Annotated in this window: 107 protein-coding genes and 1 other RNA gene; 56 read left to right on the forward strand and 52 right to left on the reverse strand. The window is 68.4% G+C overall.

All coding sequences use genetic code 11. The features are described from left to right. Positions 1–186 precede the first annotated feature (186 nt). The 6 genes from ACMGEZ_RS24455 to ACMGEZ_RS24480 are packed head-to-tail and all read right to left on the reverse strand — an operon-like array spanning position 187 to position 4,630. Positions 187–507: a non-heme iron oxygenase ferredoxin subunit gene (locus ACMGEZ_RS24455; protein WP_436824878.1), complete on the reverse strand. Its 321-nt coding sequence runs from the start codon at positions 505–507 to the stop codon at positions 187–189. A gap of 22 nt (positions 508–529) precedes the next feature. Beyond that, positions 530–1,498: a Bug family tripartite tricarboxylate transporter substrate binding protein gene (locus ACMGEZ_RS24460; protein ID WP_436824879.1), complete on the reverse strand. Its 969-nt coding sequence runs from the start codon at positions 1,496–1,498 to the stop codon at positions 530–532. Next, complete coding sequence (locus tag ACMGEZ_RS24465; RefSeq protein ID WP_436824880.1) at positions 1,495–1,863, reverse strand: chorismate mutase; 369 nt, start codon at positions 1,861–1,863, stop codon at positions 1,495–1,497. Before ACMGEZ_RS24465 ends, ACMGEZ_RS24460 begins: the two co-directional genes overlap by 4 nt. A 3-nt stretch (positions 1,864–1,866) precedes the next feature. Then, positions 1,867–2,340, reverse strand: coding sequence for an aromatic-ring-hydroxylating dioxygenase subunit beta (locus ACMGEZ_RS24470; protein WP_436824974.1), 474 nt, complete (start codon positions 2,338–2,340; stop codon positions 1,867–1,869). A 2-nt stretch (positions 2,341–2,342) separates the two neighbouring features. Further along, a complete protein-coding gene (locus tag ACMGEZ_RS24475) occupies positions 2,343–3,608 on the reverse strand; it encodes an aromatic ring-hydroxylating dioxygenase subunit alpha (protein WP_436824881.1) in 1,266 nt (421 codons plus the stop codon). Positions 3,609–3,634: 26 nt separating this feature from the next. Continuing rightward, complete coding sequence (locus ACMGEZ_RS24480) at positions 3,635–4,630, reverse strand: 2Fe-2S iron-sulfur cluster-binding protein (RefSeq protein WP_436824975.1); 996 nt, start codon at positions 4,628–4,630, stop codon at positions 3,635–3,637. Positions 4,631–4,717: 87 nt separating this feature from the next. Here ACMGEZ_RS24480 and ACMGEZ_RS24485 point away from each other — a divergent pair, with 87 nt between their 5' ends. From ACMGEZ_RS24485 to ACMGEZ_RS24520, 8 genes are all read left to right on the forward strand, one after another. Further along, positions 4,718–5,626, forward strand: coding sequence for a LysR family transcriptional regulator (locus ACMGEZ_RS24485; RefSeq protein WP_436824882.1), 909 nt, complete (start codon positions 4,718–4,720; stop codon positions 5,624–5,626). A 201-nt stretch (positions 5,627–5,827) separates the two neighbouring features. Next, positions 5,828–6,787 carry a TauD/TfdA dioxygenase family protein gene (locus ACMGEZ_RS24490; protein ID WP_436824883.1) on the forward strand — a complete coding sequence of 320 codons (960 nt, stop codon included), beginning with the start codon at positions 5,828–5,830 and terminating at the stop codon, positions 6,785–6,787. A gap of 8 nt (positions 6,788–6,795) precedes the next feature. Next, positions 6,796–8,145, forward strand: a complete 1,350-nt coding sequence (locus tag ACMGEZ_RS24495) for an ABC transporter substrate-binding protein (RefSeq protein WP_436824884.1) — start codon at positions 6,796–6,798, stop codon at positions 8,143–8,145. After that, complete coding sequence (locus tag ACMGEZ_RS24500; protein WP_436824885.1) at positions 8,142–9,050, forward strand: carbohydrate ABC transporter permease; 909 nt, start codon at positions 8,142–8,144, stop codon at positions 9,048–9,050. The genes ACMGEZ_RS24495 and ACMGEZ_RS24500 overlap by 4 nt, the downstream gene beginning before the upstream one ends. After that, complete coding sequence (locus tag ACMGEZ_RS24505; RefSeq protein WP_436824886.1) at positions 9,037–9,942, forward strand: carbohydrate ABC transporter permease; 906 nt, start codon at positions 9,037–9,039, stop codon at positions 9,940–9,942. The genes ACMGEZ_RS24500 and ACMGEZ_RS24505 overlap by 14 nt, the downstream gene beginning before the upstream one ends. 10 nt (positions 9,943–9,952) lie before the next feature. Beyond that, positions 9,953–11,020 (forward strand): ABC transporter ATP-binding protein, encoded by a 1,068-nt coding sequence (locus tag ACMGEZ_RS24510; RefSeq protein ID WP_436824887.1) that lies wholly within the window; start codon positions 9,953–9,955, stop codon positions 11,018–11,020. A gap of 168 nt (positions 11,021–11,188) precedes the next feature. Continuing rightward, positions 11,189–11,968 carry an exodeoxyribonuclease III gene (gene xth / locus ACMGEZ_RS24515; RefSeq protein ID WP_436824888.1) on the forward strand — a complete coding sequence of 260 codons (780 nt, stop codon included), beginning with the start codon at positions 11,189–11,191 and terminating at the stop codon, positions 11,966–11,968. Beyond that, a complete protein-coding gene (locus tag ACMGEZ_RS24520) occupies positions 11,965–12,492 on the forward strand; it encodes a hypothetical protein (RefSeq protein ID WP_436824889.1) in 528 nt (175 codons plus the stop codon). The genes xth and ACMGEZ_RS24520 overlap by 4 nt, the downstream gene beginning before the upstream one ends. 24 nt (positions 12,493–12,516) lie before the next feature. On the opposite strand, the gene ntrC is transcribed toward ACMGEZ_RS24520, so the two are convergent. The 9 genes from ntrC to ACMGEZ_RS24565 form a co-directional block, all read right to left on the reverse strand. Then, positions 12,517–14,034 (reverse strand): nitrogen regulation protein NR(I), encoded by a 1,518-nt coding sequence (gene ntrC / locus ACMGEZ_RS24525; protein WP_436824890.1) that lies wholly within the window; start codon positions 14,032–14,034, stop codon positions 12,517–12,519. Positions 14,035–14,054: 20 nt separating this feature from the next. After that, the gene (gene glnL / locus ACMGEZ_RS24530) at positions 14,055–15,131 is read right to left on the reverse strand and encodes a nitrogen regulation protein NR(II) (RefSeq protein WP_436824891.1); all 1,077 of its coding nucleotides are present in this window, start codon (positions 15,129–15,131) and stop codon (positions 14,055–14,057) included. Beyond that, positions 15,131–15,643 carry a hypothetical protein gene (locus ACMGEZ_RS24535; protein WP_436824892.1) on the reverse strand — a complete coding sequence of 171 codons (513 nt, stop codon included), beginning with the start codon at positions 15,641–15,643 and terminating at the stop codon, positions 15,131–15,133. The genes glnL and ACMGEZ_RS24535 overlap by 1 nt, the downstream gene beginning before the upstream one ends. A 139-nt stretch (positions 15,644–15,782) precedes the next feature. Further along, on the reverse strand, positions 15,783–17,198 hold the full coding sequence (glnA, locus tag ACMGEZ_RS24540) for a type I glutamate--ammonia ligase (RefSeq protein WP_309970164.1): 1,416 nt from the start codon (positions 17,196–17,198) through the stop codon (positions 15,783–15,785). Between the two features lie 148 nt (positions 17,199–17,346). Next, the gene (locus ACMGEZ_RS24545) at positions 17,347–18,147 is read right to left on the reverse strand and encodes a competence/damage-inducible protein A (protein WP_436824893.1); all 801 of its coding nucleotides are present in this window, start codon (positions 18,145–18,147) and stop codon (positions 17,347–17,349) included. Beyond that, the gene (locus ACMGEZ_RS24550) at positions 18,144–19,016 is read right to left on the reverse strand and encodes an EI24 domain-containing protein (protein WP_436824894.1); all 873 of its coding nucleotides are present in this window, start codon (positions 19,014–19,016) and stop codon (positions 18,144–18,146) included. The genes ACMGEZ_RS24545 and ACMGEZ_RS24550 overlap by 4 nt, the downstream gene beginning before the upstream one ends. Before the next feature lie 117 nt (positions 19,017–19,133). Next, entirely contained in the window at positions 19,134–20,105 is a 972-nt protein-coding gene (locus tag ACMGEZ_RS24555; protein ID WP_436824895.1) for a sterol desaturase family protein, read from the reverse strand. 19 nt (positions 20,106–20,124) lie between these two features. Then, on the reverse strand, positions 20,125–20,919 hold the full coding sequence (locus ACMGEZ_RS24560; RefSeq protein ID WP_436824896.1) for a polysaccharide deacetylase family protein: 795 nt from the start codon (positions 20,917–20,919) through the stop codon (positions 20,125–20,127). Continuing rightward, positions 20,906–21,838: a YVTN family beta-propeller repeat protein gene (locus ACMGEZ_RS24565; protein WP_436824897.1), complete on the reverse strand. Its 933-nt coding sequence runs from the start codon at positions 21,836–21,838 to the stop codon at positions 20,906–20,908. The genes ACMGEZ_RS24560 and ACMGEZ_RS24565 overlap by 14 nt, the downstream gene beginning before the upstream one ends. Here ACMGEZ_RS24565 and ACMGEZ_RS24570 point away from each other — a divergent pair. After that, the gene (locus ACMGEZ_RS24570; RefSeq protein WP_436824981.1) at positions 21,762–21,929 is read left to right on the forward strand and encodes a hypothetical protein; all 168 of its coding nucleotides are present in this window, start codon (positions 21,762–21,764) and stop codon (positions 21,927–21,929) included. The two genes, ACMGEZ_RS24565 and ACMGEZ_RS24570, sit on opposite strands and share 77 nt — an antisense overlap. On the opposite strand, the gene ACMGEZ_RS24575 is transcribed toward ACMGEZ_RS24570, so the two are convergent. The 9 genes from ACMGEZ_RS24575 to ompA form a co-directional block, all read right to left on the reverse strand. Continuing rightward, complete coding sequence (locus tag ACMGEZ_RS24575; protein WP_436824898.1) at positions 21,926–22,684, reverse strand: pseudouridine synthase; 759 nt, start codon at positions 22,682–22,684, stop codon at positions 21,926–21,928. The genes ACMGEZ_RS24570 and ACMGEZ_RS24575 overlap by 4 nt on opposite strands. Next, the gene (gene ggt, locus ACMGEZ_RS24580) at positions 22,684–24,303 is read right to left on the reverse strand and encodes a gamma-glutamyltransferase (protein WP_436824976.1); all 1,620 of its coding nucleotides are present in this window, start codon (positions 24,301–24,303) and stop codon (positions 22,684–22,686) included. Before ggt ends, ACMGEZ_RS24575 begins: the two co-directional genes overlap by 1 nt. A 145-nt stretch (positions 24,304–24,448) precedes the next feature. Continuing rightward, positions 24,449–26,152 (reverse strand): methyltransferase regulatory domain-containing protein, encoded by a 1,704-nt coding sequence (locus ACMGEZ_RS24585; RefSeq protein ID WP_436824899.1) that lies wholly within the window; start codon positions 26,150–26,152, stop codon positions 24,449–24,451. Between the two features lie 75 nt (positions 26,153–26,227). Then, positions 26,228–26,941, reverse strand: a complete 714-nt coding sequence (locus ACMGEZ_RS24590) for a phytanoyl-CoA dioxygenase family protein (RefSeq protein ID WP_436824900.1) — start codon at positions 26,939–26,941, stop codon at positions 26,228–26,230. Continuing rightward, on the reverse strand, positions 26,938–27,132 hold the full coding sequence (locus ACMGEZ_RS24595) for a hypothetical protein (protein ID WP_436824901.1): 195 nt from the start codon (positions 27,130–27,132) through the stop codon (positions 26,938–26,940). The genes ACMGEZ_RS24590 and ACMGEZ_RS24595 overlap by 4 nt, the downstream gene beginning before the upstream one ends. Before the next feature lie 149 nt (positions 27,133–27,281). Next, positions 27,282–27,667: a transfer-messenger RNA gene (gene ssrA, locus ACMGEZ_RS24600) on the reverse strand. Between the two features lie 12 nt (positions 27,668–27,679). Beyond that, positions 27,680–28,348, reverse strand: coding sequence for an HAD family hydrolase (locus tag ACMGEZ_RS24605; RefSeq protein WP_436824902.1), 669 nt, complete (start codon positions 28,346–28,348; stop codon positions 27,680–27,682). After that, positions 28,345–29,067 carry a bifunctional 2-polyprenyl-6-hydroxyphenol methylase/3-demethylubiquinol 3-O-methyltransferase UbiG gene (gene ubiG, locus ACMGEZ_RS24610; protein ID WP_436824903.1) on the reverse strand — a complete coding sequence of 241 codons (723 nt, stop codon included), beginning with the start codon at positions 29,065–29,067 and terminating at the stop codon, positions 28,345–28,347. The genes ACMGEZ_RS24605 and ubiG overlap by 4 nt, the downstream gene beginning before the upstream one ends. Before the next feature lie 114 nt (positions 29,068–29,181). Further along, complete coding sequence (gene ompA, locus ACMGEZ_RS24615) at positions 29,182–29,841, reverse strand: outer membrane protein OmpA (RefSeq protein WP_436824904.1); 660 nt, start codon at positions 29,839–29,841, stop codon at positions 29,182–29,184. Between the two features lie 225 nt (positions 29,842–30,066). Here ompA and gyrA point away from each other — a divergent pair, with 225 nt between their 5' ends. The 22 genes from gyrA (at position 30,067) to mnhG (ending at position 52,363) form a co-directional block, all read left to right on the forward strand. Next, complete coding sequence (gene gyrA, locus ACMGEZ_RS24620; RefSeq protein WP_436824905.1) at positions 30,067–32,715, forward strand: DNA gyrase subunit A; 2,649 nt, start codon at positions 30,067–30,069, stop codon at positions 32,713–32,715. After that, positions 32,712–33,287 carry a DUF2059 domain-containing protein gene (locus ACMGEZ_RS24625; RefSeq protein ID WP_068685153.1) on the forward strand — a complete coding sequence of 192 codons (576 nt, stop codon included), beginning with the start codon at positions 32,712–32,714 and terminating at the stop codon, positions 33,285–33,287. Before gyrA ends, ACMGEZ_RS24625 begins: the two co-directional genes overlap by 4 nt. Before the next feature lie 50 nt (positions 33,288–33,337). After that, positions 33,338–34,405: a 3-phosphoserine/phosphohydroxythreonine transaminase gene (serC, locus tag ACMGEZ_RS24630; protein WP_436824977.1), complete on the forward strand. Its 1,068-nt coding sequence runs from the start codon at positions 33,338–33,340 to the stop codon at positions 34,403–34,405. A gap of 18 nt (positions 34,406–34,423) precedes the next feature. Continuing rightward, on the forward strand, positions 34,424–35,542 hold the full coding sequence (gene pheA, locus ACMGEZ_RS24635) for a prephenate dehydratase (protein ID WP_436824906.1): 1,119 nt from the start codon (positions 34,424–34,426) through the stop codon (positions 35,540–35,542). Between the two features lie 10 nt (positions 35,543–35,552). Next, a complete protein-coding gene (locus ACMGEZ_RS24640) occupies positions 35,553–36,431 on the forward strand; it encodes a prephenate dehydrogenase (protein WP_436824907.1) in 879 nt (292 codons plus the stop codon). Positions 36,432–36,433: 2 nt separating this feature from the next. Continuing rightward, positions 36,434–38,431, forward strand: coding sequence for a bifunctional 3-phosphoshikimate 1-carboxyvinyltransferase/cytidylate kinase (locus ACMGEZ_RS24645; protein WP_436824908.1), 1,998 nt, complete (start codon positions 36,434–36,436; stop codon positions 38,429–38,431). Positions 38,432–38,600: 169 nt separating this feature from the next. Next, a complete protein-coding gene (gene rpsA / locus ACMGEZ_RS24650; RefSeq protein ID WP_068685144.1) occupies positions 38,601–40,289 on the forward strand; it encodes a 30S ribosomal protein S1 in 1,689 nt (562 codons plus the stop codon). A gap of 50 nt (positions 40,290–40,339) precedes the next feature. Further along, positions 40,340–40,660, forward strand: a complete 321-nt coding sequence (locus tag ACMGEZ_RS24655) for an integration host factor subunit beta (protein ID WP_436824909.1) — start codon at positions 40,340–40,342, stop codon at positions 40,658–40,660. A gap of 32 nt (positions 40,661–40,692) precedes the next feature. Further along, on the forward strand, positions 40,693–41,010 hold the full coding sequence (locus ACMGEZ_RS24660) for a LapA family protein (RefSeq protein WP_436824910.1): 318 nt from the start codon (positions 40,693–40,695) through the stop codon (positions 41,008–41,010). Then, a complete protein-coding gene (gene lapB, locus ACMGEZ_RS24665; RefSeq protein WP_436824911.1) occupies positions 41,000–42,184 on the forward strand; it encodes a lipopolysaccharide assembly protein LapB in 1,185 nt (394 codons plus the stop codon). The genes ACMGEZ_RS24660 and lapB overlap by 11 nt, the downstream gene beginning before the upstream one ends. Positions 42,185–42,313: 129 nt before the next feature. Further along, positions 42,314–42,517 carry a ComEA family DNA-binding protein gene (locus tag ACMGEZ_RS24670; protein WP_436824912.1) on the forward strand — a complete coding sequence of 68 codons (204 nt, stop codon included), beginning with the start codon at positions 42,314–42,316 and terminating at the stop codon, positions 42,515–42,517. Beyond that, entirely contained in the window at positions 42,514–42,669 is a 156-nt protein-coding gene (locus ACMGEZ_RS24675) for a hypothetical protein (protein ID WP_436824913.1), read from the forward strand. The genes ACMGEZ_RS24670 and ACMGEZ_RS24675 overlap by 4 nt, the downstream gene beginning before the upstream one ends. 179 nt (positions 42,670–42,848) lie before the next feature. Further along, positions 42,849–43,817, forward strand: a complete 969-nt coding sequence (locus ACMGEZ_RS24680; protein ID WP_436824914.1) for a TRAP transporter substrate-binding protein — start codon at positions 42,849–42,851, stop codon at positions 43,815–43,817. Positions 43,818–43,820: 3 nt separating this feature from the next. Continuing rightward, complete coding sequence (locus tag ACMGEZ_RS24685; RefSeq protein ID WP_436824915.1) at positions 43,821–44,354, forward strand: TRAP transporter small permease; 534 nt, start codon at positions 43,821–43,823, stop codon at positions 44,352–44,354. A gap of 172 nt (positions 44,355–44,526) precedes the next feature. After that, positions 44,527–45,822: a TRAP transporter large permease gene (locus ACMGEZ_RS24690; RefSeq protein WP_436824978.1), complete on the forward strand. Its 1,296-nt coding sequence runs from the start codon at positions 44,527–44,529 to the stop codon at positions 45,820–45,822. An 18-nt stretch (positions 45,823–45,840) separates the two neighbouring features. Beyond that, entirely contained in the window at positions 45,841–46,212 is a 372-nt protein-coding gene (gene crcB, locus ACMGEZ_RS24695) for a fluoride efflux transporter CrcB (protein ID WP_436824916.1), read from the forward strand. Between the two features lie 42 nt (positions 46,213–46,254). Beyond that, positions 46,255–49,194, forward strand: a complete 2,940-nt coding sequence (locus tag ACMGEZ_RS24700) for a monovalent cation/H+ antiporter subunit A (RefSeq protein ID WP_436824917.1) — start codon at positions 46,255–46,257, stop codon at positions 49,192–49,194. Further along, the gene (locus ACMGEZ_RS24705; RefSeq protein ID WP_436824918.1) at positions 49,194–49,547 is read left to right on the forward strand and encodes a Na+/H+ antiporter subunit C; all 354 of its coding nucleotides are present in this window, start codon (positions 49,194–49,196) and stop codon (positions 49,545–49,547) included. The genes ACMGEZ_RS24700 and ACMGEZ_RS24705 overlap by 1 nt, the downstream gene beginning before the upstream one ends. Then, positions 49,544–51,250 carry a monovalent cation/H+ antiporter subunit D gene (locus ACMGEZ_RS24710; RefSeq protein WP_436824919.1) on the forward strand — a complete coding sequence of 569 codons (1,707 nt, stop codon included), beginning with the start codon at positions 49,544–49,546 and terminating at the stop codon, positions 51,248–51,250. Before ACMGEZ_RS24705 ends, ACMGEZ_RS24710 begins: the two co-directional genes overlap by 4 nt. Then, positions 51,250–51,741 carry a Na+/H+ antiporter subunit E gene (locus ACMGEZ_RS24715; protein ID WP_436824979.1) on the forward strand — a complete coding sequence of 164 codons (492 nt, stop codon included), beginning with the start codon at positions 51,250–51,252 and terminating at the stop codon, positions 51,739–51,741. The genes ACMGEZ_RS24710 and ACMGEZ_RS24715 overlap by 1 nt, the downstream gene beginning before the upstream one ends. Beyond that, positions 51,738–52,016 (forward strand): K+/H+ antiporter subunit F, encoded by a 279-nt coding sequence (locus tag ACMGEZ_RS24720; RefSeq protein WP_436824920.1) that lies wholly within the window; start codon positions 51,738–51,740, stop codon positions 52,014–52,016. Before ACMGEZ_RS24715 ends, ACMGEZ_RS24720 begins: the two co-directional genes overlap by 4 nt. After that, complete coding sequence (mnhG, locus tag ACMGEZ_RS24725; protein ID WP_436824921.1) at positions 52,013–52,363, forward strand: monovalent cation/H(+) antiporter subunit G; 351 nt, start codon at positions 52,013–52,015, stop codon at positions 52,361–52,363. The genes ACMGEZ_RS24720 and mnhG overlap by 4 nt, the downstream gene beginning before the upstream one ends. A gap of 34 nt (positions 52,364–52,397) precedes the next feature. Here the strand turns inward: mnhG and ACMGEZ_RS24730 are convergent, their stop codons facing one another. Together ACMGEZ_RS24730 and ACMGEZ_RS24735 are read right to left on the reverse strand one after the other, a co-directional pair. Further along, positions 52,398–54,206: an autotransporter domain-containing protein gene (locus ACMGEZ_RS24730; protein WP_436824922.1), complete on the reverse strand. Its 1,809-nt coding sequence runs from the start codon at positions 54,204–54,206 to the stop codon at positions 52,398–52,400. Positions 54,207–54,700: 494 nt separating this feature from the next. Further along, positions 54,701–54,889 carry a hypothetical protein gene (locus ACMGEZ_RS24735; RefSeq protein ID WP_436824923.1) on the reverse strand — a complete coding sequence of 63 codons (189 nt, stop codon included), beginning with the start codon at positions 54,887–54,889 and terminating at the stop codon, positions 54,701–54,703. Positions 54,890–55,059: 170 nt separating this feature from the next. Here ACMGEZ_RS24735 and ACMGEZ_RS24740 point away from each other — a divergent pair, with 170 nt between their 5' ends. The 3 genes from ACMGEZ_RS24740 to ACMGEZ_RS24750 all read left to right on the forward strand — a co-directional run bounded on the left by ACMGEZ_RS24740 (position 55,060) and on the right by ACMGEZ_RS24750 (position 57,416). Further along, the gene (locus ACMGEZ_RS24740) at positions 55,060–55,407 is read left to right on the forward strand and encodes a hypothetical protein (RefSeq protein WP_436824924.1); all 348 of its coding nucleotides are present in this window, start codon (positions 55,060–55,062) and stop codon (positions 55,405–55,407) included. 207 nt (positions 55,408–55,614) lie between these two features. Beyond that, entirely contained in the window at positions 55,615–57,087 is a 1,473-nt protein-coding gene (locus tag ACMGEZ_RS24745; RefSeq protein WP_436824925.1) for a DHA2 family efflux MFS transporter permease subunit, read from the forward strand. Positions 57,088–57,173: 86 nt separating this feature from the next. Next, entirely contained in the window at positions 57,174–57,416 is a 243-nt protein-coding gene (locus ACMGEZ_RS24750) for a hypothetical protein (protein WP_436824926.1), read from the forward strand. A gap of 14 nt (positions 57,417–57,430) precedes the next feature. On the opposite strand, the gene ACMGEZ_RS24755 is transcribed toward ACMGEZ_RS24750, so the two are convergent. Continuing rightward, the gene (locus ACMGEZ_RS24755) at positions 57,431–58,660 is read right to left on the reverse strand and encodes an NAD(P)/FAD-dependent oxidoreductase (RefSeq protein WP_436824927.1); all 1,230 of its coding nucleotides are present in this window, start codon (positions 58,658–58,660) and stop codon (positions 57,431–57,433) included. 207 nt (positions 58,661–58,867) lie between these two features. On the opposite strand from ACMGEZ_RS24755, the gene ACMGEZ_RS24760 reads away from it, so the two are divergent. Both ACMGEZ_RS24760 and ACMGEZ_RS24765 read left to right on the forward strand, forming a co-directional pair. Then, positions 58,868–59,767 carry a hypothetical protein gene (locus ACMGEZ_RS24760; RefSeq protein ID WP_436824928.1) on the forward strand — a complete coding sequence of 300 codons (900 nt, stop codon included), beginning with the start codon at positions 58,868–58,870 and terminating at the stop codon, positions 59,765–59,767. Then, entirely contained in the window at positions 59,764–60,675 is a 912-nt protein-coding gene (locus ACMGEZ_RS24765; RefSeq protein WP_436824929.1) for a RibD family protein, read from the forward strand. The genes ACMGEZ_RS24760 and ACMGEZ_RS24765 overlap by 4 nt, the downstream gene beginning before the upstream one ends. 72 nt (positions 60,676–60,747) lie before the next feature. On the opposite strand, the gene ACMGEZ_RS24770 is transcribed toward ACMGEZ_RS24765, so the two are convergent. Genes ACMGEZ_RS24770 through ACMGEZ_RS24785 form a run of 4 tightly spaced genes read right to left on the reverse strand, consistent with a single transcriptional unit; the run spans position 60,748 to position 64,111 of the window. After that, positions 60,748–61,614, reverse strand: coding sequence for a class I SAM-dependent methyltransferase (locus ACMGEZ_RS24770; protein WP_436824930.1), 867 nt, complete (start codon positions 61,612–61,614; stop codon positions 60,748–60,750). Further along, positions 61,611–62,684: a glycosyltransferase family 4 protein gene (locus ACMGEZ_RS24775; protein WP_436824931.1), complete on the reverse strand. Its 1,074-nt coding sequence runs from the start codon at positions 62,682–62,684 to the stop codon at positions 61,611–61,613. Before ACMGEZ_RS24775 ends, ACMGEZ_RS24770 begins: the two co-directional genes overlap by 4 nt. Next, positions 62,681–63,079, reverse strand: a complete 399-nt coding sequence (locus ACMGEZ_RS24780; protein ID WP_436824932.1) for a 6-pyruvoyl trahydropterin synthase family protein — start codon at positions 63,077–63,079, stop codon at positions 62,681–62,683. The genes ACMGEZ_RS24775 and ACMGEZ_RS24780 overlap by 4 nt, the downstream gene beginning before the upstream one ends. A 33-nt stretch (positions 63,080–63,112) precedes the next feature. After that, positions 63,113–64,111 carry a zinc-dependent alcohol dehydrogenase gene (locus ACMGEZ_RS24785; RefSeq protein WP_436824933.1) on the reverse strand — a complete coding sequence of 333 codons (999 nt, stop codon included), beginning with the start codon at positions 64,109–64,111 and terminating at the stop codon, positions 63,113–63,115. 58 nt (positions 64,112–64,169) lie between these two features. Between ACMGEZ_RS24785 and ACMGEZ_RS24790 the strand changes: the two genes are divergently transcribed. The 5 genes from ACMGEZ_RS24790 (at position 64,170) to ACMGEZ_RS24810 (ending at position 68,539) form a co-directional block, all read left to right on the forward strand. Further along, a complete protein-coding gene (locus tag ACMGEZ_RS24790) occupies positions 64,170–64,943 on the forward strand; it encodes a CDP-alcohol phosphatidyltransferase family protein (protein WP_436824934.1) in 774 nt (257 codons plus the stop codon). Then, positions 64,940–65,530 carry a YceI family protein gene (locus ACMGEZ_RS24795; protein WP_436824935.1) on the forward strand — a complete coding sequence of 197 codons (591 nt, stop codon included), beginning with the start codon at positions 64,940–64,942 and terminating at the stop codon, positions 65,528–65,530. Before ACMGEZ_RS24790 ends, ACMGEZ_RS24795 begins: the two co-directional genes overlap by 4 nt. After that, a complete protein-coding gene (locus ACMGEZ_RS24800; protein ID WP_436824936.1) occupies positions 65,527–67,188 on the forward strand; it encodes an alkaline phosphatase family protein in 1,662 nt (553 codons plus the stop codon). Before ACMGEZ_RS24795 ends, ACMGEZ_RS24800 begins: the two co-directional genes overlap by 4 nt. Before the next feature lie 72 nt (positions 67,189–67,260). Next, positions 67,261–67,479, forward strand: coding sequence for a hypothetical protein (locus ACMGEZ_RS24805; RefSeq protein WP_436824937.1), 219 nt, complete (start codon positions 67,261–67,263; stop codon positions 67,477–67,479). A gap of 127 nt (positions 67,480–67,606) precedes the next feature. Then, positions 67,607–68,539 carry a hypothetical protein gene (locus tag ACMGEZ_RS24810; protein ID WP_436824938.1) on the forward strand — a complete coding sequence of 311 codons (933 nt, stop codon included), beginning with the start codon at positions 67,607–67,609 and terminating at the stop codon, positions 68,537–68,539. A 39-nt stretch (positions 68,540–68,578) separates the two neighbouring features. Here ACMGEZ_RS24810 and ACMGEZ_RS24815 read toward each other — a convergent pair whose 3' ends face one another. Genes ACMGEZ_RS24815 through ACMGEZ_RS24845 form a run of 7 tightly spaced genes read right to left on the reverse strand, consistent with a single transcriptional unit; the run spans position 68,579 to position 76,134 of the window. Next, positions 68,579–69,589, reverse strand: coding sequence for an XdhC family protein (locus tag ACMGEZ_RS24815; protein ID WP_436824939.1), 1,011 nt, complete (start codon positions 69,587–69,589; stop codon positions 68,579–68,581). Between the two features lie 17 nt (positions 69,590–69,606). After that, positions 69,607–70,212, reverse strand: coding sequence for an SRPBCC family protein (locus ACMGEZ_RS24820; protein WP_436824940.1), 606 nt, complete (start codon positions 70,210–70,212; stop codon positions 69,607–69,609). Positions 70,213–70,230: 18 nt separating this feature from the next. After that, entirely contained in the window at positions 70,231–71,424 is a 1,194-nt protein-coding gene (locus tag ACMGEZ_RS24825; protein WP_436824941.1) for a vWA domain-containing protein, read from the reverse strand. Continuing rightward, a complete protein-coding gene (locus ACMGEZ_RS24830; protein ID WP_436824942.1) occupies positions 71,425–72,360 on the reverse strand; it encodes an AAA family ATPase in 936 nt (311 codons plus the stop codon). A gap of 9 nt (positions 72,361–72,369) precedes the next feature. Next, positions 72,370–73,164, reverse strand: a complete 795-nt coding sequence (locus tag ACMGEZ_RS24835; protein ID WP_436824943.1) for an FAD binding domain-containing protein — start codon at positions 73,162–73,164, stop codon at positions 72,370–72,372. Between the two features lie 19 nt (positions 73,165–73,183). Then, positions 73,184–75,628 (reverse strand): xanthine dehydrogenase family protein molybdopterin-binding subunit, encoded by a 2,445-nt coding sequence (locus ACMGEZ_RS24840; protein ID WP_436824944.1) that lies wholly within the window; start codon positions 75,626–75,628, stop codon positions 73,184–73,186. An 11-nt stretch (positions 75,629–75,639) separates the two neighbouring features. Then, on the reverse strand, positions 75,640–76,134 hold the full coding sequence (locus ACMGEZ_RS24845) for a (2Fe-2S)-binding protein (RefSeq protein ID WP_436824945.1): 495 nt from the start codon (positions 76,132–76,134) through the stop codon (positions 75,640–75,642). 182 nt (positions 76,135–76,316) lie between these two features. Here ACMGEZ_RS24845 and ACMGEZ_RS24850 point away from each other — a divergent pair, with 182 nt between their 5' ends. After that, positions 76,317–77,471, forward strand: coding sequence for a helix-turn-helix domain-containing protein (locus tag ACMGEZ_RS24850; RefSeq protein WP_436824946.1), 1,155 nt, complete (start codon positions 76,317–76,319; stop codon positions 77,469–77,471). Positions 77,472–77,600: 129 nt separating this feature from the next. Next, the gene (locus ACMGEZ_RS24855) at positions 77,601–77,927 is read left to right on the forward strand and encodes a thioredoxin family protein (RefSeq protein WP_436824947.1); all 327 of its coding nucleotides are present in this window, start codon (positions 77,601–77,603) and stop codon (positions 77,925–77,927) included. A gap of 71 nt (positions 77,928–77,998) precedes the next feature. Here ACMGEZ_RS24855 and aspA read toward each other — a convergent pair whose 3' ends face one another. Beyond that, positions 77,999–79,420, reverse strand: a complete 1,422-nt coding sequence (gene aspA, locus ACMGEZ_RS24860; RefSeq protein ID WP_436824948.1) for an aspartate ammonia-lyase — start codon at positions 79,418–79,420, stop codon at positions 77,999–78,001. Between the two features lie 202 nt (positions 79,421–79,622). Between aspA and ACMGEZ_RS24865 the strand changes: the two genes are divergently transcribed. Both ACMGEZ_RS24865 and ACMGEZ_RS24870 read left to right on the forward strand, forming a co-directional pair. Continuing rightward, positions 79,623–80,075: a carboxymuconolactone decarboxylase family protein gene (locus ACMGEZ_RS24865; protein WP_436824949.1), complete on the forward strand. Its 453-nt coding sequence runs from the start codon at positions 79,623–79,625 to the stop codon at positions 80,073–80,075. A gap of 62 nt (positions 80,076–80,137) precedes the next feature. Beyond that, on the forward strand, positions 80,138–81,352 hold the full coding sequence (locus ACMGEZ_RS24870) for a DUF418 domain-containing protein (protein WP_436824950.1): 1,215 nt from the start codon (positions 80,138–80,140) through the stop codon (positions 81,350–81,352). A 3-nt stretch (positions 81,353–81,355) separates the two neighbouring features. Here ACMGEZ_RS24870 and ACMGEZ_RS24875 read toward each other — a convergent pair whose 3' ends face one another. After that, positions 81,356–81,937, reverse strand: coding sequence for a TetR/AcrR family transcriptional regulator (locus tag ACMGEZ_RS24875; protein WP_436824951.1), 582 nt, complete (start codon positions 81,935–81,937; stop codon positions 81,356–81,358). 100 nt (positions 81,938–82,037) lie between these two features. On the opposite strand from ACMGEZ_RS24875, the gene ACMGEZ_RS24880 reads away from it, so the two are divergent. Next, a complete protein-coding gene (locus ACMGEZ_RS24880; RefSeq protein WP_436824952.1) occupies positions 82,038–82,505 on the forward strand; it encodes a nuclear transport factor 2 family protein in 468 nt (155 codons plus the stop codon). 105 nt (positions 82,506–82,610) lie between these two features. On the opposite strand, the gene ACMGEZ_RS24885 is transcribed toward ACMGEZ_RS24880, so the two are convergent. Continuing rightward, positions 82,611–83,363, reverse strand: a complete 753-nt coding sequence (locus tag ACMGEZ_RS24885; protein WP_436824953.1) for a TOBE domain-containing protein — start codon at positions 83,361–83,363, stop codon at positions 82,611–82,613. Positions 83,364–83,422: 59 nt separating this feature from the next. Between ACMGEZ_RS24885 and modA the strand changes: the two genes are divergently transcribed. Genes modA through modC form a run of 3 tightly spaced genes read left to right on the forward strand, consistent with a single transcriptional unit; the run spans position 83,423 to position 85,959 of the window. Beyond that, positions 83,423–84,184 (forward strand): molybdate ABC transporter substrate-binding protein, encoded by a 762-nt coding sequence (gene modA / locus ACMGEZ_RS24890; RefSeq protein WP_436824954.1) that lies wholly within the window; start codon positions 83,423–83,425, stop codon positions 84,182–84,184. A 15-nt stretch (positions 84,185–84,199) separates the two neighbouring features. After that, a complete protein-coding gene (gene modB, locus ACMGEZ_RS24895) occupies positions 84,200–84,874 on the forward strand; it encodes a molybdate ABC transporter permease subunit (protein ID WP_436824955.1) in 675 nt (224 codons plus the stop codon). Continuing rightward, entirely contained in the window at positions 84,871–85,959 is a 1,089-nt protein-coding gene (gene modC, locus ACMGEZ_RS24900; RefSeq protein WP_436824956.1) for a molybdenum ABC transporter ATP-binding protein, read from the forward strand. The genes modB and modC overlap by 4 nt, the downstream gene beginning before the upstream one ends. Before the next feature lie 12 nt (positions 85,960–85,971). Here the strand turns inward: modC and ACMGEZ_RS24905 are convergent, their stop codons facing one another. After that, on the reverse strand, positions 85,972–86,349 hold the full coding sequence (locus ACMGEZ_RS24905) for a nuclear transport factor 2 family protein (protein ID WP_436824957.1): 378 nt from the start codon (positions 86,347–86,349) through the stop codon (positions 85,972–85,974). 203 nt (positions 86,350–86,552) lie between these two features. Here ACMGEZ_RS24905 and ACMGEZ_RS24910 point away from each other — a divergent pair, with 203 nt between their 5' ends. After that, positions 86,553–87,455 (forward strand): ketopantoate reductase family protein, encoded by a 903-nt coding sequence (locus ACMGEZ_RS24910; protein ID WP_436824958.1) that lies wholly within the window; start codon positions 86,553–86,555, stop codon positions 87,453–87,455. Between the two features lie 111 nt (positions 87,456–87,566). Then, complete coding sequence (locus ACMGEZ_RS24915) at positions 87,567–88,112, forward strand: inorganic diphosphatase (protein ID WP_436824959.1); 546 nt, start codon at positions 87,567–87,569, stop codon at positions 88,110–88,112. Between the two features lie 11 nt (positions 88,113–88,123). On the opposite strand, the gene ACMGEZ_RS24920 is transcribed toward ACMGEZ_RS24915, so the two are convergent. Further along, the gene (locus ACMGEZ_RS24920) at positions 88,124–89,476 is read right to left on the reverse strand and encodes a D-amino acid dehydrogenase (protein ID WP_436824980.1); all 1,353 of its coding nucleotides are present in this window, start codon (positions 89,474–89,476) and stop codon (positions 88,124–88,126) included. Positions 89,477–89,562: 86 nt separating this feature from the next. Between ACMGEZ_RS24920 and ACMGEZ_RS24925 the strand changes: the two genes are divergently transcribed. From ACMGEZ_RS24925 to ACMGEZ_RS24940, 4 genes are all read left to right on the forward strand, one after another. Then, positions 89,563–90,030 (forward strand): Lrp/AsnC ligand binding domain-containing protein, encoded by a 468-nt coding sequence (locus ACMGEZ_RS24925; protein ID WP_436824960.1) that lies wholly within the window; start codon positions 89,563–89,565, stop codon positions 90,028–90,030. Positions 90,031–90,128: 98 nt separating this feature from the next. Then, the gene (locus ACMGEZ_RS24930; protein ID WP_436824961.1) at positions 90,129–90,647 is read left to right on the forward strand and encodes a helix-turn-helix domain-containing protein; all 519 of its coding nucleotides are present in this window, start codon (positions 90,129–90,131) and stop codon (positions 90,645–90,647) included. Further along, positions 90,644–91,330 carry a nucleotidyl transferase AbiEii/AbiGii toxin family protein gene (locus ACMGEZ_RS24935; protein WP_436824962.1) on the forward strand — a complete coding sequence of 229 codons (687 nt, stop codon included), beginning with the start codon at positions 90,644–90,646 and terminating at the stop codon, positions 91,328–91,330. The genes ACMGEZ_RS24930 and ACMGEZ_RS24935 overlap by 4 nt, the downstream gene beginning before the upstream one ends. A 21-nt stretch (positions 91,331–91,351) precedes the next feature. After that, complete coding sequence (locus tag ACMGEZ_RS24940) at positions 91,352–92,773, forward strand: serine hydrolase domain-containing protein (RefSeq protein WP_436824963.1); 1,422 nt, start codon at positions 91,352–91,354, stop codon at positions 92,771–92,773. Positions 92,774–92,823: 50 nt separating this feature from the next. On the opposite strand, the gene ACMGEZ_RS24945 is transcribed toward ACMGEZ_RS24940, so the two are convergent. The 4 genes from ACMGEZ_RS24945 to ACMGEZ_RS24960 all read right to left on the reverse strand — a co-directional run bounded on the left by ACMGEZ_RS24945 (position 92,824) and on the right by ACMGEZ_RS24960 (position 95,692). Continuing rightward, positions 92,824–93,186, reverse strand: coding sequence for a hypothetical protein (locus tag ACMGEZ_RS24945; RefSeq protein WP_436824964.1), 363 nt, complete (start codon positions 93,184–93,186; stop codon positions 92,824–92,826). Between the two features lie 88 nt (positions 93,187–93,274). Further along, entirely contained in the window at positions 93,275–94,105 is an 831-nt protein-coding gene (locus tag ACMGEZ_RS24950; protein ID WP_436824965.1) for an ABC transporter substrate-binding protein, read from the reverse strand. Continuing rightward, positions 94,102–94,884, reverse strand: coding sequence for an ABC transporter ATP-binding protein (locus tag ACMGEZ_RS24955; RefSeq protein WP_436824966.1), 783 nt, complete (start codon positions 94,882–94,884; stop codon positions 94,102–94,104). Before ACMGEZ_RS24955 ends, ACMGEZ_RS24950 begins: the two co-directional genes overlap by 4 nt. 58 nt (positions 94,885–94,942) lie before the next feature. Continuing rightward, complete coding sequence (locus tag ACMGEZ_RS24960) at positions 94,943–95,692, reverse strand: ABC transporter permease (RefSeq protein WP_436824967.1); 750 nt, start codon at positions 95,690–95,692, stop codon at positions 94,943–94,945. Positions 95,693–95,820: 128 nt separating this feature from the next. On the opposite strand from ACMGEZ_RS24960, the gene ACMGEZ_RS24965 reads away from it, so the two are divergent. After that, the gene (locus ACMGEZ_RS24965; protein ID WP_436824968.1) at positions 95,821–96,918 is read left to right on the forward strand and encodes a substrate-binding domain-containing protein; all 1,098 of its coding nucleotides are present in this window, start codon (positions 95,821–95,823) and stop codon (positions 96,916–96,918) included. Here the strand turns inward: ACMGEZ_RS24965 and ACMGEZ_RS24970 are convergent, their stop codons facing one another. The 5 genes from ACMGEZ_RS24970 to ACMGEZ_RS24990 all read right to left on the reverse strand — a co-directional run bounded on the left by ACMGEZ_RS24970 (position 96,919) and on the right by ACMGEZ_RS24990 (position 101,636). Further along, positions 96,919–97,419, reverse strand: coding sequence for a hypothetical protein (locus tag ACMGEZ_RS24970; protein WP_436824969.1), 501 nt, complete (start codon positions 97,417–97,419; stop codon positions 96,919–96,921). It abuts the gene before it with no gap. 89 nt (positions 97,420–97,508) lie between these two features. Then, positions 97,509–97,970: a DUF4259 domain-containing protein gene (locus ACMGEZ_RS24975; RefSeq protein WP_436824970.1), complete on the reverse strand. Its 462-nt coding sequence runs from the start codon at positions 97,968–97,970 to the stop codon at positions 97,509–97,511. Continuing rightward, positions 97,967–98,884 carry a DUF72 domain-containing protein gene (locus tag ACMGEZ_RS24980; protein ID WP_436824971.1) on the reverse strand — a complete coding sequence of 306 codons (918 nt, stop codon included), beginning with the start codon at positions 98,882–98,884 and terminating at the stop codon, positions 97,967–97,969. Before ACMGEZ_RS24980 ends, ACMGEZ_RS24975 begins: the two co-directional genes overlap by 4 nt. A 134-nt stretch (positions 98,885–99,018) precedes the next feature. Then, complete coding sequence (locus ACMGEZ_RS24985) at positions 99,019–99,801, reverse strand: ABC transporter ATP-binding protein (protein ID WP_436824972.1); 783 nt, start codon at positions 99,799–99,801, stop codon at positions 99,019–99,021. Further along, a complete protein-coding gene (locus ACMGEZ_RS24990; protein ID WP_436824973.1) occupies positions 99,798–101,636 on the reverse strand; it encodes a branched-chain amino acid ABC transporter ATP-binding protein/permease in 1,839 nt (612 codons plus the stop codon). Before ACMGEZ_RS24990 ends, ACMGEZ_RS24985 begins: the two co-directional genes overlap by 4 nt. Between the last annotated feature and the right edge of the window lie 261 nt (positions 101,637–101,897).

Below are 101,897 nucleotides of genomic sequence, written 5' to 3' on the forward strand. Positions count from 1 at the left end.
TGAGCAGAGTGAACGAAGTGAACGTCGCGAGTTCCGCGGCAGGCCGGCTGCGCGAGCATCGCAGGGAAGTCGGCGCGCAGCGCCGACCGCCACAGTGGCACGCCGCACCGCACACCCGCAGGCGCCTTTGCAGCGCGCGACCCATCCTTGCGACGAATCCCCTCTACGCTTGATCGTGAACGGGGATCAGGCCAACGCGAGATACACCCGTCCCCGTTCAATCTTCACCGGATAGCTGCGCAAATCCTCGGTGACCGGCGCGCACATCGCCTTGCCGCTGCGCACGTCGAACTTGCCCTGATGCAGCGGACACTCGATCTCGTGCCCTTCGAGAAAGCCGTCGCACAGCCGCGCGTGGCCGTGAGTGCAGGTGTTGCTGGTGGCGAAGACCTCGCCGTCCACGCTGTAGATCGCGATGTCGAGCCCCTGGACCTCCAGGCCTATCACATCGTCCTCGGGCAGTTCATCAAGCGCAGCGGCGTCGATCCAATCGGTTGTGGTGCTCATCGTGGGTTCATCCTGGTAGGTGTCAGTTCTCGGGCTTCAGCCCGGCGCGCTCTATCACCGGCTTCCAGCGTCGCAGCTCCTCGTTCATGAAGCTCGCGAGCTCCTGTGGCGTGCTGCCCACCGGATCGAAGTACGCCGTTGCGAGGCGCTGGCGCGTCGCCTCGTCCTTGAGCACCGCGGCGATCTCGCGGCTCATGCGCTGCACCACCTCGGGCGGCGTGCCCTTGGGCGCCATGTAGGCGAACCAGGGCACGGCCTGAATGTCCGGCACGCCCGATTCGCGCAGCGTCGGCAGCTCGGGCAGCAACGGTGAGCGCTCGGCCGAGGTCACGGCCAAGGCCTTGAGCCGCCCGGCCTTGGCCTGCGGCATCACGGCCACGGGCGGCAGGCAGGCGTACTGCACGTCGCCCTGGATGATGGCGGTGGTCGCCTGACCCGAGGAGGCATAGGGAATGTGGACCGCGAAGGACTTCGTCTTCAGCTTGATCAGCTCCACACCCAGGTGCGAGATCGAGCCGCTGCCCGTCGAGGCGAAGTTGAACTTGCCCGGGTTGCGCTGCATGGCGGTGAGCCAGCCCTTGACCGAATCCGCGCCCAGCGCGTTCGACACCACGCAGACGTTGGGCGTGGTGGCGGCCAGCGACACCGGCTGCAAGTCGCGGAACGGGTCGTAGGGCAGGTTCTTGTAGAGCACCGTGTTGTAGACGAGTGGCGCGTTGACCGACAGCAGGAAGGTGTAGCCGTCGGGCTGTGCCTTCGCGACCAGGTCCGTGCCGCTGTTGCCGCCCGCGCCCGGCTTGTTGTCCACGACCAGGGGCTGGCCGAGGCGGCCCGCGAGCTTGTCGTTGACGATGCGCGCCAGGATGTCTGGCGAGGAACCGGCAGCGAAGGGCACCACGATCCGCACCGGGCGCTGCGGCCAGTCCTGCGCCGCGGCGTGGGCGGCGGACAAGGACAGCAGCGCAAGGGGAAAAAGGCGAAGCCGCGTCATGACTGCTCTCCGATCTCGACCATCTCCGCATGGTCGCGCTGCTCGCGCGCGATGAAGCCCGCCACCAGCGCGCGGTAGGCAGCCTCGACCACTTCGGGATAGGCGCCCTTCTCCTCGGCGAGCCGCCGCACCTTGTCGAACACCTCCTGCTGGCGCTGCGGTGCCGAGACCTGGAAGGCATCGCGCTTGAAGCGCGCCGCGTCCTTCACATAGCGGCCGCGCTCGGCCAGCAGCTCGACGATCTGCGCATCGATCGCATCGATGCGCTCGCGCAGCTGGGCCAGGTTGTCGGCCAGCGGCACATAGGCCGGGTCGAGGAAGCGGCGCAGCGGGGCACCATGGGCATCGGGTTCTTTTTCTGTCATGTCTCAGATCGGATAGATGATGGAATTCGGGATCATTTCGCTGTCGTACACCACCAGCCGCGACGCGAACTTCAGCCCCTCGGGCTTGCGCACAACCGTGTCGATATAGCGGCCCACGTTGAACACCGTCGACAGCTCGCTCAGCTTGGTGCGGAACACCGCGTAGTTGGCCTCGCTGTGGATGGTGCCGTCCTCATCGACCTTGTGCACCAGCGGCTGGCCGACCACGTGGCGCTGGTAGTAGGGGTCGTGGAACAGCGTCTCGCGAATGCCGTACACCCGGTCCTCGAGCATGCCCCTACTCTCGAAGGACAGCGTGGCCAGCGGCAGGCCGCGCTCGTGGTTCTCGCGCGGCTGCAGGCGGTAGCTGCAGTCCTCGATGAAGAAGGCCGGCCATAAGTCCCAGTTGCCGGAATCGACGGCGCGCGCGTAGTCGGCATAGAGCTGGCTGAGCGCGAAGTAGTCCTCGAAGCTCATGGTCATGCCTCCATCACCTCGCGCCAGTATTTGTACATGCCGCGGATCAGCGTCTCGGTCACCATGTGGTCCGTGTCCTCCACCTCGCGCCCGCCCAGCTCGGCCAGCGTGCGGTGATACGGCTTCTGCTCGAAGCCCTGCTGCGAGAACTCGATCACCTCGCCATCGTCGGCCGAGACGAAGCCCGCCGGCCCGAACAGGTTGGCCTGGCGCAGGCGGCGCTGCTGCATCTCCTCGCTGTCGTCCTCGAAGCCGAAGTGCGTCCACACGAAATCGAAGGCGTCGTGGCCCACCGGCTGGATGTGGCGCGTCGAGACGCTGTTGACCTGCTGCTGCAGGATCACGCTCGGGAACAGCGTCGTCATCACCGCCGTCGGCCCGCCCCACCAGGCCTCGGGCACGATGTCCAGGAAGCGCGGGTCCTTCAGCTGCATGCTCTCCTTGAAGCTGGAGACCTGCGTCACCTGCGCCGCCTTGCCGGCGCTGCCGCGGGTCGAGATCATCGCGGCGTGGCGGCCGCGCGCGTCCATCTTCAGCTCCGACTTGTTGTCGGCGCGCCAGAGCCCGAAGGTCACGAACCAGGTGTGCAGCAGCCCCGGGTGGTACGGGTCCTTGATGTTCTCCTGCATCAGCTTCCAGTTGCCCGGGATGCGCTGGCGGTTGTAGCCGAGGATCTTCAGCTTTCGACCATCGAAGAGACGGTCGAAGTAGTGCAGGATCGCCGGCCCCATGAAGTCCTCGAGCGACTCGATCTCATGGTCGAAGGACGCGAAGACCACCCCACCGCGCGTGGCCACCTTGAGCTTGTTGAGGCTGTTCTCCTCCAGCTTGAAGTCGGCCGGCATGCCGCCGTTGACCTTGCCGTCCTGCTTCACGCCGCGGCGGAAGGGCACGCCCTGCAGGTCGCCCTTCAGCGTGTAGTTCCACTGGTGGTAGGGGCAGACGAATTCCTTGCGGTTGCCCTGGCGCTCGCGGCAGAAGCGCATGCCGCGATGGGCGCAGACGTTCTCCACCACGTTGATGCCGCCGTCCGCGTCGCGCACCATGATCACGGAGCGCTCGCCGATCGCGGTGCGCTTGAAGTCGCCCGCGTTCGGGATCTCCGCCTCCAGGCCCACATAGCACCAGTGCTTGCTGTAGAAGAAGCGCTCCAGCTCCTTCTTGTGCAGTTCCTCGCCGGTGTAGGCCATGAAGGGAATGCGGCTGGTCTTCTCCGATTCCCAGCGCAGCTCGCGCGGGAAGACGGTGGCGGGGTTGGCGTTCGTCATGGGGTCTCCTTCTTCTGGTCTTTGCCTCAGGCCGCCTGTGGATAGAAGGCGTCGGCATGGATCTTCTCGATGGGCAGCCCGCGCTCCTCGAGCAGCAGCGTGACGGCCTCCACCATCGGTGGCGAGCCGCAGAGATAGGCACGCCATCCCTCGAAGCCGGCGGGCCAGTCGGCGCGGATGGCATCGGTGATCAGGCCCTGGCGCATGCCCGGGCGCATCGGCCCGGTGACGCCGACCACATGCACCTTCAGTGCCGGATGCAGCGCCTGCAGCTCGCGCAGTTCCTCGAGCCCGTACACGTCGGCGTCCGACCGCACGCCGAAGTAGAGATGGATGGGGTTGGCCATGCCGGCCTCGATCGCGCCGCGCACGATAGCCAGCACCGGCGCCAGCCCTGTGCCGCCGGCCGCGCAGAGCATGGGCCCCTCGTGCCGCGTGCGCAGGTAGGCCGCCCCCATCGGCCCGCTGACGCGCACCGCGTCGCCGGGCTTGAGCTTCTCGAACACATAGTCGGTGACGCGGCCACCCGGCACGCGCCGCACATGGAACTCCAGCTCCGCGTCGCCGCTGGTGCGCGCCATCGAATACGGCCGTGCATGCTCCGGCGCGAACTGCAACTGCGCATACTGCCCCGGCGAAAAGGACAGCGGCTTGGCCGGCTTCAGGCGCAGCCGCCGGATGTCGTGCGTGAGCATGTCGATGCCTGCGATCGTGGCCTTGACGATGCGCGCCGGGTGCACCACCACCTCGTCGGGCTCGGGGATCTCGATGGTGCAGCTCTCGGTCAGCGTGCTCTGGCAGGCCAGCACGTGGTGCTCGCGGGGGCCATCGGGCCGCATCGCGCCCGGCCCCGGGCCGCCATCGAGCAGCCGGCCTTCGACCAGCTTGCAGCGGCAGGTGCCGCAGCGCCCGGCCATGCAGCTGTACGAGACCGGCACCTGGTGCTCGCGCAGCACCTCGAGCAGGTTCGCGCCGGGGCGAACGTCGAGGGTGCGGCCCAGGGGGCGGATGTGCAGGTCCATGGCGCCGATCATCGGCTCGGGCTGCACATTGGCCAATAGAATCTCGTGAATTCGTCGAATCACTGCCGTGAATAAAGGTGCGCTCGCATGCAGCTCAAGGACATCGACCTGAACCTGCTCCTGGTCTTCGACCGCATGCTGGCCGAGAAGCGCGTCTCGGCGGTGGCCGAGGCGCTCGGCCTCTCGCAACCGGCCATCAGCAATGCGCTCGCGCGACTGCGCCGCGTGTTCGGCGACGAGCTGTTCCTGCGCACCGCGCGCGGCATGGAGCCCACGCCCTTCGCGCTGCAGCTGGCCGAGCCGGTGGCCTATGCCATGAGCGCGCTGCATGGCGCACTGAACCAGCACACCGTCTTCGAGCCCGCCACCAGCACGCGCGGCTTCACGCTCGCGATGACCGACATCGGCGAGATCTACTTCACGCCGCTGCTGATGGAGCTGCTCGCGCGCACCGCACCGGGGGTGACCATCAGCACCGTGCGCAACACCGCCGTGAACCTGCGCGATGCGATGGAGGCCGGACACGTGGACATCGCCATCGGACTGCTGCCGCAGCTGAAGACCAGCATCTTCCAGCGACGGCTGTTCCGGCAGCGCTACGTGTGCCTGTTCAGCGCGGCGCATCCGCTGGCTGCCCGGCCGCGGATCTCGCTCAAGGACTTCTCGGCTGCCGACCACCTGCTGGTGCAGGCCGTCGGCACCGGCCACGGCCAGGTCGACGAGTTGATGGCGGCGCAGGGCATCGTGCGCCGCGTCCGGCTGACCGTGCCGCACTTCGTGGCCATCGGCCACATCCTGCGCGCCACGCCGATGATCGCCACCGTGCCCGAGCGCCTGGCCCGCAGCATCGCCGAGCCCTTCGGGCTGGTCTGGCGCGCGCACCCCGCGAAGCTGCCGGAGATCGCGATCAACTGCTTCTGGCACGCGCGCTTCCACCGCGATCCGGGCAACCAGTGGCTGCGCGGGCTGCTGTTCGAGCACTTCGCGGACGGCTGAGGTGGCTGCCGCGACGCGCTATGCGCAAAGCGGCTAAGCATGCGCGAAAGCCTTCGTTGGAAAGCACACAGGCCGCCCGCCAAAGATGTTTCGCTCATTTGAAAGCAACGAATCGGTAGTTCTCCGATCGGCCTCGCACTCGCAGAATCGGCCGCCTCTTCACGCCGCACCGGCAACCCATCAATTCCAGGAGCCTTCACGATGAGCACCCCCGCATCCTCTCCCGCAATCGACACCAGCTTCGACGGCCTGCGCATACGCCGCGTGGCCGGCAACATCGGAGGCGAGGTACAGGAATTCGCGCTGTCCGGCGAGCTGCCGCCCGAGCGCATCGAGCAGCTGCATGCGGCGCTGGTGAAGTACAAGGTGCTGTTCTTCCGCGGGCAGACGCAGCTCGACGACAGCGCGCACCAGGCCTTCGGCGCACGCTTCGGCCGCACGGTCGCGCATCCCACCGTGCCCTCCCCGCAGGGCACGCAGCTGTTCGAGCTGGATGCCTCCAAGGGCGGTGGGCGCGCCGACTCCTGGCACACCGACGTGACCTTCGTCGATGCCTTTCCGAAGATCTCGATCCTGCGCGCGGTGAAGATCCCCGCCTACGGCGGCGACACCGTCTGGGCCAACACCGCCCACGCCTACGAACGGCTGCCCGCGCACCTGAAGCAGCTGGCCGACCAGCTCTGGGCCGTGCACGGCAACGACTACGACTACGGCGCCGACCGCGTGCAGGTCGAGGAGCAGCGCCTGCGCCATCACCGCGAGGTGTTCGTCTCGGCGGTGTACGAGGCCGAACACCCGGTGGTGCACGTGCATCCCGTCTCGGGCGAGCGGGCGCTGCTGCTGGGCCACTTCGTGAAGAAGCTGGTCGGCCTGTCGAGCAGCGAGTCGGCCCGCATCTTCGAGTTGCTGCAGAACCGCGTGATCCGCCTGGAGAACACCGTGCGCTGGGCCTGGCAGCAGGACGACGTGGCGATCTGGGACAACCGCTCCACGCAGCACTTCGCGATCAACGACTACGGCAACCAGCCGCGCCTGGTGCGCCGCGTGACGGTGCACGGCGAGACCGCCATCGCGGTCGACGGCCAGCGCAGCCGCACGCGCAGCCGGCCCGAGGCCACGAACGACGCGCGCATCGACGAATTGATCGCCGCCACCGCATGAACCCCTCCATGACACACGCATCTCACCCCGACCCCTTGCGCCGCCACCTGCTCGGGGCCTGCGCCGCGCTCGGCGCCGGCGCGCTCTGGCCGGCGCTCGCGGGCGCGCAAGGCGCGAAGAAGTTCGCTGGAGTCACGCTCAACGTCTCGACCTTCAGCGCCGCCTATCCGAAGCTCATCCAGCAGTGGTTGCCGGAGTTCGAGGCGCTGACCGGAGCCAAGGTCAACTTCGACGCGCCCTCCTTCCCCGTCTACAACCAGCGCGTGGACCTCGAGCTCTCGACCAAGGGCGCGGCCTACGACGTCGTCAACGTCACCTTCATCTATTCGAGCCGCTGGATCAACTCGGGCTGGCTCACGCCGCTGGACGACTTCATCAGGAACCCCAACCTGACGCCGGCCGATTTCCACCTCGACGATTTCCTGCCCGGCGCGCGCGCCCCCGAAACCGGCAAGGACGGCAAGCTCTACGGCGTTCCATGGACGGCCGAGGCGCTGCTCACCGCCTCGTCGCGCTTCGACCTCGTGGAAAAAGCGGGGCTGGCATTTCCGGACACGACCGACGACCTCGTCAAGGTGCTGCGCGCCGTCCACCGCAAGGAGCGCGTGGCCGGCTTCGTTGCCGACAACCACTACGGCTGGACCTTCGTGCCCTACCTGCATGCCTTCGGCGGCGACGTGTTCCGCAAGGCGCCCGACGACCTGTTCCCGACGCTCGACACGCCGGAGGCCATCGCCGCCGCCGAGTACTACGCCAACCTGCTGAAGGAGTTCGGCCCGGACGGCGCGATCACCTACCAGCCCGACCAGGTGACCCAGGCCCTCAAGCTGGGCCGCGTCAACTTCACCGACGCCGGGCAGCTGCACCTCGCGCAATTGGGTGACCCCGCCACGAGCAAGACGGTGAAGACCGTGAAGTTCGGCCTCGTTCCGAAGGGCCCCGCGGGCCGCTTCCCGGGCACGGCGGTGCACGGCCTCGGCATCCCTGCCGGCTCCCGGCAGAAGGAGGCGGCCTGGGCCTTCATCCAATGGGCGCTTTCCAAGCAGACCACGCGCCGCGCGGTGGCGGCGGGCTACGGCTCGCCGGCACGGCGCTCCGACATCGAGTCGGCGGAGTTCCGGCAGAAGCAGGTGATCAACGGCAGCGACCTCGCGAAGCTTTCGCTCGACTCCATCGAGCTCGCGGCGAAGACGGGGCACATGAAGTACCGCACGGTCTCGGTCTACCCGCAGGTCGACCAGCAGCTCAACAAGGCGATCGAGCTGATCGCCAGCGGCCAGCTCTCGGCCAAGCAGGCGCTGCAGCAGGCCCAGGCCAACTCGATTGCCGAGCTCAAGCGCGCGGGGCAGAAGCTGTGAGCCACGCCCTCCCCGCCGCGGGCTGGGAGGCCGAACGGCGCCGCGCCTTCCTGGCCGGCCTCTCGCCCTCGCTGGCCGTGCTGCTGCTGATCACGCTGGTGCCCGCGGCGGCCCTGGTTGTGGCCAGCTTCACGCCGCTGAGCCTGACCGATCCGGCGGCGAGCTTCCGCTTCGACGATCCGCTGGTCAACTACCGCCAGCTGCTGCACGACGAGCGCTTCCTCGCCTCGATCGCGGTGCAGCTGAAGCTCTCGTCCTCCAGCGTCGCGCTGCAGCTAATCGCGGGCCTTGGCCTGGCACTGCTGCTCAACGGGAAGTCGCGCCTGCTCGAAGGCGCGAGAACCGCCTTCCTGATACCGATGGTGCTGCCGCCGATCGTGGTCGCGTTGATCTGGAAGATCATGTACACGCCCGACGTCAGCCCGGTCCACCGCACGCTGGAGAGCGTGGGCCTGCCGGTGCGCTCGCTGATCGCCGACCCCGATACAGCGCTGTGGGCGATCTCGCTCGCGGACACCTGGCAGTGGTTCCCCTTCACCATGCTGATGGTGCTCGCCACCCTGCAGATGATCCCCGACGATCCGCTGGAGGCCGCGCGGCTGGAAGGCGCGAGCCGCTGGCAGCTGTTCCGCCACATCGTGCTGCCCTACCTGCGGCCGGTGCTGGTGGTGTGCGGGCTGTTCCGGCTGATCGACAGCTTCAAGGCCTTCCCGCTCATCTACGTTCTGACCAACGGAGGGCCGGGCAACGTGACCGAGGTCACCAACTACTACGGCTTCATCCAGGCCTTCAACTTTTCCTACTGGGGCTATGCGAGCGCGATCGCGACGGTCATGCTCGCGGGCGTGTTCGTGCTGAGCTGGCTGATCGGCCGGCTGGGCTGGAGCGACCATGGCCAGCGCTGACGCCGCCCTGCATGCCGGCGAGCTGGCAAGCGCGCATGAGGAAGGCCTGCAGCAGCCCGCCGCGGCCGCGTCGCACCGGAGCCGCAACTGGCTCGCAGCGCACGGCCGCTCGCTGGTCGTGGCCCTGCTGCTGCTGGTGGTGCTCTCGCCCTTCCTCTGGCTGGTGCAGCTGGCCTTCCGGCCCGCGGCCGATATCTTCGACGAGCGACTGCTCTTCACGCCCACGCTCGAGGGCTTCGCCAGCCTGCTGCAGGGCAACTTCCTGAAGTCCTTCTGGAACAGTCTGGCGGTGAGCACGCTGTCCACCGGCCTGTCGCTGGTGATCGGCGTGCCCGCCGCGTATGCGCTCACGCGCTGGAATTTCAAAGGCCGCAACCGCATCGCGCTGTGGATCCTCGTGACCCGCATGGCGCCGCCGATCGCCTTCACCATCCCCTTCTTCCTGGCGTATCAATACCTCGGCCTGCAGGACACGGTGATCGGCCTGGCCATCGTCTACCTGACCTTCAACCTCGCGATCGTGATCTGGCTCATGCAGACCTTCTTCGAGGCGGTGCCGGCCACGCTGGAAGAGGCGGCCTGGATCGACGGCTGCGGCGTCTGGCAGGCCTTCTGGCGCGTCGCCCTCCCGCTCACCGCGCCGGGGCTCGCGGCCACCGCGGTGCTGTGCTTCATCTTCTCGTGGAACGACTTCTTCTACGCGCTGATCCTGACGCGCACCAATGCCATCACCGCGCCGGTGGCGATCGTCAACTTCCTGCAGTACGAAGGCTGGGAGTGGACCAAGATCGCCGCCAGCGGAACGCTGGTGATGTTCCCGGTGGTCATCTTCACCGTGCTCGTTCGCAAGTACCTGGTGCGCGGGCTCACCGCCGGCGCCGTCAAGGATTGAGGTTTTCTCCATGAGCTCCATCACCCTGCGGCAACTCGCCAAGGACTTCGGCGGCACGCCGGTGATCCGCGGCATCGACATCGACATCGGCGACGGCGAGTTCGTCGCACTGGTCGGTCCTTCGGGCTGCGGCAAGTCGACGCTGCTGCGCATCATCGCGGGACTGGAGAGCGCCGACCAGGGCGACATCCTGCTGGGCGAGCGGCGCATCAACGAGGTGGCGCCGCGCGACCGCGACGTGGCGATGGTGTTCCAGAACTACGCGCTGTACCCGCACATGACGGTGGCGCAGAACCTGGGCTTCGGCCTGCGCATCCGCCGCGCACGGCCGGAAGAGATCGAGCGGCGCGTGCAGCAGGCGGCCGAGACCCTCGGCCTGCGCGAACTGCTCGGGCGCCGCCCGCGCCAGCTCTCGGGCGGCCAGCGCCAGCGCGTGGCCATGGGCCGCGCCATCGTGCGCCAGCCGCAGGCCTTTCTCTTCGACGAGCCGCTGTCGAACCTCGACGCCAAGCTGCGCGTGCAGATGCGCACCGAGATCAAGGCTTTGCACCAGCGCCTGGGCACGACCACCGTCTACGTGACGCACGACCAGGTCGAGGCGATGACGATGGCCGACCGCATCGTGGTGCTGAAGGAGGGCCGGGTCGAGCAGGCGGGTGCGCCGCTCGAGCTTTACGACCGGCCGCGCAATGCCTTCGTGGCCGGCTTCATCGGCTCGCCCGCGATGAACTTCATCCCGGGCCGGCTGCAGCTCGACGGCGCGCCGCATGTGCTGACGGACGACGGGCTGCGCCTGCCCGTGTCGCAGGCATCGCGCGGATCGCACGGCGACCGGGTGCTCTACGGCACGCGGCCGGAAGACTTCGTCATCGATGCCGGCCGGGGCATGCCCGCGGACATCGTGGTGGTCGAGCCGACCGGCTCCGAGACCCAGGTCGCGCTGCGCCTCGGCGGACATGACGTGATCGCCGCCTTCCGCGAGCGCATCGGCGCGCGCCCGGGCGACCGCCTGCCGCTGCGGCCGCTGCCCGACAAGGCCCACCTCTTCGACGCTGCCGGCGGGCAGCGGCTCAACTGAGCTTGTCGCTCGCATAGACGCCGATCGGCAAACGAAGAAAAAGATGCAGGCTTGGCAGCTTTCCGGATAAGGCCGGCGCGCTCGAGGACGCTGCGGGAAGGGCTGCGCGACTGGGGTACGCTTCAGTCCTGCCCCTGGATTTCACCCCAAAGCCGTCACACGCTGCCCATGAAAATTGCCACCTGGAACGTCAATTCCCTCACCGCCCGGCTCCAGCATGTGCTGGACTGGCTGATTGCCAACCCGGTCGACGTGCTGTGCCTGCAGGAGCTCAAGATGAGCGACGACAAGTTTCCGCTCGACGTGCTGCAATCGGCCGGCTATCACGCGGCAGTGTTCGGCCAGCGGACCTACAACGGCGTCGCGATCCTGAGCCTCGCGCCGCTGCGCGACGTCGCGAAGAACATCGGCGGCTTCGCGGACGACCATTCGCGCGTGATCAGTGCGACCCTCGACACGCCGTCCGGCGAGCTGCGCATCGTCAACGGCTACTTCGTCAACGGGCAGGCGCCCGGCACCGAAAAATTTGCCTACAAGCTGAGCTGGCTGCGCGCGCTGCACGAATGGCTGCGCGAAGAGCTGGCGGCGCATCCGCGGCTTGCGCTGCTGGGCGACTTCAACATCGCGCCGGAGGACCGCGACAGCTTCGATCCCGTGGGCCTGGCCGAGACCATCCATCACACCACCGAGGAGCGCGAGCACTTCAAGGCGCTGCTGCAGCTCGGGCTGGTGGACAGTTTCCGCCTGTTCGAGCAGCCGGAGAAGAGCTACTCTTGGTGGGACTACCGTATGCTGGGCTACCAGAAGAACCGCGGGCTGCGCATCGACCACATCCTCGTGAGCGAGCCGCTGGTGCCGCGGGCAAGGGGCTGCGTCATCGACCGCGTGCCCCGCAAGTGGGACAAGCCCAGCGACCATGCACCCGTGACCCTGGAGCTCGACGCATGAAAACCTTCACCACCGTATTCAAGGCCACGCTGCTCGCGGCCGCACTCGGACTCTCCGCCTGCTCGGTTTTCAAGCCGGACGCCCCCGCGGGCCCCGCGGCATCGCGCGACACCGTCAAGCCGGCAGACGAAGGCGTGTCCACCCCCTCGGCCGAGGTGCCCACCGTGCGCCTCATCACCCAGCAGACGCCGGCCGTGCGTGCCTATCGGAAGCTCGGCGCCCGGCACATCTACAACGCTTATCCCAAGCGCATCTACAAGGGGAAGATTCCGCCGCTGGTGTATGCCGTGGTGGTGACCGAAACCGACATCGACGCCAACGGGCAGGTCAAGGGCGTGCACTTCACCCGCACCCCAAGCCACGCGCCGGAGGTCAGCGGCAAGATCGCCGAGTTGATTCGCGAGGCCTCGCCGCTGCCGAACCCCGGCAAGCTCGGCGCGCACACCTATGTCGACACCTGGCTGTGGGACAAGAGCGGCCAGTTCCAGCTCGACACGCTGACGCTGGGCCAGCGCAGCCGCTGAGCGCGGGCAGCGGTCCGCTCGGACCTATTCCAGGCCGAGCTCCTGGATCTTGCGGGTGATGGTGTTGCGGCCGATGCCGAGCTTCTGCGCTGCCTCGATGCGGCGGCCCCGCGTGTTGGCCAGGGCGGTGAGGATCAGGCGCGACTCGAAGCGGCGCGACAGCGTGTCCCACACGTCGTGGCGCCCGGCCGCCAGCAGGCTCTGGGCCTCCTGCTCCAGGCCGCTTTCCCAACTGGCCACTTGGCCAATGGCGGCAGCCGGAGCGACCGGCACCGCGGCCGCGGGGGGGACGGCCGAAGGCGCGGCAGCTTCGCGTTCGGAGACCGCCGCCGGGGCCGCGCTCGCTGCGGCGGGCGGCGCCTCGACCGGCGCGCCGGCCATCACCTCGGGCGGCAGGTCCTTGGCCTCGATCAGCTGCGCCGGCGCCATCACGGTCAGCCAGTGGCAGATGTTCTCGAGCTGCCGGACGTTGCCGGGAAAAGCGAAGGTCGACAGCCGCGCCAGGGCCGCATCCGAGATGCGCTTGGGCTCGACGCCGAGCTGCTTGGCGCTCTGCTGCAGGAAGTGGCGGGTGAGCGCGGGCACGTCCTCGCCGCGTTCGCGCAAGGCGGGCAGCCGCAGCCGGATGACGTTGAGGCGGTGGAACAGGTCTTCGCGGAAGCCGCCCTGCTTCACGCGCAGCTCCAGGTCCTGGTGCGTGGCCGCGATCACGCGCACGTTGGCCTTGACCGAGTTGTGGCCGCCCACGCGGTAGAAGTGCCCATCGCTCAGCACGCGCAGCAGGCGCGTCTGCAGGTCGAAGGGCATGTCGCCGATCTCGTCGAGGAAGAGCGTGCCGCCCTCGGCCTGCTCGAAGCGCCCGCGCCGCATGGTCTGTGCGCCGGTGAAGGCACCGCGCTCGTGGCCGAAGAGCTCGCTCTCGAGCAGGTCCTTCGGGATCGCCGCGGTGTTGATGGCCACGAAGGGCCCGTTGGCGCGCGGCGAATGCTTGTGCAGCGCGCGTGCGACGAGCTCCTTGCCGCTGCCGGACTCGCCGGTGATCAGCACCGTCACGTTGCTCTGCGACAGCCGCCCGATCGCGCGGAAGACGTCCTGCATGGCCGGCGCCTGCCCCAGCATTTCGGGGGCGGCGGCCATGCGCTCCTCGGCCACTTCCTCGCGCTGGCTCTCGTCGACGGCGCGGCGGATCAGCTCCACGGCGCGCGGCAGGTCGAAGGGCTTGGGCAGGTACTCGAAGGCGCCGCCCTGGAAGGCCGAGACGGCGCTGTCGAGGTCGGAGAAGGCCGTCATGATGATGACGGGCAGGCCGGGATGCTTGGCCTTGATCTTGTCGAGCAGGTCCAGGCCCGAGCCGCCCGGCATGCGGATGTCGCTCACCAGCACCTGGGGGCCGAGCATCTCGTCGTCGGCCGCGGCTTCGAGCGCGGCCAGCACCTCGCGGGTATTGGTGAAGCTGCGGGTGGGCAGGTCCTCGCGCAGGAGCGCTTTTTCGAGCACGAAGCGTATCGATTGGTCGTCGTCCACTATCCAGATCGGCTTCATGCAGTTCCTTCTTCCCTGTCCTAAGGCAACGGTATCAATATCTTGAAATCAGTCCGGCCCGGAACACTGTCGCACTCGATCACGCCGTGGTGCTGTTGCACGAAAGTTTGCGCCAGCGTCAATCCAAGGCCTGTCCCGCCTTCCCTGCCCGACACCAGCGGGTAGAAGATGCGGTCCTTGATCGCGTCCGGCACGCCCGGTCCATTGTCGATGACATGCAATTCCAGTGCCAGTCGGTACCACTGCTTGTTGAATATCACCTGGCGCGCGATGCGGGTCTTGAAGGTGATGCGCGCGTCTCCCGCGGCGCGCCGCTCGGCGAGCGCCTGCGCCGCGTTGTGCACGATGTTGAGCGTGGCCTGGATCAGCTGCTCGCGGTCGCCGCGAAATTCGGGAATCGACACGTCGAAGTCGCGCTCGATGTGCAGGTCGCGCGGGAACTCCGCCAGGATCACCGAGCGCACGCGCTCGCAGACCTCGTGGATGTTGACGTCGCCCACCACGTGCGGGCGGCGGTGCGGCGCCAGCAGGCGATCGACCAGTGTCTGCAGGCGATCGGCCTCGTGGATGATGACTTGCGTGTACTCCACCAGGTCGCGCGACTCCACCTCCATCTGCAGCAGCTGCGCCGCGCCGCGGATGCCGCCCAGCGGGTTCTTGATCTCGTGCGCGAGGTTGCGTATCAGCTCCTTGTTGGCCTGCGCCTGGTCGAGCAGGCGCTCCTCGCGGTCTTGACGCACCTGCTGCTCGAGCGGCGACATCTCGATGATCAGCTCGCCCGCGCGGTCGCCTTGCGCGAGCGTCACCTGCACGGGCATGAGCTCGTGGTTGACGCGGCGCAGGAAGGCCTCGTAGCGCAGCGTGGCGAAGTCGTTGCTGCGCGCGCCGTCGATGGCGGTGCGCAGCACCTGGGGTTCATGGAAGCAGGCGCCGAACTGCGAGCCTTCGAGCGTGCGGCGCGAGGTGCCCAGCGCGTCCTCGAGGCCGGCATTGGCGAAGAGCACCGATCCGTCGGTGCGCACCACCGCGATCAGGGTGGAAAGGAGGTCGAAAGCCTGGAAACGCTTGGCGGCGGCAGCGGATTTGCCGAAGGCCATCAGCGCGTGGCCGGCAGTCGGCCGATTTCCCGGCGGATGCCGGCAATGTCGCTCTCGTTGCGGGCGATCTCGGCCTTCATCTCGGCCACCCGGTCGAGGTACTTCTGGTAGTTGCGGGACTCGCTGCCCTGCTTCTCGGGCTCGCCGTTGTTGTATTCCCGCAGGAGCTGCGCTTGGCGCTCCTCGGCCTTCTTGAGCTCTGACTCCAGCACCGAACGGGCTTCGCCGTCGCGAGCGCGCTGGTCGACGCTTTCGACGCGCGGGCTGCCGGGCGGCGACGGTGCCCGCACGGTGCTGCCGCTGCTGGGCGTGGCCGCCGCGACCGGCCGGCTTCCCTGCACCACGGTCACGTTGCCGCCTTCCATGACCTTGCAGCCGCGCTGCTGGGCGAGGGTCGCGTTGTTGGTGTATTCGTTGCCGCAGCGCCAGACACGTTCCTGCTGCGCCTGGGCCTGCATGTGGACGCCGGCCGCTGCCATGGCGGCCAGCAGGTAAACGAAACAAGTCTTCATGATCATCGTATGAAAGTGGGCAACCGGTGGCATTTTCATGCAATTCGATGGCGCCGCCACAGGGGGAAATCGCCCCAAGAAAAAAGGACGGCAAGCCGTCCTTTATTTCACTGAAAGGCGCCCCGTAAGGGCGATGCCCTTACAGGGAGTAGTACATGTCGAACTCGACCGGGTGCGTGGCCATGCGGAAGCGCGTGACTTCCTGCATCTTGAGGTCGATGTAGGCGTCGATGTAGGCATCGGTGAACACGCCGCCCTTGGTCAGGAAGGCACGGTCCTTGTCGAGGTAGTCGAGCGCCTGGTCGAGGCTGTGGCACACGGTCGGGATCAGCGCGTCCTCTTCCGGCGGCAGATGGTAGAGGTCCTTGCTGGCGGCCTCGCCCGGATGGATCTTGTTCTCCACGCCGTCCAGGCCGGCCATCAGCATGGCGGCGAAGCCGAGGTAGGGGTTCATCATCGGATCGGGGAAGCGCGCCTCGACGCGGCGGCCCTTCGGGTTGGCCACGAAGGGGATGCGGATCGAGGCCGAGCGGTTCTTGGCCGAGTAGGCCAGCTTCACAGGGGCTTCGAAGCCGGGCACCAGGCGCTTGTAGCTGTTGGTGCCGGGGTTGGTGATGGCATTCAGCGCACGGGCATGCTTGATGATGCCGCCGATGTAGTGCAGCGCGAAGTCGCTCAGGCCTGCATAGCCGTCGCCGGCGAACAGGTTCTTGCCGTCCTTCCAGACCGACTGGTGCACGTGCATGCCGGAGCCGTTGTCGCCGACGATGGGCTTGGGCATGAAGGTGGCGGTCTTGCCGTAGGCGTGGGCCACGTTGTGGATCACGTACTTCTGCAGCTGGACCCAGTCGGCGCGCTGGATCAGCGTGCTGAACTTGGTGCCGAGCTCCATCTGGCCGGCGTTCGCCACTTCGTGGTGATGCACTTCGACCGGGATGCCCAGCGACTCGAGCACCAGGCACATCTCGGAGCGCATGTCATGGAAGCTGTCGACCGGCGGCACGGGGAAGTAGCCGCCCTTGACGGCCGGGCGGTGGCCCGTGTTGCCGTGCTCGAATTCCTTGCCGGTGTTCCACGAGGCCTCTTCGGACTCGATCTTGACGAAGCAGCCGGACATGTCGTTCTGCCAGCGCACGCCGTCGAAGACGAAGAACTCGGGCTCCGGCCCGAAGAACGCGGTGTCGCCCAGGCCGGAGGCCTTCATGTAGGCCTCGGCGCGCTTGGCCAGCGAACGCGGGTCGCGCTCGTAGGGCTTGCCGTCGGTGGGGTCGACCACGTCGCAGGTCAGGATCAGGGTGGTCTCTTCGAAGAAGGGGTCGATGTTGGCCGTGTTCGGGTCGGGCATGAGCAGCATGTCCGAGGCTTCGATGCCCTTCCAACCGGCGATCGACGAGCCGTCGAAGGCGTGACCGTCGTTGAACTTGCCCTCGTCGAAGTGCGAGACCGGCACGGTCACGTGCTGCTCTTTGCCGCGGGTGTCGGTGAATCGAAAGTCGACGAACTTGACCTCGTTTTCCTTGACGAGTTTCAGTACATCGGCGACGGTCTTAGCCATCAGGCTTCTCCTAGGATTGGTAGTGGTTGGAAATCAGCGCGATCGGGAATGCAGTTTCTGTGCCATTGTCAGGGCCACGAAGGGGCGTCCAAGGCCCTGCGGCGCACCCAAAAACAGGCAAGTTGTAACCAAATTGGTGCCCATCCGATCAACGCACCAATTCAGGGCCAAGGCGTGCATCAAAGCTGTGCAGGCCTTCGAGTAGCTGCGCGTAGGCCGCGTCGACGCGCTCGGCCTGGCCCTTGACGCCGAGCTCGATGTGGCGGCCGTGCTCGGCGTGGTCGACGCTCGGCAGGCTGAAGACCTTGATGCCCGGATGCGTGCGCTCGATGGCTTCCATCAGCGGCGTGAGCGTGGCCTCCATGGCACCGTAGACGATCACCGACTTCTCGACCGCGCGGCCGCGCCCGAACAAGTGGCCGTAGCGCTCGTCGAGCACCGACTCGATCATCGGCCAGGCCATGACCGGAAAGCCGGGCACGAAATGCACGTCGGCCACGCTGAAGCCGGGGATCTTGTTGTAGGGGTTGCGAATGATCTTGGCCCCGAGCGGGAACACGCCCATATTGAGGCGGTGGATGTTGTCGGGGCGGACCGGGTCGTACACGGTGCCCTGCTCGCGCGCCGTGTCCTGCATGCGCTCCCGGATCAGGGCCTCGGCCTCCGGATGCAGGGCCAGCGGCACGCCCAGCGCGGCTGCGGCGCACTGGCGCGTGTGATCGTCGGGCGTGGCGCCGATGCCACCGGTGGAGAACACGATGTCGCCCGAGGCGAAGGCGCGGCCGAGCGCGGCGGTGATGCGGGTCGGCTCGTCGCCGACGTATTCGGCCCAGGCCAGTTGCAGGCCGCGGGCGGCGAGCAGCTCGATCAGCTTGGGCATGTGCTTGTCGACGCGCTTGCCCGAGAGGATCTCGTCGCCGACGACGAGCAGGCCGATGGAACGGGTCATGGAGCACCCCATTGGGTTGCGACAGCGCGGGCATCCGCCGCCTCGGCCGTCGTGGTGGGAAGGGCCGCCGCCGCACGCTGAGCCCGCAGCTGGGCCAGCGCATCCAGGCAGTAGTGCGAGAACCAGAGCGCGGAGAACGCGAACACCAGCGTATAGATCCAGATCGCAAGCGGCGCCAGCACCAGGAAGGCGGCGACGAAGAGCAGCCCGGACGCCCACACGATGCTGGGCGCGGCGCCCAGGTAGCCGCACAGCACGCCGATTCCGAGCAGCGGCAGCCGGTGGGCGCGCAGCAGGGTCGCACGCTCCTCGGGGTTCGCATGCTCGGCGAGGGCGTCGAAGCTCATGACGCGGTAGGTCAGCCAGCCCCAGATCAGCGGCGGCAGGATCAGCACGAGCGGCGGGATCAGCCAGAGCGGCATCGACACCACCAGCGCGAGCAGCGCCAGCACCGTGAGCCCCAGCGAGCGGAACACGCTGCCGAGGAAGGAAGCGCCCTTCTTCTGCTCCAGCGAGGGGAAGCGGCGCTCGGCCACCAGTCGCGTCAGTGCCGGTGCCATCAGGCCGGCGACGACCAGCAGCGCCACCACCACGATCAACGGCGTCGCGGCGATCACCACCACCATCGGCGCGACCACCGAAGTGACGTCGCTGGAGAACAGCCGCCCGATCCAGCCCCAGAAGCTGGCCAGCAGCGGCCAGGCCTCGAGCGCCTCGCGAGTCCAGGCGACGGTTGCGTCCCAGTAGAAGTATCCGAGCAGCGCAGCGAGCAGCACCATGAGCGCGAGCGGAAGCAGCGACAGCACGATCACCCGGGGGTGCATGCAATAGGCAACGGATCGCCAGAAGGAGTCGAGGAGGAGACGCATCGGGGGCAGAGGATAACGCCAGCGCGTGAACGCGGCCCCGCTGACGCCGGCATGAGCCGCACGGCCGCGCCGAAGGGTCACGGCACCGCAGCCAAAGGCGCGCCAGCGAGCCCCTGTTCAGCCCCGGCCGGCCAGGCGCTTCAGGCCCAGCCATTGCTGCGACCAGAAGCCGCGGCCGTAGTCCTGCACGCGGCCATGCGCATCCGGCTCGACCTGGTCGCGCACGCCCGTCGGGTCGTAACGCTCCTCGAAATTGACGGTGCGAAAGAGCATGTCCCACCACGGCAGCAGCACGCCGAAGTTGTGGCCGCCGAGCGTGCGCGGGCCTTTCGATTCGTGGCCGATGCCGATGCTGTGGTGCACGCGGTGAAAGCGAGGGCTGATCCAGAGCCGCTCGCCGACCGCGCCGAAGCTCCAGCGCAGGTTGGCATGCTGCAGGCTCTCGCTGAGCTGCGTGAAGGCGACGATGGCGATGAACTGCCCAGGCGCCACGCCGATCAGCTGCGCCACCACGACGATGATCGAGTCGTGGATGAGGTCGTCTAGCAGGTGGTTGCGGTTGTCGCTCCACATGGTCATCTGGCGCTGCGAGTGGTGCAGCGAATGCAGCGCCCACCACCAGTCGAAGCGGTGCTGTCCGCGATGGATGAGGTATTCGACGAAATCCAGCACCACCAGGTAGATCGCGAAGGCGACCCAGGGGATGTCGGTCAGGCCCGGCCAGAGCTGGTCCAGGTGGACAGAGCCCCAGCCGGCCGCGCGCACCGCGCCGAGCACTTCGTCGAACAGCGGATCGACCGCGAAGAACATGGCCAGGCGAAACAGGCCCAGCCGATGGATCAGCGTGTAGAGAATGTCGATGCGGATGGCCGGCCGATCGACCACCGGCTCGGCCGGGCGCCAGCGCTGCAGCGGGCCGATGAGCGCGACCAGCACGCCAATCTGGATCAGCCCGACCAACAGCCAGCCCGTGGCGTCGAAGGCGTCCTCGACCCAGCCGCCGAGGCCCACTGCGTAGACCAGCGGCTGCACCGCGGCTTCGAAGAGCCACTGCTGCACGTTGGCGAAGATGTCGGTCAGCCAGTCCATCGGCGGGGCACCATGCGATTCAGGAATGCGAGGCGATCCAGGCCCGATATGCCGGATGCTGGCGCAGCGTCTCGAAGCAGAAGCCTTTGGCCTTGAGCCCGACGATCAAGGGCTCCAGCACCGCCGGCGCCCACGGATCCTTGCGCGACCAGATGCCCAGGTGCGCGACCAGGATGTCGCCGGGCTGGATGCGATCGAGGGCCTGCCGCAGCAGCTTCTCGTTGCTGAATTTTTCGCTCGGCAGCTCGTCGCCCAGGAAGCCGGCCGGCGCCCAGCCTACATGCTCATAGCCGCAGGCCTTCGCGGCCGCCAGCAGTTTGGGCGAGGTCTTGCCGCCCGGCGCACGGAACAGCGGCAGCGGCTTCTTGCCGGTGACGTGCTGCAGCCGATCGGAGGCCTTGGCGATGTTGGCGCAGTACTGCTGCGCATCCCAGGTGAACTGCCGTCCGGCGAACGCGCCGGCCGAGGGCTGTATGCGAAAGCGCGGTGCGACGCCCTTGATGTCGCCGCGCCAGTAGGCATGGTCGTAGGTGTGGGAGGCGAATTCGTGGCCCTCGGCCGCCCTCGCCTTCCACCACGGCGCCCACTGGCTGTCCAGGCTGTCGCCGCCCGTTTGGGTGCGCTCGGCTGCGGCGAAGAAGGTGACGCGCACATCCTGGCGCCTGAGCACATCCGCCACCAGTGGCGCCACCCCCATGTGGCCGGTGTCGAAGCTCAGGTAGACCGGCCTGGTGCAGCTGCCCTGCGCGAGCGCGCCGGCCGGCCCGACGGCCACTGCAAGAAGAAGGAATGCCGCGGCCCTAGCGCTTCGCATGATCAAGTGTCCACACCCCGTGCGGCGAGCGGCCGACAGGCACCTGCCTCACCACCTTGTGGCCTGCCAGGTCGATCACGCTGAGCTTCTTGGCCCAGCGCGAGGTCACGTAGAGCGTCTTGCCGTCGGCCGAGACATCCATGCAGTCGGGCCCGCCAGGCACCGGGTAGGTGTCGACAACCTGCAGGGTCTGCAGGTCGATGCGGCTGATGCTGTTGGCTACCCGGTTGCTGACGAAAACGCTGCGGCCGTCGCCGGCCGAGCGGAAGGCATGGGCGCCCTTGCCGGTCAGGATCTTGCCAACGGGCTTGGGCTGCGGCCCGGCGACGTCGAAGACCTGCACGCCGTCGCTGCCCGTGAGCCCCACGAGCAGGGTCTTGCCGTCGTGGATACCGAAGATGTCGGCAGGCATCGGTCCGGTAGGGGCGCGCCAGCGGATGGTCTGGGTGGCGAGGTCGACGGCGACCAGTTCGTCGCTGTCCTGCATCGTCACGTAGGCGGTGGTGCTCTTGCCGTCGATCCAGATGTGGCTCGGCGTCTTGCCCGAAGCAATGCGCTTGACCAGCTTGGGCTCCTTGCCGTCCCAGCGGTAGATGTCGACGTGGTTGAGCCGGTTGCCGGCAGTGACGAACCACTTCATGTCGGGCGAAAAGCGCAGGTGGTACGGATCGATGATGCCGTAGACCACGCGCTGAACCTCGGCCGTGCGCGGATTGAGGAAGGTCAGCGAGTCGCCCGCCGAGTTGGCGACTATCAGCGAGCTCTCGTCGGGCGAGAGGTAGAGATGGTGCGGCTCCTTGCCGGTCGGGATGCGCTGTTTCTCGCTCCAGTTCGCCGGATCGATGACGCTCACCGTTGCATCGAGCGAATTGAGCACGAAGACCGGCGGTGGTTCGGCCGCCGGCGACGGCAGCGCCAAGCAGGCAAATAAAAAGGCCGCAAAAAGGCGGCCTGTAACGGAGAGCTTGAAGCGCAAGGGGGACGTTCCGGAAGAAGGCTTCGAATTTTAACGATCGATCCTGTTCGCTGGCTGACCAGCGCGCGCATTTCGCAGGCCTTCGACCTGGTCCGGTTCCAGCCATCGCCACTGGCCAGGCGCCAGGTCCTGCGGCAATTCGAGCGGGCCGATGCGGGACCGGTGCAGGGTCTCGACCCGACTGCCCACGGCGGCGAGCATGCGCTTGACCTGGTGATACTTGCCCTCCGTCAGGGTCAGTCGAAGCTGCAGCGGGCCGGTCGCCTCGCAGGCCGCCGCCCGCACCGGCTTGGGATCGTCGTCGAGCACCACGCCAGCCAGCAGGCGTTCGAGCTGACCAGGATCGACCGGATGCTTCGTGCCCACCTCGTAGACCTTGGGCACATGGTGCTTGGGCGAGCCCATGCGGTGGATGAACTGCCCGTCGTCGGTCAGCAGGAGCAGGCCCGTAGTGTCCTGGTCCAGGCGCCCGATGGCCTGCACGCCCTGCACCGCGCCCTTGTTGGGCCGCTGGCGCAGGGGCGCCGGCAGCAGCGTGTAGATGCTGGGGTAGGTCGAGGGCTTCTGCGAGCATTCGGTACCAGCCGGCTTGTGCAGCATCAGGTAGGCCTTCTCGTGGTATTCCCACGCGCTGCCCTGCACGGTGAAACGCAGGCCCTGCACCTCGAACTCGGCGCCTGGGTCGGTGACCGCTGCCCCTTCCACCTGCACGAAGCCCTGCTGGACCAGCCCGGCGCAAACGCGCCGGGTGCCGAAGCCCTGGGTGTAGAGGATCTCCTCGATCCGCATCAGTAGCCGAGGGCGAGTCCGGTGTTGCGGCGCGGGTCGTTGGCGCCGTAGAAGCGGTTCTTGCCCACCGGCTTGCCGCCCAACGAGGGCGCGCCGACGATGATCGCCGCGACATGGTTGGCCGGCTGGGGCACCCCGAGGTTGTGCCCCATGTCGGTCAGGATCTTGCGGGTGTCGGGACTGAGCGCGAAGGTCTCGACGTTGGTCACATCGGGCAGCCACTGCTGGTGAAAGCGCGGCGCATCAACCGCCTCCTGCACGTTCATGCCGTAGTCCACCACGTTGAGGATTGTGTGGAGCACTACCGTGATGATTCGGCTGCCACCCGGCGTGCCGACCACGAAGACGGGCTTGCCATCCTTGGTCATGATGGTCGGGCTCATCGAGGACAGCGGCCGCTTGCCCGGAGCAATGGCATTGGCCTCGCCCTGGACCAGGCCGTAGAGGTTGGGCACGCCCACCTTGGAGGTGAAGTCGTCCATCTCGTTGTTGAGCAGCACGCCGGTGCCGGCCGCCGTGACCTTGGCGCCGAACCAGTCGTTGAGCGTGTAGGTCACCGAGACTGCATTGCCCCACTGGTCGACGATCGAATAATGGGTGGTGTTGCTGCCTTCATGCGGCGGGACGCCGGGCTTGAGGTCCTTGGAAACGCCGGCCTTCTTCGGGTCGATGACCGCGCGGATCTTCTCGGCATAGCCCTTGTCGAGCAGGCGGTCGAGCGGGTTCTTCACGAAATCGGGATCGCCCAGGTAGCTGTTGCGGTCCATGTAGGCGTGGCGCATGGCCTCGATCTGATAGTGCACCGCCTCGGCCGAGCGGAAACCGAGATCCTTGAGTGGATAGCCCTCGAGAATGTTCAGCATCTCGCAGATCACCACCCCACCTGAACTGGGCGGGGGCGCCGAGATCACGCGGTAGCCTCGGTAGTCGCATTCGATCGGCGCCAGCTCGCGGGTCGTGTACTGGTCGAGGTCGGCCTGGGTGATGATGCCTTTGCCCTCCTGGCTCGACTTGACGATGGCTGCGCCGACGGGGCCCTTGTAGAAGCCGTCGGGCCCCTTCTGGCTGATGGCCTTGAGCGTTTTTGCGAGATCCTTCTGCACCAGCTTCTGGCCGACCGCGAAGGGCTCGCCCTTGTTCAGGAAGATGGCACCGGTGGCCGGATCCTTCTTGAACTCGGCGGTGGCTGTGGCGAGCATGTCGACGTCACCCTGCTGCAGCGTGAAACCGCGTTCGGCCAGCGCGATCGCCGGCGCAATCAGCGCGGCGCGCTGCAGGGTGCCGTATTTCTGGCGCGCCAGCTCGAGGCCTGAAACGGTGCCCGGAACACCGACCGCAAGATGGCCAAGGGTGCTCAGGCCCTTGACGACATTGCCTTCCTTGTCGAGGTACATGTTGGCAGTTGCCGCCAGCGGTGCCTTTTCGCGGAAGTCGAGGAAAGTCTTGCGGCCGTCGGCCAGTTGCACGGTCATGAAGCCGCCACCGCCCAGATTCCCGGCGGCCGGATAGACCACAGCGAGCGCGTAGCCCACGGCTACCGCCGAATCGATGGCATTGCCGCCGCGCTTGAGCACATCCACGCCGACCTTTGTCGCCAGGTGCTGGGCACTCACCACCATGCCGTTCTCGGCCGCCACGGGCGCCTGTGATGCGGCGTGCAATTGGGCCGCTCCGGCCAGTGCCAGAGCCGCCACGACCGCGCTACGCGCTGTCGTGGTCCACATGAGTTGTTTCACGGCGATCTCCTTTTTGCAAAGGAGTGCATCATGCCTCTATCAGCGCCTTTCGACGAAGGTCGCGCAAGGCCAGAGCCACCTGTCGCTGAGTGAACTCGCGCAGCGCCGCCTCTTCGGTCAGCGGCTTCTCGTCCTTGATGAAACGCAGCCGCCCAGCACGGGCCTCGGCAGCCAGGTGCTGGGCCAGGGCCTCGTGGGAATGCTTGCCGTCGAGCAAGGGCAGCAAGCAGCGCTCGAGCAGAGAGAGTCCCACCAGCTCATGCCATTGGTTGCAGGCGACCGCGGTTGGCCCGGCACTCAGCGCAAGACCCCGCGCATTGCGCGTCACGGCCGCCGCCCGCGGGAAGGCAGACACTGCGACGCTGGCCTGTGGCGGCGTGCGCCGGATGCGGACCGCGCCGAGGATCAGCAGTTCCTCGAGCATTGCCATGACCGGCGTCTCAACGGCGGCGCGCGGCTCGCCGGTGCGCGCCGAGACCGCGGCGATCAGCGTATCGGTTGGCGTGCTCGCCGGATAGCGCTCGTCGAGCACCTGGGCCACCGCTTTGTGGACCGGCAGGCGCAGTGTGACCTTGAGGTTGCGTATCGCGCGGCAGACCTGCTCGCGCGCATCGAGCGTGAGCACTTCGCCGTCTTCGGCCGAAAACACCCCGGCGTACTCGAGCCCCCTGATGCGCTCGGTATCCAGGCGATAACGAACGCCAGAGGCACGCTCTTGCTTGACGAGCAGCGTCTGCCGGAAGGTCCTGTTGACCAGGAAATCCAGGTACTGCTCCATCATGATCTGGCTGCCCCCGCATTCCCTCAGCAGCGGATCGCGCACCTTTTCCCCGTAGTTCTGCACGAACATGGTCGAGGGCTCGGCATCCGCCAGGTAGCTGAGACCGTGCGCGCCGGCGCGCGCGGCGAACTCCTTGAAGTAGCAAGGGGCGTTGTGCGGCTCGAGGAACTCGTGCAGGAGGTAGTACGCCCCCGAGTTGCGCACGATCGGCATGTTCTCTTCCAAAGTCTTCTTGAGCACGCTGTCCGGCCGTGCCGACTGTTCCAGGAACTCGAGCATGCCGCGGGCATAGGAAAGCTTCTCGTCGGGCTCGTCGCGCGGGGCGCCGCGCAGGATCATGGCATCGCGCACGATCTCGCGGGCCTTCCAGCCCGGGTAGACGTTGTAGCTGATGTAGGCGACGCCTTCGGGCGCCAGGTTTTGGGAGCAGATGCGCAGGATCGCGTCCTGCACCGGCGCCGGCACCCAGCTGTAGACGCCGTGGCAGATGATGTAGTCGAACTGGCCGAAAGAAGCGTCGATGCGTGTGATGTCCAGAGCCCGCAGTTCGATGTTCTTGAGTTGCGCTTGGTCGATGACCGCCTGGCCCTGCTGGATCTGTACCGAGGACAGATCCACGCCCATCATCGACGCTTCTGGATGGCGGGCGGCGATGGGGATCAGGTTACCGCCCGCGGCGCAGCCCAGTTCGAGCACACGCGCCTTCTTGACCGGCGGCGTGGCGAGGCCGAAAAGGAAGGCCAGGGCCTCGAGGTGCTCAATCGTCGATTGCGGAAAGGGATGAGACTCGTACGGAACGACATCGTAGTAGTTCGAGGTCGTGGGCGTCGTCGATGATTCCATGTGTATCCTCCAGCGCGCCGGCCACGGGGTGTCTCCGTTGCATGCCGGAGGGCTGATCCCCTCTGGCTGCAGGCGCGAGCGAGGCGGACTATAGCCCGCGTGCGACAACGCGCGAGGAATGCCAAAGAAAGAATCAGAATTTGCCGCGTGGGCGCCGCAGCTAGTCGTCCCGCGTGGGCGCCGTCAGCAAGTACGCCGCGAGGTCGGCGAGACCCTGCGACAAGCCATACATGTGCTGGTACTGGAGGATCTGACGTGCGATGAGTTGCAGGCGGGCATCGAAGCCGGGATGGGGCTTCCGCTCCAGCAAGGGAGGCATGGCCGGGAGATGTTCCCCGCGCCGGAATGGCTGCATGATGGGTTGAACATCGCCGCGCTGAAATTCAGCGCCATGCTCATGCGCGGGTGCTCGGCAAATTCGCTCGTCGGGCCGCCCCAGTGCATCACGCACTGGTTCCAGACCAGGTAATCGCCGGGCTTCGCCGGAAGCGCACGCGCGGCAAACACAGGCGTCGGCGGCTCCGGCATGCCAGCGGGCGTGCTGTAACCGGGATCCATGTGCCTTGGCACGATGTACATGCAGCTGTTGAGCGGGTTCGCGTCGGACAGCGGGATCCAGCAGGTGAGCGAGATCGGTGACCCATCCGCGGCGAGTGAGTTGTAGCGATTGTCGCGGTGCGGCTTCCAGCCGGTCTCCCCCTTCTTGGGATCGACGTGCCATGCCCAGAACGCCGGCAACGGCTTGAATTCGGCGCCCAGGAAATGCTCGAACACGGGCCGCAAGCGCGCGTAGCAAGTCCACGGCTCGTCGTAGACCCACGCGAACACGGCCGGCAGCCCGACAGCGACGCAGCGCTTCACCGCCTCGCCGACCAGCGGAGCCAGCCGCCCGATCACCTCATCGCTGTCGCCGAAATAACCATCCTTCGAATCCGTCGCGCGAGCCGTTCAGTGCTCTGCCCCGGCGTGGTCCCCACATCCGACTGCACGCCGCCGATGCAAAGCTGCGGCGCGAGCGAGCGCCAGAAGCCCGCCTCGCACAGGTCACTCCAAGTGACGGGCTGCATCGAAGGTGTGGTGATTGTCATTGTGCGTCTCCCAGAATGCGCGCTGGCCCGACAGAACCGATCGGCGCGGCATCGTACTTGAAGGGAGGATGGAGGCAATGACCGATGTCGACCGCTGGGGAGCAAACCGCGACATCGTGAACGCAAAGACAAAGTCTTTGCAAGTTGAATGGTGGAGCTGGGGGGATTTGAACCCCCGTCCGCAAGCCTTCTTCGCGCAGATCTACATGTTTAGCGATCTGTTTTGAGTCTCGCCACCGGTGTCGCGCAGTCGCACGCTACACCGGCCGCCAGTACCCTTGGATCTCGCCTCGACCCAAGGTACCCGGATCGAAGCCAGCCGATGTAGATTATCTTTGCAGCCGGGAGGCGCGGATTGCTCCGTGCCCCCTTGCCCAGCCCATCGGCGTGCTGTTGCAAAGCTCACCGGCAATTAAGCGGCGAGTGCGAAACGTTCGTCGTTTGCAGTTAGTTTGTTTGAATCTGTTTTACGAGCGCATTCAGCTCGACATGCCCCGCTGCGATTCCGAACCCACGTCGAAACCAGTGCAGCCCCAAGGCACCTATTTTAGGCCGCTTCCAATAGTTGCAAGAGCTCCAGGGGCGATTCAATGGCCGCGTCCGCTTCCCAGAGCGTGATGTCTGCATCAGCGCCCATGTAGCCGTAGGCCGCAGCCACCGTGCCCATGCCCGCGGCGCGCCCAGCCGCCATGTCGCGCTCGTCGTCGCCCACGTAGATGCAGTGCTCCGGCGCCACGCCCAGTTGCCGTGCCGCCTCGAACAGCGGCTCGGGATGCGGCTTCGCGAACGGCGTGGTGTCGCCGCTGACGATCGCACGCGCCGTGGCGAACAACGGCATCGCACGCGTGAGCGGCTCGGTGAAACGGACCGACTTGTTGGTGACCACGCCCCACTGCAGGCCGCGTGCGCAAAGCGCCTCCACCAGTTCGGTCACCCCTTCGAATACCCGCGTGCGCATCATCCGACCTTCATAGTTGAGGAAAAACTCCTCGCGCAGCGTTGCGAAGTCCGGCGCGTCAGGCGTGATACCAAACGCCACGCCCAGCATCCCGCGCGCGCCGGCGCCGGCCATGGGGCGATAGCGCTCCATCGGCAGCGAGGCCAGTCCGCGGTCGGTGCGCATTTGATCGGCTGCGCCGCCCAGGTCGGGCGCGCTATCGATCAGTGTGCCGTCGAGGTCAAACAAGACGGCTCTGGTACTGGCAGCGGAGATCATGACTGGGACACCGGGGGCTTACGCGTCGCAAACATGTAGTTGACGCTGGTGTCGTCGCTGAGCCAGTACCGGCGCGTGACGGGATTGTGCTGCAGGCCGCGCGTCTGGCGCAGGTCGAGTCCTGCGGCGCGACAGTGAGCCGCCAGCTCGCTCGGCCGGATCAGTTTCCGGTATTCGTGGGTGCCGCGCGGCAGCATGCCCAGCACGTATTCCGCCCCGACGATCGCCAACAGGAAAGACTTGAGGTTGCGATGGATGGTCGAGAAGAAGACCCAGCCGCCGGGCTTGACCAAGCGCGCACACGCGTTCACCACGGAGGCCGGCTGCGGGACGTGTTCCAGCATCTCCATGCAAGTAACGACGTCGAAGCTCTCAGGCTGCTCGGCGGCCAGCGCCTCGGCGCTGATCTGGCGATATTTGACGCCGCGCGTCGCAGCCTCCAGCGCGTGCAGCTGAGCCACCTTGAGGGCCTTGTCGGCCAAGTCGATACCAAGCACGTCGCCACCGCGCCGCGCCATGGCATCGGCGAGGATTCCGCCGCCGCAGCCCACGTCAAGCACTCGGCGCCCCACTATCGGCGTAATACTTTCGATCCACTCAAGGCGGAGCGGATTAATTTCATGGAGCGGCCGGAATTCGCTTTCCAGATCCCACCAGCGGTGAGCCAGCTCTGAGAATTTGGCGAGCTCCGCTGGATCGGCATTCACGGTTTCGGTCATATGCGGATTATGAAACGTCGCGAATTGCCCTAGCCCATTCTCGGCGAATCCGCAATGCATTTACCCATTAAAAAACCCCGCCGAGGCGGGGTTCGTTTTGAGGATTCTTGCGAATCAACGGTTGGCGCGGGTACCGACCACTTCGATTTCCACGCGACGGTTCTTGGCGCGGCCTTCGCGGGTGCGGTTGTCGGCGACGGGCTGCTTCTCGCCCTTGCCTTCGGTGTAGACGCGGTTGCGTTCGATGCCCTTCGAGACCAGATAGGCCTTGACGGCTTCAGCGCGACGAACCGACAGGCGCTGGTTGTAGGCGTCGGTGCCGATCGAGTCGGTGTGACCGACAGCGATGATCACCTCCAGGTTCACGTCGCGGATCTTCGAGACCAGGTCATCCAGCTTGGCGCGGCCTTCGGGCTTGAGCACGGCCTTGTCGAAATCGAAGAACGCATCGGCAGCGAAGGTAACCTTCGAGGCGGCAACAGCCGGAGGAGCCGGCGGAGCAGCGGGTGCCGGTGCAGCCGGGGTCACGGCAGCGGGAGGCGGCGGCGGAACCAGGGCGCCGTCGCAGCCGGCGGCAGCCGTGGCAGGCGTCCAGTTTGCATCGCGCCAGCAGAGTTCGTTGGTGCCGTTCTTCCAGACCAATTCGCCAGTGCCGTTTTGCCAGTTGTCGATCACGGGCCCACCGTTCGCGGCGGTGACACGGGTCTGCGCGCCGGCGGCAGTGGCGAGCGCAGCGACTGCAAACATCATCGCCACTTTATTCAGTTTCTTCATGGTTCTCCTCTTGGGGAAAAAGCCGCAGCCGCGCTGCGAATCAAGGACGCTTTAAGTGACCACCACCCAAAACGTTGAGGCGATTGTGCCATGGGATCTTTGGCAAACCGCCCGGCAGACGCCCCTGAACCGTAGGACGGAGGCGGAATCCCGGCCTTGTGTTGCGGCGGTGCGACACCGTGCACGGCGTAAAATTTCCGGTTCCTTGCTGTCAGCCCGCTGCCCATGACGTCGTTCGCCAAAGAAACCTTGCCCATCAGCCTCGAAGAGGAAATGCGCCGCAGCTATCTCGATTACGCCATGAGCGTGATCGTGGGACGCGCCCTCCCCGATGCGCGCGACGGCCTCAAGCCAGTTCATCGGCGCGTGTTGTACGCGATGCACGAGCTCAACAACGACTGGAACCGGCCATACAAGAAGTCGGCGCGTATCGTCGGCGACGTTATCGGCAAGTACCACCCGCACGGTGACCAGTCGGTCTACGACACCATCGTGCGGCTGGCCCAGGACTTCTCGATGCGCCACATGCTTGTCGATGGGCAGGGCAATTTCGGGTCAGTCGACGGCGACAACGCTGCCGCGATGCGCTACACGGAAATTCGGCTCGCGAAGATTGCGCATGAAATGCTGGCCGACATCGACAAGGAAACGGTCGATTTCGGTCCCAATTACGACGGCAGCGAGAAAGAACCGCTGGTATTGCCAAGCAAACTGCCGAATTTGCTGGTCAATGGTTCAGGCGGCATTGCGGTCGGGATGGCGACCAATATCCCTCCTCATAACCTGAACGAAGTCGTCGACGGCTGCCTGCACCTTCTGCGCCACCCGGATGCCAGCATCGACGACCTGATGGAGATCATCCCGGCGCCCGACTTCCCCACCGCCGGGATCATCTACGGCGTCAATGGAATCAAGGACGGCTACCGCACGGGCCGCGGCAAGGTGGTGATGCGCGCCCGGTGCCACTTCGAGGACATCGACCGCGGCCAACGGCAGGCGATCATCGTCGACGAGCTGCCCTACCAGGTCAACAAGAAGACGCTGCAGGAGCGCATGGCCGAGCTGGTCCACGAGAAGAAGATCGAGGGCATCAGCCATATCCAGGACGAGTCCGACAAGTCCGGCATGCGGCTGGTGATCGAGCTCAAGCGCGGCGAGGTGCCCGAGGTCGTGCTCAACAACCTCTACAAGCAGACTCAGCTGCAGGACACCTTCGGCATCAACATGGTTGCGCTGGTGGATGGCCAGCCGAAGCTGTGCAACCTGAAGGACCTGATCGAGGTCTTCCTGCAGCACCGGCGCGAAGTCGTGACGCGCCGCACGGTGTTCAACCTGCGCAAGGCGCGCGAGCGCGGCCACGTGCTCGAAGGCTTGGCGGTCGCGCTGGCCAACATCGACGAGTTCATCGCCATCATCCGCAACGCGCCGACGCCGCCAGTCGCCAAGGCAGAGCTGATGACGCGCCGCTGGGACAGCAAGCTGGTGCGGGAGATGCTCACCCGGGCACGCGCCGACGGCGGCATCGTCAATGCCGACGACTACCGCCCGGACGGATTGGAGCGCGAGTTCGGCATGAGCTCTGACGGCCTCTACCGTCTCTCGGACACGCAGGCGCAGGAAATCCTGCAGATGCGTCTGCAGCGCCTGACCGGCCTGGAGCAGGACAAGATCGTGGCCGAGTACAAGGAAGTGATGGCCGAGATCGACGATCTGCTGGACATCCTGGCCAAGCCCGAGCGCGTGTCGACCATCATCGGCGACGAGCTCGCCACCCTCAAGCAGGAGTTCGGCCAGACAAAGCTGGGCGCGCGCCGCAGCCAGGTCGAGCACAGCGCCTTCGACCTGTCCACCGAGGACTTGATCACGCCGACCGACATGGTCGTCACCCTGTCCCACGCCGGCTATATCAAGAGCCAGCCGCTCGGCGAGTACCGGGCGCAGAAGCGCGGCGGCCGCGGCAAGCAGGCCACGGCCACCAAGGAAGACGACTGGATCGACCAGCTCTTCATCGCCAACACGCACGACTACATCCTTTGCTTCTCCAACCGCGGCCGGCTCTACTGGCTCAAGGTGTGGGAGGCTCCGGCGGGTTCGCGCGGCTCGCGCGGGCGGCCGATCGTCAACATGTTCCCGCTGCAGGAGGGCGAGAAGATCAACGTCGTGCTGCCGCTCACGGGCGAAAAGCGCACTTTCCCGGCCAACCAGTACGTCTTCATGGCGACCTCCATGGGCACGGTCAAGAAGACCGCGCTCGACGAGTTCAGCAACCCGCGCAAGGCCGGCATCATCGCGGTCGACCTGGACCCGGGCGACTACCTCATCGGCGCCGCGCTGACCGACGGCGCGCACGACGTGATGCTGTTCTCCGACGGCGGGAAGGCCGTGCGCTTCGACGAGAACGACGTGCGCCCCATGGGCCGCAATGCGCGCGGCGTGCGCGGCATGACGCTGGAGGACGGCCAGGGGGTGATCGCCATGCTCGTGGCCGAGGACGAGGAGCAAAGCGTGCTCACCGCGACGGAAAATGGTTACGGAAAACGCACAAGCATTACCGAGTACACGCGTCACGGCCGCGGAACCAAAGGCATGATTGCCATTCAACAAAGTGAGCGCAACGGAAAGGTCGTGGCTGCCACCCTGGTGCACGCCGACGACGAAATCATGCTCATCACCGACAAGGGCGTGCTCGTGCGCACCCGAGTCTCCGAAATCCGCGAACTCGGCCGCGCGACGCAAGGCGTCACGCTGATCGGGCTCGACGAAGGCGCCAAGCTCAGCGGCCTGCAGCGCATCGTCGAAAACGACGCGAATGCGGACAACGACAACGGCGCCGACGACGCTACTTCAACATCTTCAACGGAGAACCCTCAGTGAAAAAATTCAAGTTCGCGCTCCTCGCGGTCGCGCTGGCCGGCAGTTCGATGGCCATGGCCCAGGACAAGCCGGCAATGGTCAAGCAGTTCCTCGACCTGCAGCGCCCCGGCATCGAGGCGCTCGCACGCGGACTGGTCGAGCAGTCGAGCGCACCCATCGCGCAGGCCGGCTCGCAATACCTGCAGACACAGGTCCCCGCCGAGAAGCGCGAGGCCGCCGCCAAGGCTGCCGACGCCGAGCTCAAGAAGTACTTCGACGAGGCCTACCCGATCGTGCGCGACAAGGCCGTGGCGCTCGCGCCTGACGCGCTAGGCCCGATCCTGCGCGACAACTTCAGCGAAGAAGAACTGCGTCAGCTGTTGGCGTGGATCAACTCGCCCCTGAGCAAGAAGTACCAGGAACTCAATCCCAAGATGCAGACGGCGCTGACGGAAAAGCTCGTGGCCGAAACCCGCTCCAGCATCGAGCCGAAAATGCGCACGCTCGACGCCAATGTCGCCAAGGCTCTGGGGGCCCCGACGGAAGGCGCTCCACCGGCCAAGTCCGCGCCCAAGGCGCCCGCCAAGAAGTGACGTCGGGCGCGGGTCGACGCCCGTACAACTTCTCCGCCGGTCCGGCTGCGATGCCGGAGGCGGTGTTGCAACGCGCCGCCGCCGAGATGCTGGACTGGCACGGCAGCGGCATGAGCGTGATGGAGATGAGCCATCGCGGCAAGGAGTTCGGCGCGATCTGCGCGCAGGCCGAAGCCGACCTGCGCGCGCTGCTCGCGGTGCCCGAGCAGTTCCACATCCTCTTCATGCAGGGCGGCGGCCTGGGCGAGAACGCCATCGTCCCGATGAACCTGTCGCGCGGCGGAAACGTCAACTTCGTGATCACCGGCAGCTGGAGCACCAAGTCGCACAAGGAGGCGCAGCGCTACTGCCAGACCCGCATCGCGGCGTCCAACGCCGAGAGCCGGCACACACGAATGCCCGCGCCCGCGACCTGGCAGCTTTCGGGGGATGCCTCGTACGTGCACTTGTGCTCCAACGAGACCATTCACGGCGTCGAGTTCCAGGAGTTGCCTGATCTCGCCGCGCTGGGCAGCAAGTCCCCCCTGGTCATCGACTTCTCCTCGCACGTGGCTTCGCGACCGGTCGACTGGAAGCGCGTCGGCCTGGCGTTCGGCGGCGCCCAGAAAAACCTCGGCCCGGCTGGCCTGACGCTGGTGATCGTGCGCGACGACCTGCTGGACCATGCGCTCGAGATCTGCCCCAGCGCCTTCAACTACCGGATCGTCGCGGACAACAAGTCCATGTACAACACCCCGCCGACCTGGGCCATCTACATTGCCGGACTCACCTTCCAATGGCTGCGGCAACAGACCGAGGGCGCGCTGACCGGGGTGGCGGCGATGGAACAACGCAACATCGCCAAGGCGCGACTGCTCTACGACTTCATCGACGCCTCGCCGTTCTATGAGAACCGGGTCGCGCCCGACTGCCGCTCGCGCATGAACGTTCCGTTCTTCCTCAAGGACGAGAGCCGGAACGAGGCTTTCCTGGCGGGCGCGCGCGAGGCCGGCCTGCTGCAGCTCAAGGGCCACAAGTCCGTCGGCGGCATGCGGGCCAGCATCTACAACGCGATGCCGCTCGAAGGTGTGCAGGCGCTGGTGGGCTACATGCGAGAATTCGAGCAGTCGCACGCGTAGATGCGCGCGACCTGACCGATGACCGCCTCCACGCCCCAGCCCCCCGCCTCCGACCCTTCCGCCAGCCTTGCCGACCTGCGGGTGCAGATCGATTCGCTCGACCGGCAACTGCTCGAACTCCTCAACCGCCGCGCGCATGTCGCCGAGCAGGTGGGCGAGGTCAAGAAGCGCGAAGGCACGCCCTACTTCCGACCCGACCGCGTCGCGCAGGTGATCGAGAAGATGCAGCAGAGCAACCAGGGCCCGCTCAAGCCACTGCACGTGGCCGCCATCTGGCGCGAGATCATGTCGGCCTGCCTGGCGCTCGAGTCGCCGCAGCGCGTCGCCGTGCTCGGCCCCGAGGGCACCTTCTGCGAGCAGGCGGCCATCGAGTACTTCGGCGGCGCCGCCGACCTGATCTACTGCGCCAGCTTCGACGAGGTCTTCCACGCCACGGCAGCGGGTAGCGCGCAATACGGCGTGGTCGGCGTCGAGAACACCACCGAAGGTGTGGTCACGCGCTCGCTCGACCTGTTCCTGCACTCCCCGACCCACGTGGTGGGCGAAGTCAGCCTGCTGGTGCGTCACCATCTCTTGCGCACGGTCAATTCGCTGGAGGGTATCGAAGCGGTCCTTGCACACCCGCAGGCGCTCGCGCAGTGTCAGACCTGGCTGTCCAAGCATCTGCCGCATGCCGAGCGGCGCGCCGTCTCCAGCAATGCCGAGGGCGCCCGCCTCGCGGCCGGCAATCCGGCCTGGGCGGGCTTGGCCAGCGAGCGGGCCGCCACGCGCTTCGGTTTGCACATCGTGTCGCATGCCATCCAGGACGACTCGTACAACCGCACCCGCTTCGCCGTCATCTGCCTGCCGCAGACCCTGGCCATGCCGCCCGCGTCGGGCAAGGACTGCACCAGCCTGGTGGTCTCCGTGCCCAACCGGCCCGGCGCCGTGCACGACCTGCTGGTACCGCTCAAGCTCAACGACGTTTCGATGACCCGCTTCGAGTCGCGCCCCGCGCGGACCGGCCAGTGGGAGTACTACTTCTACATCGACCTCGACGGCCATCCTTCGCAGCCCAACGTCGCTGCCGCGCTCGCCGAACTGCGCAAGCTCTGCGCGTTCTACAAGATCATCGGGGCCTACCCCGTCACCGCCTGAGGTCGCAGCCATGTTCGAACAGCTCGGCTTGATCGGCTGCGGCCTGATGGGCGGCTCCTTCGCACTGGCGCTCAAGCGCGCCAAGCTGGTGAAGCGCGTGGTCGGCTACAGCAAGTCGCCCTCGACTACCGAGCGCGCCCGGCAGATGGGCGTGATCGACGTCGCGGCGCCCTCTGCGTTGCTCGCGGTGTCTGGCGCCGACCTGGTGCTGATCGCGGTGCCGGTGGGCGCCTCCGAAGCTACCTTCAAGGCGATTCGCCACGGCATCACCGAGCAGATGCTCGTGATGGACGTGGGTTCGACCAAGGGTGACGTGATCGAGGCAGCGCGACGCGGCCTGCACGACCAGTTCGCCAGCTTCGTTCCCGCGCATCCGATCGCCGGCAAGGAGGTCGCCGGCGTAGAGCATGCCGATGCGAGCCTCTACGCCGGTCGCCAGGTGGTCCTGACGCCCGTCAAGGCGACGCTGCGTTCCAACGTGCAGCGCGCAACGCAGGCTTGGTCCGGAATCGGTGCCAAGGTCGTGACCATGACGCCAGAGGCGCACGACAAGGCTTTCGCAGCCGTCAGCCACCTCCCCCACCTGCTCGCCTTCGCCTTCACCAATGCCATCACGGCCCAATCCGAGGGACCACGCTTCCTGGAGTTGGCCGGCCCCGGCTTTCGCGACTTCACGCGCATTGCAGCGGGCGACCCCGCGATGTGGCGCGATGTGCTGCTGGCCAATCGCGAGCAGGTATTGCAGCAGTCGCAGGCCTTTCGCACGGCCCTGTCGCAGCTCGAAGCACTGATGAGCGCGGGCGATTCGCAGGCCCTCGAGGAAGCCATCGCCGCAGCGAGTGCCGCCCGTGCGCGATGGCAGCCGGGCGCCGGCGTGTCGCCCGACTGACCATGTTCTCCACGCCCTTCCTCGACCTCCCACCGCTCGCGGGTGCTGGCGGGACCGTGCGGCTGCCGGGCTCCAAGAGCATTTCCAACCGGGTGCTGCTGCTGGCCGCGCTCGCCAGCGGTACGACGATCGTGCACGACCTGCTGGACTCGGACGACACGCGAGTGATGCTCGATGCCCTCGCCGCGCTCGGCTGCCGCATCGATCGCGCGGGCGCCGCGCTGCGCATCGAGGGCCTCGACGGCCGGCCCCGCACCTCCGGGGCCAAGCTCTTCCTGGGCAATGCCGGCACCGCGATGCGCCCGCTGACGGCGGCGCTGTCGCTGCTCGGCGGCGAATTCGAGCTCACCGGCGTGCCGCGCATGCACGAGCGGCCCATCGGCGACCTGGTCGACGCGCTGGTGCAGCTCGGCTGTCGCATCGACTACCTCGGCAACCCCGGCTATCCGCCCTTGGCCATCCATCCGGTGCCGCTCGACGCACTCCAGCTCGCCGCGCCGATCCGGGTGCGCGGCGATGTCTCGAGCCAGTTTCTGACCGCCCTGCTCCTCGCACTTCCCCTGGCCGCGGCGGAGCGGGACATCATGATCGATGTCGTCGGCGAACTGATCTCCAAGCCGTATATCGAAATCACGCTCAACCTGCTGGCGCGCTTCGGGATCGAGGTCCGGCGCGAAGGTTGGGAACGCTTCGTCATCCCGGCCGGCAGCCGCTACCGCTCGCCCGGGGACATCCACGTCGAAGCCGACGCGTCCTCCGCCAGCTACTTCATCGCGCTCGGCGCGATCGCCACGGGCGAGGGCATCCGCATCGAGGGGGTCGGCGCTGACTCGATCCAGGGCGACATCCGCTTCGTCGAGGCGGCGCGGCAGATGGGCGCCCTGATCGACAGCGGCCCCAACTGGCTGGCGATCTCGCGCGGTGCGTGGCCGCTCAAGGCCATCGAGCTCGACGCCAATCACATTCCGGACGCCGCGATGACCCTGGCTGTCATGGCGCTTTACGCCGACGGCCCGTGCCTGCTGCGCAACATCGCAAGCTGGCGCGTCAAGGAGACTGATCGCATCGACGCCATGGCCAGGGAACTGCGCAAGCTGGGGGCCGTCGTCGAGGACGGTCCCGACTTCCTGCGCGTGCACCCTCTCGGCGCGGCCGACTGGCGTGCCGCGAGCATCCGCACCTACGACGATCACCGGGTGGCCATGTGCTTCTCGCTGGCAGCCTTCAACCCGGCCGGGCTGCCCGTGCGCATCCTCGAGCCGCATTGCGTCGCCAAGACCTTCCCCGACTATTTCGAGACCCTGTTCTCGGTGGCCGAAGCTGCCGAGGTGCCGGTGATCTGCATCGACGGCCCTTCGGCCTCGGGCAAGGGGACGCTTGCCGTGGCAGTGGCATACCAGTTGGGCTACCACTATCTCGATTCGGGCACGCTCTACCGCGTAACCGGCCTCGCAATGCGCCGCAACGGCCTCGAGGCGGATGCGGCCCACGAAGCACGGATCGCCGAACTCGCGCGCACCCTGCCCCTGCGCTTCGCTGACGGCAAGGTGCTGTTGGCCGGCGAGGACGTCAGCGACGCCATCCGTACCGAGGCGGCCGGCATGGACGCCTCCCGTGTCTCTGCGCTGCCGGCCGTGCGACGGGCGCTGTTGGCGCTGCAGAAGAGCTTCCGCCGCCTGCCCGGCCTGGTGGCCGACGGCCGCGACATGGGGACAGTCGTCTTTCCCGACGCCGCCCTCAAGGTCTACCTGACCGCCAGCGCCTCCCAACGAGCGGAGAGGCGGCATAAGCAATTGATTTCAAAGGGTATTTCCGCTACACTCGACGGTCTTCGCGCCGATCTGGAAGCGCGCGACCTTCGGGACTCCTCCCGCAGCGTCGCCCCTTTGAAGCCGGCGCCTGATGCCCGCCTCCTGGACAACTCCACTCACTCGGTCGAGCAATCGGTCGAGCAAGTGCTGTCCTGGTGGCAGGAAGTACAGCCCTTCGGGTCCTCCTGAAGGGCGTTTCGGTCCAGCAGGTCCCCGCCGCGCGACAGCGCACCGGCTTGCTGGTTGTTCAACTCAACCCGGGCTACCAGCCCACAACCGCCGTCTCCAGACCCAGCCAGCCGCCCCCGCGATCTTGCATTTGCGGCTGAAAACCCTGCGTGACGGAAGGAATCCACACATGTCTGAATCTTTTGCCGACCTATTCGAAGAATCCCTGAAGCGTTCCGAAATGCGCAGCGGCGAGGTCATCACCGCCGAAGTCGTGCGCGTCGAACACAACCACGTCGTGGTCAACGCCGGCCTCAAGTCCGAAGCCTACGTCCCGATCGAGGAGTTCAAGAACGACAAGGGCGAACTCGAAGTCCAGGCCGGCGATTTCGTCTCCGTGGCCATCGGCAGTGTCGAGAACGGCTACGGCGACACCATCCTCTCGCGCGACACCGCCAAGCGCCTGGCCTCCTGGCTGGCGCTCGAGAAGGCACTCGAATCCGGCGACTTCGTCACCGGCACCACCAGCGGCAAGGTCAAGGGCGGCCTGACCGTGCTGGTCAACGGCATTCGCGCCTTCCTGCCGGGCTCGCTGATCGACACCCGTCCGATCAAGGACCTGACCCCCTACGAGAACAAGACCCTCGAATTCAAGGTCATCAAGCTCGACCGCAAGCGCAACAACGTGGTGCTCTCGCGCCGCGCCGTGGTCGAAGCCAGCATGGGCGAAGAGCGCGCCAAGCTGATGGAGACCCTGAAGGAAGGCGCAGTCGTGCGCGGTGTGGTCAAGAACATCACCGAGTACGGTGCGTTCGTCGACCTCGGCGGCATCGACGGCCTGCTGCACATCACCGACATGGCCTGGCGCCGAGTCCGCCACCCGAGCGAGGTGGTGCAGGCCGGCCAGGAAATCACGGCCAAGATCCTCAAGTTCGACACCGAGAAGAACCGCGTCTCGCTGGGCCTCAAGCAGATGGGCGACGACCCGTGGATGGGCGTCTCGCGCCGCTACCCGCAAGGCACGCGCCTGTTCGGCAAGGTCACCAACATCGCCGACTACGGCGCCTTCGTCGAGCTCGAGCCCGGCATCGAGGGCCTGGTGCACGTCTCCGAGATGGACTGGACCAACAAGAACATCGCCCCCAACAAGATCGTCTCGCTGGGTGACGAGGTCGAAGTCATGGTCCTCGAGATCGACGAAGACAAGCGCCGCATCAGCCTGGGCATGAAGCAGTGCAAGGCCAACCCGTGGCAGGAATTCGCGCAGAACACCAAGCGCGGCGACCGCGTCAAGGGTCCGATCAAGTCGATCACCGACTTCGGCGTGTTCGTGGGCCTGGCTGCCGGCATCGATGGCCTGGTGCACCTGTCCGACCTCTCGTGGAACGAGCCCGGCGAAACCGCCGTGCGCAACTACAAGAAGGGCCAGGAAGTCGAAGCGATCGTGCTGGCCGTCGACGTCGACCGCGAGCGCATCAGCCTCGGCATCAAGCAGCTCGACAGCGACCCCTTCACCACCTTCACCACCGTGAATGACAAGGGCCAGATCGTGACCGGCAAGGTCAAGACCGTCGACCCGCGCGGCGCCGAGATCGACCTGGGCGACGACATCATCGGCTACCTGCGCGCCAGCGAGATCTCCCGCGACCGCGTGGAAGATGCCCGCAACGTGCTCAAGGAAGGCGACGAAGTCACGGCCGTGGTGGTCAATGTGGATCGCAAGACCCGCAACATCCAGCTGTCGATCAAGCAGAAGGACCTGGCCGACGAGCAAGGCGCGATGGCCAACCTGAGCCAGCAGTCGGCACGCGAGAACGCGGGCACGACCAGCCTGGGCGCCCTGCTGCGCGCCAAGCTCGACAGCAACAACGAAAAATGAAACAGAGGAGAACACGGTGAGCTTCCCTCACCGTGTCCTTCTGTGGTTTTATGACTCGTTCGGACCTGGTTGAGGAACTCGCGGCCCGCTTCGCGCAACTCACGCATCGCGACGCCGAATACGCCGTCAAGACCATTCTTGACGCGATGAGCGATGCGCTGGTGCGCGGGCACCGCATCGAGATCCGCGGCTTCGGCAGCTTCACGGTGAACCGGCGTCCGCCACGCGTCGGGCGCAATCCGCGTTCGGGCGAAAGCGTGCAGATTCCAGAGAAGCGCGTGCCGCACTTCAAGCCGGGCAAGGCCCTGCGCGAAGCGGTCGATGCGCGCACCGCGGAGCTGGATGCCGAGCAGCGTCGGCGCGAAGGCTGAAGCATAGAATTCCCCCGCCAACGGGGACGCGCATGAAATATCTCCTGTGGCTGCTCAAGGCAGCCATTTTTTTTACCCTCTTCGCTTTCGCGCTGAACAACCAGCACGACGCCACCGTCTACTTTTTCTTCGGCACCTCCTGGCGCGCGCCGCTGGTGCTGGTGGTGCTCGCCGCCTTTGCGGGCGGGCTCGTGGTGGGCGCACTCGGCATGCTGCCGGGCTGGTGGAAGCACCGCAGCGCAGCGGCCCAGTTGCCCGGCAATGCCGCCCCTGCTGCCACGACAAGCCCCGCGCCCGCGCCGCCCGCCGCCACGACCGACCTGCCCGCCGTACGCCAACATGGACTTTGACTTCAGCTGGCTGCTGCTCGGCCTGCCGCTCGCATTCATCCTCGGCTGGCTCGCCTCGCGCTTCGACCTTCGGCAGCTGCGCATCGAGAACCTCCAGGCTCCCAAGGCCTACTTCCGCGGCCTCAACTTCCTGCTCAACGAGCAGCAGGATCAGGCCATCGACGCCTTCATCGAGGCCGTGCAGAACGATCCCGACACTCAGGAGCTGCACTTCGCGCTCGGCAACCTGTTCCGCCGCCGCGGCGAATACCAGCGGGCCGTGCGCGTGCACGAGCACCTGCTGGGGCGGGGCGACCTGAGCCGAGCCGATCGCGACCGCGCGCAGCACGCGCTGGCGCAGGACTTCCTGCGCGCCGGGCTGCTCGACCGCGCCGAGGCTGCCCTGCAGAAGCTCGAAGGCACCCGCTACGAGAACGAGGCCCGGCTGGCGCTGCTTGCCATCTACGAGCGCTCGCGCGAATGGACACAGGCCGCAGCCGTCGCACACAAGCTCGACGAGGCCGAGCAGGCCAGCTACAGCGTGCGCCGCGCGCATCACCTCTGCGAGCAGGCCGCCGAGCAGGTGGCTGCCGGGCACGCCCAGGCGGCCGCCCAACTGCTGGAACAGGCGGTCGCATTGGCCCCGCAGGCGCCGAGGCCGGCCATCGACACCGCCGCGCTGCAGCTGCGCAACGGCGATTCCGCCGGCGCCTACAGCACGCTCGCCGCCCTGTGCGAGACCGCGCCGCTGGCGCTGCCGCTCTACGCCACGATGCTCCAGCAGGCCGCGGTCGCATCGCAGCGCGGTGGCGAGGCACTGGTCATGCTGCAGCGCCGCTATGCAGAGTCGCCTTCCATCGACGTGCTCGAGGCCATCATGGCGCTAGGCGGCACTCCGGTGCTGCCCGACGATGTCGCGGCGGAAGCCTCGGCCCCCCCCGAGCCGCGCGACGGCTACATCGCCCATCTGAGCCATCAACCCTCGCTGGTCGCAGCCGCGCGCTGGCTGGCCGGCGAGCGCTTCGCGCATGAGCAGTACCACCAGCCCGTGCAGCGGGCCTTGGACCAGGCCACGCGGCCGCTGATGCGCTATCGCTGCGCCGCCTGCGGCTTCGAGGCCAATCAGCATTTCTGGCATTGCCCGGGTTGCCAGGCCTGGGACAGCTATCCGCCGCGGCGCGTCGAAGAGCTCTGAAATCCCTCCAATTGTCGCAACGCCAACAACGTTCGCGATCTTTTCGTTCAAATCCACGCCGCATGCAATCCGCATGCGGCGGGACGCGAGGAGCGTCCCTTTCACAACGTTGACAGGGAAATTTCAAGAATGCTGAAGAAGATTCTGGCCATCATGGCCATGCTGTTTGCCGCTGCCTCGTGGGCGGCCGTCGATGCCAACAAGGCGAGCGACGCCGAGCTCGATGCCGTCAGGGGCGTAGGTCCTTCGCTCTCCAAGCGCATCATCGACGAGCGAAAGAAGGGTGGAGATTTCAAGGACTGGCCCGACCTCATGAGCCGCGTCAAGGCGTGAAGGAAAAGGCGGCTGCCAAGCTGTCGGCCGAGGGCCTGACGGTCAACGGCCAAAGCTTCGGCGGCGCGGCGCCGGCGAGCAAGGTCGCCAAGGCCGAGTCGAAGAAGGACAAGGCCGACGGCGCGGCAAAGAAGGCCGAGCCGAAGCCCTGAGCACCCCGCGGGCAGCCACGCCGCATTGCCAAAGCCAAAGCCGCCCCCGGGGCGGCTTTTTTGCGAGCGCCGCCAGTACGCGTCACCGGGCGCCGTCAGGGGAAAGCCCCACGCGGTGGCCCGATATTTGCACGTATGCTCCTCGACGCCTTTTCCTATCCGTACGTTCTGGAGAGCCCATGATTCACAAGTTCGGCATCGCCCTCGCCGGCCTCACCCTCGGTGCAGCGGCTTTCGCGCAAGCCAAGTGGGACCTGCCCACGGCCTATCCGGCCACCAACTACCACACCGAGAACATCACCCAGTTCGCCAAGGACGTGGACGCCGCCACCGGCGGCAAGCTCAAGATCACCGTGCATGCGAACGCCTCGCTCTTCAAGGCGCCCGAAATCAAGCGCGCCGTGCAGAGCGGCCAGGCCCAGGCCGGCGAGATCCTGCTGGCCAACTACGCCAACGAGAACCCGATCTATGCGCTGGACGGCGTGCCTTTCCTCGCCACCACCTACCCCGAGGCCAAAAAGCTCTACGAGGCCTCCAAGCCGGCCATGGAGAAGCTGCTGGCCGCGCAGGGCATCAAGGTGCTGTTCATGGTGCCCTGGGCGCCGCAAGGCATTTACGTGAAAAAGGAAATTGCATCGGTGGCCGACCTGCGCGGCATCAAGTGGCGCGCCTACAGCCCGGCCACGGCCAAGATCGCGGAGCTGATCGGCGCGCAGCCGGTGCAGATCCAGCAGGCAGAACTGAGCGCCGCCATGGCCACCGGCGTGATCGAGAGCTACATGAGTTCAGGCTCCACCGGCTACGACACGAAGACCTACGAGCACATCAAAAATTTCTACGACACGCAGGCCTGGATCCCCAAGAACGCGGTGCTGGTCAATGCCAAGGCCTTCGATGCGCTCGATCCCACCACCAAGGCGGCGGTGACCAAGGCGGCAGCGGATACGGAAGCACGCGGCTGGAAGATCGCGCAGGAAAAGAACGACGAATACAAGCGCCTGCTGGCCGAGCGCGGCATGAAGATCCACAAGCCCTCGGCCAAGCTCGACGCGGACATGCGCCAGGTCGGCGGCATCATGCAGGCCGACTGGCTCAAGGCCGCCGGCGCCGAGGGCCAGGCCATCCTCGACGCGTACAAGAAGAAGTAGTCGATGCGCCGCCTGCTGGACCGCCTCTACCTCGGCGCAGGGGCGCTCGGCGCCTTCTGCGTGTTCCTGATCTTCGTGCTGATGGTCGTGGGCGGCGTCGGCCGGCAGATGAACTGGCATGTGAGCGGAATGAACGATGCGGTGGCCTGGCTGTGCGCCGCCGCCTCCTTTTTCGCGATGGCGCACGCCTTTCGCCATGGCGACTTCGTGCGGGTGACGCTGCTGCTCGACGCGGTGCCGCCCAAGGTGCGGCGCGTGCTCGATGTCGCCTGCCTGCTGATCGCCGCCGCCTCGGTCGCCTACCTGACCTACTGGGCCACCAGCTTCACATGGGAGAGCTATGAGTTCGCCGAGATGGCGACCGGCCTCCTCGTCATCCCGATCTGGATTCCGCAGTCGACCTTCGTCATCGGCTGCTGGCTGCTGCTCGTCGCCATGATCGACGAGCTCGTGGGCGTGGTGCGCGGCGAAAAACCGAGCTACCAGCGCGCGGTCGAAGAGCGCCACGCCGCTGGCGACTTCTCCTCCGACATATGACCACCCCCGTTGCTTGCTCGCTTCGTGTAACCGCCTCCCCCATCAAGGGGGCAACACCAGCGGCCCGGCCAAGCCGGTTCCGCGGTGTTTCCCGAACGGGCTTCGCTTCGCTTGCCAGGCGAGGCCAAAGCTTTGGCTTCAACTGAAAAGGTAACGCGTGGACACCCTCCTCATGGGCGCGCTGCTGCTCGCCATCATGCTCGTGCTGCTCGCGGGCGGCGTCTGGATCGCGATGACGCTGGCCATCGTCGGCTGGGTGGGACAGGCCTTCTTCACCAACACGCTGCCCGGCAAGAACCTGTTCTCGGCCTTCTGGGAAAGCAACGCCAGCTGGGAACTCGCGGCGCTGCCGCTGTTCATCTGGATGGGCGAGATCCTGTTTCGCACCCGCCTCAGCGAAGAGATGTTCGAGGGCCTGCGGCCGTGGCTCAACCGCGTGCCGGGCCGGCTGATGCACACCACCATCCTCGGCTGCGGCGTATTCGGCTCGGTCTCGGGCTCCTCGGCCGCAACCTGCGCCACGATCGCCAAGGTGGCACTGCCTGAACTCAAGCGCCGGGGCTACAACGAAAAGCTGGCCATCGGCTCCCTCGCCACCGCCGGCACGCTGGGCATCCTGATTCCGCCTTCCATCACCATGGTCGTGTACGCGGTCGCGGCCGATGCCTCGATCATCCGCATCTTCCTCGCAGGCTTTCTCCCCGGCCTGCTGTTGATGCTGCTCTTTTCGGGCTACATCGGCTGGTGGAGTCTTCGCAACCCGGACCAGGTGCCGCCGGCCGATCCGCCGACGAGTTTCCGGGAAAAGATCCGCCTCTCCGGCAACCTGATCCCCTGCGGCCTGTTGATCGTCTTCATCGTCTGGGTGCTGGTCGCCGGCTGGGCCACGGCCACCGAGTGTGCCGCCTTCGGCGTGCTGGGCTCGCTGTCCATCGCGGCGTGGGGCCGCAGCCTCAACTGGCAGAACTTCAAGGACGGCATCATGGGCGCCACGCGCACCAGCTGCATGATCATGTTCATCCTGGCCGGCGCCGCCTTCCTGACCAAGACGATGGCCTTCACCGGCATCCCGCGCGAGCTGGCCGAGTGGGTGGACGGCATGCAGCTCTCGCCCTACGCGCTGATCGGTGCGCTGGTGCTGGTGTACCTGGTGCTGGGCACGGCGCTCGACGGGATCTCGATGATCGTGCTGACCAGCGCGGTGGTGCTGCCCATGATCCAGAAGGCCGGCTTCGACCTCGTCTGGTTCGGCATCTTCGTCGTGCTGCTCGTCGAGATCGCGGAAGTCACGCCGCCCGTGGGCTTCAACCTCTTCGTGCTGCAGAACATGACCGGCAAGGACAGCAACGTGATCGCCAAGGCCGCGATTCCCTTCTTCTTCTGCCTGGTGCTGTGCATCGGGCTCATCACCGTGTTCCCGGCCATCGTGACGGTCCTGCCCAACGCGGTGATGGGTGTTGAGAAGTGAGTCCTTAGAATCCGCGCCGTGCTGCCTGTTCTCGCCATCTGCATCGGCGCCTCCTTAGGCGCGCTGGCCCGCTGGGGCCTCAGCCTCTGGCTCACGACCGCCGCCTTCCCCTACGGCACGCTCGCGTCCAACCTGATCGGCGGCTACCTGATCGGCATCGCAGTCGCCGTGTTCCAGGCGATGCCGCAGCTCGACCCCACCTGGCGCCTGCTGCTCATCACCGGCTTTCTCGGCGGGCTCACCACCTTCTCCAGCTTCTCGGCCGAAGTCGTCTCGATGCTGATGAACGAGCGCCTCGGCATGGCGCTGGGCACCGCGGCGCTGCATGTCTGCGGCTCGCTCTTTCTCACCTGGCTCGGCATCCGCACGGTGCAGCAGTTCGGCGCCTGATTGCAGGGCTTGCGCAAGGGGCGGTCGATAGAATCGAACGCGATGCCCCTTGCCCTCCTCGTCGCACTTCCCTTCATTGCCAGTGTGATCGCGGCCCTGCTGCCGTCGAACGCGCGCAACCGGGAGTCGACACTTGCAGGCCTGGTCGCGCTGGGCTGCGCGGTGCAGGCGGCGTGGTTCTTCCCTCGCCTCGCCGCCGGCGACGTGATCCGCGAAGAGATCCGCTGGATCCCCGCACTGGGCCTCGACCTCGTGTTCCGCATGGACGGCTTCGCCTGGCTGTTCTGCATGCTCGTGCTCGGCATCGGCGCACTGGTGGTGCTCTACGCGCGCTATTACATGTCGCCCTCCGATCCGGTGCCGCGCTTCTTCTCCTTCTTTCTCGCCTTCATGGGCTCGATGGTGGGCGTGGTGCTCTCGGGCAACCTGATCCAGATGGTGCTGTTCTGGGAGCTCACCAGCCTGTTCTCGTTCGTGCTGATCGGCTACTGGCATCACCGGCGCGATGCGCGGCGCGGGGCACGCATGGCACTCACGGTCACCGGCGCGGGCGGGCTGTGCCTGCTGGCCGGCGTGCTGGTGCTCGGCCGCATCGTGGGCAGCTACGAGCTCGACGCGGTGCTGGCCTCCGGCGAGCAGATCCGCGCCAGCCGGCTCTATCCGCTGGTGCTGGTGCTGGTGCTGCTCGGCGCCTTCACCAAGAGCGCGCAATTCCCCTTCCACTTCTGGCTCCCGCGCGCGATGGCGGCGCCCACCCCGGTGTCGGCCTACCTGCATTCGGCCACCATGGTGAAGCTCGGCGTCTTCCTGATGGCGCGCCTGTGGCCGGTCCTCTCCGGCACCGAATCGTGGTTCTGGCTGGTGGGCGGCGCCGGCGCCGCCACGCTGCTGCTGGGCGGCTACGTGGCCATGTTCCAGCGCGACCTCAAGGCGCTGCTCGCCTATTCGACCATCTCGCACCTCGGGCTCATCACGCTGCTGCTCGGGCTCAACAGCCCGCTCGCCGCGGTCGCGGCCGTCTTCCACGTGATGAACCACGCGACCTTCAAGGCCTCGCTCTTCATGGCCGCCGGCATCATCGATCACGAGAGCGGTACGCGCGACATCCGCAAGCTCAGCGGCCTGCTGAAGCTCATGCCCATCACCGGCACCCTGGCCATCATCGCCAGCGCCTCCATGGCGGGCGTGCCGCTGCTCAACGGCTTCCTCTCCAAGGAAATGTTCTTCGCCGAGACCGTCTTCATCCAGGCGACGCCCTGGGTCAACCGAAGCCTCCCGGTGATCGCCACGGTGGCCGGCGTCTTCAGCGTGGCCTACTCGGCCCGCTTCGTGTTCGACGTTTTCTTCGGCCCGCTGCCCGGCCCCGACGTGCCGAAGCAGCCGCACGAGCCGCCGCGCTGGATGCGCGTGCCGGCCGAGCTGTTGGTGCTGATCTGCCTCGTGGTGGGCGTGGCCCCGGCCTGGTCGGTGGGCGCCTTCCTCGCCACTGCCGCGGCGCCCGTCGTCGGCGGCACGCTGCCCGAATACAGCCTGGCGGTGTGGCACGGCTTCAACCTGCCGCTCGCGATGAGCGCCGTCGCGCTGGCCGGGGGTGCCGGGCTCTACCTGCTGCAGCGTCGGGGCCGTGCACACGGCACGCTCGAACACACCCCGCTGCTGCATCGCTTCGACGGCCAGCGCATCTTCGAGAACCTGATGGCCCGCCTGAGCGAGGCCGGCCGGCGCAGCCGGCGCGTGCTGGGCACGCGGCGCATGCAGATGCAGTTGCTGCTGCTGGTCGTGGTGGCAGTGGCCGGGGCCGGCGCTTCGCTGTGGCACACGCCGGCGACCCGCGGCACGCGCGAGCTGCTGCCCTTCTCGCCGATGTTCGCGATGACCTGGGTGATCGGTTGCACCTGCGCGCTGGCGGCGGCCTGGCAGGCCAAGTTCCACCGCCTGGCTTCGCTGATGCTGGCCTCGGGCGCAGGCCTGGTGTGCTGCACCACCTACATCTGGTTCTCGGCGCCAGACCTGGCGCTGACGCAGCTGGTGGTCGAGACCGTGACGATGGTGTTGATCCTCCTCGGCCTGCGCTGGTTGCCGATGCGCACCGTCAAGCCGCAGCCGATGCGCGCGCGCCTCAGGCCTTGGGGCCGGCGCGGGCGCGACCTGCTGGTGGCGGCCGCCGCGGGCGGCGGCATGGCGGCGCTCGCCTGGACCATGATGACCCGGCCCTTCCCGCAGAGCATCTCGCCCTTTTTCCTCGAGCGCGCGCTGTCCGAAGGCGGCGGGACCAACGTGGTCAACGTGATGCTGGTCGACTTCCGCGGCTTCGACACCTTCGGCGAGATCACGGTGCTCGGCATCGTGGCGCTGTCGGTGTATGCGCTGCTGCGGCGCTTCCGCCCGGCACGCGAATCCATGGAGCTGCCCCCGCAGCAGCAGGCCCAACCCGACGACGGCAGCAGCGATCTGCTGAACCCGCGCCGCGCCCCGGACACGGCCATCGGCTACCTGATGGTTCCGGCCGTGCTGGTGCGCTTCCTGCTGCCGCTCGCGGCGCTGGTGTCGGTCTACTTCTTCATGCGCGGCCACAACCAGCCGGGCGGCGGCTTCGTCGCCGGGCTGGTGATGTCGGTGGCGCTCTTGCTGCAGTTCATCGTCTCGGGCGCCGAATGGGTGGAAGAGCACCTGCGCATCTACCCGCGCCGCTGGATCGCCGGCGGGCTGCTGCTGGCGCTGGCCACCGGCTCGGGCGCGCTGCTTTTCGGCTATCCCTTCCTCACTACGCACACCGCGCACCTGCACCTGCCGGTGCTCGGCGAGGTGCACGTGCCGAGCGCGCTGTTCTTCGACATCGGCGTGTTCGCGCTCGTGCTCGGCGCGACGATGCTGATCCTCACGGCGCTGGCGCACCAATCCATCCGCAGCCACCGCTGGGCCGAGGAACAAGCGGAGAAGGAAGCGGAGCGCGCCGCGCTCGAAGCGAAGGTCGCCGCCTGATGGAAGCCGTGCTCGCCATCGCCATCGGCGTCCTCACCGGATCGGGTGTCTACCTGCTGCTGCGGCCACGCACCTTCCAGGTGATCATGGGCCTCACGCTGATCTCCTACGCGGTCAATCTCTTCATCTTCAGCATGGGCCGCATCAAGGTCGACAGCGAGCCGGTGCTGGTCCCCGGCGTCGCCGCCACCCTGGCCAACACCGCCGACCCGATGCCGCAGGCGCTGGTGCTGACCGCCATCGTGATCGGCTTCGCGATGACGGCGCTGTTCCTGGTCGTGCTGCTGGCCTCGCGCGGGCTCAGCGGCACCGACCACGTGGACGGTGAAGAAAGGAAGGAACTCGCGGAATGACGGGCCTCGTCTCCTTCCTCGACCGCCTGCTCGAGTTCAGCATGCCGCACCTGGTCGCGGTGCCGATCCTGCTGCCGCTCCTCACGGCCGCGCTGATGCTGCTGATGGGCGAACAGCGCCGCCGCGCCAAGTCCTTCCTGAGCGTGGTCTCCGGCCTGCTGGGCCTCCTGGCCGCGCTGGCGCTGCTGCGCTGGGTCAACGCGCCCGACACCGGGGGTGGCCCCGGTTCGATTGGGGTCTACCTGCCCGGCAACTGGCGCGCGCCCTTCGGCATCGTGCTGGTGGCCGACCGGCTGTCGAGCATGATGGTCGCGCTCACCGGCGTGGTCGCCTTCTGCGCCTCGATCTATTCCACCTCACGCTGGGACCGAGCGGGCGTGCATTTCCATCCGCTGCTGCAGCTGCAGCTCATGGGCCTCAACGGCGCCTTCCTCACCGGCGACCTGTTCAACCTCTTCGTCTTCTTCGAGGTCATGCTGGCCGCCTCTTACGGCCTGCTGCTGCACGGCTCCGGCCGCCTGCGCGTGCAGGCCGGCCTGCACTATGTCGCGATCAACCTCGCGGCCTCCTCGCTGTTCCTGGTCGGCGCAGCCCTGCTCTACGGGGTCACCGGCACCCTCAACATGGCCGACCTGGGCCTGCGCATCGCACAGCTGGCCCCGGCGGATCGCGGGCTGGTGCATGCGGCGGCGGCCATCCTCGCCACCGCCTTCTTCGCGAAGGCCGGCGCCTGGCCTCTCAACTTCTGGCTGGTGCCGGCCTACAGCGCCGCGGTGTCGCCGGTTGGCGCGGTGTTCGCGCTCCTCACCAAGCTCGGCATCTACACGCTGCTGCGGCTGTGGAGCCTGCTGTTCGCGCCCGATGCAGGCAATTCGGCACTGTTCGGCCAAGGGGCACTGGTCGCGACCGGGCTGGTCACGCTGTTCTGCGGCGCGCTCGGCATCGTCGGCACGCAGCGCCTTTCCAACCTGGCGGGCTTCAGCGTGCTGGTGTCGGCCGGCACGCTGCTGACGGCCATCGGGCTGGGACAGTCATCCGTCTGGGCTGGCGCGCTCTACTACCTGCTGAGTTCGACGCTGGCGGTCAGCGCCTTCTTTCTCCTGATCGACATGATCGAGCGCTGGCGCAACGCCGGACTGAGCATCGCGCCGCACGAGACATCCGGGGACGCGCCCTTCCTCGCAGAGGACCTGAGCAACCTCGAAGAGGTCAACCTGGACGACGAGGCGCAGGCACTCTATGGCCGGGCCATTCCCGCCGGCATTGCCTTTCTCGGCTTCAGCTTCCTCGGCTGCACGCTACTGTTGGCGGGCCTGCCGCCGCTGTCGGGCTTCGTCGGCAAGTTCGCGATGCTCTCGGGCCTGCTCGGCGAGGCGCGCAGTCCAGCGCCGGCCGACTGGGCCTTCACCGCGCTGCTGCTTGCCTCCGGCTTTCTCACGCTGATCGCACTGAGCCGCACCGGCATCCGCCATTTCTGGACCCAGCCGCACCAGACCCTGCCCGCCCTGCGTGCGCTCGAGGTGCTGCCGGTGGCGGCGCTGCTGGCTGCCTGCCTGGCGCTCACGCTGATGGCCGAGCCGGTGATGCAGCACGCCAGCGCCACGGCCCAGGGCCTGCGCTTTCCCGACGCGTACCGCGAGGCCGTGCTCGGCGCGCGCCAGCGGCCCGGCCCGACCACTTCCAACGGAGGCCCCGCGCCATGATCAAGCGCTGGATGCCCTCGCCCATGCTGTCGTTGGCGCTCTTCGCCGTCTGGCTGCTGCTGAACCAGTCGCTGGATGCGGCCACGCTGCTGTTCGCGGCCCTGCTCGCGATCGTCGTCCCGCTGCTGACGCAAAGCCTGCGGCCGGCGCGCGTGAAGATGCGCAAGCCCTTGCTGGCGGCGCGGCTGGGCGGCATGGTGGCCTGCGACCTGATGGTTTCGGCACTCACCGTCGCCCGCCTGCTGCTGACCCGCCGCGGCAGCGAGATGTCGCCGCGCTTCGTGCGCGTACCGCTCGCGATGCGCGACCCCAACGCGCTCGCCACGCTGGCCATGATCCTCTGCCTGACACCGGGCACGGCCTGGGGCGAGATCGCGCTGGACCGTTCGACCCTGCTGATCCACGTCTTCGACGAGGACGACGAGGCGGCGTTCATCGACATGATCAAGACCCGCTACGAGCGGCCACTGATGGAGATCTTCGAATCATGACCCCGGTACTCCTCTGGGCCCTCAAGCTGGCGCTGCTGCTGCTCGCCGTGGCCATGCTCTGCGCGCTGGCGCGCCTGCTCATCGGCCCCACCGCGCAGGACCGCGTGATGGCGCTGGACTGCCTCTATATCAACGGCATGCTGATGATGCTGGTGCTGGGCATCGTCTACGCGAGCAAGGTGTACTTCGAGGCCGCGATGCTGGTTGCGCTCTTCGGCTTCGTCGGCTCCACCGCGCTGGCCAAGTTCCTGCTGCGAGGCGAGGTGATCGAATGAACGACTTCATCGCGGGCCCGCTGCCGCTGTGGGCCGAGATCCTGACCGCGGTGTTCGCGGTCGTCGGCGCCGCCTTCGCCGCCATCGGCTCCTTCGGGCTGGTGCGGCTGCCCAGCTTCTTCCGGCGCATCCATGCGCCCACGCTGGGTTCCACGCTCGGCGCCTGGTGCATCACGCTGGCCACCACCGTCTACTTCTCCGTGCAGGGAGCGCATCTGTTCCTGCATGCGGTGCTGATCGCGTTCTTCGTCGCTCTCACTGCGCCCGTCACGACCATCTTCCTGATGCGCGCGGCGCTGTTCCGCGAGCGCCAGAAAGGCGGCGACGTGCCGCCCGAGCGCGGCTAGGCCACCGCCGCCCTCACCCGCCCCGGGGCGTCGACTACCAAGTCACGCGCAGGCCGACCGTGCCCTGCACCGATGACTTCACCCGGGTGTCGCCGCCCGTGCTGAAGGTGCGGCCGATTTCGCCGTACACCGTCATGCCCGGGGTCAGCGCCAGCGAAAGTCCGCCGGCCACTTCGGTCGCGGTGTAGCCGCCGCCGCCGCCGGCAACTCGGGTCGCCGCGGCCGGGGCAACGAAATCCACCACATCGGCGCCCGCGCTGGCGCGGTAGACGTTGAACCGCGCGTAGGGCTGCAGCCGACCCGCGCCGGTGGGGATGTCGCCCTTGATCCGCACGCCCAGGCGGCCGATCCAGCCGCCGTCGGCATGCTGACGGACCAGCGCGCCGTTGATCGAAACGTCGTCGACGCGCGTCCTTTGGCGGATCAGCTGCACCTGTGGCTCGATGCTCCAGGTTTCGGTTAGCGCGAAGGACTTGCCGGTCTCGATCGAGGCCGAGACGCTGCGCGCCTTGCCCGACACCGGCAGGCTGCCGTCGGGCCGCACGCTGTAGCGGTGGTGGCCCGCTTGCAGCACCGCCTCGACATACCAGCCGGTGGCGGCGTCGCGCCAATTGGCATAACCGGCGAGATAGCGCGACTGCAGATCCGTGCTGCCGACCCTGCCGAGGGTGCCGTTCGCGTTGCCGCTCACGTCGGCGCTTCCGTCCAATCCGCCGACGTAGGCGCCGATGCGCCAGTTGCCGCCCGCCAGGAAGTCGGCGCCGACCTGCACGCCGCCGACATGGCCCCGGCTGTGCGGGGCAGCGCCGCCGGCCTGGCGCAGGTCGAGGTCGGAGTAGACCGCGCGCGCCCAGGCGCTGCGATCCGGGCTGGCGTCGCCGACGCGGCCGTGCATATTGCCGAGCATCGCGAGATCGGCTTGCCGAAGCTGCGCAGGGAGCGCCGCGAAGAGTGGCACTTCGGTGCGATACACCGGCGGGGCGGGAGGCGGCGCGATCGTGGGCGCCGGCGCCTGAGCGGCCGCCTCGGCTTCGGGCGCTTTGGAAGCAGTGTCCTCGGTGGCCGTCGAAGCGAGTTCGGGTGCAGGTGCCGCTGCAGGGGGCGCTGCGGGGGGAGGCGCCTCTGCTGCGGGGGCAGGTGCGGGCGCCGCTGAGGGCGCAGTGGCCGGAGCGGACGCTGGTGCTGGTGCCGGCGCGGACGCTGGTGCTGGTGCCGGCGCGGACGCTGGTGCTGGTGCCGGCGCGGGCGCTGGTGCTGGTGCTGGTGCTGGTGCTGGTGCTGGTGCTGGTGCTGGTGCTGGTGCTGGTGCTGGTGCGGGTGCGGGTGCGGGTGCGGGTGCGGGTGCTGGTGCCGGTGCCGGTGCCGGTGCGGGTGCGGGTGCTGGTGCGGGTGCGGGTGCGGGTGCTGGTGCCGGTGCCGGTGCGGGCGCGGGCGCGGGTGCCGGTGCCGGTGCGGGTGCGGGTGCCGGTGCCGGCGCGGGCGCGGGCGCGGGCGCGGGTGCCGGTGCCGGTGCCGGTGCCGGTGCTGGTGCTGGTGCTGGTGCTGGTGCTGGGGCCGGTGCGGGTGCAGGAGGCGGCCCATGATCCGGCCTGGTACAAGTCGCCTTGCCGACGTCCTTGTCATTGCCGCAATTCCCCGCCGGGGCGACCCCTGCTAAAGCGAGCAGCGCCAGGGCCGCGCCCGCCTGCAGCCCTTTGGCGCGCGCAAAACTGGGAGTTTGGAGCTGCGAATCGGACCGGGAGCTGCCCCCTGCCGATGACTTGCCGACGCCGGCTGCCAGCTCCGAAGCCACGGCCCAGACGCCCCTGGCCGAATTCCAGACGATCCTGAAGACGCAGTTCATTTGTTACCTTCCGAGTTACAAGCAGGCCGCCGAAGCGGGAATTGAATACTTTAGAATTTAGTTCTAAGGTACTCATTTCTGAAGGAAGGAAGTCACACAACTGGTTACGAGTAGGTACTTTGGTCTACTGGACGCTATGGTTCAGATAGCACCGCGGCCGCCCCTGAGCGCCATTTCGTGAGTTTTTTCACAGACGAGGTCATCGGCGCCACGCGGCGCAACGGCAACGAGGAGTCGCTTGGCACTCAGCCGGTCGAACCACGCTGCGACGCTCGATGTGCCGGGTGCGTAAGGGCGCCAGCGCCGCAGCCTGAGCAACGGCGGCGCTCCAGCGGCAGTAAGGAGATCTATCAAGAGGATGGCCGGCGATGCGGCGCCACCCCGGTGCCATGGTTCCCAGTCAAGCGCCGGTCGGTCGAAAGCAGATCGGTTGTCGCGAAACCCTCGCTGACACGCTCACGCTACGCAGCAGATCGCCTTTGTGATGCCGCTGCTCAAAGGCCCGCAAACCACTTGAACCCGGCGACAAGCGCCACGCCCAGCAGCGCGAAGATGACCAGGCGTCCCCAGGCAATGCCCTGGGGCTCCGAATCCTCGAGAGATTCGGGCTGCCTGATCTTGTCGAAGCTGGTGTCGGTCTTCTCCCGCGCCCAGTCATGGAAGTTGTCGCGATCCGTGTTCATGTAATACATTTTAACTACATGTAAACAAATACTGCGAGCGTCGGCCTCCGTTTTTGCAGCGGCGTTGTGGGAAGGGTCACACGGCTATACAAGATTTCGCCTTCCACTTACCGCTGCTTCACAGAGGCAGCGCACCATGAAGGCACTTTGTTCCACCACAAGGAGCTCGCATGAAGAAGATCGCTTTCGGTATCGGCGCCGCCGCGTTGCTCTCACTCGGCGCCCTCGCCACCGCGCCGGCCCAGGCGCATGACGGCCGCTACCGCTACGACAACCGGGTGATCGTCGTTCCCGCGCCCCCTCCGCCGCCGCGGGTCTACTACGCGCCGCCGCCGCGGGTCTACTACGGCCCCCCGCCCCGCCACTACGGCTACGACGATCGCCGCTACTACCACCGCGACCGCGGCTGGGGCGACCGCGATCGCGATGGCGTGCCGAACCGCTACGACCGCGATCGCGACGGGGACGGCGTGCCCAACTACTACGACCGGCGGCCGGGCAACCCCTACCGGTACTGATCCCCTCGCGAAGGGCCTGCGAACGCAAGCCCTCCAGCGCATCGGCAACGGCAGGCCCAACAGGCGCGGGCGCGCGGCGCCCGCGAGTCTCCACCAGAGATGTGGACACCGTCCATCATCTTTGCTATCGTTTGTGTACGCCATCCACAAACAAGGAGATTCCATGCCGACCGCCCGCAAGACCGCCCTGACCGGCGGCAAGAGACCATGAGCCGCACGGCCGCTCCGAAGCACATCGAAGGGCGCCGCCGCTGGCTGGCGCTGATGGTTCTCTGCCTGGGCGTGCTCATGATCGTGCTCGACACCACGATCGTGAACGTCGCCCTGCCTTCGATCCGCACCGACCTCGGCTTCAGCGAGACCTCGCTGGTCTGGGTCGTCAATGCCTACATGCTGACCTTCGGCGGCTTCCTGCTGCTGGGCGGGCGGCTGGGCGATCTGTTCGGGCACCGCCGCCTGTTCCTCGCCGGCATCACCTTGTTCACGCTGGCTTCGCTGGCCTGCGGCCTGTCGAACTCGCAGGCGCTGCTGATCGCGGCGCGCGCCGTCCAGGGCCTGGGCGGCGCCGTGGTCTCGGCGGTGGCGCTCTCACTGATCATGAACCTGTTCACCGAGCCGGCGGAGCGCGCCAAGGCGATGGGCGTCTACGGCTTCGTGTGCGCCGGCGGCGGCAGCATCGGAGTGCTGCTCGGCGGCTTGCTGACGCACGCACTGAGCTGGCATTGGATCTTCCTGGTCAATCTGCCGATCGGCGTGGCGGTCTATGCGCTGTGCCTGGCGCTGCTGCCGCACCTGCCCGGCCATGCGGCCGGCGAGCGGCTCGATGTCGGGGGTGCGCTCACGGTCACCGTTTCGCTGATGCTGGCGGTCTATGCCATCGTCAACGGCAACGAGGCCGGCTGGACTTCCACGCAAACGCTCGGCCTGCTGGGCGTGGCGGCGGCGCTGCTGGCGGCCTTCATTGCCATCGAGGCGCGCGTGCGCCACCCGCTGATGCCGCTGCGCCTGTTCGGGCTGCGCAACGTCGCCGTCGCCAACGTGATGGGCGTGCTCTGGGCCGCCGCGATGTTCGCCTGGTTCTTCATCTCGGCGCTCTACCTGCAACTGGTGCTGGGCTACACGCCGATGCAGGTGGGCCTGGCTTTCCTGCCCGCCAACCTGATCATGGCCGCCTTCTCGCTCGGCCTGTCGGCCAGGCTGGTGATGCGCTTCGGCAACCGGGGACCGCTGGCCATCGGGCTGCTGCTGGCGGCGGCGGGGCTGCTGCTCTTTGCCAGTGCGCCGGTGGAAGGCAGCTTTTTGATGCACGTGATGCCCGGCATGACGCTGCTCGGCCTGGGCGCCGGCATCGCGCTCAATCCGATGCTGCTGGTCGCAATGAGCGACGTTGCGCCCAGCGAATCGGGGCTGGCCTCCGGCGTCGTCAACACCGCCTTCATGATGGGCGGTGCGCTGGGCCTGGCCGTCCTGGCAAGCCTGGCTTCGGCGCGCACCGAAGGCATGGCGGCTGCCGGTGCCGGAGCGCTGCCCGCGCTGGTGGGCGGCTATCAGTTGGCCTTCGTGGTGGGCGCTGCTTTCGCGGCGGTGGCGGCGCTGCTCGGCGCACTGCTGCTGCGCGCCGGATCCCAGGCGCAGACGACTGCGGGCGATCGGCCGGCCGAGGCAGGACGCGCGAGCTGAGCACCCGCGGCGAAGCATGTAACCGCCGCGACGATGGAACTTCGCCTACAGAATTCGAGGACGCTGCCGCCCACCATGAGTGGGCCATGAAACATCCTCCGATCAAACTCACCATCGACGAAGCGGTGCCGGGCTCCTTCGTCTGGACACTGCTGCAGACCGACAACGGCGGCGCGCCGCAGAAGGTGTTGAAAGCGGCCGAATCCGGGTACGACACCTACGAGGCCGCGCTCGCAGCAGGCACGCGCGCCATGGATGCGGAACTGCGCCGCAACGCTGCCGCCGAAGAGCGCAGCAGCAAACGCACCGCGGCGGCAGCCAGCAGCTAGGCCCCCTGACGCGCCTAAGCCAGGTGCGTCTTCAAGGGCACGGCGGGGTCCGAGGCCGCCGCCGGGTCCGGGCTGCGCCCGGCCTCCAGCAGCTTGCGGCTCATCATGTGGTCGACCGGCGCGTTGACCGATTCCACGCAACGCAACACGCCGTTCACATAGTGCAGCAGCGAGAAGGCGGCCGGGTTCGCGCCGGGGCGGCGCACCATGATCGCGCCGGCCGTGCCCTCGGCGGGCACCAGCCCGGCCATCTGCAGGCGCAGGCTGCCTTGGTCGGACCAGAACCACGGCACGGCGTCATGCGGACGCGCCGCGCCGGTCAGCGTTGCCACAGCCGTGCGTGCCTGGTCGTTGGCGTTCTGCACCGACTCGAGCCGCAGCGCCTGGCCGGCGCGCCGGTCCGGGAAGCGCGTGCAGTCGCCTACCGCCAGCACGGCCTCGTCGCTGGTCTGCATGTAGGCATCGACCACGATGCCGTCGGCGCACTCCAGGCCGGCCGCCTGTGCCAACGCGGTCTCTGGCACGGCGCCGATGCCGACCATCAGCAGATCCACCGGCAGCGCCTCGCCATCGACCTCGATCGTTGCGAGGCGCTGCCCATCGGTCTGCCACGCACCGGTCTTCGCGCCGATGCGGATGTCCATGCCGGCGGCACGATGCGTCGCGAGCACATGCTCCGACAGCGCGGGCGACACCGCCCGGCTGAGCAGGCGCGGAGCACTTTCCAGCACGGTCACCTGCTTGCCCAGCGCCAGCGCCGTGGCCGCCACCTCCAGCCCGATGAAGCCGCCGCCCAGCACCGTGACCTGCTGCGCCGCGCCGAGCATCGAGCGCAGCTGCGCCGCCTCATCGGCCGCGCGCAGCAGCGCGACGTTCGACAGCCCCACCAGCGCCGGCAGGCGACGCGCGCGCGTGCCGGTGGCGAGCACCAGCCGCTCCCATCCCAACACCGCGCCGGAGCGCAAGGTCACGGTGCGCGCGGCGCGGTCGATCGCAAGTGCCGGGTCGCCCAGATGCAGCGTGATGCCGGCGTCGGCGTACCAGGCCTCGGCGCGGTGCAGCTGCGGCGCCTCCTCGGGGCTCTTGAGGAAGGTCTTGGACAGCGGCGGGCGGTGGTAGGGAATGCAGTCTTCCTCGCACACCAGGTGCACGCGGGCGCCCTGCCCCGCCTCGGCCAGGCCGGCGCACAGCTGCGCGGCGGCGTGGCCGCCGCCGATGATCACGATGTCTTGGCTTGAACTCATGGGTGGTCTCTCGTTGTTGATGCGGCATGGGGCCGGCATGTGGAATTGTCCTTCAGCGCTCCTCCCGTCCTCGTCCCCTTCGCCTGGGACGTGCCTCGAGGAAAAGATTGCGCCATCGGTGTGCGACGCTTGATCGCGATACCGGGATGCAGCGCGTAGTAGCACGCCAGCATTGACTGATGCGGCGCCGCGGCTCATAACCCGACGATGGACCTTCACCACCCCCTGTTCCAGAGCCTTCTGCTGCCGCTGCTCGTTGCGTTCACGGTGACGGGCATGCTGCGCGGTGCGCTCGGCGGCGTGCAGGGACGGCGCTGGGCTGCCGCAGGCGTGGCCGTGGCCATCGTCGGCGCGGCGGTGTGGCTCCTCGGCTGGCAGCTGCCGCCCGGCGCGCTGACCGAACGGCTGCCCTGGATCTACGCCGCGGCCGCGCTGGTGGGCTTGGCCCTGGAAGCGCTGCATGCCAGCCGGCGCGCGGAGTGGCTGGTTGCCGGCCTCTTGTGGGCGCTGGCGCTCGCGGCGCTGGCCGCCAAGCCGCTGCCGCTCATGATCGGCCTCTGGCTGCTCGGCCTGGCGGTGATCCGCGCCGTGCTGCGCGAGCACGCGGCCCGCGCCGATGCCGCCGCGGTGCTGGTGATCACCAGCCTTGGCCTGGCTGCCATCGCGATGCGCTCGGGCTCGGCGCTGCTCTTCGAATCGAGCCTCGCCTTGGCCGCCGCGGTGGCGGGCTGCGCGCTCTGGCTCTGGCCTTTCGTGCGGATTGCCTTTGGCGCGAGCGGCGCAATCGTCGCGGTGCTGGCCTGGCTGGCCTTGATGCTGACTACCGCGCTGCTGACCGAAGCCCGACCGCTTGCGCTGGGACTGCTGGCCGGCGCCTTCACGTCCGGCCCGCTGGTGCGGTGGGCGCGCCGGCACCTGCGACGTTCGGCCGCACCCGCCAGCGCGAACGCCAGCACCACTGCAACGGCGCGGACCTGGGTCGAACCGCTGATCGTGGCTGCCGTTGCGCTCGTCTGGGTGGCTGCCGCGCTGGTCCTGGCGCACGGAGAAGCTGCCGGCACGCCAGCGGCTACCATGGACGATCCTTACTACAAGCCCAGGTGGTGAATGCCCGCACCCTGCGCCCGCCCCTGATGCAAGCCCCGCCCACGCTGCCCGGCATCGATGCGCTGTGGCCTCTGTGCCTGGAGATCGTGCGCCATCGGCGTGGCCTGGACCCACTGCCGGCATCGGATCCGCAGCGATCCTTCACCTGGCACCCATCGCGCGGCTTCGCGCTTCACGAGGATGCGTGGGACGTCGAAGCCATCGAGCTCTTCGCACTGCTCAAGCCCGTGCTCGACCGGCCGCCCGAAGGCGCCACGTGGGTGATCGGCCAGCTGGGCCAGAGTCTCGACGGCTGCATCGCGACGCGCGCGGGCGATTCCAACTTCGTCAACGGCCCCGAGGTGCTGGTTCATCTGCACCGGTTGCGAGCGCTTTGCGACGCGGTGATCGTGGGCGCCGGCACGGCCGCCATCGACAACCCGCAGCTCACCACCCGGCGCGTGGCGGGCGAACACCCGGTGCGTGTGCTGATCGACCCGTTGCTGCAGTTGCCGCCGACGCTGCGCGTGCTCTCGGATCGGCAGGCTCCCACGCTGCTGGTCTGCGATGCGATGCGCACGACAGAGGCAGCGCAGCGCGTTGGCGCCGAGCAGGTGCTGGGCGTGCCAGGCCTGATGAAGAACGCAGGCGGTCCACCAGACTTGCGCTTACTGCTGGCCGCGTTGCAGCGGCGCGGCCTGCGCGTGCTCTTCGTCGAAGGCGGCGGCGTCACGGTCTCGCGCTTCATCGCGCAGGGGTGCATGGACCGGCTGCACCTCAGCGTCTCGCCGGTGCTGATCGGCGGCGGCCGGCCCGGGCTCTCGTTGCCGGCCGGCGCGGCGATGCGCGACTGCCCGCGGCCTGCTGCGCGTGTGTTCCGCATGGGGGCGGATGTGCTGTGGGACCTGGATCTGCGGGCGGCGCGCTGACACCGAACGTGGCAGCGCATGTCAACAATGGAGGTGCCGCGTTGAACCCGGCGCGCACCGGCGTTTGTGCACCTAACGAAGTGCCAAGAGATCCATGTGCCCCACATGCAAGCGACCGTGCGGCATCGACGCCAACCGCCGCGCCCGCCACGTTCGAACGAGCGCGTGTGCGTTCGAATCCTGTTCCACCGCAGCGCTGCTCATGCCGTCGATCATGGCCTGCAGCATGGCCATCTCCTCGATGTGCCAATCGCTGCGTGACTGAGTGACACCGTAGCCCAGCGCAGCCAGGCGAGCTGCTGCCGTGGCCGGGGCTTCGCTGCCGAGCGCGGGGCCGAAGCCCTTGTCGCGACGCTGGTGGGCCGCAAACAGCTGGTGAACCATCTCGTCGCCTTTGGTGGCGGGATCCCAGTGCACCCGCCCATCGACGCTCAGCGCAAAGAACATTGCCACGTTCATCTTCGGCACTCGATCGAACAGCGCATCGAGCCAGGATGCGGAGACCAGGTCCAGCAGCGCAGCGGCGGTGACGAGCTGTGCCCCCGCGAAGGGCACCGCGTCCAGCGTGCTTGCGAGATCGGCGCGGCGCCAGCGCACCTCTGCATTCCAATCGCGTCCCTCGATGTGAAAGGCCTGGTGTTCGACGCGCAGGCGCAGACCCTGCACGCGCGACCACGCCGCGAACACACCTGGCAGCGCAGCCAGGAGCCGCGGATCATGGTCGATCAGCAGCCAGCGCTGCGCGCCGCCCAGGCACGGCGCCAGCGCACGCAGATTGGCGCCGGTGCCGCAGGCCAGGTCCAGTACATCCAGCACCTCGGCATCGCCGCGCATCCGGGTCGCCATGCCGCGCAGATCCAGCGTCGCAGCCGATGCGGCGCGCGCCGCAAGATCGAAGGGTTCGCGCAGCGCCAGCCAGTCGGCGCTGAAGCCTGTCATGGCCTTGCCGCCTGCCGCCGGAAGCCCGCCAGCGCGGATGCAAAGCGCGCGCTGCTTTGCACCCAGTTCGGCAGGCGGCCCCGAGCGGCGCGCGCGCCGGCGCCAAGTTGCGCACGCCAGGCCGCGTCGTCCATCAGGCGTTGCAGCGCGGCGCGCAATTCGACGGCATCGCCCGGCGTCACCAGCATGCCCGCCCCATCCGGCACGGTGTCGGGGATGGCGCCGGCACGCGTGCTGATCACGGGTAGCCCATGCGCGAGCGCCTCGGCCAGCGCCATGCCATAGCCTTCGTGGAAGGAAGGCAGCACGAAGGCGTCGGCCCTGGCGTAGAGCGCGCGCAGGCCCGCCTCGTCCTGCTCGCCGTGCAGCAGCACGCGCTCGCGCAGTCCGTGGGCGTCGATGGCTTGCGCGAGCGCGGCAGCGCAGGCGGGGTCCATGGCCAGGCTGCCGGCGCAATGCAGGACCCACTGTCGATCCTTCAATCCGGCCAGCGCCTCGACCAACAGCGCGTGGCCCTTGCGCGGCGTCACGGTTGCTACGCACAGCAGCGACAAGGCATCGCCGCCCGAGCCCGTCGCCAGCGGCGCCGGCTCGGTGCCCGGTTCGACCACGACGATGCGCGAGGCCTCGACGTCGAAATCCGCCAGCGTGCGTGCGGTGGACCGGCTGGTCACGATCACGCCACGCGCATGGGCGAGCGCACGCCGCTCGCTGTCGAAAAGCGCCTGCTGCCGGGCGGTATCAAGCCCCCTTTCGAGCGCCAGCGGATGGTGGACCAGCGCGACCCAGTCCAGCCGCTGCACATGCTGCCGCACAAGGTCGGGCAGCACACCGAAAGCCAGGCCATCGACCACGGCCAGCGTGCCATCGGGCAGCGCCTCGACCGCAACCGCGGCGCGCGCCAGCGCGGCGGCCTCCGGCGCCGGATAGCCCTCGCCCAGCGACAGCACCTCGACCGCCCAGTGCCGCGCACGCAAGCCTTCGATGATGCGCCGGTCGTAGACGTAGCCGCCGGTTCGGGTGCCGAGATCCCCCGGCACCAGGAAGCTGCACTGGCCAGAGCCCGTCAAAGCGCCGCCTCGTAGGCCGCCCAGGCCACGTGCGATTCGTTGAGCCGCACGCGCATGCCTGCAAGTCCGCTGGCATGCGGGCCGAGCTCGCCAGCCGCGATGCGCGCGGCCACGCGATCGAAGATCACGCGCGCCATGAACTCGGTGGTGGTGTTGCGGCCCTCGAAGGCCGGGTCGTCGTCGAGGTTGCGCAGGTTGAACTCGGCCAGCACGCTTCGCAGCACCTCGGTGGCCCGCGCGATGTCGACCACCATGCCGTCGGCATCGAGCTCGGCGCGGCGCAGTTCCAGGTCGACCACATAGGTCGCGCCATGCAGGCGCTGAGCGGGGCCGAAGGCCGCGCCGCGGAAGCTGTGGGCAATCATGAAATGGTCGCGGACGTTGACGCTGTACATGGTTTCCTTGCGATGGAGTGAGCGAAGAAGAATTCAGGGGTAGTCGATGCGATGGCACAAGGTCTGCGGCGCGCCCGCGGCCAGGCGCTCCAGCACCGCGGGCAGCTCGTCGAACGGTGCCGCATCCGTCAACAGCGCATCGAGCACCGGATCGCGCAGCAGCGCCAGTGCCAGCGCCAGCCGGCGGCCGTGGCTCCAGCGCGCCCGCTGCGGCAACGCGACCTGCCCCACCTGCGAGCTCCTGAGCGTCAGCCGCCGCGAGTGGAAGGCCTCGCCCAGCGGCAGCGTGACGGGCTGCCGGCCGTACCAGCTCATCTCGAGCACCGTGGCCTCGAAGGCGGCGAGCCGCAGCGCGGTGGCCAGCCCCTCGGGGTTGCCGCTGGCGTGGATGACCAGGTCCGCATCGGGGCGCGCGCGCTGCGGGCTCGCGAAGGCGAGGCCCAGCCGCTCGGCCACCGCACGGCGCCCGGGATTCGTGTCGATGACCTCGACCTCACAGCCCGGCATGCGTCCGGCCAGCCAGGCCGCCAGCAGCCCCACCACGCCCGCGCCCACCACCGCGATGCGATCGCCGATGTGCGGCGCCGCGTCCCACAGCGCGTTGACCGCCGTCTCCATGTTGGCGGCCAGCACGGCGCGCGCAGGCGGCAGGCCTTCGGGCAGCGGGTGCACCGCCTCGGCCGGCACCACGTAGCGGGTCTGGTGCGGATAGAGGCAGAAGACCGTGCGCCCCAGCAGCGCCGGCGGCCCCTGCTCGACCACGCCGACGCTGGCGTACCCGTACTTGAGCGGCGCCGGGAAACTGCCTTCCTGGAAGGGCGCGCGCATGCGCTCGTACTCGCTCTCGGGCACCTCGCCGCGAAACACCAGCAGCTCGGTCCCGCGGCTGATGGCGCTGTGCAATGCGCGCACCAACACCTCTCCCGGGCCGGGCGCGGCCAGCGCGGCCTGGCGCAGACCCGCGCGGCCCGGCGCCTCGACCCAGCAGGCCCGGGACTCGCCCGGGGCGACGCGAGAGTGATTTGCTGGCATGCTCCTTCGGTCGGCCGCTTGCGGCGGCGATTCGTGTTTGGCGACCCATCTTAAGACCATGCTCACGCGATCCCCCGATGCACCTGCGCCCAGCGCGGCGCGCCTGGCCGCACTGCGCCGCGATGCCTGGCGCGAGGCACTCCCCTGCTTTTTGCTGCTGGCGGCGCTGGCCGCCTTGCTGGGACATCTGGGCGAGCTCGGTCCGTGGTTCCAGCTCAAGGCCCTGGCGGTGTTCGCCGCGGCCTTCGTGCTGGTGCTGGCAGGCCTTGCCGCGCACGCGCCGAACACGCGTTTCGGCGCCGCCAACCGGGTGACGCTCGCGCGCCTGGCGCTGATCGCGCTGCTGGCCGCACTGATCGCCGAGCCCATCGACGAGGCCGTGGCCTGGGGCAGCATCGTGGTCGCCACCAGCGCCGCCCTGCTCGATGCGCTCGACGGCCCGCTCGCGCGCCGCGGCGGCCTCGCCAGCGACTTCGGCGCACGCTTCGACATGGAATCCGATGCACTGCTGGTGCTGGTGCTGTCGCTGCTGGTCGTGCATTTCGGGAAGGCCGGCGCGTGGATCGTGGCGGCCGGGCTGATGCGCTATGTCTTCGTGCTGGCCGCCCGGCCCTGGCCCTGGCTGGCGCGCGCGCTGCCGTCCAGCGGTCGGCGCAAGACGGTGTGCGTGGTGCAGATCACCAGCCTCATCGTGTGCCTCGGCCCGATCGTCGCGCTGCCCTGGAGCCGCGCCCTCGCGGCCGTGAGCCTCGCCCTGCTGGCGGCGTCCTTCGCGATCGACATCGCCTGGCTGCTGCGCCATCGAGACATTCCACCGGAGACTGCGACATGAAAGCTCCCGCTGTCCGCACGCTGTGCGCGGCCTTCCTGCTGACGCTCGCCGCGGCATCTGCCCGCGCGGAGCCCGCGCGCTACGAGCTCGATCCCGAGCACCTCACGGTGGCCTTCCTGGTCGACCACATCGGCTACGCCAAGGTACTGGGCCTGTTCCGCGCCGCGCGCGGCAGCTACAGCTTCGACGAAGCCACCGCCGCGCTCAGCCAGGTGCGCATCGAGATCGACACGCAGAGCGTTTTCAGCAACTACGCCAAACGCGACCAGCATCTGAAGAGCGCCGACTTCCTCAACAGCGCCGAGTTTCCGCGCATGGTGTTCACCGCCGCCAATGCCAAGCGCACCGGCGATCGCACCTTCGAGATCGCGGGCCAGCTCGAGCTGCTGGGCCGCACCCAGCCCCTCACGCTCAGTGCCACCTGGAACAAGAGCGGCCCCTCGCCCATCGACAAGGCCTACATCATGGGTGTCTCGGCGCGCGGCACTTTCAAACGCAGCGCGCACGGCATGCGCTATGGCGTCGACAACGGCTGGGTCGGCGACGACGTGGCGCTGATCATCGAGTTCGAGGCCAGGCGCAAGTGACCGCCACGCGCCGGTCCTCGACGCCGCCCGCGGGCCGGGGCGGCTGGCTGGCGCGCTTCGCCTTGCCGCTGCTGCTGCTCAATGCGCTGTTGACGCTGGAGAACCACGGCCCCGGCCTGTGGCCTCGGCCGGCGCTGCGGCTGTCCTTCGAGCTGGTGGTGGCGCTGCTGGCGCTCGCAGCGTGGGTCGCCTGGCGCGGGCGGCCCGGCACGGGCGCGCTGCGCATGCTGGCGGCCGCCAGCAGCTTCTGGATCGTCGCGCGCTACCTCGACGTCACCGTGTCTGCCGTGTTCGGCCGCCAGCTCAATCTCTACTGGGACAGCCGCCATGCGCTGGAGGTGCTGCGCATGGGCGAGTTCTCGGCCTGGCAGATCGGCCTTGGCGCGCTGGCGGTGCTCGCCCTGCCGCTGCTGCTGTACCGCCTGGCGCTGCATTGCTGGGGCTTTATTGCGCAGGCCCTCGCCTGGCCAAAAACCTGGCCGGTGATCGGCCTGGCCGGCGTGCTGCTCGCCGCCTGCTTCGCGGCGCACGGCATCGGCGGGCACGACACGCGCTGGTTCTTCTCCATGCCGGTCGCGCCGATCCTTGCCCACCAGGCCGGCGTGCTGGCGGGCCAGCTGCTGCCCGGCGAGGCCGGCGCGCGCCTCGCGCCCAGCCCCGACTTCGCGCAGGGCGGCCTCGCCGGCCTGCGCGGCGCGGACGTGCTGCTGCTCTTCGCCGAGTCCTACGGCGTCACCACGTTGGACGATCCGCGGCAGGCCGACACCCTCGCGCCGCAACGCGCGGCCTTCGGGCAGGCGCTTGCCGCCGGCGGACTGCAGGTGGTGTCGGCGCGCGTGCGCTCGCCCACCTACGGCGGCGCGTCGTGGCTGGCCCATGCCGAACTCCTGAGCGGCGTGGACATGCAGGACCCCGGCGCCTACGAGCTGCTGCTCGCCACGCAGCGGCCGACCCTGGTGCGCCACTTCCAGGCCAAGGGCTGGCGCACCATCAACTGGATGCCCGGCCTGCAGCGGCCCTGGCCCGAGGGCCGCTTCTACGGCTTCGATCGCTATGGCGACGCCGAGCGCATCGGCTACCGCGGGCCGGCCTTCGGCTACTGGCGGGTGCCCGACCAGGCCTCGATGGCGCTGCTGCATGCGCAGGAGCTGGCCACCCCGCTCGCCGAGCGCGCGCCCCGCCTCATGGTCTTCGCGACGCTCGCGAGCCACGCGCCCTTCCGGCCATTGCCGCCGTATGTGGCGGACTGGGACAAGCTCACGGGCAGCGAGGGCTACACCCCGGCCGAGCTCGCGCGATCGCTGGCCGGGCCGGTCTCCTGGCAGGCCCCCGTGCCGGCCTACCTCGAATCCCTGGCTTACACCTTCCAATGGCTGGGCGACTACCTCCAGCACCGCGCGCCGCGGCAGTTGCTCACCATCGTGATCGGCGACCACCAGCCGCTGGCCAGCGTGAGCGGCGCCGGTGCTTCCTGGGACGTGCCCGTCCACATCATCAGCGCCGACGCCGCGCTGCTGCGGCGCTTCGAGGCCCACGGTTTCAGTCCGGGCCTGCTGCCGGCACCTGGGCCCGCGTCCCTCCGCATGCATGCGCTCACGCCGCTGCTGCTTGCGGTCTTCGACGGCAGCCGGGCCGGCTTGCCGGGCGCAGCCGAATGACGTGGATCGTGCCGGCCTGTTCCGAGCAATAGTTCACAGCCGCGAGACGCGTGCTCTGATACCTTTTCGCCCATGCGCATCCTCCTTCTTCTCGCCAGCATCGCGGTCCCTGTCACGGCGTGGTGGCTCGGCTCCTTCACCGGTCTCTTGATCGCGATCGGCACCTGCTTCGTGCTGGCCGCGGCCACCTTCGCCTTCTCCAGGGCCGGCAAGGAAGCCCGCGAGTCGAAGCAGTTGCAGCGCGCCTTCGGCCGCAGCACCACCTTCCTCGCCGGGCTGCGCAAGCACTGAAGCCTGCCGAGGGGCACCCCCCGTTCGCCGGGTGGCGATCCTTCACGTCGCGCACGAATCCCCCGCTCGGTCAGCATCCGCGCGCCCGAATGCGGGCATCCATAACATCAACCCTGGAGTTTTGAGAGTGAACCTGAGAAGCCCCCTTCCCCTGGCCGTCGCGGCCGCCGTTTCCGTGATGCTCGCGGCCTGCTCGACGCAGTCGCGGACATCATCGCAAGCCGCCGCGCCGGCGCCCGCCCCACAGGCAGCGCCGGCGCCGGCTGCGCCGCCAGCACCGCCGCCGGCGCCCGAAGGCCTCAGCTACCAACAGCTCTCCGAGCTGCTGGCCGGCGGCAACGAGAAGTCGGTCAAGCAGGACGTTGTAGGCCAGACCGTGCTGCTCAACCTCTCGCGGGCCAAGGGCCGCAACGCACCTGCCGGGTCGTACGCTGTCGACAACGGCGATCCGATCTATTTCCGATGCGGGTCCGCCGCCGGCGGCTTCACGGGCGGCCAGGTCACCACCAAGGTCCGCGACTTGCGCTTCGTGGCCAGGCCGAAGCAGAAGATCGTCGACCTCGAGCGCTGCGCACCCGCCGAGCCCGTCAGGACGGTGGCCGCTGCACCTGCACCTGCAGCCGCTGCAGTGCCCGCGCCGGCGCCCCAGCCGGCACCCGCCACCCGCCCGGGCGGCCCGGCCAAGGCCGGCATGGATGCCCAGGGCAATGTGGTCGATTCATCCAAGGTCGAAGCCGGCAGCGGCCGCACCGTGAAGGGCCTCAACGACTACGAGGGCGAGATCACCGGCAACCCCGCGGCCAACAGCAAGTTCACCAAGCTGCAGATCGGCATGCCGGTTCGGCAAGTGACCGACCTCGCGGGCCCGCCGACGGACCAGGGCGCCTACATCACCGGCAAGGCCTGGATTCCCTTCTACTTCGGCGCCGATCGCCATCGCTTCGAGATGACCTACAAGGGCCAGGGCCGGCTCATCTTCGCCGGCGGCGGCATGGGCGACTTCGGCAGCGGCCACCTGATCTGGATCATCCACAACCCGAACGAGCCGGGCTACCGCTGATCGCGGCGCAGCGCCCCGGCGAGACGGCGCCGGGGCCGCTCAGCCCGCAACCGCCGCCTTGGCCACCGCGACCTCGGTCTCGCGCGGCAGCGTCACGTTGTTCTTCACCGCGAGGATCTCCGCCATCACGCTCACCGCGATCTCCGGCGGCGTCTTGCTGCCGATGTAGATCCCGATCGGGCCGCGCAGGCGCGCGAGCGAAGCCTCGGTCTGCTCGAAGTGCTCGATCATCCGTTCGCGCCGCGCCTGCGCATTGCGGCGCGAGCCGATCGCACCCACGTAGAAAGCCTCGCTCTGCAACGCCTCCAGCAGGGCCAGGTCGTCAAGCTTGGGGTCGTGCGTAAGGGCCACCACGCAGCTGCGGCGGTCGGGCTTGAAGGCCAGCACGGCGTCGTCGGGCATCTCGGTGCTGATCGTCACGCCCGGCGTGGACCAGGCCGTGCGGTACTCGGCGCGCGGGTCGCACAGCGTGACCGCGAAGCCGCTGAACTTCGCCATGGTCGACAGGTATTCGGCCAACTGGCCGGCACCGATCAGCAGCATGCGGTACTCAGGCCCGAAGGTGTTGACCAGTTCCTTGTCGTTGACCGTGAGCTCCGCAGGCGCGCTCGCCTCGGCCAGCCGCACGGCGCCGTCGGCCAGCGAAACGGTGCGCTGCATCAGCCGCCCCTGCTCCAGCTGCTCCACCAGTGCAGCCAGCGAGGCGGCGTCGGGGTCGTACTCGAGCAGCAGCTCCAGCGTGCCGCCGCAAGGCAGCCCGAAGCGGTGCGCCTCGTCGGCCGTGATGCCGTACTTGACCAGCGTGGGCGGGCCCGAAGGCATCTCGCCCGGTGCGCCATGGGCGCGGCTGTAGCGCGCGATCAGGTCGTCTTCGATGCAGCCGCCCGAGACCGAACCGACCACCGCGCCGTCCTCGGCCAGCGCCATGATCGAGCCGATCGGCCGCGGCGACGAACCCCAGGTGCGCACCACCGTCGTGAGCAGCGCGCGACGGCCTGCGAGCCGCCAGTCGCGCAGCGTGCGCAGGACCATCACGTCGAGGTTTTCCATGCTCGTGTTCCGTCCCGCTATTCGCCCGGCTTCTCGCCGGCGTCCGCGTCGGGCGTGTCGTCTTTCTTGCCGAAGCCCATCTTGCGCATGAGGCCCGCCATCCTGCCGGTCTTCTCGGACGTCTCTTCAGCCTCCGCCTCGGGGCTCTCGACTGCGGGCGGCGGGCCGTAGCGCGCCTGCATCTCAGCCTCGAAGCGCTTGAAGAAGTCGTCGGCCGTCGATTTGGCGGCGCCGTCGATCAGGCGCTGGCCCAGCTGCGCGATCTTGCCGCCCACCTGCGCCTGCACCGTGTAGTCGAGCTCGCAGGCCGGCACATCCGCGCCGTCCACCGGCTTGAGCGAGACGCTGGAAGCCCCCTTGGCGAAGCCCGCCACGCCGCCCTGCCCCTCGAAGGAGAGCCTGTAGCTGTCGGGCGGCATGATCTCGGCCAGCTTGACCTTGCCGTTGAACTTGGCCGAGACCGGGCCGATCTTCACGGCCAGCGCGACCGTGTATTCGTTGTCGCCGGCAGGCTCGAACTTGTCGCAGCCGGGGATGCACTTCTTCAGCGTCCCGGGATCGTTGAGCGCCTCCCAGGCCTGCTGCTGCGTGATCGGGAGGCGGCGGTTGCCGAGCATTTCCATGATGGTTCCTTTTGTTCGTCAACGGCCGCAGCGCATCAGTGCGGCAAGGCTGGAGGCCAGTTGTTCCAGTGCGTTGAGATTGTGGACCGCGAGCATCGCGTCCGCATGGCGGTGCAGCACCGCGGCCCCGCGCGCCAGCGGGGCATAGCCTTCGTAGCGCAACAACGGATTGAGCCACAGCACGCGCCGCGAATGGCGCTTGAGCCACAGCAGCTCGCGCTCCAGCATCTCGGGCTCGCCGGTGTCCAGGCCGTCGCTGATCACCAGCACGAGGGTGCGACGGCCCGTCAAGCGGCGCGCATGGTGCCGGTGCAGCTCGGCCAGCGACGTGCCCAGGCGCGTGCCGCCGGCGAAATCGGCAATGGCCGCGCCGGCGGCCCCCAGCATGGCGTCGGTGTCGGCGATGCGAAAGGCCGGCGTCAGGTCGGTCAGCTGGGTGCCGAAGGCGAACACGTCGCGGCGGCCGGCGTGGCGCGTCGCCGCGTGCAGGAAGGCCAGCAGCAGGCGCGCATAGCGCTCCATCGAGCCCGAGACGTCGATCAGCACCAGCAGGGGCAACGGCTGCGTGCGCCGCGCGAGGCGCGGCAGGCGCACCATCTCGCCGCCGTGGCGGCCCGCCTCGTGCCAGACGCCCGGCCAGTTCATGCGCGAATGGGCGCCGGCGTTGCCGGCCGCGTGCAGGCGGCGCGCGGCGATGGTGGGCACCGGCAGTGCGACATCGCGCGCCAGGCGCTCCACCAGTCGGTACTCGGCGGCGCCCAGGGCGTTGAAGTCGGCATGGTGCATGCGCTGGCGGTCGCTGGCGGTCATGGCCGCGTCGAAGTCCACCTCGCGCTCGGTCTGCGCGGCCTGCACCGTCTCGCGCGGCGCGGCGAGCGCCTCGCGCACCCGAGGCCGGCGCTTCGAGGGCTCGGCCTTTCCCTCGGCGCTCGGCAGCATCTGCGCAAGCAGCTTGGCGGCGAGTTCGGGGTCGCGGAACCAGGCATCGAAGAGCTCGCGGAAGACCCCGCGGTCCTGTTCGCGGCTGATCATCACGGCTTCCATCGCGGCGGCAAGATCGAGCCGGCTTTCGACGCCGACGAGCATCGCGGCCTCGGCCGCGAGCGCGATGCGGGCCGAATCGGTACGCACGCCGGCACGCCGCAATGCGCGGCCGAAGCCGGCCATGTTGTCGGCCAGCTTGCCGCGGCGGGCGTCACCGAGCTGCTGCATTCATGTCCCCGCCTCTTCGCCTTTCAACAGATCGGCGGCGAGCTCGTGCGTCAGCGCCGCGACGTCATCGCGCTGCTTGAAGAGGATGCCCGCGGTGTCGACCACGACCTCGGGATCGAGGGCCAAGGTGTCCAGCGCCACGAGGGCGCGTGCCCATTCGACGCTCTCGGCGATGCCGGGTGCGCGCTGGAAGGCATTCGCGAAGGGCGCGCTGCGCAGCGCCGCGACGAAGGCCGCGACCTGCTCCGAGAGGCGCTCGCTGGCGCCGGGCGCCTGCGCGCGCACGATCGCAAGTTCGCGATCGCGCTCGGGATAGTCCAGCCAGTGGTAGAGACAGCGGCGCTTGACCGCATCGTTGAGCTCGCGCGTGCGATTGCTGGTGAGCAGCGTGACCGGCGGCACCAGCGCGCGCACGGTGCCCAGCTCGGGAATGCTGACCTGGTACTCGCCGAGGTATTCGAGCAGGAAGGCCTCGAAGGGCTCGTCGGCACGATCGACCTCGTCGATCAGCAGCACAGCGCCAGGCGCCGGCGCCTGCAGGGCTTGCAGGAGCGGCCGGCGGATCAGGTAGTGCGGCTGGTAGACCTCGGCCTCGACATCGCGCGCGGCGCCATGCGCCTCGACCGCGCGCATGTGCAGCAGCTGCGCCGCGTAGTTCCATTCGTAGAGCGCCTCGCGCTGCTCCAGGCCGTCGTAGCACTGCAGGCGCAGCAGCTCGCGCCGCAAGGCGGTCGACAGCGCCTTGGCCAGCTCGGTCTTGCCCACGCCGGGCTCGCCCTCCAGCAGCAGCGGGCGCTGCAGCTTGAGCGCGAGAAACACCGCCGTTGCCAGCCGCCGATCGGCGTAGTAGCCCGCGCCTTCCAGCGCCTGCACGACCGCGTCGATGGTCGGGAACGGGGAGGTCGTGGCAAGCGTGGCAGGCGTGGCTTCGGTCATCCGGACAGCTTAGCCCAGCGCCTTGCGCACTGCGCGCTGCGTCAACACGCTGATCAGATTGGCCCGATAGGCGGCCGTCGCATGCAGGTCGCTGTTGAGCTCGCTCGAATCGATCTTCACGCCAGCGGCCGCCTCGGGCGTGAAGCTGTTGCCGAGCGCCTCTTCGAGCCCCTTGTGCCGGAACACGCCATTGCCCGCGCCGGTGACGGCCACGCGCACGCCGCTGTCGCCCTGGGTCACGAAGATGCCGACCAGCGGGAAGTTGGAAGCCTTCTGGCGCAGCTTCTCGTAGGCCGCGCGCTTCGGGATCGGGAAGCGGACCGCGGTGATCAGCTCGCCCTCCTCCAGCGCGGTCGCGAACAGGCCCTGGAAGAAGTCGTCGGCCGCGATCTCGCGCTTGTTGCTGGTGATGACGGTGGCGCCCGAGCCCAGCACGGCGCTCGGGTAGCAGGCCGATGGATCGTTGTTGGCGAGCGAGCCGCCGATGGTGCCCATGGCACGCACCTGGCGGTCGCCGATGTGGTCGGCCAGCCAGGCCAGGGCCGGGAAGGCGGCCTTGATCTCCGCGTTGGCGCCGACATCGAGATGGCGCGTCATCGCGCCGATCACGAAGGCATTGCCTTCCTTCTTGATGCCGGTCAGTTCCTTGATTCCGCCGAGGTCGATCAGTTGCTCGGGCGCCGCGAGGCGCAGCTTCATCGAGGCCAGCAGGGTCTGGCCGCCGGCCAGCAGCTTGCCGCCGGCCGCGGCCAGCCTGGCCGCGTCCGCCACGGTGGTGGGACGTTCGAGGGTGAAGGCGTACATGTTCGATTTCCTCCTGGGGTCAGGGCGCCGGGCGGCCCTGGGTGCTGGCGGTCAAGGGCGCCTGCTGCGGTTCCTGCGTGGGGCTCACGCTGCCCTTCTGGATGGCTTCCCACACGCGGTGGGGCGACGCAGGCATGTCGAAGTCCTTCACGCCCAGCGGCGCCAGCGCGTCGAGCACCGCGTTGATCAGCGCCGGCGGCGAGCCGATGGCGCCGGCCTCGCCGCAGCCCTTGGTGCCCAGCGGATTGTGGGTGCAAGGCGTGCAGGTGGTGTCGAGCTTGAACATCGGGAAATCTTCGGCGCGCGGCATGGCGTAGTCCATGAAGCTGCCGGTCAGCAGCTGGCCGCTTTCGTTGTCGTAGACGCAGTTCTCCATCAGCGCCTGGCCCAGGCCCTGCACGATGCCGCCGTGCACCTGGCCCTCGACGATCAGCGGGTTGATGATGGTTCCGAAGTCGTCCACGGCGGTGAAGCGGTCGACCTTCACCTGGCCGGTCTCCTTGTCCACCTCCACCTCGCAGATGTAGGTGCCGCCCGGGAAGGTGAAGTTGGTCGGGTCGTAGAAGGCGGTCTCGTCCAGGCCCGGCTCCAGCTTGTCGAGCGGGTAGTTGTGCGGCACGTAGGCCGTCAGCGCCACCTGGCCGAAGGGGATCTTCTTGTCGGTGCCCTTGATGGTGAACTCGCCGTTGGCGAACTCCACGTCGGCATCGCTGGCCTCCAACAGGTGGGCGGCGATCTTCTTGGCCTTGGTCTCGATCTTGTCGAGCGCCTTCATGATCGCGGCGCCGCCGACCGAGATCGAGCGCGAGCCGTAGGTGCCCATGCCGAAGGGCACGCGGCCGGTGTCGCCGTGCACCACGTCCACGTTCTCGACCGGGATGCCGAGCCGCGCGGCGACCACCTGCGCGAAGGTGGTCTCGTGGCCCTGCCCATGGCTGTGCGAGCCGGTGAAGACAGTCACGCTGCCGGTGGGATGCACGCGGATCTCGCCGCATTCGAACAGGCCCGCGCGCGCGCCGAGCGCACCCGCGATGTTGGAAGGTGCGATGCCGCAAGCCTCGATGTAGCTCGAGTAGCCGATGCCGCGCAGCTTGCCCTGCGCCTCGCTCGCCTTCCTGCGCTCCGCGAAGCCCGCCACCTCGGCCAGTTCCTTCGCCTTGTCCATCGAGGCGTGGAAGTCGCCCGTGTCGTACTGCAACGCGACGGGCGTCTGGTAGGGGAACTCGGTGATGAAGTTGCGCTTGCGGATCTCGTCCTGGCCCAGGTTCATCTCCCAGGCGCAGCGCGAGACCAGGCGCTCGAGCAGGTAGGTCGCCTCGGGCCGGCCCGCGCCGCGGTAGGCATCGACCGGCGCCGTGTTGGTGAACCAGGCATCCACCTCCACGTAGATCTGCGGCGTGGTGTACTGGCCCGCCAGCAGCGTGGCATACAGGATGGTCGGCACCGCGGTCGAGAAGGTCGACAGGTAGGCGCCCAGGTTGGCGTCGGTGTGCACGCGCAGGGCGAGGAACTTGCCGTCCTTGTCCATCGCCATCTCGGCGTGGCTCACGTGGTCGCGGCCATGCGCGTCGGACAGGAAGCACTCGGCGCGCTCGCCGGTCCACTTGATGCTGCGGTTGAGCTGCTTCGCGGCCCAGGTCAGCGCCACGTCCTCGGCGTACAGGAAGATCTTGGAGCCGAAGCCGCCGCCCACGTCGGGCGCGATCACCCGCACCTTGTGCTCGGGCAGGCCCAGCACGAAGGCCGTCATCAGCAGCCGCTCCACATGCGGGTTCTGGTTGGCGACGTAGAGCGTGTACTCGTCGTTGGCGCGGTTGTAGCTGCCAATCGCGACGCGCGGCTCCAGCGGGTTGGGCACCAGCCGGTTGTTGACGAGGTCCAGCTTCGTCACGTGCGCTGCCTTGGCGAAGACCGCATCGACCTGCGCCTTGTCGCCGAGCGCCCACTTGTAGCACTGGTTGTCGGGCGCCGCGTCATGGAGGGTGACGCCGCCGGCCTTCTTCGCGGCGTCCGCCACGCTCACCAGCGCCGGCAGCACCTCGTAGTCGACCTCGATCGCCTCGGCGGCGTTCTTGGCCTGCTCCACCGTATCGGCCACCACGATCGCCACGTGGTCGCCCACATAGCGCACCTTTCCGATGGCAAGGATGGGGTGCGGCGGCTCCTTCATCGGCGTGCCGTCGGGGTTGTTGATGAGCCAGCCGCAGGGCAGCCCGCCCATCTTGCCCTCGATGTCCTTGCCGGTGAAGATGCCCGCTACGCCGGGCATCTTCGAGGCCGCAGTGGTGTCGATGGACTTGATCGCCGCATGCGCATGCGGCGAGCGCAGGAACACGGCGTGGGACTGGTTGGCCAGGTTCACGTCGTCGGTGTACTGGCCGGCGCCGATGAGGAAGCGGTAATCTTCCTTGCGCCTGAGTGCCTCGCCGATGTGCGGCAGCTTCGCGAAGTCGGGTGCGCCCATGGTGGTGCTCCTTATGCCGCCGCCGAGGCCTGGGCCGGCGCGGCCGCCATGGCCTCGCCGCCCATTTGCACGGCCTTGACGATGTTCTGGTAGCCGGTGCAGCGGCAGAGATTGCCGTCCAGCAGCTCGCGGATCTCGGTCTCGCTCGCCTTGGGGTGGTGGGTGCACAGGTCGATCGCGCTCATCACCATGCCCGGGGTGCAGAAGCCGCATTGCAGGCCGTGGCATTCCTTGAAGGCGGCCTGCATCGGATGCAGCGTGCCGTCGGGCTGCGCGACGCCCTCGATGGTGGTGATCTGGGCGCCGGCCACCTGCGCCACAAGCACGTTGCACGACTTGACCGCGCGGCCATCGACCAGGATCGTGCAGGCGCCGCACTGCGCCGTGTCGCAGCCGACGTGGGTGCCCGTGAGGTGGAGGTGCTCCCGGATCGCTTGCACCAGGAAGGTGTTGGGGGGCGCATCGACCGTGACCGCGCGGCCGTTGACCGTGAATGGAACCTGCATGTGGCTGTCTCCGTAGGGTGATGGCTGAGAGGCTGAGCAACTGGAATGTTGGCTGCGGGCCCGGGCCATCACCCTAGGCAAAACCCTAGGCGCTTGCGGCTCTCCCTTGAAATTCTCAAAATGAAACATGCTGCTGCCCGGCAGCCCCTCACCATGCGTCGATGGCGACGCCCTCCATCACGATGACCATCTCTTCCGCGCCCCTGCCCGAACGCTCGCTCGCCATTGCCCAGGCGCGGCGCCAATGGATCGAGGGCGAACCGGCCGGCGCACGCGGTGCCCGCATCGAACCCTGGCTGGTGCGCTCCTGGCAACGCTGCCTCGCGGTGGGCCACCGGCCGCAGCACCGGGTGAGCTTCGATCCGGTCACGCGCCAGGCAATCCATCGCGTGGCGGAGCGCAACCAGGCCCTGCTCGCGGCCGCGCGGCCGGTACTGGCGCGGCTCTCGCGCGCCATCGCCGACACCCGCTACTTCGCCATCCTGACCGACGCCGAAGGCATCGTGATCGAGGTCGGCGCGCTGCCCGGCGGCAGCGACCCGACGGACCGCCATGCGCGCAACATCGCGCGCGTGGGCGTCGACCTCTCGGAGCGCGCGGTCGGCACCACCGCCATCGGGGCCGTGCTGGCCGAGCACGAGTCCGTGTGGCTGCACCGCGGCGAGCACTTCTTCGAGGACACCGGCATCTACAGCTGCGCGGGCGCCCCGCTGTTCGGCCCGCAGGGGGAATGCATCGGCATGCTGGACCTGACCGGCGTGCAGGTGGCAGAGCGCCCCGAGCTGCGGCACCTGGCTGAGCAGTCGGCGCACAGCATCGAGAACGCGATGGTGCACAACCACCCATGCGCACTGCGCCTGCGCCTGGACTGGCCGGGCTACGGCGCCGGGCCTGGCAGCGAAGGCCTTCTCTGCATCGATGCCGACGGCCGCGTCACGGCCAGCAATACGGCGGCGCGCCAGATGCTGCACCAGCCAACGGGCGCGCTGGCCACGCCGCACTGCAGCGACCTGTTCGCGCTGCCGCCGCAGATGCTGTTCGACGCGGCACGCCGCGGCGATGCGGTGCTGGAGGTGCCGCTGTGGTCCGGCCTGCGCGTGCAGGCGAGGCCGCAGCTCGCCGACGGCGTGCCGTTGCCGCACGCAGCGAGCCCGGAACGCCCGCGGCTGCGCGATGTAGAGACGGCGCTGATCCGCCGTGCCGTCGACGACGCACGCGGCAACGTGGCCGAGGCGGCGCGGGCGCTGGGCATCAGCCGCGCGACCGTCTATCGCAAGCTGGGCCGGGGGCGGGGTCCAAGGCTGCATGAGCCGCACGGCCGCTCCGAAGGCTCATAGCACCGCAGCCGAAGGCGAAGGTACTCCAGTAAGCCGCACGGCTGCTCGGCGCCTCGTCGGCCAAGACCGACGCCAGCGCCCGAAATCCCCGCGCAAGCGCGAGCGCGCCGACCCTTCCAGAATCACGACATGAACACAAGCTACGCAAGCGTCGAGCCCTCCCGCGAAGAGGTCGACGGTCTCCCCGGTTCCACAATCGTGGAGTTCGGCGCTCCCTGGTGCGGCATCTGCAAGGCTGCGCAGCCGCTGATCGCCAAGGCGCTCGCCGGCGCGGGGCCGCTGCGCCACCTCAAGATCGAGGACGGCAGCGGCCGGCCGCTGGGCCGCTCCTTCGGCGTCAAGCTCTGGCCCACGCTGATCTTCCTGCGCGACGGCCGTGAGGTGGGGCGGCTGGTGCGGCCCACCAGCGTGAACGCGATCTCGGACGAGCTCCACCGCCTCGCCCAGCCTGCCTAGGGTATCGCTCCCTCTCCTGCGGGAGAGGTTGGGGTGAGTGAGAGCACCGGGCCTGCGAACCCGACGCTGCTTCAGTCGGCTTTCCGCGCCTTTTCGTAGACCCGCGGCTGCGTCAGCACCTCGTGGCGCAGCGCATCCTCGAGCTCGGCCTCGGTCATGAGTCCGCGCCTGAGAACCACCTCGCGCACATTGGTCCCGTTGGCGTAGGCTTCGGCGGCAACCTCCGTCGCCTCCTTGTAGCCGATGATCGGATTGAGCGCGGTGACCAGCGCGATCGAGCGCTCGATGCTCTCGCGCAGCCGGTCCGGGTTGGCGGTGATGCCCTTCACGCACAGGTCGGCCAGCGTCGTGCAGCCGTTGGTCAAATGCTTGAAGCTGCGGAACAGCGCGCTGGCAATGATCGGCTCGAAGGCATTGAGCTGCAGCTGCCCGCCCTCGGCCGCGAAGGTCACGGTCAGGTCATTGCCGAACACCTCGAAGCAGATCTGGTTCATCACTTCCGGGATCACCGGATTGACCTTGCCCGGCATGATCGAGGAGCCGGCCTGCATCGGCGGCAGGTTGATCTCGCCGAAGCCCGAGCGCGGCCCGCTGGAGAGCAGCCGCAGGTCGTTGCAGGTTTTCGACAGCTTGACCGCGATGCGCTTCAGCACACCCGACAGCTGCACGAAGGCGCCGCAATCCTGCGTCGCCTCGATCAGGTTGGGCGCCGTGGAAAGGTCGAGCCCGGTGATCGCGCGCAGCGCCGCCAGCGCCTTGCCCACGTACTGCGGATGGGCGGTGATGCCGGTGCCGATGGCCGTGGCGCCGAGGTTGATCTCGCGGATCAGCGCCGAGGCTTCGGTCAGGCGGGCGATGTCTTCCTCCAGCATGACCGCGTAGGTCGAAAACTCCTGGCCCAGCGTCATGGGCACAGCGTCCTGCAGCTGGGTGCGGCCGATCTTGAGCAGGTGCGCGAACTCCGTGGCCTTGGCGGCGAAGGCATCGCGCAGATGCGCCATGGCCGCCAGCAGGCGCTCGATCGCGAAGCAGGTCGCAACGCGGATCGCCGTCGGGTACACGTCGTTGGTGCTCTGCGCCATGTTGACGTGCTCGTTGGGGTGCAGGTACTGGTACTCGCCGCGCTGGTGGCCCAGGATTTCCAACGCGCGGTTGCAGACCACCTCGTTGGCGTTCATGTTGGTGGAGGTGCCCGCGCCGCCCTGGATCACGTCGACCACGAACTGGTCGTGCAGCGCGCCGTGGCGGATCTCCTCGCAGGCCGCCACAATGGCATCGCGCAGCTCGGGGGGCAGCAGCCCAAGCTCGGCGTTGGCCTGCGCCGCCGCTTCCTTGACGGAGGCCAGCGCGATCAACAGCTCCGGGAACGCCGAGATGGTGGTCCCCGAGATCTGGAAGTTCTCCTTGGCGCGCAGCGTGTGGACGCCGTAATAGGCCTCGGCTGGGACCTCGCGGTCACCCAGCAGGTCGTGTTCGATGCGGAACTTGCTCATGCTTGCTTCCTTCCTTGTTGGTGCGACCGGTCTTGCTTCGGGGTTGCACCGGAGTGTGCGCTCAACGCGCTTCGCCGCAAAGCCGGACCCGGACCCGGCGCATTCACGGGCGGGCGTGTCACAAGCGCGTGCCGCCGCGCGTCTTGAGTGCATGGAGGGCCGCATGGGGTGGCGCTCCGCATCCCTTTCCAAGGAACATCTCATGACGCACGTTGCCCGCATCCCCTTCCACCAGCTCGCCCCCAAGGCCTTCCAGTCCCTGCTCACCCTCTCCGGCGCGGTCCGCAAGGACCTGCTGGGCCATCGGCTCTACGACCTCGTGCTGCTGCGCGTGTCGCAGATCAACGGCTGCGCCTTCTGCATCGACATGCACTGGCGCGACCTGATCAAGCAGGACCTCGACGCGCGCCATCTCAACGCACTGGCCGGGTGGCGCGAGGCGCCCTTCTTCACCGAGCGCGAGCGCGCGGCGCTGGCCTGGGCCGAGATCGTCACCGCCATCCCGCACCGGGACCCGAGCGACGAGGAGTTCGCCAAGCTGAAGGCACAGTTCTCCGACGAGGAGATCGCCGAGCTCGGCTTCACCATCGCGGTGATCAACGCCTGGAACCTGCTCAACGTGAGCTTCCGCAACCCGGTGCCGGAAAGGGCCTGAAGAGCCCGGCGCTCTCCGGGCGCCGCATGCGGAACCGCGGCCATGGGCTCTACGATCGGCCCATGGCCACCCTTTCCCCCGATGCGTCCCAGCCGGCGCGGCTGCAGCACCTGGACGCGCTGCGCGGCTTCGCGCTGGCGGGCATCCTGATCGTCAACATCGCCTCCTTCGCCTCCGCCTACTACATCGCGGCCGTGCCCGATCCGCTGTTCGCCCGGCCTGCCGACCGCGCCGCGCGATGGCTGGTGGCCTTCCTGTTCGAGACCAAGTTCTACCTGCTCTTTTCCTTCCTCTTCGGCTACAGCTTCACCTTGCAGATGAGCGCGGCCGGGCACAGCCGCGCGGCCTTCGTGCCGCGCATGCTGCGCCGGCTGTGCGGGCTCGCAGTCATCGGCCTGGCACACGCGGTCTGGCTCTATCACGGGGACATCCTGTGCGTCTATGCCGTGCTGGGGCTGGTGCTCCTGGCCGCACGCGGCCAGAGCGAGCGTCAGGCGCTGCGCCGCGCCTGCTTCCTCACCGTGCTGCCGGCGATCACCCTGATCGTGCTGGGCTGGTTGCAGCTGCGCGCCGGCGAGTTCACGGATCTCGCCGGTGCCCTCGCGCGGGCGCAGGTCGCGCAGCAGGCCTGGCTGGGCTCGCCCGCCGATGTGGTCGCGCAGCGCCTGCGCGAGTGGCGCAACAGCTGGTGGGTGCTGGTGCTGGTCCAGGGACCGTGCGCGTTGGCCATGTTCATGGCCGGCTTCGCGGCGGGACAGCGCCGCGTCTTCGCGCACCTCGATGCCTGGCGCAGCCTCTGGCCGCGCCTGGCCGCCTGGGGCCTGGCCGTGGGAGTGCCGGGCGCGGTGTTCTATGCCAATGCCACGGTGTGGGGCGCCGGTTCCGGCCGGGACATCCTGGGCCTGGGCGTGAGCCTCCTGACCGCCCCCTTCCTCAGCGCCGCCTACGTGGCCCTCGCGCTGATGCTGTTCCAGCGCGATGCAGGCGTGCGCGTCGTTCGCGCACTGGCGCCCGCCGGGCGCATGGCGCTGTCCAACTACCTGCTGCAGTCGCTCGCGTGCTCGCTGATCTTCACTGGCTATGGGCTCGGCCTCATGGGCCGGGTCTCGCCGGGGTCGAGCGTGCTGATCGCGCTGGGCCTCTTCGCCGGCCAGATGGCGGCGAGCGCCTGGTGGCTGCGCCGATTCGCCTACGGCCCGGTGGAATGGGTCTTGCGCGCGCTGACCATCGGCGGCTGGCCGGCAATGCGCAGGACGGCGCAGCGCACGGTGCGCTGAGGCTCAGGCGACGCCGCGCACCAGCTTCACCAGCCTCTCCAGGGTCTTGAGCGCCGTCTCCGACGTCGCGTCGAACTGCGCGTGCGCGATCGCGCCGTCGACCGCCAGCGCGATCAACTGGGCGTCTCTTGCGCGCTGGCGCGAGGGCGGCAGCAGCTTCTCGATTTCGGTGGTCATCGCGAGCTTGTGGTCGCGCGCGATCTCCAGCACCTCCGGCAGCGCACCGCCCAGCTCGCCCACGCTGTTGAGAAATGCGCAGCCGCGAAAGCCCGGGTCCGAGAACCACTCGCGCAGGGCCGGCACGAGCGCATCGGCTCCCTTGCTCCCGGCGGCGCCGTGACGCTGGAGCGCATCGACGAACCAGGCCATCCAGCGCTCGTGGCGATAGGCCAGGAAGGCGCGAACCAGCTCGTTCTTGCTCGGAAAGTGCCGGTAGAAGGTGAGCTTCGCCACACCCGACTCGGCAATCACGCGGTCGATGCCGGTGGCACGGATGCCCTCGCTGTAGAAAAGGTCGTGCGCGGTCAGCAGGATGCGGTCGCGGGCTGGAAGCTCCTGGCGCTGCGGAAGTTGTGCGGTCGGCATGCGAGGCATTGTAGACAGCTCTGTCTACCTGGGCTAGACTGGGCATGTAGACAGTTCTGTCTACTCCGTACATCCCACCTCCTTCAATCAGGAACTCGCCATGGAAACCCGCCCGCCCCTGCCGCCCTTCACGCTCGAAACCGCCACCCAAAAGGTCCGCCTGGCCGAGGACGGCTGGAACTCGCGCGACCCAGCCCGCGTGGCGCTGGCCTACAGCGAGGGCACGCGCTGGCGCAATCGCGCCGAGTTCCCGGTCGGTCGCGCTGCCGCGCAGGCCCTGCTCGAACGCAAGTGGGCGCGCGAGCTGGACTATCGCCTGATCAAGGAGCTGTGGGCCTTCGGCGGCCCGCGCATCGCGGTGCGCTTCGCCTACGAATGGCACGACGATGCGGGCAACTGGTTCCGCAGCTACGGCAACGAGAACTGGGAGTTCAACGACGCCGGCCTGATGACGCACCGCCACGCGAGCATCAACGACCTGCCGATCAAGGAGAGCGAGCGCAAGTTCTTCTGGCCGCTGGGGCGGCGGCCGGACGAGCATCCGGGGCTGAGCGACCTGGGGCTTTGAACTGACGGAACAGCCCGCCGCAATGTTTTCACGCCATCGGCCCGGTGCGAGCGGTCCTGTGGTTGGATGCGCCCCGGCCCAGATCCATGTGGGCAATGGGAAGCCCTATCCCGGCAACGCCACCACCACGGCCGCCTCGTCGACCGTTGCCAGCACGCGCTGCCGCGCACGCAGCCCCGAGCCGCCGGGCGCGAAGCCGACGAGCTGCAGTCCGCCTTCGAGCGCCATCGCGATCTCGTCCCCGTCCTCCCCGCGCGACACGCCCTGCACCACGCCGGCAAGCTGGTTGCCGCGGGCCCGGCGCGGCTCGGCGGCACGGGCGATGCGCACCGCCGTCGCCTTGCACAACGCAATCGCCTCCATGCCTTCGGCCAGGTCCAGGAGCTCGGCGCTCTCCTGCGTGATCCGCGCAGCCATGGGCTGCACGCCGCCCAGCAGGAGCTGCACGCGGACGATGCGGCCTGTGGATTCGATCGACTGCACGGTCGCCGGCAGCTGGTTGCGCATGCTCGTGCGAATGGCCAGCCGCGCTACCGCCGATCCCGCACCCACCGGCCCGCCACGCGAGTGGACCTCGCGGCGCGCCCGCGCCAGCGCGTCGGCCAGCTCGAGCAGATGAGTGCCATGCGCAGTGAGCGAGGCTCCCCCACCGCCAGCACCGCCCACCGCCCGCTCCACCAGCGGCACGCCGGCCAGGTTGGTGAGCGTCGCGACCGCCTGCCACGCGGCCTTGTAGCTCACTGCAGCCTCGCGCGCGGCTTGCGAGATGCTGCCCGTGCGGCCGATGCCGCGCAGGATGTCGATGCGCTTGTCGCTCATGCCGTGGCCGAGCGCGTCGCCGAAGCGGGGAGATGCCATGCGCGGCATTGTGCCGCCGGGCCTTACACTTTCGCTATTCCTTCGATGAATAGCGAAAGATGACCTGCACCTCCCCGCTCTCGCGTTCGCTCGCTGCCCTGCTCGCGCTGGCCGCATCGCTGGCCGCCCACGCGGCCGAGGTCCAGGTCGCCGTCGCGGCCAACTTCGCCGGACCGATGAAGGTGCTGGCTGCCGACTTCGAGAAAGCGACGGGCCACAAGGCGGTCCTCTCCTCGGGCTCGACGGGCAAGTTCTACGCACAGATCCGGAGCGGTGCGCCCTTCGATGTCTTCCTGGCAGCCGATGCCGAGTCGCCGGCCAAGCTCGATAGGGAAAGCGCGACCGTGCCGGGCAGCCGCTTCACCTACGCGACCGGCAAGCTGGTGCTGTGGTCGGCCCGGCCCGACCTGGTGGACGCCAAGGGCGAGGTGCTCGAGCGCGGGCAGTTCGCGCACATCGCGCTTGCCGCGCCCAAGCTCGCGCCCTACGGGGCGGCAGCCGTCGAGACGATGACGCGGCTGGGCGTGCTCGCCCGGCTGGAGCCGAAGTTCGTGCAGGGCGAGAGCATCGGCCAGGCCTTCGGCTTCGTTTCCAGCGGCAATGCGGAGCTCGGCTTCGTCGCGCTGTCGCAGGTGTCGGAGAACGGCAAGCTCAAGAGCGGCTCGGCCTGGATCGTGCCGGCCGAGCTGCACAGCCCGATCCGTCAGGACGCGGTGCTGCTGGCCCGCGGCAAGGACAATGCGGCCGCCGTGGCGCTCGTGGCCTTCCTCAAGTCCGACGCCGCCAAGGCGGTGATCCGATCCTTCGGCTACGGCGTCTAGGAACGGCGTCCACACATGCTCACCGCCGCCGACCTGGCCGCCATCGTCCTCACGCTCAAGCTGGCGGCACTCACCACGCTGATCCTGCTGCTGCTGGGCACGCCCCTGGCGTGGTGGCTGGCGCGCACGCGCTCGGCCTGGAAGAGCCCCGTCGGCGCGCTGGTGGCCCTGCCGCTGGTGCTGCCGCCCACCGTGCTGGGCTTCTATTTCCTGGTGACGATGGGGCCGAACGGGCCGATCGGCGCCTTCACCCAATGGCTGGGCGTTGGCCTGCTGCCCTTCAGCTTCGCGGGGCTGGTGATCGGCTCGGTGCTGTATTCGATGCCCTTCGTGGTGCAGCCGATCCAGAACGCGTTCGAGGCCATGGGCAGCGAACCGCTGGAGGCGGCGGCGACGCTGCGGGCCTCGCCGGTGGACCGCTTCTTCAGCGTGGCCCTGCCGCTCGCGCGGCCCGGCTATCTCACGGCCGTGGTGATGGGCTTCGCGCACACGGTGGGCGAGTTCGGCGTGGTGCTGATGATCGGCGGCAACATCCCCGAGAAGACGCGCGTGGTGTCGGTGCAGATCTACGACCACGTCGAAGCGCTGGAGTACGCGCAGGCGCACTGGCTGGCCGGCGGCATGGTGGTCTTCTCCTTCCTCGTGCTGCTGGCGCTCTACGCGCTCAATCCCACCGGGCGGCGGCGATGAGCGATGCGGCGGGCATGGGCGTGCAGGCGCGCCTGAAGGTCGAGCACCCCGGCTTCTCGCTCGAGGTCGCGCTGGCGCTGCCGGGCCGCGGCGTGAGCGCGCTCTTCGGGCCCTCGGGCTGCGGCAAGACCACTTGCCTGCGCGCCATCGCGGGGCTGCAGCCGACGGCCGGCGGCTCGGTGGTGGAGATCAACGGCGAGCGCTGGCAGGACGACACGGTCTTCGTGCCGACGCATCGGCGCGCGCTGGGCTACGTGTTCCAGGAGACGCGTCTCTTCGCGCACCTCGACGTGCGGCGCAATCTCGAATACGGCATGAAGCGGGTCGCGGCCGCGCAGCGCCGGGTTCCGGTGATGCAGGCGGTGGAGCTGCTGGGCATCGGCCACCTGCTGGCCCGCCGGCCCGACACGCTCTCGGGCGGCGAGCGCCAGCGCGTGGGCATCGCACGTGCACTGGCCACCAGCCCGCGGCTGCTGCTCATGGACGAGCCCCTCGCCTCGCTCGACCTGCAGCGCAGGCGCGAGATCCTGCCCTACCTCGAGCGGCTCCATGCCGAGCTCGACATCCCGGTCATCTACGTGAGCCACGCGCCGGACGAGGTCGCGCGCCTGGCCGATCACCTGGTGCTGATGGAGGGCGGGCGCGTGGTCGCCAGCGGCCCGGCCCCTGCACTGATGACACGGCTCGATCTGCCGCTGGCGCACGGCGACGCGGCCGGCGCACTCGTCGAGGCCAGCGTCACGGGTTCCGATGCGGCCTTCGGCCTGACGCAGCTCGCGTTCGCCGGAGGCACGCTGTGGCTGCCGCACGGCGGCGCGCGCCTCGGCCAGGCCGTGCGGGTGCGCATCCAGGCGCGCGACGTGAGCCTCACGCTCACGCCCCATGCCGACAGCAGCGTGCTCAACATCCTGCCCGCGACGGTGACCGATCTCGCGGAGGACGGCCCCGCGCAGGTCATGGTGGGGCTGGATGCCGGCGGCGCTCGCCTGCTCGCGCGCATCACGCGCAAGTCGGCCGCGCTGCTGCGCCTTCGCGAGGGCACCGCCGTGCATGCGCAGGTGAAGGGCGTGGCCATCGTCGAGTGATGTCGCGGTCCGTCACGCGCCGACCGGCACCTTGTCCAGGAAGCCCGTCACCGAGCGCAGCTTGCCGGACTCGAGCTGCGCGAAGTCCGTGCCCACGACCAGGTCCTCGGCACCGCTCGGGCCCAGCGTCCACGAGAAGCGCAGGTGCTCGCCATGCGCGTCGGGCTGGCCCTTGAGCTTGAAGCGGAAGCCCGGATAGCGCTGGTGCACGGCGCCGACCAGCGCGCTGATCTGCGCGTGGCCGTTGCCCTGCATCAGCGGGTCGACGTAACGCGCGTCGGGGCTCCAGTGGGCCTCGAGCAGCTTCAGGCGGCGCTCGGCGTCGGTCTCGTTCCAGACGGCGATGTACTGTTCGGCGATGCGCGCGGCATCGGGTGCGGCGGTGTTCATGGTGACAACTCCTTTTCGTCTTCAGGCCCGCAACGGCGCGGGGTGAGCGAATGGTTGCAGCGGGCGCGCCGCGGGTCGATGACGTGGGAGGTCATGGGCGGTTGGCACCGTCGCTGTGTCCTTGCTGCGGCAACGGCACCTTCGCCCGGCGAGGCCGCGCACGGCGCACTACCATGCAGGGCAGTTCTTGAACGGAGCAGGTCATGAGGATCGCGGTGATGGGTGCGGGTGCGGTGGGTTGCTACTACGGCGGAATGCTGGCGCGCGCGGGGCATTCGGTGGTGCTGATCGGGCGGCCGCAGCATGTGGAGGCGATCCGCCGCGACGGCCTGCTGCTGGACACGCAGTCCTTCCAGGAGCGCGTGCCGCTGGAGGCCAGCACCGAGGTCGATGCGGTGCGCGATGCCGGGCTGGTCCTCTTCTGCGTGAAGTCCACCGACACCGAGAGCGCCGCGGCGGCGATGCGGCCGCACCTGGCGCCGGATGCGCTGGTGCTCACGCTGCAGAACGGCGTCGACAACGCGACGCGCCTGCAGGCCGCCCTGGCGCAGGAGGTCGCCGCGACGGTCGTCTACGTGGCCACCGAGATGGCCGGGCCGGGCCATGTCAAGCACCACGGGCGCGGCGAGCTGGTCATCGCACCCTCGGCCAGGAGCGCCGAGATCGCCGAGCTGCTGATCGCCGCCGGCGTGCCCACGCAGGTCTCCGACAACGTGACGGGCGCACTCTGGGCCAAGCTGATCCTCAATTGCGCCTACAACGCCATCTCGGCGATCACGCAATTGCCCTATGGCCGCCTGTCGCAGGGCGAAGGCGTGCAGGCCGTGATGGCCGACGTGGTGCGCGAATGCCTGGCCGTGGCCGAGGCCGGCGGCGTGGCCGTGCCGGGCGACACCTGGGCGGCCGTGCAGCGCATCGCCGAGACCATGCCCGCGCAGTTCTCCTCCACCGCGCAGGACCTGGCGCGCGGCAAGCGCAGCGAGATCGACCACCTCAACGGCTACGTGCTGCGCCAGGGCGAGGCGCTGGGCGTTGCGACGCCGGTCAATCGCGTGCTGCACACGCTGGTCAAGCTGCTCGAGGCGCGCGCCGCGGCTGCGGGCTGAAAGCGCCCGCTCGGCCAAGCTCGGATTTTTCCTTCATCGAGGCGGGCCGTCGTCCGCCTGCTGCGCGACGGCTGCACAGCCAGTGTCGAGGCGTCGACGAGCCCGCCTTCCATGATCACCATGCCGAATGCCACACCCCTGCACCGCCTCGCGCTTCGCGACGCCCACGGCGATTTCCGGGTCGTGATCGAGGCCAACCAGGGCTCGCGCAACAAGCTCAAGTACGACCCGGAACGGGCCATGATGGAGCTCCATCACGTGCTGCCGCTCGGCGTGTCCTTTCCCTACGACTTCGGCTTCCTCCCGAGCACCCGGGGCGCCGATGGCGACCCGCTCGACGCGCTGGTGCTGATGGACGAATCGGTGCCGCCTGGCGCGGTGGTGCCCTGCCGCCTGGTGGGCGTGATCGAGGCCGAGCAGAAAAAGAAGAAGGGCCGGACCGAGCGCAACGACCGCTTCCTGATGGTCGCGTCCTCCTCGCACCGCTTCCGGCAGTGCAAGGATCTGGCCGACATCGCGAACGATGTGCTGGAAGAGGTCGAGCGCTTCTTCGAGTTCTACAACCGGCAGCGCGGCGTGAGCTTCAGGCCCATCGCGCGCCACGGGCGACGCAAGGCCGAAGCCCTGCTCAAGGCCGGCGAGCGCGGCGCTGATTGACCGTATCTCGCTCAGGCCGGAGCACCGCTCGGTGCCAGGGCCTTCGTGCGTCGCGGCTCCCTCGCGCCGTAGCGGTCCATCGCCAGCCCGTCGGTGCGGATGTCGGGCCGACGCCCCATCACCTGGTCGGCCACCAGCTTGCCGGAGCCGCAGGCCATGGTCCAGCCGAGCGTGCCGTGGCCCGTGTTGAGGTACAGGTTCGCGAACGGCGTGGGCCCGATGATCGGGGTGCTGTCGGGCGTCATCGGCCGCAGGCCGGTCCAGAAGCTGGCGCGCGGCAGATCCCCGCCGGGGAACAGCTCGCCGACCACCCGCTCCAGCGTCGCGCGCCGCTGCGGGTTGAGGCGCAGGTCGAAGCCAGCCAGCTCGGCCATGCCGCCCACGCGGATGCGATCGTCGAAGCGCGTGATGGCGATCTTGAAGGTTTCGTCGAGCACCGTGGACTGCGGTGCCAGCGCGGGGTCGAGCAGCGGCACGGTCAGCGAATAGCCCTTGACCGGATAGACCGGGATGTCCAGCCCGAGCGGCGCGATCAGCGCGCGCGAATAGCTGCCGAAGGCGAGCACATAACGGTCGGCCTTGAGCACCTCGGCCTTCGGCCCGGCCAGCCGCACGCCGGCGATGCGTCCGCCTTCGGTGAGCAGGCTCTCGACGGCCTCGTCGAAACGGAAGACCACGCCCAGCCCGCGCGCCACCTCGGCCAGGCCGCGGGTGAACAGGTGGCAGTCGCCCGTCTCGTCGTTCGGCAGGCGCAGGCCGCCGGCCAGGCGCGGCGCGCTGCGCGCCAGCGCGGGCTCGACCGCGGCGAGCTGGTGGCGGTCGAGCAGCTCGAAGGGCACGCCGCACTCCTCCAGCACCGCGACGTCGCGCTGCACCGCGTCGAGTTGCGCCTGCGTGCGAAAGAGCTGCAGCGTGCCCTGGGTGCGGTGCTCGTAGCGCACGCCGGTCTGCGCGCGCAGCTCGCGCAGGCAGTCGCGGCTGTACTCGGCCACGCGCATCATGCGTTCCTTGTTGGTGGCGTAGCGCTCGGGCGAGCAGTTCTTGAGCATCGCCGCCATCCAGCGCAGTTGGAACAGGCTGCCGTCCGGCCGGATGGAAAGCGGCGCGTGCTTCTGGAACATCCACTTGAGCGCCTTCAGCGGGATGCCCGGCGCGGCCCAGGGCGTGGAGTAGCCGGGCGAGACCTGGCCGGCGTTGGCGAAGCTGGTTTCCTCCGCGGGCCCACGCTGGCGATCGACCAAGGTCACCTCGGCACCGGCGCGCGCCAGGTAGTAGGCCGTCGTGATGCCGATGACCCCTCCGCCCAGAACAACTACTTTCATGGCAAGCTCCCTGAATTCAAGCGAGAAGCAGAGGTTATTCATCTTCATGCCATAAACTTCACTCAAATTTGCCCGTAACCCAGTGCTTCTTGCTGTCGAGACCGGGCGTTGGGGCTTCCAGGAGTGAAATGACCGAGCTCGACCGTATCGATCGCAAGATCCTCGAGATCCTGCAGCGGCAGGGCCGCATCCCGATGACCGAGCTGGCGCAGCAGATCGGCCTGTCGACCTCGCCCTGCACCGAGCGCGTGCGGCGCATGGAGCGCGAAGGCGTGATCACCGGCTACCACGCCCGCATCGACCCGCAGGCCGTCGGCAAGACGCTGCTGGTGTTCGTCGAAATCACGCTCTCCGCCAAGTCGGCCGACGTTTTCGACAAGGTGCGCGCCGAGCTGCTGCACGTTCCCGAGGTGATGGAATGCCATCTGGTCTCGGGCGGCTTCGACTACCTGGTGAAGGCGCGGCTGCGCGCGATGAGCGACTACCGGCGCCTGCTGGGCGACCTGCTGAAGAAGCTGCCGGTCTCGGCCGAGTCGAACAGCTATGTGGTGATGGAAGAAGTCAAGGAAAGCCTCTACCTGCCGCTGGACCGCTGAACCCAATCGTCTTCGCGAGCCGGCACAAAAGAAGGATTCACTCGTGCGGCGAGTCGAATATATTGCACATCGCCGAGAGTTGTGGGCAAAATCTCTACATGTCCACGCTGCACGAAATAGGGAGCGCCGTTCGCGTTCGCAGAACCGAGATAGGGCTGACGCAGAATGCGCTTGCTCGCATCAGCGGACTCTCGCGGTCCACCATCAACGCTGTCGAAAAGCAGACGATCGGCAATCTCAGCATCCAGAAGGCAGAGAGGCTCCTCGAATCAATCGGGCTGTCGATGAGCGTGACTCCCGGCCATGCAAGCCGCCAGCCCGGCCCTTCGAAGGTGCCGCCGAGCCGGACGGCCCTCGAACGGGCCGCGCTGACGGCAAGCGTCAGCTACGGAACGAAGCTCAAGCCGCAGGACCTCGAAACGGCGCTGCTCACAGGCGAGGCACCCGAAGCGATCAGACCCCACCTGCAGGTGCTCTTGGACGAGGCACCGATGTCCCTGCTGGCGAAAGTGGTCGACGAGCTTCACCGGAAGACATGGATCGAACCGGCGCCGATCTGGCATCAGATGCGCCGGCTGGCATGCGATCTTCAATGCTTCCGGGCGATATGGAAATGACGGCGATCGACTTTTCGCGCTCCGGCCCATGGCGCGAGCTGTGGCCGCAGGCCCTGCGGCTGATGTCCCATCTCGAGAAGGTCACGATCGATCCCCCGTGGACTTTCGGGGGAGGCACGGCGCTGATGCTTCGCTTCGATCACCGGCTCAGCAAGGACATCGATCTGTTTGTGCCCGATCCCCAGTACCTGGGGCACGTCAATCCGAGGCTTGGAGGCCCCGCTGAAGAGCTGACCAGCGAGTATGAAGAGAACGCCCAGTTCATCAAGCTTCAGCTTGAGGCAGGGGAAATCGACGTGGTTGTCGGCGAACCATTGACGGCCCCGCATTACGAATGGGTCCACTATGAAGAGCGACGGGTACGGGTCGAAACCTCCGCGGAAATACTTGCCAAGAAGATGTGGCATCGCGGCGATCAGGCCAAGGCCAGGGATCTCTTCGACCTCTGCACCGTGGCAAGCTTCGAACCAGCAGCCATCGATGCTGCGCTGCCTTACATGGAACGCCATGCCGCCGCGTTTCTTGGGCGCCTCGACGCACGTGTCGAAGCGACCGAGAACGAGTTCAACCTGATCGAGGCGCGCTCATTTCAGAGGCCATTTGGGGAATGCCTGGTCATGGCCCATGCGATCCTCGAGCCGCTGATTCCTGCCGAAGAACGATCCTGGAGTCCGGCCCGCTAGAGTACTGCAAAGAAAGCCGGGATGAAGTCATTGCTCGGATGGGCCGGGGTCGCCAAGGTGCTGAGCGGTGTCGCCGCCGTGCTGCTGCTGGTCGTGGTGGGGGCGCTGGTCGCCGGCATCCCGCAGAACGCCGCCGGGATGGCGGCCAAGGGCATCTGCTCCGCGGCGCTGGTCGCCGGCCGGCCGATGACGACGCTGCTCGCGGACGACGTGCTGCCGGCCAGCCCGGTGCTGCGATTGATCACCATCGAGGTGGACCACGCGCGCCAGAGCGTCACCGGCCGATTTGCCGGGCTCTTCGCGCGCACCGCGGTCCGCCTGCCCGATCGCGGCTGCGTGCTCGATCTGCCGGCTGCTGCGGTGCCCGCGCCACCGCCGCCCGTAGCCTCCGACGCCCTCTGGCCCGCCGGCGACGCACCGATGACGACAGAGCAATGGAGCGACGCGGCCGCCGCGAACCGGTTGAAGCAGGTGGTCGATGGCGCTTTCACCGGCGCCGGCGATCCGCAGGCCGCGAACGCGCGCGGCGTGGCCGTCGTGCAGCACGGCCGCCTGCTGGCCTTGCGCCTCGCGCCGGCCTTCAGCCCCTCGACGCCGCTGCACGGCTGGTCGATGGCCAAGACGGTGAACGCCATGCTGGCCTACAAGCGGGCGGCCGAGTCCGGGCTGGCGCTGGAGACACCGGTGGTCGATGCTTTCGCGCCCGGCCGCGCGCCGGCCTGGACCGCCGCATGGCGCGCGGACGCGCGCCGGGACATCAAGGTCTCGGACCTGTTCTACATGCGCGACGGGCTGGCGAATGTCGAGGACTACAACCCGTGGGGCACGGTGCCGGAGATGCTGTGGGGCGAGCCCGATGCCGCCGCGTACGCCGCGGCCTCGCCCGCCGAGGCGGCACCCGGCACGCGCTGGCGCTACCTGTCCGCAACCGCCAACATCCTCTCCGCCGTGGCGCGCGGTCGCTTTGCCGGAGACGCCGAGTACTGGGCCTATCCGGCCCAGGCCTTGTTCGGGCCGATCGGCGCGCGCACCGCGTTCATGGAAACCGACACTGCCGGCAACTGGGTCGGCTCGTCCTACCTGTGGGCCAGCATCGGCGATTGGGCGCGCCTGGGCCAGCTGCTGCTGGATGACGGCCGCTGGGGCGAGCGCCAGGTGCTGCCGCCGGGCTTTCTCGCGCTGGCGACAACGCCTGCGATGCCCGAGGGCGCGGGCCACGGCTATGGCGCCCAGGCCTGGCTGCTCGGCGACCCGGCGGGCGGTACCTGCAGGGGGCACGGCCTGCCGGCGGACATCGTCGCGATGAGCGGCCATTGGGGGCAGGTGGTCGCCGTGGTGCCCTCGCGGAGCGCGGTGATCGTCCGCCTCGGCTGGACCTTCAGGCGTTCGCAATTCGATGCGTGCCGCTTCATCGGCCAGGTGCTGCAGGCCTTGCCGCGCTGACGCTGCGGCAGTTCACTGGAGTACCTTCGCCTTCGGAGCGGCCGTGCGGCTCAGGCGCGGGCGTCCTGCATCCCCTCACCGCTGGGCAGTTCGTCGAGCATCACGTCGATGCGGGCGGCGCCGTCGAGGTTGACCGTCTGGCGGACGTCCGCCAGCGCCGTGAACTGGCCGTCGAGATAGAGGAACTGGATGTTGTCCGCCACGTGACGCAACGCGGCCTCGGGGCTGGGCAGCGCATGCCCCGTCTGCTGGTTTCCGTCGAGCACGTAGGCATAGCCCTGGCCCTCTTCAGTCAGCGGCCCGAGGGCGATCAGCTTCTGCTTCACGTTGCTGACATAGATTTGACCGTTGGCTGCGTAGAACGTGAACGCCTGCCGGGGAGATGCCGGCTCTCGTGGTGTGGATGCGACCATGCGTGCTTGTCTCACCGCTGCGGCCCCTCGGCTGTAGGACTGCGTCGCAGTCCTGCATTGCCTCGCTGCCGCACCGGCGTGCAATTCGCTACAGACTGCCCGCGTTCGGAAAGAACAGCTGCTCGCCGCCGATCCTGTAGCTCGCGATGGTCGATTGCCCCGCGGGCGAGATCACCCAGTCGACGAACTTCTGCGCGCCGGCACTGTTGAGCTGCGGAAACTTCGAGGGGCTCACGACCATCACGCCGTACTGATTGAAGAGCCGCTTGTCGCCTTCCACCAGCACGGCGAGGTTGGCGCGGTTCTTGAAGCTGAGCCAGGTGCCGCGGTCGGCCAGCACGTAGGCGCCGCTCGAGGCCGCCATGTTGAGGGCCGGGCCCATGCCGCAGCCGCATTCCTTGTAGCCCGCGCCCTTGCGGTCGTTGGGCAAGGGCTGGCCCGCGCCGCCCAAACCGGTCTGCGCCCACAGGCGCCGCTCGGCGGCGTCGGTGCCACTCTTGTCTCCGCGCGAAACAAAAGGCGCGTTGGCCGCTGCCACCTTCTTCAGCGCCGTGGCGATGTCCTTGCCCCTGGCCGCCGCCGGGTCGCTCTTCGGCCCGATCAGCACGAAGTCGTTGTACATGACGGCGTAGCGCTTTTCGGCGAAACCCTCGGCCACGAACTTCTCCTCGGCGGCTGTGTCGTGCACGAAAAGCACGTCGGCATCTCCGCGCCGCGCCGTGTCGATGGCCTGGCCGGTGCCCACCGCCACCACCTTCACGTCGATGCCGCTGGCCTGCCTGAAGGCCGGCAGCAGGTGCGCGAACAGGCCCGACTGCTCGGTCGACGTGGTGGACGCCATGGTGATCGTCTCGGCCCGCGCCGCGATGCTGCCCGCCGCAAGGGCGAGGGCCGCAGCCAGGAACTTGAATGCCTTCATACCAGCTCTCCTTTGACGAACAAGCGTGCTGCCTCGGGCAGCGGCCCATGGAAGAAATCGTCCACGGGCAGATCGGCCAGCACCCGCCCCTGCTCCAGGTAGATCACCCGGCTCGCGAGCCGCTTGACCTGGCCCAGGTTGTGGCTCGCGAACACCAGGGTGCGGCCATGCGCGGCCTCGGCGATGAGGGCCTCGACCTCGCGCTTGGCTGTCGGGTCGAGGCTGGCGGTCGGCTCGTCGAGCAGCAGCACGGCCGGCTTCAGCGCCCAGGCGCGCGCCAGCGCCAGGCGCTGCTGCTGCCCGCCCGACAGCGTGCGCGCGTTGCGCCCGGCGACATCGGCCAGGCCGACGCGTCCCAACGCCACCATGGCCTCGCCCAGCGCACTGCGCCACGGCACACCGCGAAGCCAGAGCGCCAGCGCGACGTTCTTGTGAACACTCATGCGCAGCATGTGCGGGCGCTGGAACAGCATGGCCTGCGCGCGCAGCGGCACCCGGCTGACGAAGGCGCCGGCCGCGTGCGGCACCAGGCCGTGCAGCACGCGCAGCAGCGTGCTCTTGCCGCTGCCGTTGGCGCCGATCAGGGCGACGCGCTCGCCGGCATCGATGGACAGCGTGATGTCGGCCAGCGCCGGCACGCGGCCGTAGCGCACGTCGATGGCGTGCAGGCTGAAGAGCGCGGTGCCTGCCAGCGCGGGTGCTTGCAGCTCGCCGTCGCTGCGCGCGGCCACCACGCGCAGGCTGGGACGAACGGCACCCGGCGCCTGGAGGCCGCTCATGGGACAACCCCTGCGCCATGGGCTGCCGTGCAACCCGATCTGCGAGCGGCCGGGCGTCTCATGCCGCGGCCTCCACTCTCCGCGGCCCCGCCGCATCGGCTGCGCCGCCATCGACACGCTCGCGCCAGCCGCGCAGCGCGCTGATCGCGAGGTTGAGCAGCAGCACCACGCCCAGCAGCACCAGGCCCAGGGCCAGGGCCAGCGGCAGGTCGCCCTTGCTGGTCTCCAACGCGATGGCGGTGGTCATGACCCGCGTGAAGCCGTCGATGTTGCCGCCGACGATCATCACCGCGCCGACCTCCGAAACCGCGCGGCCGAAGGCGGCGATCAGCACGGTGACCAGCGCATAGCGCTCGTCCCACACCAGGAGCAGTGCGCGCACCAGCCCGCGCGCGCCGAGCGAGCGCAACTGCTCGCCGTGGGCGCGGTCGGCGTCCTCGATGGCCTGGCGCGTGAGCGCCGTGACCACCGGCAGCACCAGCAGCGCCTGCGCCAGCACCATGGCCTTGAAGGAGAACAGCCAGCCCAGGAAGCCCAGCGGCCCCGAGCGCGACAGCAGCAGGTAGATCACCAGCCCCACCACCACCGAGGGCAGCGCCAGCAGCGTGTTGAGCAGCGTGAGCAGCAGCCCGCGCCCCGAGAAGCGCGCGACCGCGAGCCAGGCGCCGAGCAGCAGGCCGAACCCGCAGGCCAGCGCGCAGGCCGTGGCGCTGACCGCCAGCGAACGCCCGACGATGGCGAGCAGCACGGGGTCGCCGGAGACCAGCAGGTGCCAGGCGGCGATGGCGCTGTCGGTGAAGGTGTTCATCGGGGCGGGTGGCGTAATTCGCGCAGTATCCGAAAGGCCGATGCGCAACCTATGCAAAGGCGTGCATAGGTGCAGGACGCACTCTGCATAATCCGTCGCGCCACCTCCGGCCTTCGCTCTCAACCGCTGTGCAGCAGATCGAACTCTCCTACGCCATCGCCCCGCGCCGCAGCGGGCGCACGCTGATCCGCAACCCGCTGATGGAGCTGCTGCACGCGGTGCGCGAGCACGGCTCCATCTCGGCCGCGGCGCGGGCGCTGGGCCTGTCGTACCGCCATGTCTGGGGCGAACTCAAGCACTGGGAGCAGGCCCTGGGCCATCCGCTGGTCAGCGGCGAGCAGGGCCGCTCGGCGCAGCTTTCCGAGTTCGGCGACAAGCTGCTGTGGGCCGAACGCCAGGCGCAGGCGCGGCTGGCGCCGCAGATCGAGGCCCTGCATGCCGACCTGGAGCGCGCCTTCGCCATGGCATTCGACGACGGCCTGCACGTGCTGAGCCTGCATGCCAGCCACGACGATGCGCTGATGCTGCTGCGCGCCCACGCGGCCGAGCGCGCGCGGCTGCAACTGGACATCCGGTTCACCGGCAGCGTGGACGCGATCAGCGCGCTCAACCAGGGGCGCTGCGTGATGGCGGGGTTCCACACGCTCGAAGCACCACCGGCCGGCTCGCTCGCGCAGCGCGCCTACAAGCCGCTGCTCAAGCCCGGGCTGCACAAGCTGATCGGCTTCGCGCGCCGCACGCAGGGCCTGATCGTGGCGCCCGGCAATCCGCTGGGCCTGCGCAGCATCGGCGATGTCGTGCGGCGGCGCGCCCGCTATGTGAACCGCGCCCTCGGCACCGGCACGCGGGTGCTGCTGGACGAGCTGCTGGCGCAGGAAGGGCTGGACGCGAAAGCGCTCGAGGGCTATGCGCGCGACGAGCCCTCGCACACGGCGGTCGCCCATGCGGTGGCATCCGGGCAGGCCGATGCAGGCCTGGGCATCGAATCGGCCGCGCGCGGCGCCGACCTCGGCTTCGTGCCGCTGGTGCACGAGCGTTACCACCTGGCCTGCCTCAAGTCGGCGCTGGACCAGCCGGCGGTCGAGGCCCTGCTCGCGCTGCTGCGCAGCGCTGCCTGGCAGCACCAGCTCGGCACGCTGGCAGGCTACGAGAGCGCCGGCAGCGGCGAGGTGCAGTCGCTGAGCGCGTTGCTGCCGTGGTGGCGCTTCAAGGGGCCGAAGCGGTAGTCATTGCAGCTTGCGGTCCTCGCGCTTGGCCTCGGCCATCGCCTCGGGCTCCAGCTCCTCGGCCGAGCGGTTGAGGTGGACGAACAGGCCCCACCCCGCCAGCAGCAGCGCGACCGAACACACCAGCCCGGCGGCATAGAGCAGTTGCACGGGTTCGCCGTGCGCCCTGAAGGTTGCCACCAGCCCTTCCACCGCCAGCGCCACCGCGATGACCACGATGAAGCGCGACAGGAAGCGCCGCACGCGGGTCGGCGCGCTGATTTGCGCATCGCGCACCACCTCCTCCTCGGTGATGGTTTGCGCCACCTGCAGCGCGACCACGCCCGCGGCCAGCAGCCCGACCGCCTCGATGATCGACTCCGCCGCCGCGCGGTCGAGGCCCCGCGTGAAGGCCGACCAGCCGATGCGCGCCGACACGGCAATCAGCATCAGCGCCGCGCAGGCGAAGAGCAGGGCCATGAAGGCATGAATGCCGGAGAACACGCGCAGCAGCCATTTCATTCGCAGGCTCCATTTGTTGTTGGATGCGGCAGTGTCGCGTTCTTTGCTTCGCGCGAATGTCAGCCGGGGCGCTTTGGTTCGCGCACGAACTATTGGCGAAGACGCGCCGCCAGCTGCTGCACGCTCGCCGTCCACCGGTTCGGCTTCTCTTCCGCCCACTGTTGCGCGAGCTCGGAAGATGCGCGGTCTGTCACGCGGGTCACGGCCTGTGCCGCGCGAGGCGCGAGTGCACGAAGCTGCTCGCGCGGCGTCGCAGCCAGGCAGGGCACCACCCGTGCCCTCGGCACCGCGCCATTGCTGCCGAGCGCATTCGCGATCACTTCGGCGGCAGCCACCGCGGCGGCTCCGTCGTCGGCATCGACGAAGCTCGCGACCAGCGCCATCTCGATGGCCTCGGCGACCACGGTGGCGTCGGTGGAGCGCGCGCATTCCGCCAGGAAGTCCTGCGCGGCATCGTTGTCGAAGGCGCCTTCGCCCCAGGCACCCGCGTGCGCCGGCAAGGTCAGCATCCATGCGAGGGCGGCGATGCAGGCGCGCTTCGGCAAGTTCATGCGGCGAATTCTCCATCAGGGCCCAGGCCGGTGGTCACGCCCAGGCGCCGTGCGAGGTTCGCGGCGTCATAAGGTGCATGCACCTTGGCGTCGTTGTCGAAGTAGCAGTACACGTCGCGCCGGGATCGGCGCGGCGCCGCGCGCGCCGAGGCCTTGCGTGCATCCTTGACCTGGCGGCCATGGCGCCAGGCCTCCATGCGTGCGGCCCACTGGTCCAGCGCGGCATCGTCGTAGCCGCTCGCATAGAGCTCCTTGTCGCCATGCAGCCGCACGTAGACGAAATCGGCCGTCAGGTCCTCGAGCAGCGGCCAGCGTCCGGCCGTGTCGGCGACTACCAGTGCGATGCCGTGGCGTCGAAGCTGGGCGACAAAGGCGGGATCGACGAAGCTCGGATGGCGCACTTCCACGGCATGCCGCAGCGGCCGCTTCGCGGACCGCTTGAGCCAGCTCCGGCCCTCCATCCGCTCGTCGTGCTCGCGCGCGAGGGCCATGGCCGCACTCGTGTCGCGCGGCAGCAGCGAGAAGAAGTCTTCGAGCCGCTCAGCGTCATAGGCCATCGAAGGTGGCAGCTGCCACAGAAACGGCCCCAGCTTCGCGCGCAAGGCCAGCACCCCCGAGGCCAGGAAGTTCGCAAGCGCAATGCGTACGTCCTTGAGCCGCCGCATGTGCGTGATGTAGCGCGAACCCTTGACCGCGAACACGAAGCCGTCCGGCGTCTCGTCGTGCCAGGCGAGGTACGACTCGGGCCGCTGCAGCGAATAGAAGGAGCCGTTGAGCTCGATGGTGGGCAGCATGCGCGAGGCGAAGGCCAGCTCCTGCCGCTGCGGCATGCCCTTGGGATAGAACTTGCCGCGCCAGGGCGCATAGCGCCAGCCTGAGATGCCGATGAGGGTCTCGCCGGGTCTTCCAACCATGGTTTCGTGGCCCTGGAAAGAGAGCCTTTGCGTGCGGGCTCGGGCGGGATGCCGGGCCTCGGCGTGCGATTCTGTGCCGCGGCACGGCCTCGCCGTGAAGGACAAGGCCGCACCTGCCGCACCTGCCGCGCCCGCTAGGCCGCTTTGTCGGCGCGGGCTCCCAGCCCGAGATAGGTGTCGATGATGCGGCGGTCGTGCAAGAGCTCCGACGCCGCGCCCTGCAAGGCGACCGCGCCCATCTCCAGCACATAGGCCCGGTCCGCCACCTGCAGCGCGGCGCGGGCGTTCTGCTCGACCAGGAGCACCGACACGCCATGCTTGCGCAGCGAGGACACCACCTGCAGCACTTCGCGCACGATGAGCGGCGCCAGGCCCAGCGAAGGCTCGTCCAGCATCAGCAGGCGCGGGCGCGCCATCAGCGCACGGCCGATCGCCAGCATCTGCCGCTCACCGCCCGAGAGCGTGGAGGCCAGCTGCGCGCGACGCTCTGCGAGGCGCGGGAAGATGGCGAAGACCTCGTCCATGCGCTGGCGCTGGTCGCGCTCGCCGCGCCACCAGCGCGAGAAGCCGCCGAGCAGCAGGTTGTCCTCGACAGCCATCTCGCCGAACAGCTCGCGCTTCTCGGGCACGAGGCCCACCCCGCGCGCCACCATGGCCTCGACGCTGACGCGGGTCATGAGTTCGCCGCCGAGCAGCACCCGGCCGCGCGAAGGCAGCAGGCCCATGGCGGCGCACAGCAGCGTGGTCTTGCCGGCGCCGTTGGGGCCGATCACGGTGACGATCTCGCCGGCGTCCACGCGCAGGTCGATGTGGTGGACGGCCTCGACGGGGCCGTAGGAGACGCAGAAGTCCTCGAGCTGGAGCAGGGGGGAGGCATTCACTGGAGTACCTTCGCCTTCGGCGGCCGTGCGGCTCATGCAACCTGCTCCGCGAGGCCTTCGCTGGCGGGCTCGTCCACCCCACCCAGATAAGCATCCAGCACCTTTGGATCCCGCTGTACCTCGGCCGGCGTTCCGCGCGCGATGACCGCGCCAAACTCCAGCACCGTCACGCGGTCGGCCAGGTTCATCACGAACTCCATGTCATGTTCCACCACCAGGATCGCCAGGCCCTCGGTGCGCAACTGGTCGAGCAGGGTCGCGAGAGCGCGCTTCTCGAGGTGACGCAGTCCGGCTGCCGGCTCGTCCAGCAGCAGCACAGCGGGATGACCGGCCAAGGCGCGCGCGATCTCGACCGCGCGCTGCTGCCCCAGCGCCAGCGAGCCGGCCGGAACCTCCGCGAACTCGCCCAAGCCGCAGCGCTCGATCTGCTGCCGCGCCTGCGCAAGCAGCGCCGCCTCCTCCGCACGATCGAGCCGCAGCATCGAGGCGATCCAGCCGCGCTGGCCGCGCCGATGCGCGCCCAGCGCGACGTTCTCGATCACGCGGCGCTGGCCCAGCAGGCGCACATGCTGGAAGGTGCGGCCCAGCCCCAGCGCCGCGAAGGCACGCGAAGGCTTGCTGGTCATGGGCCGGTCCATCAGCCGCACCTCGCCTTCGGTGACATCGTCCACGCCCGAGATCATGTTGAAGAAGGTGCTCTTGCCGGCGCCGTTGGGCCCGATCAGCGCATGGATCTCTCCGGCCTTGACGTCGAGGCTGACGGCGTCGTTCGCCACCAGGCCGCCGAAGCGCTTGGTGACGGCCTTGGCCTGGAGCACGACCTGGCCGCGCGGCGGCAACGTGGTCTCGGGCAGCGCAAGCACGTGGCTCGGCGGACGCACTGCTGCAGGCTTCAGGAAGCGCCCGCCGACGCGTGCCAGCGTCGGCCACAGCCCGTCGGCGAAGCGCTGCAGCACCACCAGCATCAGCAGGCCGAACACGATCACTTCGAAGTTGCCGCTCGACCCGAGCAGCTGCGGCAGGATGTCCTGCAGCTGCTCCTTCAGCAGCGTGATCAGCGCGGCACCGAGCACCGCGCCCCACAGGTACCCGGCGCCACCGACCACCGCCATGAACAGATATTCGATGCCGATGTTGAGGTTGAAGGGCGTCGGGTTGATGAAGCGCTGCAGGTGCGCATAGAGCCAGCCGGACAGCGCCGCCAGCAGCGCCGCGAGCACGAAGACCTTGATGCGATAGCGGCCCGTGTCCACGCCCATCGACTCCGCCATCACACGCCCGCCCTTGAGCGCGCGAATGGCACGGCCTTCGCGTGAATCCAGCAGGTTGTGCAGCGCCCAGAGTGCCAGCAGCAGCACGCCCCAGATCACGAGGCCCAGCGAGCGCGGCGAGGCGAAGGAAATGCCCGCGACCGTGATCGCCGGCACGCCCGCCACGCCCGTATGGCCGCCGAGGAACTCGAGGTTGCCGAACAGGAAGTAGAAGCTCAGCCCCCAGGCGATGGTGCACAGCGGCAGGTAGTGGCCCGACAGCCGCAGCGTGATCGCGCCCAGGCCCCAGGCGATGACGAAGGTGACCACGATGCCGAACAGCAGCCCGATCCACGGCAGCAGCGCCGGGTCGATGCCTGCCAGCGCGGACGCGACCATCGGCGAGGTGCAGATCCACGCGGTCGCGTAGGCGCCGGTGCCGACGAAGGCGGCCTGCCCGAAGGAGGTCATGCCGCCGACGCCGGTCAGCATGACCAGGCCCGCCGCCACGAGTGCGTAGAGGCCGATGTAGCTGAGCACCGTGACAGAGAAGTCGGGCAGGAAGCCCCACGCCGCTGCGAGGGCGACGATGAAGGCCAGGGTGAGATGGCGCCGCGTCATTGGCAAGCCTCCTGCGGGCTTGCCGCCTTGGCTCGGGGCTCGCCGGGGTCTTGGATTTTGGGAGGACGCATGGTATTGCTCCCTCCCCCTCCGGGGGAGGGTTGGGGTGGGGGCACTCCGGCTGTCGATTCGTATGTTGCTGTTGTGTTGAGTGCGGAGCCGGGATTTCGCCCCGGCGGGCGAATTACTTTCTTTGTCTCGCCAAAGAAAGTAACCAAAGAAAGGCGACCCCACTGCGCGTGTCCCTCCGCTTCGCTACGG

It is taken from the genome of Variovorax stachyos, from assembly GCF_051400855.1.
Classification (GTDB): Bacteria; Pseudomonadota; Gammaproteobacteria; order Burkholderiales; family Burkholderiaceae_C; genus Variovorax.

What these genes read in the sequence shown, in the direction of transcription:
- ACMGEZ_RS24660 (WP_436824910.1), top strand. Translation starts at nt 40,693, where the DNA reads ATGAAATATCTCCTGTGGCTGCTCAAGGCAGCCATTTTTTTTACCCTC.
- ACMGEZ_RS24960 (WP_436824967.1), bottom strand. Translation starts at nt 95,692, where the DNA reads ATGAACACCTTCACCGACAGCGCCATCGCCGCCTGGCACCTGCTGGTC.
- ACMGEZ_RS24735 (WP_436824923.1), bottom strand. Translation starts at nt 54,889, where the DNA reads ATGAACACGGATCGCGACAACTTCCATGACTGGGCGCGGGAGAAGACC.
- ACMGEZ_RS24455 (WP_436824878.1), bottom strand. Translation starts at nt 507, where the DNA reads ATGAGCACCACAACCGATTGGATCGACGCCGCTGCGCTTGATGAACTG.
- ACMGEZ_RS24690 (WP_436824978.1), top strand. Translation starts at nt 44,527, where the DNA reads ATGGGCGCGCTGCTGCTCGCCATCATGCTCGTGCTGCTCGCGGGCGGC.
- ACMGEZ_RS24815 (WP_436824939.1), bottom strand. Translation starts at nt 69,589, where the DNA reads ATGGAAAACCTCGACGTGATGGTCCTGCGCACGCTGCGCGACTGGCGG.
- ACMGEZ_RS24870 (WP_436824950.1), top strand. Translation starts at nt 80,138, where the DNA reads ATGGCCACCCTTTCCCCCGATGCGTCCCAGCCGGCGCGGCTGCAGCAC.
- ACMGEZ_RS24925 (WP_436824960.1), top strand. Translation starts at nt 89,563, where the DNA reads ATGACCGAGCTCGACCGTATCGATCGCAAGATCCTCGAGATCCTGCAG.
- ACMGEZ_RS24955 (WP_436824966.1), bottom strand. Translation starts at nt 94,884, where the DNA reads ATGAGCGGCCTCCAGGCGCCGGGTGCCGTTCGTCCCAGCCTGCGCGTG.
- ACMGEZ_RS24645 (WP_436824908.1), top strand. Translation starts at nt 36,434, where the DNA reads ATGTTCTCCACGCCCTTCCTCGACCTCCCACCGCTCGCGGGTGCTGGC.
- ACMGEZ_RS24840 (WP_436824944.1), bottom strand. Translation starts at nt 75,628, where the DNA reads ATGGGCGCACCCGACTTCGCGAAGCTGCCGCACATCGGCGAGGCACTC.
- ACMGEZ_RS24605 (WP_436824902.1), bottom strand. Translation starts at nt 28,348, where the DNA reads ATGATCTCCGCTGCCAGTACCAGAGCCGTCTTGTTTGACCTCGACGGC.
- mnhG (WP_436824921.1), top strand. Translation starts at nt 52,013, where the DNA reads ATGAACGACTTCATCGCGGGCCCGCTGCCGCTGTGGGCCGAGATCCTG.
- ACMGEZ_RS24680 (WP_436824914.1), top strand. Translation starts at nt 42,849, where the DNA reads ATGATTCACAAGTTCGGCATCGCCCTCGCCGGCCTCACCCTCGGTGCA.
- ACMGEZ_RS24545 (WP_436824893.1), bottom strand. Translation starts at nt 18,147, where the DNA reads ATGACCCGTTCCATCGGCCTGCTCGTCGTCGGCGACGAGATCCTCTCG.
- ompA (WP_436824904.1), bottom strand. Translation starts at nt 29,841, where the DNA reads ATGAAGAAACTGAATAAAGTGGCGATGATGTTTGCAGTCGCTGCGCTC.
- ACMGEZ_RS24710 (WP_436824919.1), top strand. Translation starts at nt 49,544, where the DNA reads ATGACGGGCCTCGTCTCCTTCCTCGACCGCCTGCTCGAGTTCAGCATG.
- lapB (WP_436824911.1), top strand. Translation starts at nt 41,000, where the DNA reads ATGGACTTTGACTTCAGCTGGCTGCTGCTCGGCCTGCCGCTCGCATTC.
- ACMGEZ_RS24655 (WP_436824909.1), top strand. Translation starts at nt 40,340, where the DNA reads ATGACTCGTTCGGACCTGGTTGAGGAACTCGCGGCCCGCTTCGCGCAA.
- gyrA (WP_436824905.1), top strand. Translation starts at nt 30,067, where the DNA reads ATGACGTCGTTCGCCAAAGAAACCTTGCCCATCAGCCTCGAAGAGGAA.
- ACMGEZ_RS24930 (WP_436824961.1), top strand. Translation starts at nt 90,129, where the DNA reads ATGTCCACGCTGCACGAAATAGGGAGCGCCGTTCGCGTTCGCAGAACC.
- ggt (WP_436824976.1), bottom strand. Translation starts at nt 24,303, where the DNA reads ATGGTGGTGAGTGCCCAGCACCTGGCGACAAAGGTCGGCGTGGATGTG.
- ACMGEZ_RS24990 (WP_436824973.1), bottom strand. Translation starts at nt 101,636, where the DNA reads ATGACGCGGCGCCATCTCACCCTGGCCTTCATCGTCGCCCTCGCAGCG.
- ACMGEZ_RS24560 (WP_436824896.1), bottom strand. Translation starts at nt 20,919, where the DNA reads ATGCGAAGCGCTAGGGCCGCGGCATTCCTTCTTCTTGCAGTGGCCGTC.
- ACMGEZ_RS24825 (WP_436824941.1), bottom strand. Translation starts at nt 71,424, where the DNA reads ATGCAGCAGCTCGGTGACGCCCGCCGCGGCAAGCTGGCCGACAACATG.
- modC (WP_436824956.1), top strand. Translation starts at nt 84,871, where the DNA reads ATGAGCGATGCGGCGGGCATGGGCGTGCAGGCGCGCCTGAAGGTCGAG.
- ACMGEZ_RS24770 (WP_436824930.1), bottom strand. Translation starts at nt 61,614, where the DNA reads ATGACAGGCTTCAGCGCCGACTGGCTGGCGCTGCGCGAACCCTTCGAT.
- ACMGEZ_RS24465 (WP_436824880.1), bottom strand. Translation starts at nt 1,863, where the DNA reads ATGACAGAAAAAGAACCCGATGCCCATGGTGCCCCGCTGCGCCGCTTC.
- ACMGEZ_RS24820 (WP_436824940.1), bottom strand. Translation starts at nt 70,212, where the DNA reads ATGGAAATGCTCGGCAACCGCCGCCTCCCGATCACGCAGCAGCAGGCC.
- ACMGEZ_RS24750 (WP_436824926.1), top strand. Translation starts at nt 57,174, where the DNA reads ATGAAACATCCTCCGATCAAACTCACCATCGACGAAGCGGTGCCGGGC.
- ACMGEZ_RS24850 (WP_436824946.1), top strand. Translation starts at nt 76,317, where the DNA reads ATGACCATCTCTTCCGCGCCCCTGCCCGAACGCTCGCTCGCCATTGCC.
- ACMGEZ_RS24880 (WP_436824952.1), top strand. Translation starts at nt 82,038, where the DNA reads ATGGAAACCCGCCCGCCCCTGCCGCCCTTCACGCTCGAAACCGCCACC.
- ACMGEZ_RS24940 (WP_436824963.1), top strand. Translation starts at nt 91,352, where the DNA reads ATGAAGTCATTGCTCGGATGGGCCGGGGTCGCCAAGGTGCTGAGCGGT.
- ACMGEZ_RS24975 (WP_436824970.1), bottom strand. Translation starts at nt 97,970, where the DNA reads ATGAACTTGCCGAAGCGCGCCTGCATCGCCGCCCTCGCATGGATGCTG.
- ACMGEZ_RS24720 (WP_436824920.1), top strand. Translation starts at nt 51,738, where the DNA reads ATGACCCCGGTACTCCTCTGGGCCCTCAAGCTGGCGCTGCTGCTGCTC.
- ACMGEZ_RS24550 (WP_436824894.1), bottom strand. Translation starts at nt 19,016, where the DNA reads ATGCGTCTCCTCCTCGACTCCTTCTGGCGATCCGTTGCCTATTGCATG.
- ACMGEZ_RS24950 (WP_436824965.1), bottom strand. Translation starts at nt 94,105, where the DNA reads ATGAAGGCATTCAAGTTCCTGGCTGCGGCCCTCGCCCTTGCGGCGGGC.
- ACMGEZ_RS24760 (WP_436824928.1), top strand. Translation starts at nt 58,868, where the DNA reads ATGGACCTTCACCACCCCCTGTTCCAGAGCCTTCTGCTGCCGCTGCTC.
- ACMGEZ_RS24745 (WP_436824925.1), top strand. Translation starts at nt 55,615, where the DNA reads ATGAGCCGCACGGCCGCTCCGAAGCACATCGAAGGGCGCCGCCGCTGG.
- ubiG (WP_436824903.1), bottom strand. Translation starts at nt 29,067, where the DNA reads ATGACCGAAACCGTGAATGCCGATCCAGCGGAGCTCGCCAAATTCTCA.
- ACMGEZ_RS24885 (WP_436824953.1), bottom strand. Translation starts at nt 83,363, where the DNA reads ATGGCATCTCCCCGCTTCGGCGACGCGCTCGGCCACGGCATGAGCGAC.
- ACMGEZ_RS24945 (WP_436824964.1), bottom strand. Translation starts at nt 93,186, where the DNA reads ATGGTCGCATCCACACCACGAGAGCCGGCATCTCCCCGGCAGGCGTTC.
- ACMGEZ_RS24915 (WP_436824959.1), top strand. Translation starts at nt 87,567, where the DNA reads ATGATCACCATGCCGAATGCCACACCCCTGCACCGCCTCGCGCTTCGC.
- ACMGEZ_RS24475 (WP_436824881.1), bottom strand. Translation starts at nt 3,608, where the DNA reads ATGACGAACGCCAACCCCGCCACCGTCTTCCCGCGCGAGCTGCGCTGG.
- glnL (WP_436824891.1), bottom strand. Translation starts at nt 15,131, where the DNA reads ATGGCCTTCGGCAAATCCGCTGCCGCCGCCAAGCGTTTCCAGGCTTTC.
- ACMGEZ_RS24555 (WP_436824895.1), bottom strand. Translation starts at nt 20,105, where the DNA reads ATGGACTGGCTGACCGACATCTTCGCCAACGTGCAGCAGTGGCTCTTC.
- ACMGEZ_RS24520 (WP_436824889.1), top strand. Translation starts at nt 11,965, where the DNA reads ATGAAAACCTTCACCACCGTATTCAAGGCCACGCTGCTCGCGGCCGCA.
- ACMGEZ_RS24505 (WP_436824886.1), top strand. Translation starts at nt 9,037, where the DNA reads ATGGCCAGCGCTGACGCCGCCCTGCATGCCGGCGAGCTGGCAAGCGCG.
- ACMGEZ_RS24905 (WP_436824957.1), bottom strand. Translation starts at nt 86,349, where the DNA reads ATGAACACCGCCGCACCCGATGCCGCGCGCATCGCCGAACAGTACATC.
- ACMGEZ_RS24480 (WP_436824975.1), bottom strand. Translation starts at nt 4,630, where the DNA reads ATGGACCTGCACATCCGCCCCCTGGGCCGCACCCTCGACGTTCGCCCC.
- ACMGEZ_RS24935 (WP_436824962.1), top strand. Translation starts at nt 90,644, where the DNA reads ATGACGGCGATCGACTTTTCGCGCTCCGGCCCATGGCGCGAGCTGTGG.
- ACMGEZ_RS24790 (WP_436824934.1), top strand. Translation starts at nt 64,170, where the DNA reads ATGCTCACGCGATCCCCCGATGCACCTGCGCCCAGCGCGGCGCGCCTG.
- ACMGEZ_RS24855 (WP_436824947.1), top strand. Translation starts at nt 77,601, where the DNA reads ATGAACACAAGCTACGCAAGCGTCGAGCCCTCCCGCGAAGAGGTCGAC.
- ACMGEZ_RS24835 (WP_436824943.1), bottom strand. Translation starts at nt 73,164, where the DNA reads ATGTACGCCTTCACCCTCGAACGTCCCACCACCGTGGCGGACGCGGCC.
- ACMGEZ_RS24575 (WP_436824898.1), bottom strand. Translation starts at nt 22,684, where the DNA reads ATGCGGATCGAGGAGATCCTCTACACCCAGGGCTTCGGCACCCGGCGC.
- ACMGEZ_RS24595 (WP_436824901.1), bottom strand. Translation starts at nt 27,132, where the DNA reads ATGACAATCACCACACCTTCGATGCAGCCCGTCACTTGGAGTGACCTG.
- ACMGEZ_RS24485 (WP_436824882.1), top strand. Translation starts at nt 4,718, where the DNA reads ATGCAGCTCAAGGACATCGACCTGAACCTGCTCCTGGTCTTCGACCGC.
- ACMGEZ_RS24705 (WP_436824918.1), top strand. Translation starts at nt 49,194, where the DNA reads ATGGAAGCCGTGCTCGCCATCGCCATCGGCGTCCTCACCGGATCGGGT.
- pheA (WP_436824906.1), top strand. Translation starts at nt 34,424, where the DNA reads ATGACCGCCTCCACGCCCCAGCCCCCCGCCTCCGACCCTTCCGCCAGC.
- ACMGEZ_RS24795 (WP_436824935.1), top strand. Translation starts at nt 64,940, where the DNA reads ATGAAAGCTCCCGCTGTCCGCACGCTGTGCGCGGCCTTCCTGCTGACG.
- modA (WP_436824954.1), top strand. Translation starts at nt 83,423, where the DNA reads ATGACCTGCACCTCCCCGCTCTCGCGTTCGCTCGCTGCCCTGCTCGCG.
- ACMGEZ_RS24755 (WP_436824927.1), bottom strand. Translation starts at nt 58,660, where the DNA reads ATGAGTTCAAGCCAAGACATCGTGATCATCGGCGGCGGCCACGCCGCC.
- ACMGEZ_RS24685 (WP_436824915.1), top strand. Translation starts at nt 43,821, where the DNA reads ATGCGCCGCCTGCTGGACCGCCTCTACCTCGGCGCAGGGGCGCTCGGC.
- rpsA (WP_068685144.1), top strand. Translation starts at nt 38,601, where the DNA reads ATGTCTGAATCTTTTGCCGACCTATTCGAAGAATCCCTGAAGCGTTCC.
- ACMGEZ_RS24830 (WP_436824942.1), bottom strand. Translation starts at nt 72,360, where the DNA reads ATGACCGAAGCCACGCCTGCCACGCTTGCCACGACCTCCCCGTTCCCG.
- ACMGEZ_RS24780 (WP_436824932.1), bottom strand. Translation starts at nt 63,079, where the DNA reads ATGTACAGCGTCAACGTCCGCGACCATTTCATGATTGCCCACAGCTTC.
- ntrC (WP_436824890.1), bottom strand. Translation starts at nt 14,034, where the DNA reads ATGAAGCCGATCTGGATAGTGGACGACGACCAATCGATACGCTTCGTG.
- ACMGEZ_RS24510 (WP_436824887.1), top strand. Translation starts at nt 9,953, where the DNA reads ATGAGCTCCATCACCCTGCGGCAACTCGCCAAGGACTTCGGCGGCACG.
- ACMGEZ_RS24875 (WP_436824951.1), bottom strand. Translation starts at nt 81,937, where the DNA reads ATGCCGACCGCACAACTTCCGCAGCGCCAGGAGCTTCCAGCCCGCGAC.
- modB (WP_436824955.1), top strand. Translation starts at nt 84,200, where the DNA reads ATGCTCACCGCCGCCGACCTGGCCGCCATCGTCCTCACGCTCAAGCTG.
- ACMGEZ_RS24700 (WP_436824917.1), top strand. Translation starts at nt 46,255, where the DNA reads ATGCCCCTTGCCCTCCTCGTCGCACTTCCCTTCATTGCCAGTGTGATC.
- ACMGEZ_RS24785 (WP_436824933.1), bottom strand. Translation starts at nt 64,111, where the DNA reads ATGCCAGCAAATCACTCTCGCGTCGCCCCGGGCGAGTCCCGGGCCTGC.
- ACMGEZ_RS24535 (WP_436824892.1), bottom strand. Translation starts at nt 15,643, where the DNA reads ATGAAGACTTGTTTCGTTTACCTGCTGGCCGCCATGGCAGCGGCCGGC.
- ACMGEZ_RS24740 (WP_436824924.1), top strand. Translation starts at nt 55,060, where the DNA reads ATGAAGAAGATCGCTTTCGGTATCGGCGCCGCCGCGTTGCTCTCACTC.
- ACMGEZ_RS24495 (WP_436824884.1), top strand. Translation starts at nt 6,796, where the DNA reads ATGACACACGCATCTCACCCCGACCCCTTGCGCCGCCACCTGCTCGGG.
- ACMGEZ_RS24640 (WP_436824907.1), top strand. Translation starts at nt 35,553, where the DNA reads ATGTTCGAACAGCTCGGCTTGATCGGCTGCGGCCTGATGGGCGGCTCC.
- ACMGEZ_RS24730 (WP_436824922.1), bottom strand. Translation starts at nt 54,206, where the DNA reads ATGAACTGCGTCTTCAGGATCGTCTGGAATTCGGCCAGGGGCGTCTGG.
- ACMGEZ_RS24865 (WP_436824949.1), top strand. Translation starts at nt 79,623, where the DNA reads ATGACGCACGTTGCCCGCATCCCCTTCCACCAGCTCGCCCCCAAGGCC.
- aspA (WP_436824948.1), bottom strand. Translation starts at nt 79,420, where the DNA reads ATGAGCAAGTTCCGCATCGAACACGACCTGCTGGGTGACCGCGAGGTC.
- ACMGEZ_RS24470 (WP_436824974.1), bottom strand. Translation starts at nt 2,340, where the DNA reads ATGAGCTTCGAGGACTACTTCGCGCTCAGCCAGCTCTATGCCGACTAC.
- ACMGEZ_RS24490 (WP_436824883.1), top strand. Translation starts at nt 5,828, where the DNA reads ATGAGCACCCCCGCATCCTCTCCCGCAATCGACACCAGCTTCGACGGC.
- ACMGEZ_RS24910 (WP_436824958.1), top strand. Translation starts at nt 86,553, where the DNA reads ATGAGGATCGCGGTGATGGGTGCGGGTGCGGTGGGTTGCTACTACGGC.
- ACMGEZ_RS24805 (WP_436824937.1), top strand. Translation starts at nt 67,261, where the DNA reads ATGCGCATCCTCCTTCTTCTCGCCAGCATCGCGGTCCCTGTCACGGCG.
- ACMGEZ_RS24985 (WP_436824972.1), bottom strand. Translation starts at nt 99,801, where the DNA reads ATGAGCCGCACGGCCGCCGAAGGCGAAGGTACTCCAGTGAATGCCTCC.
- ACMGEZ_RS24460 (WP_436824879.1), bottom strand. Translation starts at nt 1,498, where the DNA reads ATGACGCGGCTTCGCCTTTTTCCCCTTGCGCTGCTGTCCTTGTCCGCC.
- ACMGEZ_RS24570 (WP_436824981.1), top strand. Translation starts at nt 21,762, where the DNA reads ATGACGCTCACCGTTGCATCGAGCGAATTGAGCACGAAGACCGGCGGT.
- serC (WP_436824977.1), top strand. Translation starts at nt 33,338, where the DNA reads ATGCCGGAGGCGGTGTTGCAACGCGCCGCCGCCGAGATGCTGGACTGG.
- ACMGEZ_RS24920 (WP_436824980.1), bottom strand. Translation starts at nt 89,476, where the DNA reads ATGAATAACCTCTGCTTCTCGCTTGAATTCAGGGAGCTTGCCATGAAA.
- ACMGEZ_RS24980 (WP_436824971.1), bottom strand. Translation starts at nt 98,884, where the DNA reads ATGGTTGGAAGACCCGGCGAGACCCTCATCGGCATCTCAGGCTGGCGC.
- ACMGEZ_RS24845 (WP_436824945.1), bottom strand. Translation starts at nt 76,134, where the DNA reads ATGCAGGTTCCATTCACGGTCAACGGCCGCGCGGTCACGGTCGATGCG.
- ACMGEZ_RS24670 (WP_436824912.1), top strand. Translation starts at nt 42,314, where the DNA reads ATGCTGAAGAAGATTCTGGCCATCATGGCCATGCTGTTTGCCGCTGCC.
- xth (WP_436824888.1), top strand. Translation starts at nt 11,189, where the DNA reads ATGAAAATTGCCACCTGGAACGTCAATTCCCTCACCGCCCGGCTCCAG.
- glnA (WP_309970164.1), bottom strand. Translation starts at nt 17,198, where the DNA reads ATGGCTAAGACCGTCGCCGATGTACTGAAACTCGTCAAGGAAAACGAG.
- ACMGEZ_RS24970 (WP_436824969.1), bottom strand. Translation starts at nt 97,419, where the DNA reads ATGAAATGGCTGCTGCGCGTGTTCTCCGGCATTCATGCCTTCATGGCC.